The sequence below is a fragment of the Bradyrhizobium tunisiense genome, assembly GCF_042263385.1.
In the GTDB taxonomy this organism is placed as follows: Bacteria; Pseudomonadota; Alphaproteobacteria; order Rhizobiales; family Xanthobacteraceae; genus Bradyrhizobium; species Bradyrhizobium tunisiense.
Window position 1 is genome coordinate 678,876 of record NZ_JBHLEV010000001.1, and the last position, 110,407, is coordinate 789,282.

Here is a 110,407-nt window from a genome sequence, read left to right on the forward strand (position 1 = left end):
TCGAGACCCTGAGCCTGCATGCGGGCCAGCATCCGGATCCCGCGACCGGGGCCCGCGCGGTGCCGATCTACCAGACCACGTCCTACGTGTTCCAGGATTCGGATCACGCGGCTGCGCTGTTCAATCTCGAACGCGCGGGCCACATCTACACGCGCATCTCCAATCCGACCACCGGCGTGCTGGAGGAGCGGCTCGCGGCGCTGGAGGGCGGCGTCGGCGCGATCTGCACGGCGAGCGGCATGGCCGCACTGCATCTGGCCATCGCGACGCTCCTCAACGCCGGCGATCACATCGTGGCGTCGAGCTCGCTCTATGGCGGCACCATCAATCTGCTGGCGCACACGCTGCCGCGGTTCGGCATCACAACGACCTTCGTCAAACCGCGCGATCTCGACGCGTTCCGCGGCGCGATCAAGCCCAACACGAAGCTCGTGATCGGCGAGACCATCGGCAATCCCGGGCTGGAAGTGCTCGACATTCCCAAGGTCGCGGCCATCGCGCATGACGCGAAGATTCCGCTCTTGATCGACAACACCTTCGCCACGCCCTATCTCAGCCGGCCGATCGAGCTTGGCGCCGACATCGTGATGCATTCGGCGACCAAATGGATCGGCGGCCACGGCATCGCGATCGGCGGCGCGATCATTGACGGCGGCCGCTTCGACTGGCGCGGTTCCGGGAAGTTCGCCGTGCTGACCGAGCCCTATGGCGGCTATCACGGCATCGTCTTCGACGAGCAGTTCGGCACGGCCGCCTTCATCATGCGCGCCCGCACCGAAGGCTTGCGCGATTTCGGTGCGTGCCTGTCGCCGACCAACGCATTCCAGCTGCTGCAGGGCGTCGAGACGCTGGGCGTGCGCATGGACCGCCACATGCAGAACACGCATCTCGTGCTGGAAGCCCTGAAGTCCAACAAGGCGGTCGACTGGGTGCTGCATCCCTCGCTGGAGACGCACACGGACTATCAGCTGGCAAAGCAGCTCCTGCCGCGCGGCGCGGGCTCGATCATCTCCTTCGGCATCAAGGGCGGGCGGCCTGCGGGCCGCAAGTTCATCGAATCCCTGCGCATGATCAGCCATCTCGCCAATGTCGGCGACGCCAAGACGCTGGTGATCCACCCGGCCTCGACCACGCATCAGCAGATGGACGCCGAACAGCTCAAGGCGGCCGGCATCGGGGAAGAGCTGGTGCGGCTGTCGGTCGGCATCGAGACCGCGAGCGACATCATCGACGATCTCGCCCAAGCGCTGCGCATCTCGCAAAAGGTCTAAGTCATGAAGCTCTCCGTCAACGGCCTTGAAGTGTTTGTCGCAACCGGCGGCCGCGACTTCGACAAATCGCTGCCCGCGGTCGCCTTCATCCACGGCGCCGGCTTCGACCATTCGACCTGGGCGCTACATACGCGCTGGTTCGCTCATCACGGCTTTGCCGTGCTGGCGCCTGATCTCCCCGGCCACGGCCGCTCAGGCGGGTCTTCGCTCGGCAGCATCGCCGAGATGGCCGACTGGACGGCGGCGCTGCTCGATGCGGCAGGGAGCTCGAAGGCACATCTGATCGGCCATTCCATGGGATCGCTGATCTCGCTGGAGACGGCGGCGCGGCACCCGGACAGGGTTTCCGCGCTGAGCCTGATCGGCACCGCCGCGACCATGACGGTCGGCCCGGATCTGCTGAAGGCCGCCGAGGCCAATTCGCAAGAGGCCAACGATATGGTCTCGATCTGGGGCCTCGGCTTCAGCGCGGAGCTCGGCGGCAGTCTCGCGCCGGGCCTGTGGATGCATGGCGGCGCGCAGGCCGTGCTGAAGGCTTGCGAACCCGGCGTGCTGTTCAGGGATCTGTCGGCCTGCAACGCTTACGCGAATGCGCTGACCGCCGCCGCGACCGTCAAGGTGCCGACAACGCTGATCCTCGGCGAACGGGACATGATGACGCCGGCGAAAGCCGGCAAGGCGCTCGCGGCGGCAATTCCGCATGCAAAGACCGTCGTGGTGCCCGGCGCCGGTCACATGATTATGGCCGAGCGCCCTGACGAACTGCTGGCGGCCTTACGGAACTGAAAAGGATCAATCGTCCGCGTCATGCGTTGCGGTCCGACATCCCTATGTCTCTCAGAGGGAACTCGGCCCATGCCAAGACAGGAAATCATTCGCAAAGCGAAGCAGGACAAGCGCGCCGGCAAATCCCCGAGCACGCAGGCCGGCGAATTCGTCAAGGACGAGATCGACAGGATCCGCAAAGGCAAGCACGGCGCACGCTCGACGAAGCAGGCGATCGCCATCGGCCTTTCCGAGGCACGCCGCGCCGGCGTCGACCTCCCGCCACCGCGCAAGGGACGAACCAAGAAGGCGACCCGCCGCAGCGCCAAATACGCCTATGAGGTCGGCCAGGGCAAGCGCACGCCGAAGCGCCGGCCGAAAGTGTCACGCGCGGTCGAGAACGTCCTGAAGAAGGAGCCGCGCTCGACCGCGTCGCGAAGCGCGCTGTCGAAGCAAAGCAAGCGTGCTGCGGGCCAGCGAAGCGCCGCGTCGCGTTCGGCGGCCGCGCGGAAGGCAAGCCGGACCAAGGGCGCCAAGGTCCGCTCGACCGCCGCGAAGAAGGCGGCACGCACCAGGGCGCGCCGCCGCAGCTGATCAACTCGGACGCCGGCCCCGCTCGGAGAGCACCGTTCGTGCGGCGCGTTCGGCCTCACGCGCCGAGCGGAACTGGCGGCCCTCGAGACTGTCGAACAGGCGCTCGGAAGAGAAGAAACGGTATCCGCGCTGGTCTCTCGCGACGATGCCGGCGGCGCGGTCGTGGATCTCGATGATGTAGGCGTTCGATTGGGCTTGGGACATGACTGCTCGCTCGCCGGGGTCCCGGCGTTCCTGTTTTGAGATTTGTCGTGTGGGCTGTTGCTAGAAGGCGATCAGCAACAACAACAGGCGCCGGTAGCCGCCGAGAAGCAACGCGGCGTCATGCACGCATGCATGTCGTTCTGATTGCGCTGGTGATCGGTTCTCATATCGCGGCTGGGGCTCGAGGAGCAGTTTCGATGCTGCGACTATCGAGCGATCGGCGCGATTGGTCAATGAAATGGCTCTCCATATTTGCGATGACGGCGCTGGAGCGCTTCTCCTGCGGCAAGCACCGGCAACTGGATTCATCTCGCGATGAGTTCAACGCGGGGACGCAGTCGTTATGATAGGATTCCAGCAGCCTACAGAACAGAAGACCGGGAGGTCCAGCGATGACGCATGATTTGAAGGGACGCACCGCGCTCGTGACCGGCGGCTCGCGCGGGATTGGCGCTGCCGTCTGTCGCGCGCTGGCCGCATCAGGCGCGGCGGTGGCGATCAACTGCCGCGAACAGATCGGCCAAGCCGAGCAGCTTGCAGGCGAGATCGTCAAGCAGGGCGGCCGGGCCATCGTCGTTGCCGCCGACGTCTCGCAAGCCGGGGCCGTGGCCGGCTTGGTCGAACGCGTGACAGGCGGGCTCGGACCGATCGACATCCTCGTCAACAACGCCGGCATCGCCATCACGCGCGGCATCGAGGATCTCACCGAGGAGGATTTCGACCGAACGATCCTGGTCAATCTGAAATCCGTCTTCCTGTGCACGCAGGCGGTGCTGCCCTCGATGCGAGCGCGGAAATGGGGCCGCATCGTCAACATCTCCTCGGGAGCAGCGCGCGGCGCTGGCTCTATCGGACCGCACTACAATGCATCCAAGGCCGGCATGGAGGGCTTGACGCGAGGCTATGCGGCGCGGCTGGTGAAGGACGGCATCACCGTCAATGCGGTGGCGCCGTCGCTGATCGAGACCGACATGATGAGCGGCCAGCCCCAGCTCGTCAGCCGCATCCCGCTCGGCCGCTTCGGAACGGCGGATGAGGTGGCCAAGGCGGTGATGCTGCTGGTGGACAATGCCTATATGACCGGACAGACGATCGCGCTGAGCGGCGGTATGGCGTTCAATTGAGGGGGCGAAGCGGCAATCTCCACTTTCCTTCTCCCCTTGTGGGAGAAGGTGGCGCGCAGCGCCGGATGAGGGGTATCTCTCCACGAACCTCGATCGCGAGAGATGCGCGAATGGAGAGATACCCCTCACCCGTCTCGCCGCTATTGCGTCGAGCCACCCTCTCCCGCAAGGGGAGAGGGTAAGACAATCACCACATCGTAGCGGCTGCGCGTTCCGGCCAGATCCGATCATATTCGTCGCCGCCGACCTTGTTGTCGCTCATCTCGGCGAGAATCTGACCGGGCGTCGGCAGGGTCTTGGGATCAACGCGCTTGTCGGGATTCCAGAGGTCGGAGCGCACGATGGCGCGGGCGCACTGGAAGTAGATCTCGTCGACCTTCATCACCATGACGCTGCGCGGCGCCTTGCCTTCCACCTTGAACGAGGCCAGCAGCTCGGGATCAATGGAGAGATGGGCGCGGCCGTTGACGCGAACCGCATTGCCCGAGCCGGGGATCAGGAACATCAGCGACACCCTGGGATCGCGCACGATGTTGCGCAGGGAATCGACGCGGTTGTTGCCGCGGCGGTCCGGCAGCATCAGCGTTCTGGGGTCATGGATGCGGACGAAGCCGGGCAAATCGCCGCGCGGCGAGCAGTCGATGCCTTCGGGCCCGATGGTGGCGAGCGCCGCGAACGGCGCCTTCTCGAGGAAGACCCGATAGAGCGGCGTGACATGGTCGGCGACTTTCACGGTCGAGGCGTCGTTGGTGACGCCGTAGATGGCCTCGAGCTGCGCGACCGTTTCGATCACCGACATTCCGTTCTCCTGGTTGTACCGGCTATTCCTGCCAACCGTCGTTCCTGATCACGCGCAGGAGCTGGCGGCCGTGATAGTCCGCGCTGCCGGCGTTGAGGATGGTGACATCGGCAGGCGCCGAGGCCTCATCGACGCTGCGGGTGAGGCGTTCGGCAATGTTGCCGTCGCTGTGCCGCGCACGCGCGGCAAGCCGCTGCGCCAGCACATCCGGCGGTGCCGTGATCGCGACCACCACGACATTCGCATAGGTCTGGCGCAGTGCGCCGATCAACGTGCGCGAGACGTTGGCGACGACCGTGCGTCCGGCACGGATATCGTCGTTGATCCCGGTCGACAAGGCGTAGGAATGCCCATGCGCCTCCCAATGCACCGCGAAATCGCCGTGCTCGCGCGCTTGGCGGAATTCGTCCGATGTCGCCGCGATGTTGTCCTCGTCGGCGGAAGATTCGCGCGTCACGACACGGCGCGGAAAGACGACGCGGTGGTCATCGACGCACGCTGCCCGCGCCAGCCGCAGCAGCGTGTCCTTGCCGGCGCCGCTGGGACCGACCACGAGCACGAGCCGCCCGGGTCCGATCCCGCCTGCTGCGCCCTGCGCCATGGCCGCGGTCTCGCTCATGCGACGCGACTGCCTTCGCGCCAGACGCTGCGGACGACCGGAACGTGGCCTGCGACATGCACGCGAATGAGATCGGCGCGCTTGCCGATCGCGATCTCGCCGCGGTCGGTGAGGCCAACCGCCTCGGCCGGCGCCTTCGTCACCGTCCGGATCGCCGCCGGAAGGCTGATCGCGGGCACATGCTCGGGCAGCTGCAGCGCGCCCATCAAGAGGCTGGACGGGATGTAATCCGAGGACAGGATGTCGAGCAGGCCCTCGCGGGCCAGATCGACCGCGGCGATGTTGCCGGAATGCGAACCGCCGCGCACGACGTTGGGCGCGCCCATGAGGATGTCGATGCCGGCCTCGTGCAGGCCGCGCGCGGCCTCCAGCGTGGTCGGGAACTCCGCCACGGCGACGCCGTCGCGCACGGCGTCCGCGACGTTCTCGTCGGTGGTGTCGTCATGGCTTGCGAGCGGGATCCTGTAGGCCTGCGCCAGCGCCACGATCTCGCGCATGTTGGTGGCGGCATAGGCCTTCTGGTACTCGAAACGCTTGGCGAACAGCTCGTCGAGCTCGGCATCGGTCTTGCCGCCGCCCTTGCCGCGATAATAGTCGCGCAACTTGACCTCGTCGCGGAACTGGCGCTGGCCGGGGGTATGATCCATCAGCGACATCAGCTTGACGTCGGGGCGGTCGATCAGCTCCCTGGCCTCCTCGACCACGCTCGGCATCGGGATTTCGCAGCGCAGATGCAGGAAGTGATCGGCGCGCAGCAAGTCGCCGTCACGCGCGGTCGTGATCGCGGCGGCGAGCACGCCGGCGCGGCCGTCGACCTCCTCGGCGCCGTCCTCGCGCCAGACACGCAGCGAATCGAACACCGTGGTGATGCCCGAGGTCGCGAGCTGGCCGTCATAGGAGATGACGGCCGCGACCGGATTCCAGAACACTTTCGGGCGCGGCACGTAATGGGCTTCGAGATGATCGGTGTGGAGCTCGATCAGGCCCGGCATGATCAGGTCGCCGCCGGCATCCTCCGCACCCGCAGGCGCCCGGCCCTCGCCGATCTCGGCAATGCGTCCGTCGCTGAGTGCCAGCCAGCCATGCTCGATCACCCGGTCGGCCAGCACGATCCTGGCATTGGCGATCACGATGTCCTTCGGGGCGTTCATGTCCATGTCCTTCAGGCGGCGGCGGCAAAGCTGGTGACGTCGACGATACGGTCGGCAATCAAATGGCGGATTTCGTCGTCATGGACAATGGCAACCATGGCAACACGCTGGCGCTTCTTTTCAGTGACCAGCTCGACCACCACAGCGCGGTTGGCGGCATCGAGCGAGGCGGTGGGCTCGTCGAGCAGCAGGATCGGCAGGTCCGAGATGAAGCCGCGCGCGATGTTGACGCGCTGCTGCTCGCCGCCGGAGAAGGTCGCGGGCGGAAGCCGCCACAGGCGTTCCGGAATGTTGAGACGCTGCAACAACTCGCCGGCGCGGGCTTGCGCATCGGCGCGGGCCATGCCGTTCACGATCAACGGCTCGGCGACCACGTCGATGGTCGCAACGCGCGGCACTGCCCGCAGGAACTGGCTGACATAGCCGATGGTGGAACGGCGGACGTTGAGCACCTGGCGCGGCTCGGCGCTCGCGAGATCGATCAAGGCGCCGCGGTGGCGGATGCCGATGCGGCCGCTATCGCAGCGGTAATTACCGAAGATCATCTTCAGGATCGACGACTTGCCGGCGCCCGATGGTCCCGAGAGAACGACGCACTCGCCGGGATTGACCTGGAAGGTCACGCCGCGCACGACGGGCAGCTCGATGCCGCCCTGCAGGTGCATCGTGAAGGTCTTATTGGCGTCGGCGATTTCGATCATTGCGGTCATCTGTGAGCTCATGGCGGCAAAATCGAGGAGACGAGGAGTTGGGTATAGGGCTCGCGGGGATCGTCGAGCACCTGGTCGGTCAGACCGGTCTCGATGACCCTGCCGCCCTTCATCACCATCACGCGGTGTGACAACAGGCGCGCGACCGCGAGATCGTGGGTGACGATGATGACGGCGAGGTGCAGCTCGGCGACGAGGCTGCGCAGGAGATCGAGCAGGCGGGCCTGTACCGAAACGTCAAGCCCGCCGGTCGGCTCGTCCATGAACACCAGCCGTGGCTCGGTGACGAGGTTGCGGGCGATCTGGAGGCGCTGGCGCATGCCGCCGGAATAAGTCCGCGGCGCATCGTCGATGCGGGCGATGTCGATCTCGACACGCGTGAGCCAGTCGGATGCGGTGTCGCGGATGCGACCATAGTGATTCCAGCCCACCGCCATCAGCCGCTCGCCGACATTGGCTCCGGCCGACACCGCCATGCGCAGGCCCTGCGCGGGATCCTGATGCACGAATCCCCAATCGGTGCGGAACAGAAAGCGCCGCTCGGCCTCGCCGAGCGTGGCGAGATCGCGAGCGACCCCGTCCCGCATCCGATAGGACACATGCCCGCCGCTGGCCGCGAGCTGGCCCGACAGCAGCTGCAGCAGCGTCGACTTGCCCGAACCGGACTCGCCGACGATTGCCAGCACCTCGCCGGGATAGAGCGCGAACGACACGTCGCGGCACGCGGCGATGCGGCCGAAGGACTTGCTGAGAGATGTCGCGACCAGCAGCGGCTGGTCGCTTTCAAGGGCATCGAGATCAGCCATGTGCGCCCGCCTTCTCCTTGTAGGGCGCGGCGCTGAGGCTGCCGTGATGGCCGGCGGCCTGACGGCCCTCGCAATAATCGGTGTCCGAGCAGACGAACATGCGGCTGCCCTTGTCGTCGGTGACGATCTCGTCGAGATAGGAATTCTCCGCGCCGCACAGCGCGCAGGGCTTGTTGAAGCGGTATGGCTCGAACGGGTGATCCTCGAAATCGAGTGACACCACCTTCGTGTAGGGCGGGATCGCGTAGATGCGCTTCTCGCGGCCGGCGCCAAAGAGTTGCAGCGCCGGGCAATTATCCATCTTGGGATTGTCGAATTTCGGCGTCGGCGACGGGTCCATGACGTAGCGCGCGTTCACCTTTACCGGATAGGCATAGGCGGTGGCGATGTGGCCGAAGCGGGCGATGTCCTCATAGAGCTTCACATGCATCAGGCCGTATTCGGCGAGGGCGTGCATGCGCCGCGTCTCGGTCTCGCGCGGCTCGAGGAAGCGCAGCGGCTCCGGGATCGGCACCTGATAGACCAGCACCTGATTCTCATGCAGCGCCGTCTCGGGGATGCGGTGGCGCGTCTGGATCACGGTCGCCTCCTCCGTCGCCGTCGTGGTGGCGACGCCCGCGGTCTTGGCGAAGAACTTGCGGATCGAGATCGCGTTGGTGGTGTCGTCGGACCCCTGGTCGATCACCTTCAGCACGTCCTGTGGACCGAGGATCGCGGCGGTGACCTGGACGCCGCCCGTGCCCCAGCCATAGGGCATCGGCATTTCGCGGCTGGCGAACGGCACCTGATAGCCGGGAATCGCGATCGCCTTCAGGATAGCGCGGCGGATCATCCGCTTGGTCTGCTCGTCGAGATAGGCAAAGTTGTAGGCGGGCGCGTTCATTCCGCGGCCTCCTTCATGGCATCGGGCGCCTGGGCATCCGCGAACTCCTGACGCAGCTTGCGCAAGAGGCCGAGTTCGGACTGGAAGTCGACGTAATGCGGCAGCTTCAGATGCTCGACGAAGCCGGTCGCCTGGACGTTGTCCGAATGCGACATCACGAACTCCTCGTCCTGCGCCGGCGCACGCACCTCCTCGCCTAGCTCGCGGGCGCGAAGTGCGCGATCGACCAGCGCCATCGACATGGTCTTGCGCTCGCTCTGGCCAAAGGCGAGGCCATAACCGCGGGTGAAGCACGGCGCTTCCGTCGCAGAGCCCTTGAACTGATTGACCATCTGGCACTCGGTGAGTTCGATCGAGCCCAGCGGCACGGCGAATCCGGCGTCCTCCGCGACAAAGTCCACCTCGACCTCGCCGAAGCGGATCTCGCCTGCGAAGGGATGGTTGCGGCCATAGCCGCGCTGGGTGGAATAGCCCATCGCCAGCAAGAAGCCTTCGTCGCCGCGCGCGAGATTTTGCAGGCGCAGGTCACGGTCCGCCGGAAAATTCAACGGCTCGCGGGTGAGATCGCCGACGCTGGCGCCGTCTTCGGCCTGCGGCGAGGATTCGATCAGCCCGTCGCGGCCGAGAATGTCGGTCACGCGCGGCGTTGGCGCCGTCGACGCCTCAGCAGTCGCCGGCGCCTCCGGCACAAAGCCTTGCGCGAGCGAGGGGTCGAGCAGGCGGTGGGTATAGTCGAAGGTCGGCCCGAGGATCTGGCCGCCCGGAATATCCTTGAAGGTCGAGGACACCCGCCGCTGCACCCGCATCGCGCCGGTGTCGACCGGCTCGCTCGCGCCGAACCGCGGCATCGTGGCGCGGAAGGCGCGGACCAGGAAGATCGCCTCGATCAGATCGCCGCGCGCCTGCTTGATCGCAAGCGAGGCGAGCTCACGGTCGTAGAGCGAGCCTTCGCTCATGACACGGTCGACTGCCAGCCCAAGCTGCTCCGAGATCTGATCGAGCGTGACCTCCGGAACGCCTTGGTCGCCGCGCCGCACATTGGCGAGCAGGCGGTGGGCGTTCTCGATGGCGCGTTCGCCGCCTTTGACTGCGACATACATGCTTTAGCTTCCCTTGCTCACGACGCGCGTGGTGCGGGGGATCGCCACCAATGCGTCATCGGCGACCAGCACGACATCGATGCCGCGCGGAAACAGCGCCTCGTTGACATGCAGGCGCTCGAACAGATCGAACGGCCTGATCGAGGCCTGGAGCGTCGCGGCGCCGTCGATCCCCGGACCTCGCAGCTCGAAACTGCGTCCCGAGCCCAGATGATCGACCTGGATGATCAATGTGGTCGACCGATCCGGATATTCGCTGGTGCCGAGCGCGAAGCATTCGAGCGGCGGAAGCTCCGCACCATCGCCGATCAGCGCGAAGCTCGCGATCGAGGAATCCTGCACCACCGGCGCGCCGGTGTGGAATTTCAGCCATTTCACCAAATCCGGGCTCTCCGCCATGCGCGCATCGAGCCAGAGCGGCGTATCATGGTCGAACAGCGTCAGCGCGATCGCGGCGGTGCCGCGCATCATCCTGTCGGGCGCCCCCGCTCCCGGCACGATGCGCCGGACCGAGCCGGGCCGCGCCATCGCGTCCATCACCGAGCGAAAAGTCGATTGCGCCGATAGCACCTTGTCGACGAAACCCGGCGGCAGTTCCGCAATCGTGGTCATGATCTCACCCCTCACCGCGCACCATGGTGTAGAAATCAACCTTCGTCGCGGCGGTCTCGGCCGCCGCCTGCTTGCGGCGAATCATAAGCTGCTCGCGCAACGGCGCGATAACGTCCCGTTCGACCGCTCTGCCGAAATCCCTGGACTGCACCAGCGCATCGCACAGAGCGATCAGCCGCGCCTTCTCACCGTCCCGCCCGAGCGTGTAGCCGAAGCCGACCTCGCCGCTTGCAAGCCGGACCGCCGCGCGCGAGACCGTGGCTTCGCCGAGATTGAAGGGCGCGCCGTCGCCGCCGGCCCGGCCGCGCAGCATGACGAGGCCGTTTTCGGGGGCGCGCAGATCCTGATGGGCCGGCAGAGCCGAGTTCAAGCCCAAGTCGCGGAGGCGGGCGGCGATCTCGCCCGCCTCCGCGTGCGCCAGCACGGCCATGGCGGCCTTGCGCTGGGCTTTCTGGTCGTTGTGCTGCGTCACCGATTCACCGAACTTGCCGATTCTAAGTTGTCTATGATAATAGACAACTTCATAAGTGAGCGCCATGACTGTTTCGTGACAAAACCGTGATTTCTGGGCTAGGCTGACCGGCGATATGAGCATGCAAGACACTGCGTCGTCGGGCGTTGCGCTGTGGCGCCTCGTTGCCGACGGCATCGAGCGCGGCATCGCCGACGGCCGCTTTGCGGCCGGCGACAAATTGCCGGGCGAGATGGAGATCGCCGAAACCTATCGCGTCAATCGCCACACCGTGCGGCGTGCGCTGGCGGCCCTTGCGGAGCGCGGCCTGGTGCGGGCCGAGCGGGGCAGCGGAACCTATGTCGAGGCGCAGAAGCTCGCCTATCCCTTGCGTTCGCGTACCCGCTTTTCCGAGATCGTCGGCGCCGAGGGACGCGAACCGCATGGCCGGCTGATCGAGGCAACGGAGGACGTCGCGACGCGCGAACTGGCGCGGGAGCTCGGATTGAAGACCGGCGCGCCCTTGGTGCGGATCGAGGCCATCCGCCTCGCCGATCGCACGCCGATCTGCGTCTCGACCACCTGGCTGTCGGCCGTGCTGTTTCCCGACGCGGGCGCCGTGTTCGCCGCGACGCGCTCGATGACGAAACTGCTCGAACATTTCGGCGTGCGCGACTATCGCCGCGGCGCGACCCGGATCACCGCCGGCATCGTGGACGCGACCGATGCGGCCCGGCTCGATCTCGCGCTGGGACGCCCGATCCTGGTGGTCGACGCGACCGACCACGATCTGGCCGGCAAGCCGCTGATGACCAAGCATTCGCGCTTCGCCGCGGAGCGGGTGGAGTTTCTGGTGGAGAACGGGTGACGTGACCGCTTCTTCCCCCTCTCCCCTTGTGGGAATGGGTGGCTCGCCGCAATTGCGGCGAGACGGGCGAGGGGTTCTCTCCGCGAGCGAATCTCTCGCGCCGAACTTGCGGAGACAGACCCCTCATCCGGCGGTTCGCGCCACTTTCTCCCACAGGGGGAGAAGGAAAGAACTCAGGCTACCGCGCGCCTTCCGATGATCGCAAAGCGCAGCTTGCCCGAGATGAAGTCGATCGCGGCGACGGCGACCAGGATCATCAGGATCAAGAACGACACTTTCTGCCATTCCAGCACGCGGATCTGCTCGGCGAGTTGGAGACCGATGCCGCCGGCACCGACGATCCCGATGATGGTGGCCGAACGCGTGTTGGATTCGATGAAGTACAACACCTGGCCCGCGATCACGGGCAGCACCTGTGGTAACAGGCCGAAGCGGATCTCGTGCAGCGCGCTCCCGCCGGAGGCGCGAATGCCTTCGACCTGTTTCTGGTCGGCACCTTCGATCGCCTCCGAGAACAATTTGCCAAAGGCGCCGAAATCCGCCACCGCAATGGCGAGCACGCCGGCGAACGGGCCCAGCCCGACGACGTTGATCCACACCAGCGCCCAGATCAGCGTGTCGACGCCGCGGATCGAATCCAGCACGCGGCGAACCGGAAAGCGCAGGAGCTTCGACGGCACCACGTTGCGCGCGGCAAGCAGGCTGACCGGAAGCGCGAACACCGCGGCCAGCGTCGTGCCGAGCAGCGCGATCGAGAGGGTCTCGCCGAGGGCCTTCAGATAGATCGGCAGCGAAGAGCCGGGATCAGGGGGGATCATCATCAATGTGATCCAGCCGAGCTGGCTGAGACCAGCGATGAATCGCGCCGGCGAAAAATCGAGATCGACGAGGCCGTAGACGAGGATCGCGAACGCCGCGACGATCATCGCGGGCATGGCGAGGCGCGCCGAGGCGGGCCGGTCGAAAACATCGGGGTGGCGCGCGCGAAGCTCTCGCATATCGAACTCGTGCGGCCTCGTCACGTGCGCACCTCCCCGCCGAACAGGCGGCCGCGCAGCCAGCCGGTGGTGATGTCGATGATGAAGACGGTGATGATGATGGTGAGCAGGATCGCGCTGACGTCCGAGTAATAGAACTTGCGGATGGCGACGACGAGCTCCTGGCCGATGCCGCCGGCGCCGACGAAGCCCATCACGGAGGCTTCGCGGACGTTGATCTCGAAGCGCAGCAGCGCGTAGCTGGCATAGCCCGCCGTCACTTGCGGCACCACCGCGAACCGCATGCAGGACAGCCAGCTCGCGCCGGTCGAGCGGATGCCCTCGACCGGCTTCATGTCAGCGTTCTCGACGATCTCCGAAAACAGCTTGCCCAGCGCACCGGTTGAGTGGATCGCGATCGCCAGCACGCCCGCCATCGGCCCAAGCCCGAAGGCGATCACGAACACCAGCGCGAAGACGATGCCCGGAACGGTGCGGGCGAATTCGAGCAGGCGCCGCACCGTGAAGCGCAGCCATGGGGCCGGCGAGGTGTTTTCGGCCGCGAGAAAGTTGAGGCAGAATGCCAGGGTCGCACCGATCAGCGTGCCGACATAGGAGATCAGCAGCGTCTCGCCCAACATCTTCAGCCATTTGCGCCAGCCCCACAGCCACTCACCGACATCGGTCCAGACGCGTTGGCCGGTGTCGAGCGTGAGGATACGGTCGAAATAGCTGACGAGATTGCCGAAATAAGTGAAGAGCGTGCGCAGATTCACTTCGGCGCCGATCGCTGCCAGCAGCAGCGCCGCGGCAAAGACCACGATCCCCAGCAGCAGGCGGAGCCGCTTGCGCCCAACCGCCCGGCGATAGGCGGCATTGAGCATGGCGAGCTGCTGGTCGGGAAGGAGCGAAACCGCTGTTGTCATCGGCCTGAGATCAAGTCCGGTCAAAGAAAGAGCCGGGTCGATGGACCCGGCTCGAGGTGCCTCGTCCCGAAACTCAGGACGCCTTCTTCTTACGTAGCGCGTCGACGAACTTGATCAGCTCGATCGTGCCATCCCAGTCCTTGGTGGTGGCGGGATGAAAGCCCTTCTTCTGGCCGTCGGAGAGGCGATCGAAGGCGGCCTTGTCCTTGGTCGGCGCGTCGAAGAACGCCTTCGCGATGGCCGCCTTGGCCTCTGCCGGCAGGTCGGAATTATAGGCATAGGGCCCGTTGATGATCGGCGCCGATTTGTGGATGATGCGGAAATCGTCCTTCTTCATCGCCGAGCCGTCGGCGTTCTTCAGCATGCCCTTGGTCAGCATCTGCGCCAGCGTGGAATCGTTGTCGCTGGTCCACTGGTTGGCGGCAACCTCGACCGTGCCTTGCGCCAGCGCCAGCATCGCGTTCTCATGGCTGCCGGTGAAGACGACCTTGCTGAAATAGGTATCGGCGTCGTGGATGCCCAACTTGTCGAGTTCGAAACGCGGCACATTGTTGCCCGAAGTCGAGTTCGGATCGACGAGACCGAGGTTCTTGCCCTTGAGGTCATCGATCTTCTTGTAGGGGCTGCTTGCCTTGACGAAGAACACTGAATAATAGCCGGTCGAGTCATCGGCGTTGATATCGTTGGCGAAGGCTTCGCTCTTGACGCCGGTCAGGCGCGCGCGCGCGAACGCGGCCGAACCGTAGCTGGCGACGTGGATATTGCCGGCTCGCTGGCCCTCAATCACCGCGGCGTAGTCGTTGGCGATGCGCAGCTTGACCGCCACACCGAGTTCCTTCGACAGGTAGGTCATGAACGGGGCCCAGCGCTCGGTGACACCGGACGCGTTCTCGGCCGGGACGACCGCGAAAGTCAGTTCGGGATATTTGGCTTTCCAATCGTTCGCCGAGGCGGAGGCCGTTAAAGCGAGCGCGGCGGCGCCGGCAAGGACTAATCTGCGAGTGATCATGCTACCCTCTTCATCAGTTTGGGTCGGTTGACGCAAAGACTTGCAAAAGAAACAGGCGTCGCTCAGGCGGCCGCGGCCGTTCCGAGCGCCGGGACCCCCTCGGGCGCCGGGACGGGCATGGCGCCCATGACGTCGGCGGCTTCGAGATCGTAGAGCTCGCGTGCCACGTGGTCGGTCAGCGCGGACGGCGCCCCGTCGAACACGACGCGCCCCTGCGCCATGCCGATCAGGCGGTCGCAATAGCTGCGCGCCAGATCGAGCGAATGCAGATTGCAGAGCACGGTGATGCCGAAATGCTTGTTGATGCGCAGCAGTGCGTCCATCACGATCTTGGTGTTGCGCGGATCGAGCGATGCGATCGGCTCGTCGGCGAGGATGATGTCGGGCTGCTGCACGAGGGCGCGCGCGATCGCCACGCGCTGCTGCTGGCCGCCGGAGAGCTGGTCGGCGCGCTGGGCGGCGAGCGACGCAATGTCGAACTGTTCGAGTGCGGACATCGCCAACGCCTTGTCCTGCTCCGGCCAGATTTGCGAGAGCGAGCGCCAGGCCGGCATCGTGGCAAGGCGTCCCATCAGGACATTGGTGAGGACATCGAGCCGGCCGACCAGGTTGAACTGCTGGAAGATCATCGCCGAACGCGCCCGCCACTGCCGCAGCTCTTTGCCGCGCAGCGCGGTGACGTCGATCCCGTCGAACAGGATGCGTCCGTCGGTCGGCGTCACCAGGCGGTTGATGCTCCGCAGCAGCGTCGACTTGCCGGCGCCGGACCGCCCGATCACACCGACGAACCCGCCCGGGGAAACTTGAAACGAGGCGTCGTCGACCGCGGCTTTTGCGCCGAAGCGACACGTCAGACCATCCACCACCAGCATGCAGCGCTCCAGATTAGCTGAGGCCAACCGCTAACGCCGGTGCTTAACACTTGTGTGACACGGGCGTTGCAATGCGGCGATCCTGCACAACTCATCCCCTGTCATCGCGGTGTCATGACATCGTCATCAAGCCGCTCGAAGAGGAACGCTCGCTCTCCTCACCCCGGATGCAACATGGTCGCCAAAGCTCTTTCGGTCCAGCCGACCATCGATCCCTCGGCCAAGCTGCATGAGACCAGGCTCGGCGCCTATACCGAGGTCGGCGCGCGCACGATCCTGCATGACGTGGCGATGGGCGATTACTCCTATGTCGTCAACGATGCCCAGATCACCTACGCCACTATCGGAAAGTTCTGCTCGATCGCGGCGATGACGCGGATCAATCCCGGCAATCACCCGATGCTCCGCGCAACGCAGGCACATTTCACCTACCGCTCCAGCGCCTATTTCGAAGGCGAGAGCGACGATGCCGAATTCTTCGACTGGCGGCGCCAGCACCACGTCCATATCGGCCACGACGTCTGGATCGGCCACGGCGCGATCGTGCTGCCGGGCCGCAACATCGGCACGGGCGCGGTGATCGCGGCCGGCGCCATCGTCACCAAGGACGTGCCGGCCTATACCATCGTCGCCGGCAATCCGGCCCGCATCATGCGGCGGCGGTTCTCCGAGGAGATCGCCGGACGGCTCGCCGGGCTGGCCTGGTGGGATTGGAATCACGACAAATTGCGCGAGGCCCTGCCCGATTTCCGCAAGCTCGGGATTGAAGATTTCCTTGCGACATACGAAGCACGGGCGAGCTCTCCCACCAATTCTCCTGCCAGTTCCCTTGCCAGCAAACGAAGCGCGGTCGCGTGACAGACATCATCCTTGAGGGCGGCCGGGCCCTGATCGGCGCCGAGCTCGTCGAAACGTCATTGGCGGTGTCCGGACAGGACATCGCCGCGATCGACGCCTCTCGCGGCCGGGCGCGGCTTGCGATCGATGCCCGCAATCTGCTGGTGCTGCCCGGCATCGTCGATCTGCATGGCGATGCCTTCGAGCGGCAGATGATGCCGCGCGCTGGCGTCGATTTCCCCATCGACGTCGCGCTCGCCGACAGCGATCGCCAGGCGATCAGCAACGGCATCACGACGGTCTTTCATGCCACGACCTGTTCGTGGGAACCCGGCCTGCGCAGCGCCGACAACGCGCGCGCCCTGATGGAGGCAATCGAGCGGCAGCGCCCGCAATTCGCCGCCGACACCCGCTTCCACCTGCGACACGAGACCTACAATCTCGACACCGAGATTGAGATCAGCCAGTGGCTCTCCGAGCGCCGGGTCGACCTGTTCGCCTTCAACGACCATATGGACGGCACCGTCGCCGACATGGCCAAGCCGCGCAAGCGCAACCGCATGGTGGAGCGCACCGGGTTGTCAGCTGAGGATTTCGACCGCCTGGTCGAGCGCGTCGTCTCGCGCGCGGACGAGGTGCCGGCTTCCGTGTCGCGCCTCGCCGCCGTGGCCCGCGCTGCCGAAGTGCGGATGCTCTCGCACGACGATGCGACACCGGCAATGCGCCAGGAGTTTCGCGCGCTCGGCGCTGAGATCGCGGAGTTTCCGGTCAACGAGGAGACGGCGCGGGCGGCGGCAAGCCACGGCGATGCCATCGTCTACGGCGCGCCGAACGTCGTGCGCGGCGGCAGCCACACCGGGTGGACCAGGGCCTCCGACATGATCGCCAAGGGCCTCTGCTCGGTGCTGGCGTCGGACTATTACTATCCCGCGCAGCTGCTCGCCGCGTTCCGGCTCGCCGCCGACGGCGTGCTGCCGCTGACCGAAGCCTGGAACCTGGTCTCCGCCGGCCCTGCGCGCGCGACCGGTCTTACCGATCGCGGCGTGCTCGCGGAAGGCCGCCGCGCCGACATTCTGCTGGTCGACGACAGCGTGAAGCTGAGACCGCGGCTGATCGCGGTGATATCAGGCGGAAAGCTGGTTCATCTCACCGATGCGACGCGGCTACTCACCGCTGTGGCGGCGGCGCCACGCGAAGCTGTCGTCGCGGCCTAAACCGGCTATGCTCGGGCAATGACAGGTTTTCCCCGCTACGCGATCTATTTTGCCGCAGGCGCCGATCACGCGCTCTCGCGCTTCGGCGCGGAGCTGCTCGGTTACGATGCCTACACCGGCAACGAGCTGCCATTTCCGCGCGAGGCGTTGGAGGTCGCGCCTGACTGGCGCGACGTCAGCGCCGATCCCCGCAAATACGGCTTTCACGCCACGCTGAAGGCGCCGATGGCGCTCGCGCCTGGCAAGACTGATGCCGAGCTGATGGCCGCCTGCGCGACATTCGCCGGCAAGCCGCGACCGCTTCCTGTGATCCGGCCGGTCGTCGATGCCATCAGTGGCTTCATCGCCGTCATTCCAGCCGAGCCTGTCGAGGCACTTCAAGCGCTCGCCGCCGATTGCGTCCGCGAATTCGACTCGTTCCGCGCCGCTTTGTCTGCGGAAGACCGCGCGCGGCGCAGACCCGAGAAGCTCAGCGAACCGCAGCGCGACCATCTCGACCGCTGGGGCTATCCGTACGTGATGGAAGAATTCCGCTTCCACATGACGCTCACCGGGCGACTCGATGCGGAGCGGCGCGGGCCGATTTTGAAGATGTTGCGAGCGCGGTTTGCGGCGCTCCGTCTCGGCATGTTGGCGATCGATCGTCTCGCCCTGTTCGAGCAGGACGATGCGAGGGCACGCTTCCGCATCATCGGTGAATGGGCGTTGGCGCGGTAGGCATGACCCTCAGCTCGCAAGACTGAATGCGAGCGCCACCGCGCCGACCAGAACGAGGCTGATCGCCCAAACCGCATCCAGATTGAACCAGCTTCGCGAAACGAACTTCAATCCCAGATAGCGGTAGACCAGCCAGGCCAGACTTCCGCCGGCGCTGACCATGGCGATCACGTGCACGAAGGACACCAGCACCGCCATCCCGAGATTTGCCTTCATTAACACTTCTGCCGCCTCATGGCCGGGATCGAGTGCCAAGGCCTGGCAAAGCCCGAGATAAATCGGCACGAGCATCAGTGCGGCGCCGTGAGCGATGGCAACGGCAAATGACCAGAGTGCCAATTGCGTCGGCGGAATTCGTGCCAGCGCGCGGGGATGGCGCCGCGCGATCAACCGATAGACACCGAAAGCGATGACGAGAAGGCTCGCGCTGAGCTGGATCGAACGCTGCCACTCGGCCAGCACGAACAGGAATGCGAACGGCAGCACCACGAGAAGCGTCGCCAGAAGATGCCCGGCCGCCAGTGCCCACAACGCGCGGAAGAGCGCGCGTGGGCTCTTGTCCATCAGCCCGGCCGAAACCGCGAGCGGCCATCCCATCCCGGGATTGATCCCGTGGTAGAGGCCGCTCGCAACAAGAGCGAACCAGAGCCAGCCAAGCGCCGGGCTCGCGTGCCCCCCGTCTAGACCGACGGGTAGCAAAACGAGTCTGTCGAACAATCGCCGCCCTCGAGCCTGATCTGGTGCGCGCGATATCCGTCGGGGAAGCTCACGAAGTAGTCCTTGTCGAGCTCGAGGCCGCCGGTGCGACCGACATTGGCCATCACCTCCACGCCCGGAACTCCGTCGGGATAGAACTGGTCGTCCCAGGTGGAATAGAGCGAATTGGTCCAGTATACGCGCCTGCCGTCGCGGCTGATCTCGACCATTTGCGGGCCGGCCGCAAAGGCCTTGCCATTCGGATGCGCCGTTCGGCGTGCAATGCCGCCGATGTGAACCGAGCCCGCAAGCTTCGGCTTGCGCGGATCAGTGACATCGTACTGCCGCATTTCACCCGTGCCCCAGCACGAGACATAGAGGAACCGGTCATCCATCGACAGGTCGATGTCGGTCACCAGCGGCGGCACGGCACCAAAGCCCTGCAGCAGCGGCGGGAGCTTCTCCTTTGGCGCGGGCTCGGGCGGGATCGTGGCCGTCTTCTCTGCGTGGAATTTCCCGCCTTCGCGCCACCACGTCCAGATCGATGCTTCGAGATTGGTGGTGTCGACCACAACGCCAACGAAGCCGTATTCGCGAACCGGATCGTGCGCCGGCCGCACCTCCAGCGCCATCTGATGGTTGGCGCCGAGATCGATGGTCTGAACGTTGCGACGTGCGCGTAGATCCCAGAAGTGGAGACGATGGCCATATTTGTTCGACAGCAGATCTTCCGGGACGATCCCGTTCTCGAACTGCGGCGGCAACGCCCATTCGCTCGTCACCATGTAGTCGCGCGGCAGGTTCCACCAGAAATCATAGTGCAGCGTCTGCGGACCGCGGTCGATCTCCCATCGTCCAAGGACTTCGAACGTCTCGCAATCCATGATGAAGACGCCTGGAGGCCCATTGGTGCCGTCCTTGCCGCCGCCACCCAGCGTGCTGACATAAATGCCGTCCGGCCCGCAATGGATCGTGTGCGGCCGCGAGTAGCCGGTCTTCTTGAACACTTCCTCGGGCTCGATGATCTTGTGGATCTTGGCTTGGGTCGGATCCGGCTTGGTATCGATGATGTAGATCCGCGACGAGCGCAGCCCGGGGATGATGAGATAGCGTCGCTCGATGAAGGCATGTCCGGCAAGCGGCGACAAGGCGGAGGAGCAGGCATTCCAGCCGAAGTGATGAAACTCGTCGCCCTTGTTGGGCATCGTCACGGTGTGGACGATCCGACTGTAGGTCGGCGATCCCGGCTTGACGTCGATGACCGCAAGAGCATCCGGCTTTGAGAAATCCGGACTGAGCAGCAACGTGTAGGCAAAGTTCTCCGCGGGCGCCTCCATCGCAAGCCTGGGCGATGCGTGGAAGGTGGGATCGGGCCTCATCGTCATGGCACTGCCTCCCTGTTCTGTCGGTTCGCGCCAACCTGGCTCGGGATAACGGCATAATGAAGAGGTATTAAGCGATGTCTTGGGATTCTCCGCAGGGCCGGTTGGCAGGCGTACAATATGTCATTGCCGGGCTGCGGGAAACCGGCGGAATCGCGCTAATTCGAAGCCTTCGGCCGAAATGCGGGCGCGACGTCCTACCCGCAGCCCTCGTAGGGCGAGCAAAGGCGCAGAGCGCCGTGCCCCCACTCTCCTCGACGGCAGACAGGTTGGTGGGCACGCTTCCGCCTTCGCTCTGCGAGCTACGGCGGACAAGTCGCTTTGCTCACCCTAGGCCTGCGGAGGCTGGGACTCTACTTCCCCCACCGCAAGGCCAGCGCATCGCGCTCCTTGGCGAGTTCCAGCAGGCCCGCGCGCGTTGCCGGATGCAGCGGTTGGAGCGGATGGCGCACGGCGTCCGACTTGATCACGCCGCCGGCTTGCATCATCGCCTTGCAGGCGATCAGGCCGCACTGGCGGTTCTCGTAATTGATCAGCGGCAGCCAGCGCTCATAGGCGGCCTTCGCCTTCTCCCGATCGCCGGCGAAATAGGGATCGATGATCTGGCGGATGCCGTCGGGATAGCCGCCGCCGGTCATCGCGCCGGTCGCACCGGCGTCGAGATCGGCCAGCAGCGTGATCGCCTCCTCACCATCCCAGGGACCCTCGATGTCCTTGCCACCAGCCTCGATCAGGCTGCGCAGCTTCGAACCTGCGCCTGCGACCTCGATCTTGAAATAGCGGATGTTGGCGAAGTCGCGCGCCAGCCGTGCGAGCAGCTCCACCGAGAGCGGCGTACCGGCAACCGGCGCGTCCTGGATCATGACGGGAATGTTGATCGCGCCCGAGAGCACGCGGAAGAATTCGACGATACCCTTCTCCGGCACGCGAAAGGTCGCGCCGTGATAGGGCGGCATCACCATCACCATGGCGGCCCCGGCCGCCTCCGCCTGCTGGCTGCGTGCCGCGCAGACGGCCGAGCTGAAATGGGTGGTGGTGACGATCACGGGAACCCGGCCCGCGACGTGCTCCAGCACGGCATGCATCACGGTTTCGCGCTCGGCATCGGTGAGAACGAACTGCTCGGAGAAATTGGCGAGGATGCAGATGCCATGCGAGCCGGCATCGATCATGAAATCGATGCAGCGACGCTGACCCTCGAGGTCGAGCTCGCCGCGCTCGTCGAAGATGGTGGGCGCGACCGGGAACACGCCGCGATAGGGGCGCTGGGCCTTGTGAGGGGTGACCGGCATCGAACTCTCCATCCCTGATGTGTCTTACGTCTGTTGCCGCCTACGCGACGCGGCGCCACAGATGTAGCCGCCGCACGGATCGGCGGCAATGCCCGCGCGACATCAGGTGGAGAATTGCGAGAAAGCTCGCTTGCGGCCATCCTTCGAGACACCCGCCTTCGGCGGGCCCTCAGGATGAGGTCCAGGTTCGTGGCGAGATATCGGCCAAGTGATCTAACGGAATTACGCGGTCTTCACCGCTCCCAAGAAGCCCTCGACCGCAACGCGGAGGCGATCGGCGTCGGCCGACATCTTCTTGACGGAGTCCGACAACACCGTGCCGGCGTTGCCGGTTTCCTGGTTGAGCCTGGCGACGCTGCCGATGGTGTCGGTGACCTCGCGGGTGCCCTGCGCGGCCTGCTGGAAGTTGCGCGAGATCTCGGTGGTCGCCGCGCGCTGCTCTTCGACGGCGGCGGCAATCGCCGTCATCTTCTCGTCGATGCCGCTGATGGCGCCGCCGATCGCGCGGATGGCGGTGACAGCCTGGCCGGTGGCGCCCTGGATTTCCTCGACCTGGCGCGAGATCTCTTCCGTCGCCGTCGCAGTCTGCGCCGCGAGGCTCTTGACCTCGCCGGCGACCACGGCGAAACCGCGGCCGGCCTCGCCTGCGCGCGCCGCTTCGATCGTGGCGTTCAAGGCCAGAAGGTTGGTCTGGGCGGCGATGGCATTGATCATTTTCACGACCTCGCCGATGCGGCTCGCGGTCTGGTCGAGAATCTCGACCGTCGCATTGGTCTGCTCGGCCTGTGCAACAGCCTCGCGGGCCTCGCGCGCGCTGGACTGCACCTGCGCGGAGATCTCGCCGACGGACGCGGAGAGTTCTTCGGTCGCCGCCGCGATGGTCTCGAGATTGTTGGTGGCCTGCTCGGCCGCGGAGGAGACCGCCGCGGTCTGGCTGCTCGATTCCGAAACCAGCGAGCGCACGCCGGTCGCGGTCGCATCGAGCTCCCGCGTCGAGGCCACAACGCTCTGGATGACGGCCTGCACGGTGTCGTCGAAGCTGCGGCATGCGGAATCGACGGTGCCGGAGCGGGCGAGTTGGAGTGCCTGCTGCGATTCGCGTTCCCGGCCCAGCCGTTCCGCAGTCGCCGCACTCTCGCGCAGGCTTTCGAGTGCGGCGGCCATGGTCCCGAACTCGTCGGGGTGCCGGGATTGCGGCACCGGCGTCGCGTAGTCGCGCGCACTGATGCGGGCGATGGCACCGAGAATGGCGCGCACCGGGCGCATCAGGCGATTGCGCACCACGTACACGCCGGTCAGGGTCACGGCCAGCGCGAGCAGGAAGGCGAACGATTGCACGATGAGGTTGGTGAGGGCTTTCGCCTGAACCATCTCAGCACGCGCGATCGACTGGTCGAGCGCCATGTTGGCGACAGCAACGATGGGCGCGAAGGGCGACTGGCACAGCGCATTCCATTCCGCAGCGGGCATCGCCGGCTTGCCGCTTCCGTCGAAATTCCTGGTGAGGTCGCCTATCTGCTTGAGGACGCCGTCGGTCTTGGCGCGCGCTTCCTTCGCCGCGTTGACCAGGCTCGCCGTCACGTCGGGTGCGGCCAGCAGCTCCTCCATGCCGGTCCACCCGGCGGTGACGATGCCGTTCCAGCCGGCCACGGTCTGCTTCTGGGTCTCGTCGAGCGGCTTGGAGGTGTTGACGTTCGGGCGCAGGGTCGAGCACTGGATGCCGTAGCGGTCGCGCACCTGCCAGGCGAGGCGGCGGGCCTGGATCATGCGGGCGATGAAGGGATCATTCATCCAGGCGCGGTTCGACACCGCGGTGGACGCGAGGTTGGCGGTCTCGATCACCTTGGTGATGCCATCGTACCAGGGGGCGGTGCGCTCCACCTTGCGCTCGGCGCGCGGCAGCTTGGCCTCGTCGTGGAACAGCTGGAACTTCGGCGCGGCCTCGCTCCAGCGCTGCTTCAGCGTGCCTGCGAGCTCGTCGCGACGGGCGAATTCGACGGTGGAGAGCGCCGCGACGATGGCATCAAAGCCGGCCTGCTCGGCCTTCTCGGCGGCCCCGAGCTTGGCGCGCGGATCGTCCTCGCCGAGCAACGCACTCTGGGCATCGCCCCGATTGTTGCGCAAGGACAGCACGCCATGGAAGATCGCCTTGTCGGCATTCGCAAGCCGTTCGGTCTCCAGACTATCGCTGTAGCGGCCGAAAGCCCCGACCATCTGGATCGCGGTCGAGGCCAGCGCGCCGGCGGCCAGCAGCGCCATCAGCGTCAGGAGAAGCGAGCTTACCGATTTCTTAAACATCGTCATGGGTCGAGGGCCTACTCTTCACGAGAGGCCACCTTGCATGGCGACATGCCAAGGTTTGGTTAAGACTTTAATCAAGAGCCTGCGGTGGTGTCCGCCGCAGCTCCTGGCAGGCCGGGTTCCCTCACCCGACCTTGGTGAAATCCGGCGGGCGGCGCTCGGCAAAGGCCGTGAACGCTTCGCGCGCCTCGGCGGTGCGCAGGCGCTGGGCGAACTGCTCGCCTTCGGCCTGCATCTGCGCGACCAGCGCTTCGCCATTGCGCATCAGCTTCTTGGTGGCGGTGAGGGCGCCGGCCGGCTGGCGGGCGAGACGCTTCGCGAGCGCGAGCGCCTCGGCATCGAGCTTGTCGAGCGGCACCACGCGATTGGCGAGGCCCCATTCCAGCGCCGACCTGGCGGGAACGGTCTCGCCCAGCGCGAACATCTCATAGGCGCGGGCATAGCCGATGCGCGCCGGCATCAACAGGCTGGAGGCGGCTTCCGGCACCAGCGCGAGGCTGACGAAAGGAGTCGACAATTGCACGTTTTCGGCGAGCACGACGAGGTCGCAATGCAGCAGCATCGTGGTGCCGACGCCGACGGCACGGCCCTGTACCGCCGCAACCAGCGGCCTGGTGCAACGCGCCAGCGACTGGATGAAGCGGATGACATTGCGGCTGCCTTCCGACTTTCCGGACGCCACAGCGGCAAACTCGCTGACGTCGTTGCCGGCGGTGAACATGTCGCCCTCGCCGCGGATCAGGATCACGCGGGCCGAGGGATCGAACTCGGCGGATTCGATACTGTCGGCGAGCTTGCCGTACATCGCATCGGTCAGCGCATTCTTCTTGTCGGGACGCGCCAGCGTGAGGGTGAGAATTCCGCCATCGTTCTCGATCCGGACGTGCTCGGTCATCGGTCTCTCCTTCTAGTCGTCTGAACTTCTTGTCTCTGAAGGTCTTGGAAACTTGTCCTGAATGCTGGTCAGCCAGCGTGCGACGATGTCGATCTCCGCGGCTGTAAATCCGTCCGTCAGTGCCGCATTGACCTCGGCAGCGCCGGCCTTCGCCTGCGCCAATGCCGTCCGTCCCTTCGGCGTCAGCCAGATCCGCCAGGCGCGTCCGTCCTCGCGATCGGCCCGCCGCTCGATCAGCTTGGCGGCCTCCGTGCGGTCGACGAGGCCGGAAATGCCGGCCGGACCCAGATCGAGCGCCGCGCCTGCCTCGCCCATCAGGACGCCGTCCTGCTTGCCGAGAATGAACAACAGCCCGGCCTGCGCCGGCGTCACCTCGCTCTCGGGCCGAGCCGCCATCCAGCGCTGCAGGCGGCGCTGCGCGACGCTCAGCAGGTAGATCAGCCGATGATGCCGGGCCTCGATGCCGTTATTTCGCATGCGAAATAGATAACCGGGCCCGGGGCGGTTGTCAAACCAGCCGTTTCGCTAGGGCGCGCAGGTAAAGCTCGCCGCCTCCGTCACCGCACCCGCCTTGTAATGCGGCCAGGCCGGCCAGCGGCACAGCGGCAGCGCGCGCAGTGTCGCGAACGACGGTGGCTCGACCTTCTGCTCGATCACCTCGAGATCGCCGGGCGCCTTGCCCTTCTCGACCCAGTCGACCAGCACACTGAGCATGTCGACATTGGCCGGCGCGCCGGAGCCGACATGATCGACGCCGGGCGCAGTGTAGAGCCGCGCGAATTCGGCGGTCTCGGCCTTGCCCATCTTGCGCTCGACGTTCTCGAAATAGCGGATGCCGGCATAGGGACTCTGGGCGTAGTCGGCCATGTGCTCGAGCATGATCAGACGGCCGCCTCGGGCACGGAAGCGGCTGAGATCGGGATCGGTCGAATCCATCAGCTTGGAGACCTCGAGCAGCCGCGCCTTGTGCTCCTCCACCTTGTAGGTGGTGACGTCGAGGTTGGGATCGCGCGCGAAGACGTATTTGATGCCGCCGGCGCCGTAGATCCAGGCGATGCCGTTGTTGGGCGCAGGCGGTTGCGCCGGCGGCGCGGTGCCGAGCCACCACGAAACCCAACCGCCGGTCGGACCGATCGCCGGCGTGTCCTCGCCCGACACGCCCCAGCCGGGATAATCGTCGAGACCATTGGCGAGAACGAACGGAAACTTGTAGGTGCCGTGCAAGGTCTCGATCGCCTTGATCTGCGGATCGGTCAGACACTGATCGCCGCTCTGGCCAGAGGCGCAGCGCAGCGTCTCGACCTTGAATGCCGCCTTGCAGGCGACGGGGTTCTGCACCAGCGCATCGTCGGAGCCGTCGGCCTTGTCGCAGGCTGCGCGCACGGCGTTGCCGACGAGCTTCACCTGCGCCGGATTGATCCAGCCCGGACCCATGGTCGCGAGACCCGAACGCGTGCCGGCGTGTTGCAGGCCGACCCAGTTGATCACGGGCACGCGGGCAAAGATGCCGTCGAAATCGTCGGGGTAACGCTGCGCCATGGTGAGGCCTTCGCGGCCGCCTTCCGACGAACCCATGAAGTACATCTTTTCCGGCTTCCTGCCGTAGGCTCGCTCCATCAGGCCAACGGCCGCATCGCGCACTCTCTTGTAGGAGCGGTGAGCGAAATTCTCGAAGGCTTCGTCGTTGAGTGCGAACACCTGCGGCGGCTCGCCTTGTTTCGTTTCATGGCCGGAATCGGTGCCGTAGGTGACGAAGCCGCGCGCAAGCGGCGACGGCTTGTCGAAGGGATAGGCGGGCGGCAGCGCAAGGCCGGTGATCAGCACACCGTTGAAACCGCCGCCGCCATACTGCAGCGAGCGGCCGTTCCATTCGACGGGAAGGTTGACCTGGAATTTGATCGGGGGCGCCTTGGGGTCGACCGGGTCGATATGGCCGAGCACCTTGCAGAAGCCGGGATTGGCCGGCGTGATGCGTCCGGACGGAGTCGGCCCGCGTTCGGCGATGGCGATTGGCGAGGGTGCCTGCAACGTGGTGGAATCAATCTTCACGGCGTCGGTGCCGCCGGCGAGACCCTTGCAGACGGTTTCTGCGTCCTCCGCCAAAGTCAGCGCCAAGGCGGAATTCGCGCTCAGCGCCGCCGCCGTGGCCAGGAGCCATACGCACAGCTTCGCTCTTGTCAGCGTCATCGTTCCCACCCGGTCTTATGTTTCTCGTTCAACCCACCAGAGGCCGCATTCAATGCGACCTCCGGCCTGCCGTCAATGACGCGCTAATGCTCGAACACCAGCCGCGCGCCGACCGTGCCGTCGAGACCGCGGATCTGCTCGAGCAGCGCGCCGGAATCCTGGCCGCCGAGATCGGCGTCGAGCACGACGTAACCGAGATCGCCGGACGTCTCCAGATATTGCGCTGCGATGTTGATGTCGCGCTGGAGGAAGACCTCGTTGAGCCGCCGCAGCATGCCGGGCACGTTGCGATGGACATGGCTGAAGCGCGCGCCGGAGGGGCGAAGATGCAGCTGCACCTCCGGGAAATTCACCGCGCCCATGGTCGATCCCGTGATGAAATAATCCACCAGCTTGCGCGCGACCTCGCCACCGATGCGCTCCTGCGCCTCTTCGGTGGAGCCGCCGATATGCGGCGTGAGGATGACGTTCTCAAGGCCCTGCACCGGGCTGTTGAAGCGATCCGCGTTCGAGGACGGCTCGATCGGAAACACGTCGATGGCGGCGCCGGCGAGATGGCCGTCGCGCAAGGCGCGCGCGAGCGCATCGAGATCGACCACGGTGCCGCGGCTGTTGTTGATCAGGAACGAGCCCGGCTTCATCGCCCGCAGCTCCTTCTCGCCGATCATGCCCGCGGTCTCCGGTGTCTCCGGAACGTGCAGGCTGACGACGTCGCTCTGCGCCAGCAGCTCGTCCAGCCGCTCGACGGGCTCGGTGTTGCCGTGGCGGAGCTTGTCGGTGCGGTCGAAATAGATCACGCGCATGCCGATCGCCTCGGCCAGCGTCGAGAGCTGCGAGCCGATATTGCCGTAACCGACGATGCCGAGGGTGCGGCCGCGCACCTCGCGGCTGCCGGTCGCCGACTTGTCCCAGCCGCCCTCATGCGCCGACACCGAGCGCGGAAAGATCCGCCGCAGCAGCATCACGATCTCGCCGATCACGAGCTCGGCGACGCTGCGCGTGTTGGAGAAGGGCGCATTGAAGACGGGAATGCCGCGCTTGCGCGCCGCCGCAAGATCGACCTGGTTGGTGCCGACGCTGAAGCAGCCGACGGCGAGCAACTGGTCGGCGGCGGCGAGCACCTCATCGGTGATCTGGGTACGCGAGCGGATGCCGAGCAGTGACACGCCCTTGAGGGCGCGCCGCAGGTCCTCGCCGTCCAGCGCCTTGGTCAGCCGCTCGACATTGGTGAAGCCGGCACTCCTGAACAGGTCCACGGCACTGTCATTGACGCCTTCGAGCAGCAACGCCTTGGCGTTCCGCTCAGGGCTTTGGCCTGGGGCTGGCATGGTGTCTCCTGAAATGGCGGCTTTGCCGCAGCTCTTAGACCGCAGAAGAGGCCCAGCACAATAGGGGTCGGATACGGGGAGAAGATGGCGGGGCGGTGGGTGGGCCCAAGAGCTGGGTCAAATCACATAGAACCCGTGCGTGCCGTCGCGGCGGAGCTGTTCGACGAGGCCATATTCCCAATCGAGATAGGCCTGCATCGCGGCTTGCGCGACGTCGGTACCTTCATAGGGCCGGCGGTAGCGATGGGCCGGATCCGGCTTGGGCAGCACGCGCGGCGGGCCGATCTCGAGCGCGCCGTCATAGCCGCCTTCGAGCACATAGACCTCCCAGCCCATCTGCGCCAGCCACGACGCCGTCATGTCGGCGCGGACGCATTTGTCGTCGGTCAGGACGATGCGCGCACCGCGCACGGGCGCAGCCATGTCGGTTTCCTGCACCAACTGGCCACCCGGATAATGCCGGAAGCCCGCGAGATGGCCGGCCGCATACTCTTCCGCGTCGCGCACGTCGAACCGGTACAGCGTGCGATTCGTCTGCGCGACAAGCGCAGCTATCTCGTTCGCGCCGATGTGGCGCACGCCGGCGCGATAGGCGACGTCGCGCGCATTGGCCGGACCGCCCTCGAACGGCCCGATCGCGCCGCGCCTATCGGCGCCGTGGTCGAGCGTATGTCGTGCCAGCGTCCACCCGATGGTGCCGTTGCGCAGCGCGCGAACCTTGTTGGGCACGCCGGCATTGATCAGCGACTGGGTGCCGATGATGGAGCGGGTGCGGCCGGCACAATTGACGATGATGGTGGTCTGGGGATCGGGCGCGGCCTGCCCTGCACGCAACACCAGCTCCGCGCCGGGCACGCTGACCGAGCCCGGAATGTTCATGGTGGCGTATTCGTCAAAACGGCGGACGTCGAGAATGGCGATGTCAGCCTTGTCGGCGATCAGCTTGGCCACCTCGTCGGCACTGAGCGACGGCGTGTGCCTGCGCGACTCGACCAGTTCGCCGAACGCTTTCGAATAGGAATTGACGTCCTCGAAGACCTCGTAGCCTGCGGTACGCCAGGCCTTCAGTCCGCCATCCAGCGCGCTGATGTTGGTGTAACCCAGCGCGGCGAGCCGCTCGGCACCTCGCGCGACCAGCCCCTCACCGTCATCATAGAGCACGATCGCCACGTCCTTGCGCGGCAGCCTCGTCTCGGCCTCGATCTCGATCCGGTCGGCGGACATGTTGGCGGCGAACAGCGGATGCCCGGTCGCGAAACCTGCCTCATATCGGAGATCGAGCAGCGCGATTTCTTCGCGCAGCAGCAGGGCGCGGCGGATCTCGGCGGGGGTGACGGTCGGGAGCTTCATGGCATGGACCTTAGCGAGGACAGGCCCTGGGCTTTTGACCGATTGGAAGCGTATTGGCTAGCCTTGAACGCTCACTCGCCGGGGACGAGCCGCCCGAGCGGCGGCTGTGCCGGGCGCCGCAGCCTGCGACGCGACAGATAGAGCAGGATGCCGGTGACTGCGAATAACGGCATCAGGATCGCGGCGATCATGAAGGCGAGCTTGCCGGGCCAGCCCAGGATTGCGCCGCGATGGATGTCGTAGATGGCCGCGATGATTGTCTCGCCAAAAGTTTTGTCGGCGTAGCGCTCCGCGGAGACCAGTTGCCCGGTGATGGCGTCGATGCGGAATTCATCGCGCGTGGTCTCCAGCAGCGACGCCTTGCCCCACGAGCGGATGCGGATCGCCGTGCCCGATCCCGCCGGCAGCGTCAGCAGAGCTTTGGAGAACCGAGCGCCTTCCTCGCGCTGGAACGTCATCCAGGCCTGGTCGAATCCGAACGGCGACGCCGGCTCTGCCCGGCCACCCGGCGACTTTGCGGGCATCTTCGCTGCGGCGACCTGCGGACGCGCCAGCAGCCGGGTTACGCCGTCCTTGTACCATTCGAACGAGAAATACAGTCCGGTCAGCGTCATCGTCAGATAGACCGGCAGGACCCAGGTGCCGATCACGGTGTGGAGCGTCCGGTGCAGTCCGCGGCCGCTGAGCCCGAGATTCGGCTTCAGCCACATCTTCACGCTACCCGCGCGACGCGGCCAGCGCAGCACGAGGCCCGACACCAGCATGATGATGAGGCCGATCGCGATGCTGCCGGTGATCGGGCGTCCCCAACCCTTGCCGTCGCCGGGAATCAGCAGCCAACGATGCAGCTGGCGCACGGTCGCGAAGAAGGGCTCGCCGCGGGGCGAGCCCAGGACGCGCGCGTCATAGGGATCGACATAGAGCGAAGCGGGCCGGCCGCCCCGGTCGTCACGGCCAAAGCGGACATGGACCGCCGCCGACGGATCGCTCGACAGCGTGACGGCCGAGACCTTGCCGAGGTCCTGCCCCGCTTTCAACCGCGCCACCAGCTCATCAGGCATCAACGCCGGCGCCTGACGCGGCGCGACCTGCATGATGCCGGCGTTGAGATGATCGACGATCTCGTCCTCAAAACTCATGATCGCGCCGGTCAGCGCGATCAGGGACACCAGTAGCGCGAGGACCAGGCCCGCGATGGAATGAACCTGGAACAGGACCGCCTTGATCGTGTGTCCTAGCCGCGCTGCCATCGCTAGAACTTCACCGTTGCTGACAGCGAGACGCGACGCGCATCGCCGATGGCGACGTTCAGATTGTTGACGGCCGAGGAGTAGTAGACGGTGTCGAACAGGTTCTTGACGTTGAACTGGTAGATCACCGGCGTGTTCTGGTGCTTCATCTCGTAGGTCGCGAAGATATCGGCGACAACATAGGACGGCAGGAAGAAGGTGTTGATGGAATCACCGGGGCGGTCGCCGACATAACGCGCGCCGCCGCCGAGGCGGAGCTGACCGGGCAATGCGGTGCCGAAGTCATAGACCAGATAGAGCGAGGCGGTGTTCAGGGCGACGTTTTGCAGCTTCTTGCCGAGCAACGTCAGATCCTCGGACGCCGTCACGCGGGCGTCCGTATAGCCATAGCTGCCGATCAAGGCCCAGCTGTCGGTGAGCCTGCCGGTCACGTCCAGCTCGACGCCGCGCGAGCGGGCACGGCCGACGGTATGGAGCTCCACGATGCCCGCACTGTTGGTCTTCGTCGTCTGCACGTTTTTCTTGTCGAGATCGTAGAGCGCCAGCGTACCCGAGATGCGCTTGTTCAAATCGAACTTCACGCCGGTCTCGTACGACACGCCCTCCTCGGGCGCGACGTTGGAATCGATCATCACGCCGATCGGCGCGATGGTCGAGTTCGGCTTCAGCGACTGCGTGTAGCTCGCATAGAGCGATATCTGGTCGGTGAGCTTGAAGATGGCGCCGCCGAGCGGAAGTACCTTGTCCTGCGACACATTGGTGTTGGTGATGAACGGCTTTCCGCGGCCGGCGATCTGGTCGTAGTCCATGTAGCGCACGCCACCGACCAGCGCGAACCGCTCGGTGAGATGCAGGGTGTCCTGGACAAACAGCGACCACTGGCCGAGCTTGTCAGTCTGGGCACTATCGGTCGGGGAAGCGGTCGTGCCCGGCCCGATCAGGCCGTAGACGGGATTGTAGACATTGAAGGCGGGAGTCGTCTGCCGGATCAAGGTGTCGCGGTAGATGGTACGATACTGACCGTCGCCGCCGAAGACCACGTCATTGCGCATGTTGCCCAGCCAGAAGCTGCCGGACATGTAGGACGTTCCATAGCTGACATTGCTGAGCGAGCCTCGCGTGCCGTCATTGCTCCGCGTCTCGTTACCGGTCGTGAAGTTGATGCCGGTGATGCGGAGCTGGTTGGCGCTGAAGGTTTCGGTGTTGTAGCTGTAGCCGGCGTAGAGCTTCCAATCCTGGTTCAAGCGGTGCTCGACCGAGGCCTGGATCAGGTCCGATGTCCCCCAAGTGTTGTTGAAGGGTTCATCCAGCCGTCGCGTCGCTGGCACCGCCAACGGTGCCTTGGTCACCGGATTGAACGCCGTGCCGCGATCGAACGGATAGATGAACTCGCGATGCTCGTAGTTGAGCTGAACCGTGGTGTCCTGGCCGTACCAGGCCAGCGACGGCGCGACCAGCATCTCGCGGTGACGGCCGAAATTACGCCAATAGTCCTCGCTGACGCCGTAGCCGATGAAACGATAGGCAAGGCCCTGATCGCCGATCGGACCGGTAACGTCGAGCAGGCCGTCCGCGCCGGTCTTCGAGGCACTGAAGGCCGATCCGAGCAGCGTGACGGAGCCGTGCTGATAGAGCTCCGGACGCTTGCTGATGGTGTTGACGATGCCGCCGGGATCCATGATGCCGTAGAGCAGCGAGGCCGGCCCTTTCAGCACCTCGACGCTTTCAACCGCGGGATTGAAGCTGCGGCCCTGCACCAGCGGCATGCCGTTGCGCATGATCGAGCCGTCGCGGTTGTCGCCGAAGCCGCGGCGGATCACGGCGTCCTGGCTGCCCGCCAGCGTATTGGTCTGGGTGATGCCGGAGACGTTGATGAGCGCATCATCGATGTTGCGCGGGAGCTGGTCCTTCAGCACCTGCTCAGGCACGACGTTGACGGCCTGCGATGTGTCGAGCGGCGAGGCGCCGCTGCGCAGCGTCGTCGCGCTCGGCATCGCGCGGTAGCCGAGCCTGGCGGCCTGCTGCGCGGCGGCTTCCGCGGCCGCGCGCTCCGAGAGCGTTGGCGGCGTGGGGGCAGGATTGCGGGCGGATTGGCGGCGAGCGGCCTGCATGCGGCGTGGCGATTGCTCCGACGCACGTGCTGGCCTGGACCGCGGCGCCGGGGCTTCCACCGTCACCGGCGGCAGCGCCGACTGCGCCCGCGCGCTCGTGGTATGGGACGAAAATCCGGTGAGCAGCACGACTACACCGACGAAAAGACCTGCACGGCTCTCGCCGGCACGATGACGATGGCTGCGGCTACGCAGGCCATCCACGGAGGCACGCACTTTCAATCCACTTCACGTCAGGACATTGAAGTGTGCGCGTGTAACAGCCGGCGAGATCGAGGAGAACCGTGGCCGAGCTTGAATCGCTCCAGTATGGAATCGTTCTAAGAACGGACCGGCATTGAGCGGCAATCTCTAATTGGCCTCGCGTCGGCTGCGACACGCAGTACGCGAATCGCGGCGGCGTGTCGCGATGTCGTGCGGTCTCACGCGATGGCAGGAGCCATCAACTCGTCGAGCTTCCGCTTGAATGCGGAGCCGTCCGACAATGCGCGGAGCGGCGGGCGCACGCGCAACCACGCGGGGTCGCCGGTCTGCGCCGCGATGATGGCCTTCAGGGTCGCGAGGAACGACGGCGTCTTCAGCACGATATCGGCCGCAGCCTGCATGCGCGGTTCGGCATCCTTGCCGTCGATCATCGCCCTGACCAGCTCCGGCACGATGTTGGCCATGCCGCAGATGGTGCCCGCGCCACCGGCGGCGATCGCGCGGGCGATGTCGGTTTCGTTCCCGACGGTGATGGCCAGATCGGGAGCCGCGGCACGGAACGCCTGGAACTGCTTGAAGTCGCCGCTGGAATCCTTCAGGCCCGCGACCACCCTGCCGTAACGCTTGCGCAGGTTCGCGGCGACGCCGGTCGGGATCGCAACGCCCGAGATCTGCGGGATATGATAGAGATAGGCGCGCAACCGGTCGTCGGAGACGCCGTCGATGATCGCGGCGAAGGCATCCTCGATGCCTTCAGCCGTGGCGCTGCGATCGAAGTAAGGCGGCAGCACCAGCACGTGACGCAAGCCGAGACCGAGCGCGGCGCGCGCGAGCGCGATGCTGTCGGTGATGGCGGGGAAGCCGCCGCCGACGCCGATGCGTTCCGGCGCGACACCAGCCTTGAGCACGGCTTCGATGGTTGCAACGCGCTCGGTGACATTGAACGAGGTGCCCTCGCCGGTGGTGCCGAACAGCACGACGCCGTCGACACCCTTGCCGAAGAGTTGCTTGGCATGAGCCGCGAGCTTTGCGGAATCCACGCTGCCGTCGGCCGCCAGCGGTGTCGCCGATGCCACCCAGAACCCGCGAATTGCCTCAATCATCACACTGCCCTTTGCTTCGATCCCGAGCTAAGCCTCTGATCTTCAAAGATCTTCCGCAGCCGGATCGGCCCTTGTTTTTGCTTTACTTTTTGTCTTGTACCTTACATACAAGAAGCGCGCAAATCCTTTTCCGGTGTCACGGCGTATGGCGCAGCCAGATTTTGAGGAGGTTCGCATGGACATGGTGACCCCGGCCGGGCGCCCCGACCAATTGCTCGGCGCCCTGCGCGACAAGCTCGGCGCAGCGGCGGTGCTTGTCGGCACCGACGTGCCGGCGCGCAATTGCAACGACTGGAGCGCGAGCCTGCCGCAGACGCCGCTCGCGGTGATCCGCCCCGTGGATGCGCAAGGTGTCGCCGATGCGATTCTGACCTGCCGGCAGGCGCGCCTGCCGTTCGTGCCGCAGGGCGGACTGACCGGACTGTGCCGCGGCGCCTCGCCCGAAGCAGGCTGGGTCGCGATCTCGCTGGAGCGCATGACCGGCATCGAGGAGATCGATCCTGCCTCGATGACGATGACCGTGAAGGCAGGCACGCCGCTCGAGACAATTCAGAAAGCGGCTGATGAAGCCGGCTTCTTCTTTCCGCTCGACCTCGGCTCGCGCGGCTCCTGCGCGATCGGCGGCAATCTCTCGACCAACGCCGGCGGCAACCGAGTGATCCGCTACGGCATGACGCGCGAGCTCGTGCTCGGTCTCGAAGTGGTGCTGCCCGACGGCACCATCATCACCAGCCTCAACAAGCTGATGAAGAACAATGCCGGCTACGATCTGAAGCATCTGTTCATCGGCTCGGAAGGCACGCTCGGCATCATCACCCGCGTGGTGCTGAAACTGTTTCCGAAACCGCGCTCGACCATGGCGGCGCTCTGTGCGCTGAAGGACTATGCCGCGGTGGTCGCGCTGCTCGGCGCGGCGCGCAGCGGGCTCGGCCCGCTGCTGTCGGCGTTCGAGGTGATGTGGCCGGACTATTGGGACGTGATCACGACCCGCGCCGGCGTGAAGCCGCCGGTCACCGCAGGTCACGGCCTCTACGTGCTGGTCGAGGCGCAGGGCACCGACGAGAGCGTCGACGCGCCGCGCTTCCAGGCCTGGCTCGAAGAGCTGATGGAGCGCGGGCTGCTGGCGGATGCCGCCGTGGCGCAATCGCTGGCGCAGACGCAGGCCTTCTGGCGCGTGCGCGACATCTGCGCCGAGTTCGGCCAGGTGCTGGGCCCGCACATCTCCTATGATATCGGCCTTGCCGTGGCACGGATGGACGAGTTCGCCACGCGCTGCAAGGCCGCGCTGGCTTCCGGCATCGAGGGCTGCGAGAGCGTCTATTACGGCCATATCGGCGACGGCAATCTGCATCTCGTCTCCTGGGTCACCGGCCTTGCCGTCGAGCAGCAGCCGAAGGAGGAGATGGATACGATCATCTACGGTCTGGTCCGCGAGCTGGGGGGCAGCGTCTCCGCCGAGCACGGCATCGGCACGCTGAAGAAGAGGTGGTTGGGACATGCAAGGAGCGAGGCCGAGATCGCACTGATGCGGACACTGAAGGCGGCGCTCGATCCTGATCATCTGCTCAATCCCGGCAAAGTCGTCTGAGAGAGCAGATGCGCTCGCTCAAGCTCGACACGCCGAAATCACTGTCGCAGCGGGTGATGCAGCGGTTGCGGCAGGCGATCATCGAGGGCGAGTTCACCCTGGGCGCCGCCATCTCCGAGGAGATGGTGGCCAATTCCTTCGGCGTCAGCCGCACGCCGGTGCGCGAGGCGATGGGCCTGTTGCAAGCGCAAGGCCTCGTGGTGATCCGCCCGCAGGTCGGCAGCTTTGTGTTCACGCCGAGCGCGGAGGACATCAATGCGCTCTGCACCTTCCGCATCGCGCTCGAACCCAGGGCGGCCGAGCTCGCCTATCGCTGCGATCGCGACGGTGCGGCCGCCGCGATGAGCGATGCGATCGCCGCAATGGAGCCGGCGGTCGCGGCGAAGGACAACATCGCCTATGGCCGCGCCGATGCGGCCTTTCACGAGGCGCTGTTCACCCATTGCGGCAACCGCTACCTCGCCGAATCCTATCAACTTGTCTCCGGCCGCGTCGCCGCGCTCCGCACCAATCTGACCTCGCCGATCGACGTGCGCACCCGCACCTCGTTCGACGAGCACCGCAAGCTTCTCGATTTGTTCGCGCGCGGCGACCTCGCCGCCTTCGAGGAGTTGATGACCACGCATATCACCAATTCGGGGCTGGTCTATGCCAGGGCTTTGAAGGTCGAGACATCTAAGGTGGATTGAGCGCGGCTATTTCGCGTCCTTCGATCCCGGCCTGTCCAGAAAATCCAGCGCGGTGTTGATCTGCTCGAGCTGGTGCTCGATCTTGTCGCGATCCTCGACCGATGGCGCCTTTTCGAGCTGCTCCACGAGTTTCTGCTTCCGCAACAGCAGGTTCTCTATGACTGTACTCACGGCTCCCCCACGCCAGAGGCGAACGTTGCGAGCGCGCGCGAGCCGGGCCCGCCGCAACCCCTCCATCAGAATGTTCACGACACCGGATGGTTCCTGCGGATGAACCGGGACGCGTGCGGATGGAACTAGCGGCGGAGGCTGGCCCAGACGCCGCCCAGGATCAGCAAACCGCCGAAAAGATGGATCAGCTTCGGCGGTTCGCCGAGGATGGCGAAAGACAGCAGCGCGCTCGCGATCGGCCCGAGATAGAGCACGAGCGAGGTCCGCACCGAGCCGAACTTGCCGCCGAGCCAGGCAAAGCCGGCATAGGCGAGCAGGCCGGGAACGATCCCGGCGAAGACATAGGCCGAGAGCGCCTTGGTGCTGAAGACCTGCCCCGGCGACGCCCACATCTCTATGGCCGCGAGCGGCAGCGAGAACAGCGCGCCCGCGCCGGAGAACAGGCTGATGCGTGCCAACAGCGAGGCCTTCGGCGCGGCGCGCGATTGCAGCAGCGTGTAGCCGGACCAGCCGAGCATGGCGATCACGACGAGGCCGTCGCCTGCTGCGGTCTGAAGCTCGATCAGCGTCTGCGGATGGCCGCCGGAGATGATCAGCAGCGCACCGGCGAGCGCGAGTGCCGTGCCGAGCCATTGCAGCGGGCCGACATGCTCGATGCCGCGCACGGCCGAAATCAGCAGCACCGTGATCGGCGACAGCGCCATGATCAGCGCGATGTGGATCGCCGTCGTCGATACGCCCGCGGCATAGACCGGACCGCCGCACAGGAACATGCCCATGAATCCGGCAGCGAGGATGGGCCAGATGCTCCCGGCCAGCGTCACGCGGCCATCGCGGATCTCCTTGAGCGCGATCGGCGCGAGCCCGATGGCGACGATGCTCCAGCGGAAGAAGGCGAGCGCGAAGGGCGGGACCGAGCCGGCAAGTCCGCGCGCCAGAATTTGATTGGAGGCCTGCGCGGTCGCCACCAGGATGAAGCCGATCAGCGCGATCGCGCCAAGCCAGGCGTGCGTGGACGGTGATGCACCGGTGCTCGCGCCACGACCGCCGTCAGAGGTTCCCTTGCCCATGGATCAATCGGATATCCGATGTCTGCGGCGGTGAGAACCCCGACGACGGCTCGTCCATATGCATATGAGGCACGCGCACCATTCCGGAAGGCGCGGAGATGCCCGCGAGGAGAACCGGCACGATGGGGTGCGGGTGATCGAGAGCGAGAACACCGCGAGCAGCGCGCACAGCATGCAGAGCCTCATCCGCACCGTCCGACGATCGGTGATCGGCAGGAACAGGAAGAACAACATCGCCAGGATCAGCAGCGCATCGACCAGCAACATGGGGCTCTCCTAGAGGACTGGAGTGAGCATGACGCGACGGCACCGGCTGTTATGTGGACGGCGTCACACACCTGCCGCCGCTGGTCGGGGAGGAGACGGTAGGCGCTGGCGAACCCGTTAACGCAGCGCATGGGCGGCTGGGGAACCGCGATCTTTCACGCGTCCGTCGGTTGTATTCGCAGGCCCGGAGTCCTATGCCTACGCCCCATGGACACCCAGATCATCACCGCCGCAAAGCCCCTGATGGCTCAGGCCCGGCCGCGCAAGCCGGCACCGTTCCTCCCGATGAGCCGCGCCGAGATGGACGCGCTCGGCTGGGACGCTTGCGACATCGTGCTGGTGACCGGGGACGCCTATGTCGATCACCCCAGCTTCGGCATGGCCATCATCGGCCGCCTTTTGGAGGCACAAGGCTTTCGGGTCGGCATCATCTCCCAGCCCGACTGGCACTCGGCCGAGCCGTTCAAGGCATTGGGCAAGCCAAAAGTGTTCTTCGGGGTCACCGGCGGCAACATGGATTCCATGGTGAACCGCTACACCGCGGACCGCCGCATCCGCAGCGACGATGCCTATACGGCCGGCGGCGAAGGCGGCAAGCGGCCGGACCGCTGCACCGTGGTGTATGCGCAGCGCTGCCGCGAGGCGTTCAAGGACGTGCCGATCGTGCTCGGCGGCATCGAGGCTTCGCTGCGCCGGATCGCGCACTACGATTACTGGTCCGACAAGGTGCGCCGCTCGGTGCTTGCCGACGCCAAGGCGGACCTGCTGCTCTATGGCAACGCCGAGCGCGCCGTGGTCGAAGTCGCGCAGCGGCTCGCCGCCGGTGAAGCGCCGCGTGAGCTGAACGACATCCGCGGCGTCGCGCTGTTCCGCCGCGTGCCTGAAGATTACTCCGAGCTGCACGCCGACGATCTCGATTCCGCCGACGAAGGCGCAACCCGCCAGAAGGGCGCGACCGTGATCCGGCTGCCGGCGCTGGAGCAGGTCGAGCAGGACAAGGAAGCCTATGCCCGCGCGTCACGCGTGCTGCACCGGGAGAGCAATCCCGGCAATGCGCGGCCGCTGGTGCAGCGTCACGGCGACCGCGATCTCTGGCTCAATCCGCCGCCGATCCCACTGACCAGCGACGAGATGGACGCGGTCTACGATTTGCCCTACGCCCGCGCGCCGCATCCGTCCTATGGCGACGCCAAGATTCCCGCCTGGGACATGATCAAGTTCTCGGTGACGATCATGCGCGGCTGTTTCGGCGGCTGCACCTTCTGCTCGATCACCGAGCACGAAGGCCGCATCATCCAGAATCGCTCGGAAGGCTCGATCCTGCGCGAGATCGAAAAAATCCGAGACAAGACGCCGGGCTTCACCGGCGTCATCTCCGACATCGGCGGCCCCACCGCCAACATGTACCGAATGGCGTGCAAGGACCCGAAGGTCGAGGCCGCGTGCCGGCGGCCGTCCTGCGTCTTCCCCGAGATCTGCCCGAACCTGAACACCTCGCATGACGATCTCATCAGGCTCTATCGCAAGGTGCGCGAGACCAAGGGCATCAAGAAGGTGATGGTGGCCTCGGGCGTGCGCTATGACCTTGCAGTGGAGAGCCCCGAATACATCAAGGAGCTCGTCACCCATCACGTCGGCGGCTATTTGAAGATCGCGCCTGAACACACCGAGCGCGGCCCGCTCGACAAGATGATGAAGCCGGGCATCGGCGCCTACAACAAGTTCAAGCGGATGTTCGACGAAGCGGCCGAGCGGGCCGGCAAGAAATATTACCTGATCCCCTATTTCATCGCGGCGCATCCGGGCACGACCGACGAGGACATGATGAACCTCGCGCTCTGGCTCAAGGAGAACCGATATCGCGCCGACCAGGTGCAGACATTCCTGCCCTCACCGATGGCGACCGCGACTGCGATGTATCACACCGGCGTCAATCCCCTCCGCGGCGTGCGGCACGGCGGCAGCGACAAGGTCGAGGCGATCAAGGGCCTGCGCCAGCGCCGCCTGCACAAGGCGTTCTTGCGCTACCACGACCCCGACAATTGGCCCGTGCTGCGCGAGGCCTTGATCGAGATGGGCCGCCGCGACCTGATCGGCTCGCAGCCGCACCAGCTCGTGCCCGCCCACCAGCCGCCCGGCACCGGCAAGGCCGCCGGCACAAGGCGTCCGGTCCGTCCGGGCGACAAGACCCAGCGGTTCACGACCAAGGGCCTGCGGGTGATGAAGTAGCGGGCCGATCGCCTGCTAGAGACCGAGCACCACCTCGCCCGAAGCGGCATCCGTCACACCGCGGCCGTTGCCCTGGTCCTCGAGCACCGACCTGAAACTATCGAGGGTCTTGATCATTGCTGGTCGTGCCGCGAGCAGCGCATCCTGGCTGGACCATGTGCCGATGAGGCAGAAGGTCTGCTCGCCGGTCTTGATGATGACGCCATGCTCGAGGCCAGGCCATTTGGCCTTGCCGTTCCGGTGCGCGTCGAGGAAGGCGGCTTCCTCGCCCTGCTTCACCTTGAACTTCACCACATTGTAAACCTGCATGATGCGCCTCCAAAAAATGGATGGATGAAAACCGGCGCCGCGCGAGGTGAGGGACAAAAAGTCCACGCGGTGTCCGGCTGATTGTTGTCCTCGCGCGCGGCGGCGTCACCGTGACAAATCAGCATGGCGGCCTCGGTCTTTGGGCTCGCCGAAACAAAAAAGTCGAAAACAACCCCATGCACAGTAGCCGGCATGAGCGGGATCAATGGGTTAGCACGTAGCAAAATCGGGAGAATGTCATCGGGCCTTGGCCGCATTTGACATTTGAGCTATCACGTAACATATAGAGTTACATGAAACGAGATTCCCGGCTATCCGGCGTGCTCCATGTGCTCTTGCACATGACGCAACAACCCGGCCCGTTCACGTCCGAGACCCTTGCGAAAGCCATGGACACCAACCCGGTGGTGATCCGCCGCATCATGGCCGGCCTGCGCGACCTCGGTTACGTCCGCTCCGAGAAGGGGCATGGCGGCGGCTGGACGCTTGCCTGCGACCTGTCGAAGGTGACGCTGCGCGATGTCTACACCGCGCTCGGCAGTCCCTCGCTGCTGGCCATGGGCAATCGCACGGAGGCGCCGGGCTGCCTCGTCGAGCAGGCCGTCAACGCCGCGCTCGACCAAGCCTTCCGCGATGCGGAAGCGCTGCTGCTGTCGCGGCTCGGCGAGGTGACGCTGGCGATGCTGAGCGAGGATTTTCGCAAGCGCCTCGGCTCCCCGCAAGCTTCAAGGCATCAGCGCGCATCACGCCTGATGCCGGCTTCAGGAAGGACAACGCAATGACCAGCATTCAAGATATGTTCTCCGATCCGCAAGCGGTGGCGACCTACACCGAGGGACCGCCGCGCTTCGTTCCCGGCTACAATTCCATGCTGTCGATGGCGGCGATCCTGCTGGCCGAGCGCGCGCGTGAAGATGCGCGGATCCTCGTGCTCGGTGCCGGCGGCGGCCTCGAGTTGAAGACGTTTGCGCAGGCGCAGCCCGCCTGGCGTTTCGACGGCGTAGATCCGTCTGCGGCGATGCTGGCGCTCGCCCGGCAAACCCTGGGCCCGCTCGCATCGCGCGCACATCTTCACCAGGGCTACATCGACGATGCGCCGGAGGGATCGTTCGACGGTGCGAGCTGCTTGCTGACTCTGCACTTCGTCGACGTCGCGGAGAGACGCCGCATTGCCTCGGAAATCCGCCGCCGGTTGAAGCCGGGCGCTCCCTTCGTGGTCGCGCATTTGAGCGCGCCCGACGGCGAGGAGGAACGTCCGCTGTGGCTATCGCGGTACTCCGCGTTCCTGGCCGCCTCCGGCGTCGAGCCCGACAAGGCCGCGGCCGCGCAAAACGCCGTCACCAACCACCTGGAAATTTTGGAGCCCGCGCAGGACGAGGCGGTTTTGCGCGATGCCGGCTTCTCCGAGCCGACCCTGTTCTACACGGGCTTCACGTTCCGCGGTTGGGTAGCCTACGCGTGAGCTGGCAAGGCTTTGTCATCTTGAAAGCCGCCGATCCAAGCGAACACACACATTCTCTTCGCGCAGGAGTTTCTTCTTGGGCTCACGGAACCATTGTTCCTCGAGTCCATTGGCTTACTGACACAAGCTTCATTCAGGAGATACTTCATGAGAATATTCACAGTCTTGGCAGCCGCAGCCAGTACACTCATCGTGACAGCAGCTTCGGCAGCACCGCTTACCCTCAGCACGTCGTCCGCGCCGGAGAGCAGCCTCCAAAACGTTCGCATGGTCTGCAACGAAGACGGACGGTGCTGGCGCGAGCGCAGCGAACGACGCGTCATCATCCGCGAAGGCCGCGATGCCTACGGATATGCACCTCGTGAGCGCTACATCGAGCGGCGTGGCTATGAGGAACGCAGCGGTGTTGGCTTCCGCGCTCCGGGCGTAAGTGTCGGTATCGGCACCTACTGAGCGGCGAAGCGCGTGAATTCAAGAGGTCGCGGTGCAAACCGCGGCCTTTTTTGCTGGTCTCAGGTGATCGGCCGGCAAGTGACGCCGGCTCAGCTGGAGCACCGCAGGCACGACTTCCCGTCGATCCCGCGACCGAAACCTAGATCTCTCGCAGGCTCACGCTGCCGCGACGACCGAGCCGAGTGGCACGTCCAGTGCGTAAACGAATCCGCTCCGTTCATATGCGAGGCTCACCTGCCCGGTCAGTTGCTGGCCGAGAGACCCCATCATCCGGGTGCCGAAACTCCGGCGTGTTGGCGGTTCGACCGGGGGGCCGCCCCTTTCGGTCCAGACAAGGCGAAGCCTCTGCTTCACCTCATCAATCGCCCACGAAATCTCGACGCGGCCTGTCGGGACGGACAGCGCGCCGAACTTGGTGGTGTTGGTGCACAGTTCGTTGAACGTCATCGCAAGCGCAATGACGGCGACGGAGGTAATCCTTATATCCGGTCCATTGAAGTGGAAGCGTCGGTCTCCCTGACTGTCGTAGGGCTCCGTTGCGCTGCTCAGCGTGTGGGTCAGGCTCGCATCGGCCCAACTCACCTGCATCAAGAGATCATGGGCTCGCCCCAAGGCGAGCAGCCTGCCCTCCATGGCTTTCTGTCCATGCTCGATGCTCGGCGCTCCGCGGAAGCTCTGGGACGCGATCGCACTCACCATGGCAAGCGTGTTCTTGACGCGATGATGCAGCTCTCCGAGGATCAGCTTCTGCAACTTGTCGGCGGCACTTCGCTGCTCGGCATCGATGCCGGCCTGAACGATCATAGCCCTCGCGTCGATCTCGGCCTGTTCGAGCAGCAAGCGAAGGCTGTCGTTCTCGGCAGACAGAGAAGCCTCCTGCTCCGACCGGGAGGTGGGCGCAGCGGTCCGCGCGGCGTCAAATATCGTATTTGGCGTCCAGTCGCCTGCCGTCGGAACGATCTGCAAAGCACCTGCGCCGACCATGGCCTTAAGCTCGGTGATCATTTGCTCGACACCGAGCGGTTTACCGAAAAATCTGCTGTCCGCTGGCCGTTCCGCCTCGGACGGCTTCACCTGGCCGGACACCAGAATGATCTTGATCGAGGGCCAGCGCTCGTGCACCGCATGGGCGAGCTTGAGGCCATCGATACTGCCGGGCATCTGAATGTCGGTCAGTAGCAGCGAGATGTCCGATCGGGACTCCAGAACGGAGATCGCCTCGTCGGCATTGATCGCCTCTATGGGACAGAACCCGGCATCCTCCACGATGTCGACCGCACGCATCCGCAGGATCATCTCGTCCTCCACGACGAGAACGTTCGGCACCTGGATTGGATCTGTCGACATGGTGATCTCGCTCTCTCTCGGCGGGCCCGAGCGGTCTCGGCACCCGCGCAATGCTCTAGGCCGATTGCCCTTGACCGACGTCCGCACCCATTGCTGCGCTTCTCGGGCGGAGAAGGCCAGCCAATTCGCCTGCGTCAGCAGGTATCTCGTCTCGGCGCGACGGTCTGATCACGACCACGCGGGTCGGACGGGAAGCACTGGAGGGTTGGGCTGATCCCTCAAGAGCGGATTGACGGACGACCGATCTAACGCCGGGCAGTCACGAGGCGAGCTTCCTGGATCTTCGTTCCAGCACCGGCGTGTCGCAAGCAGGACGTGGTAAGGTCCGGCCAGACCTGTGCCGAGCAGTCCGTTGAAGCGGCCTGGATTGCGAGCCGGTCCCCTTTGGCCAGTGCCTGAAGCTCATCCGCTTGCACTTTTGGAGCAAAAGCCGGCAAAGCGATCACCGACGCTCCAAGGAGTACGAAAGCCGCGAGAGATGACAGAGATCCTACCATTTTTGTTCTGCTGACTTTTTCTCGTCGACCCTGCACGTCTGAGGATCCGGCATGACAACAACCATAACGAGATATTGTTCCAGTTTCTCAACTCTGCCGTTTGGCTTTACCCATTCCTGTGGCTGGTGCGCCGCGAGTATCCAGCGGAGCGACGCGCGCTGACACAACAGATTTGAACCATTGGCCTTGCCGATCGTCTTCCTCCGTGGAGGACAACAGATGATGGAAGACCAATTGGCGCGCCAGGAGCAGATCGCTTCTCGTTTAGAGCAATCCAAGCGCCTGCTGCGGGCTGCGAAAAGCCCCACGACCACGCAGCGCATTGGGAAGCTGATCAGTGCCCTTGAGCGGGAGCAAGCGGAAGAAGGCGAAAGATAATCACCGCTCGCGGCCGCGAACCCGCCCCGGGTCAGGCTTGCGCCGGCACGGGGCGTCACGCGTCGAACGGTAGCGACGGGTCGCAGCTCCCACGCGACGAACCGAAAGAGACCCGCCAGCGATCATCGGCACCGCCGCCGTTAACCCTGTCGGCAAATGATTCGCCGTGGGTCGGCGGCCGCCGGCAAAGTTGCCTTATTGGCGCGGAGAATTTCCCGCGGGGGCTAACTTGGGTTAGAGGCGCGTAATGCTGAGAATGGCGCTGTTGGGCCTCCTCATCCTGTTGAGCGTGGGAATGCTGTCAGCCATGGAGCTCAGCACTCCACCGCGTCGCTCCGTCGCGATCGTCCAGCCGCCTGCCGAAAGCACAGGCATCTCTGTTACGCATGACGCGCTAGAGAAGGCGGATCGCCTCGAAGTTGCCGCCATAAGCAGCGCGATGCCGACGGCGCCAACGTCGGTCGACACCCCCGTTGCTCCGCAGGACGTCCATGTCGGTTCGCCCGCGCCGGCGCCGATCGTCCGTCAGCGAAACAAGCCGAAGTCGGTCGCCACCGCCGAACCTCCCAGGCCTAAGCCCAAACCAAAGCCAACAGCAGCTGTCGTCAAGCGGACAGCCAATGTTCAGCGTGCAAAGGCCGCCAGCGAGAGCGAGTCCTGTCGGCTCAAGGCGTTCGGCGGCTTGCTCAAAGCGCTGAATTTGGCCCGCTGCGAAATCTGAAGACTCCACGAGCAACCGAGCCCGTGCCTGCTTCCTCCAGGAGGCGCTTAATGGCACGCGGCTCTTTCCCTCGGCCGGCGTCTCGCAAATTCTCCCCATCGTCCATATGTTGCCCGCATGAAAAAGATCGGATTCCTCTCCTTCGGGCACTGGACGCCCTCGCCGCAATCGCAGACCCGCTCTGCCAGCGATACGCTGCTGCAATCGATCGAGCTTGCCGTGGCGGCCGAGCAGCTCGGTGCCGACGGCGCCTATTTCCGCGTGCATCACTTTGCGCGCCAGCTCGCCTCGCCCTTTCCGCTGCTTGCGGCCGTCGGCGCCAGGACCAGCAGGATCGAGATCGGCACGGCCGTGATCGACATGCGCTACGAGAACCCGCTCTACATGGTGGAGGACGCCGGAAGCGCCGACCTTATCGCCGGCGGCCGGTTGCAGCTCGGCATCAGCCGCGGCTCGCCCGAGCAGGTGATCGACGGCTGGCGCTATTTCGGCTATCGGCCGGCCGAGGGCCAGAGCGACGCCGACATGGGCCGGCGTCACGCCGAAGTCTTTCTCGACCTCCTGCGCGGCGAAGGCTTTGCCGAGCCCAATCCGCAGCCGATGTTTCCGAACCCACCCGGCCTGTTGCGCATCGAGCCGCATGCGGCAGGCTTGCGCGAGCGGATCTGGTGGGGTGCCGGCTCGAATGCGACCGCGGTGTGGGCGGCCAAGCTCGGCATGAATTTGCAGAGCTCGACGCTGAAGAACGACGAGACGGGCGAGGCCTTTCACGTACAGCAGGCCGCACAAATCCGCACCTACCGCGCGGCGTGGAAGGAAGCCGGCCACGTCCGCGAGCCCCGCGTCTCCGTCAGCCGCAGCATCTTTGCGCTGATGAACGATCGCGACCGCGCCTATTTCGGCGGCGAGCGGGGCGGCGAGGACCAGATCGGCTTCATCGACCCGCAGACCCGGGCCATCTTCGGCCGGAGTTATGCCGCCGAGCCTGACGTACTGATCGAGCAGCTCAAGCAGGACGAGGCCATCGCCGAGGCGGATACGTTGCTCCTGACGATCCCGAACCAGCTCGGCGTCGACTACTGCGCGCATGCGATCGAGGCCATCCTGAAGCACGTGGCCCCGGCGCTGGGGTGGCGTTGACATCAGCTCGCGCCGCACGACCAGAAGTCGCGATTGACTTCGTGCACCACCCCCGCCAATGATTCCCCGGGGACTGTTGGACTGAATCGGGGGGGTGGAATGGGCTTGCGTCCGGGGATCTTCGTTGCAGCTTTCTTGCTTGCGGGCTGTGCGTCAGGCCCGATAGGCAGCACGGCTCTGACAGATAACGTCAAGGCAAATACTGCGCGGCTGGTGGTCTATCGCTCATCCGCCCTCGGTTTCGCAATTTAGCCAAGCTATTCGGTCGATGGCCGCTCCGTTGGAGGCAGTCAGGCTGCCGGCTTCGTGGCCTGCGACCTGCCTCCGGGCCGCCACGAGGTTGCGGTCAACAATCTTCCGCTGAGCAGCAATCTGTTCGGGCAGGGAAGCGAGAAGGTCAGCCTCGATCTGCGCGCCGGCAGCACCACCTACCTCTCCGCCCAGCCGCAGATGGGAATCATCACGCCCGGTGCAATCACGTTGGTTCAGGTCACGGAAAGCCAGGGCCGAGCCGACGTCGCCAGCTTGCATCAGAGCAACAGCTCATGCGGCAAGGCGTGATCCGAGGCGCGGCGCCAGGCATAGGGCACCAATGCAGTGTCTGCCGCGTGCTGTTGAGGCGTTTCTCGCCACGTCGCGCCAACGCCTAGGCCGCATTTATGCAAACGGCGATATTTACCCCGGCTTTCACCCCGTCTTCGTCCCGGTGACGACGGCCAGCGCGTCGACGAGGCGATCGAGATCGGCCTCGTCGGTGAAGAGCGCGGGCGTCACGCGGATGCACTGGCCTTTGGCGACGCCGGCCCGGCGCACCGTCATGACCTTGTGGTTGTCGCGGAGCTTCACCACGACGGCTTCGTTGTCGGCCTTGCTGGTCTTGCCGGCGAGGCGGAACGAGGTGATCGCGCCGTAGGAGCCGGCTTCGTCCGGCGTCAGGATCTCGATGTCCTTGAATCCGCGGACGCGGCTCACCCAATAGTCTCGCAAATGGCGCAGGCGCGCCTGCTTTGCGGCGGCGCCGATCTGCTGATGCAGCGCCAGGGCCGTCGGCACCGTCAGCACCGTTGCAAAATTGACCGTGCCGGTATGAACCCGCGAGCGGATGTCGCTCTCGGCGAAATCCTCGTCGCCCATGTCACGATCGATGGCCGCAAGGCGGTCCTTCCTGATGTAGAGGAAACCGACGCCAAGCGGCGCGCCAATCCATTTGTGCAGATTGAAGCCGACGAAATCGGCCTCGAGCTCACTCACCTTGAAGTCAATCTGTCCCCAGGAATGCGCGGCGTCGACGATGGTGTCGATGCCCTTGGCCTTCGCCATGCGGGCGATCTCGGCGATCGGCATCACCAAGCCGGTGCGGTGGCTGACATGGGTCAGGAGCAGAAGTCTCGTCCTCGGGTTCGCCTCGATGGCGCGGGCATAGGCGTCGAGCACGGCCTGGCGCGTGGCGGGCTCCGGCACGTCGAACCTGACCACGTCGACGCCGCGCCGCGCCCTGAGCGAGTTCATCGCATACTGCATCGAATCATAGTCGAGGTCGGCATAGAGCACGGCGTCGCCCGACTTCAGCCTGTTGTAGCCGCCGATGAGGAGCTGCAGCGCTTCGGTCGCACCGCGGGTGAGCGCGATCTCCTCCACAGCCACGCCGACCGCTTCCGCCACCCTGGCGCGCACCGCCTCGAAATCCCTCCCCGCGCGCAGCCGCGCGTAGTAGGTGTTCTGATAGTTGATCATGTCGGACTGGCGAATGAACTCGTGCCTCACGGGTTCAGTCATGATGCCCCAATAGCCGTTCTCCAGATTGACGACGTCCGACGTGACGGCGTAGAGCCGCTTGACGTCCGCCCAATAGGCCTTGTCGGTGGCGATTGAGGCAGCCGCTCCAGTCGGCTGTGCCGGAAGACCTTCGACGGCCAGACCCTCGGCTGCCATGGCCGGTGCCGCCAGCGACGTGACGGCGGCGGCCGCCAGACCCTTCAGGATCGACCGCCGGTCGGACGAAATTGTCTCAGTCAGATGCATGTCAGCCTCCACGATGCGCGGCGAAGGAAGCAGCGATCAGTAGAGCGCGGATGACAGAGCTGTGACGGTTCGATGATGGCGGATCAGAGCGATCTCACACCAAGGAGGCTTTGGCCGCCTGCTGGTAGATCATCGCGGCCACGAGGGAAAGCAGCAGGCCCGCGCCGGCGAAAATCAGTAGCACCCTCAGAGTTTCGACGTCGAAATTGGTTCGCGTCGCGCGGGAGATTGCCCTTGCCAGTGCAGCCAACATCGCCATCTCCGAACTGGGCCACGCGGTGGCGAGGCCTGGGTTCATCTAGCCTCGCTGGCCACGTTTGCATGTGAAGCAGATTACAATGAGCTTGTGAGCTGCATCGAAGGCGAGCCGAGGGACAACCGGGAAATCGCCGGCCACCGATTCATCGCCCGCACTTATGGGCAAGGCAGATCGCGCGGGCCCCAATTTCTTCGTCACGGAAGCCGGGGCCCCGTTACGTTCAATGCATATAGCCAATGAGATAGATGCCACCGCCGACAATCAGGATCGCCGGCACGGCCCAGAGAATCAATACGGGCATTGTCCTCTCCTCCAATGACTGCTCCCGGCAAAGCAACGGGAAAAACCAGCAAATGTTCCGTTCGCGCTCGGAACAGCCATGCCAGTGGCGAGTTCATCGCTGCGCCGCATGTAGCGGCGAGGAGAACGCGATGAAGAAGTTCATGCTGATTTCAGCCGCCGCCCTGCTCGTATCAACGAGCGCGATGGCGCAATCCACCGTCGTCACCACCACCGGTGCGGGCCATGGCGCTGCCGTGCAGATCGAGCCGGAGTATCGCACCAGGATTCGGTCTTACGTCACCGAGCACAAGGTCCGTCCGGTCGAAACGCGCGAAAGGATCGTGATCGGCTCGCCAGTGCCGCGCGACGTCGAACTGGCGACGGTGCCGAGCGATTGGGGCCCCTCGCTTACCAAATATCGCTACGTCTATTCGGGTAGCCGCGTCATGCTGGTCGATCCCGAGACCCGCATGGTCGTCCAAGAGGTGGACTGATCGCATTGCGTGGCGGGCCGTCGCCGGCGGCCCGCCCGTGCAATTGCCCTTGGCTCGTCTATCGGTAGCGCCTGATGCCCATCATTCGATATTTTGCCTTTGCGGGCGCATTCGTCATAGCGCTGCTCTTCGTGCTCGATCGCAATCTGCCGCAGCCTGCGACGGCGTCCACGGCCCCGGATGTCGATCGGACAATCATTCGAATCCGTTCCGCCCACGCCCTCCCTGAAAAGATCATCCTGGACACGTCGGCCGGCATCGCCGCTGCGGCATCCCCACCCCCGATCGCCGCCGGGGCGCCAAGCCATGCCGCGAGCGACGCGCTGGAAATGGCCGAGACATCGAAGGCGGAGACGAAAACTGCGCCTGCAGCCCGACAGGGCGCGACGCATGCAGCCGGTGTCCGCTCGAATCGCATGGCCCGCCCGGCGCCCTCGCATCGACACTTCGAACGCCAAGTGATGGTCGGGGCATTCTGAGAGATGCCGGCGTTGCGTGATTGCGACGCAAGAGACGAGAAGCTTCCGGCAGATGAATGCTGGATGAATAGACGCGATGCTCGGTGCTCGTCGCGCGTTGCGCGTGGAACTACGAGACCAAGGCGTGAAGAGAACGCGTCTGCGTGCACGACCTAAAGGAACGTTTGAGCGGTTGCCAATTTATCCCGAGCCTGATTTGGCAATTCGTTTTGGAAACCCTGGAGGAGATCAACATGAGGATCCTGAAGCTTTCTGCGGCTGCGGCCGCGCTGCTGGCCGGCACTGCACTCGCGGTTGCGCAATCGAGCTCGACGATCGGCACCGGCGGTTCTTCGGCCGGCGGCGGCACGAGCAACTCGACGGTCGGTACCGGCGGCTCTTCCGCAGGCGGCAGCGGCTCGGGCTCTGCCTCGACGCTCGGCACCGGCGGCTCGTCGGCGGGCGGCGGCACCAGCAGCTCGACCGTGGGGACCGGCGGCTCTGCGGCCGGCAGCGGTTCGGGCAGCGGCTCGGCCTCGACGCTCGGCACCGGCGGCTCATCGGCCGGCGACGGCAAGAGCTCGTCCAGCGTCGGCACCGGCGGGTCCGCTGCGGGCAGCGGCTCGACCGTTGGTCAGTCGGGCGCATCGAAGTCGCCCGGCATGGGCGACGGCAAGTCCGGTAGCCATGCCAGCGATACGGGCCTCGAGAAGGGCAAGGGCCACAACAAGGACGAGTGGAAGAAGGACAAGAACTAGTCCGATCCCGGGAGCGGCCATGTGCCGCTCCCTTCGTCCATGTTGAGGAGGACACGCAATGAAGAAGTCACTCGTTGCGATCACGGCGCTGGCTCTGATGAGCGGTGCTGCATCGGCAGAAACCATGGAAAAGACCGGGAAGACGACATCCGGCGAGACCTGCAAAGTCACGGTCGAGAAGCACGCAGACGGCAGCATCACCGCGGCCGGCGCATCGCGCTCGGGCACGACCGGATCGACGTCGTCGAGCGGTTCGCTGTCGAGCTCGAGCTCGGCGGGCGGATCGTCGGTGCATGTGCAGGCCGGCGGCGGCAGCGTATCGAGCTCGTCGTCGACGGCGGGCGGGCCTGGCTCCACCAGCGCCAGCACCATCACCGTCAACGGCTGCACGATCTCGACGTCGTCCCCCTGAATTCATAGAAAAGGATTGAGACATGAGAACTCTACTCACGACCTCGGCGGTCGCGCTTCTGCTTGCTGCCGCCTCGCCAGTTGTCGCACAGACCAGCATCACTGGCGGAAGCGGCGGCTCGGCCGCAGTGGGCGGCACTTCCGCTTCCACGGTCGGGACGGGCGGCACCTCCACTTCGACCGACGGCCGCACCGGCTCCTCGATCGCGGCCGGCGGGAGCGCTGCGGCCACCGACGGCAAGGCCCGGACCGGCGTCAGCATGAACAAGGGCAACGGCCCGGTGATGAACTCCAACGCCCGGGCCCAGGCCCATGACGGCGGCACGTTCAGCCGCTCGCACACCCGCACCAAGGTCAAGGCCGGCCAGGAGGTGGGTTCGACCACAAAGACGATGTCGCATGTGCCGGGCTCGAAGCCGACCATGTCGACCACATCGACAACGGCGCGATAATCCTCACGACCTGCTGCCCGGCTCGCCCCCGGGCAGCTTCTTCTCGCTCCGCTTCAGCCTGGGCTCAGACTGTGGCTAATCTGCGTGACGACACGATCCCATTGCCGCTTCTCGGCCGCGGGATAATTGATCAGCACGCAGTGCACGTAGCCCCGCGAAAAATTGCAGCGGTTGTACCAGATCGTGTCGCGCTTGATGCTCGAGACCACGAAGAAGTTCCGCGCAATGCGCTTGTAGATGATCCCGGGCGGCGGATTCTTCCCGGCGAGGAATTGAGCCGGCGAAAGGCCCTGCTGGTTGGCAACGGCCTGCACGGTGAAATCGGCCCTGCCGTCTGAGGTACGAAATCGCTGGCCGTAGCCGTCGGGCTTGCCGGCTGTCTCCGTAAAGAGCGAGGCGGGAATGTCGACCGACGTTCCGGACTCGACGATGCGGTAGGTCGTCCAGCTCTCCGCTCGAGCGGCCGAAAGCGAGGTAAGCAGTGCAACGGTGATAGTGAACGTCGCCCTCATGACCGCCTGCCTATTCACGCGGCACCAGTTGCAGCTCCAACAAGGCGATCCTTTGCAGATCGACGGCGTTGCGCTCGCCCGCGCCGGCGGTACGCAGGATGGATTCGGCCAGCGCGTTGACATGCGAGGCATGCACGGGCTCGGGCAGGCTCGCAATCGCGGCTTTCAAGGCGCCCGTCATGACCTCGATCACATCGGGAGAAAATGCAGCGTTTGAAAAATCCTTCATCGCTCGCAATCGGCTGGGTGAGAGGCCACCCAGCATCAACGCCGAGAAAAACGGTCAGTTCCTGCGACAGTGAGTCAGGCCCGCACCGATGCGGAGCTACGCTCGGGCTGGTAGTGCGTGAGCTGCTCGAGCTCGGCCTCCTCGCGGGCGAGGGCCTGCATTCTCACATGACTGCCGATGACGAGGCCAGTGAGCGACAGCATGAGGCCGAGCGCCAGCGGCGCGAACAAGGCTTCTTCCTGAAACAATCCGTTGAGCAGCACGACCATGACGCCGAAGCCGGCTAGACCCTGCGTCAGATATCCCGAGGACGCGTAGAGGCGCCAGGCCTTGAGCGCCATCGCGAAATAGAAGGCAAGCGGCACGAAGGCGGCGATGCCCATCTGGTAGAGCAGCACGCCGATCGCGCTTTCGACCGCGCCGTCGATCGTGCCGGCCGCCTGCGCGGCGTTCCAGTCGATGGAAAAATAACTATCCGACAAATTGCCGCCGATGCCGAGCCCTCGGCCGAAGGGTCTCTGCACGAATCCATCCAGGCCACCCATCAGCCCAATGACATGATAGTCGCCGATCTGCAGGCCGAGGCGGATCGCCAGGACCGCAAAGGCGATCATACCCAGGAAGCCGAGCAGCAACGTCACCACGGCGCCGAGCAGACGGGTCGCGATCCACGCCGCGACCACGAAGACCACGACGATGAGCGCTCCCTTCACGCTGCAAAACACCAGGAGCGGCAACGCCGCGAAGGCCAGGAGCGGACGTCCCACCGAGAACAGGAACAGGCCGAGAAAGCCGATCCCATAGGCGAAGCTGATCGGGTGCATGTTCGGACCGTGGATGCGCAGCATCTTCGACAGGCCGAACCCTTCGAGCAGAGGCGTGTTCAGGAAGTCGAAGCTGAAGCGATCCTTGAGATCGACCGGCACGTTTCCGGTCTGGCGCATCTGGGCTTCCCAGACACCCGAATGGGTCGCCTTGAGTTCGTCGAAACCCCAGAACGTGTGGCCGTTGGTCATCGCCAGCCAGACGTCACGGAAGACGAGTTCGACATAGCCGCAGAGGATGAGCACGACCGCAAGGGCCACCAGGAACGGCGTGATGCGCACCTCATAAGTCGCGGCGGTCAGAAGCGAGAGCTGGAACAGGAACAGCGGCAGCACGATGTTGCGCAAGTACACCGCTGCCGGCTGTCCGTCCTGGACGAAGCCGATCGCGAAATACAGCGACACCACGGCGAGGGTGACGACACCCCAGCGCATGATCCGGTTCACCTCGGCCGATTGTTTCCTCCGGCCCAGTACGTACAGGCCGAACGTCGCCAGCCACATGACGGAGCAGACGAGGAAGTTGTAGCCCTTGATGAAGTCGAGATCGGACGGCAGCGGGACCAGCGGCGACAGAAGCGAGACGAACAGATTTTGGAAGAACAGAACGAAGATCGCAATGGCGGGCGCATAGGTCGGAACGCTAAGGACAATGGCGATACCGACCAGAGCCTCGACGGCAATCGCCAGGGCCGGATTGGCAAGGTGCAGGACCGGCGCGAAGCCGATCGTCGCCACGGCGATGCAGAATGTCGTGACCAGCTCGCGCCAGGCCGGCGGCGACGGCTCGGCCTGCACGGTCTGAACCTGGGTTACGTCCCCGGCACTCATCAATCGTCCTTTGGCAGCGCGCGGGGAGCACGATAGCGGGGGGTGTGTAAGGATTCGTTAACGATAGCGGAAGCGAAGAGGTCAGCGCCGGCCGGGCCGCGGCGCGCCGAGCAGCGCCCGCATCACATCGGGATCGGGCTTGCCGGTGCTGCGGTCGACGAGGCCAAAACCCTGCGCCAGCTCCCAATGCGTCCAACCCCAGCAATGGTCACGGGCAAAAGCGGTGACTTCCGCCAGCCAGCGCACGCGGCTCTGCCTGGGCGCGCCGGCTTTCAACACGCCGAATTCGTTGATGATGATCGGCCGCGCAAACTGCTGCTGCCATTGAAGCGCGGGCGCGAGCCAGCGATCGGCACTTGGCCTGTCCCTGGCGGCGGCAATCGCGACGTCGAGCATACCGAGCGCCTTGGTCGCGCCCCGATCCCGCAGATCCTGGCGCAGCGCGCGAACTTTGGGATCGTCGGCGTTGATCGGATAAGGCAGATCGATGATGTCGTGCAGCGGATCCTGCGCATCCCAGTGGGCCTGATGGGTGAACACCATGGGATCGTAGAAGTGGATGGCATAGACGATGTCGGGATCCGGCAGCGGCCGGAACTGTGGCAGCGAGTCCGCGCGCTGCCAATTGACCGGACCGACAACGAGAGTCGTCTTGGGAAGCAATCCGCGCACGAAGACGGCGAGCGCCTCGACCTCGGTTTGCCATTTGCCGGCATCGACATCGGGCTCGTTGAGCAGCTCGGCGAAGATGCGATCGGGCGGATAGGATCGAATGACCTGAGCAAGACCGCTCCAGGCCTCCTGCATCTGACGCAGCGCCTCGTCCGGATCCTCCTTGTGCAGGCGGTTGAAGCGCTCGCCGGGATGAAGATCGACGGAGATGGCGTAGCCGAGCGCCGTGAGCTGCTTCAGCGCCTGGTCGAGCACGCGCAGCGCCTCGTCGCGCTCGGCCTTCGCAGCGAAACGAGGCATGACGCGCTCTGCCGGCACCGGAAGGCGGACATGGCTCATTCCCGCCTTGCGCAATTGCTGCAGCAACTCGCGGCTCGGGGCCGCACCGTTGATCCAGCCGTCCGCATTGAAGCCGCGGGACAGCGCGGCAAGCCGCTCCGGTGCGACCGTCTGCGGCAAGGGCACACAGTCCCCGGCAAAGACCGGCGGGCCTGACGAGATCGACAGGAGCATCGCAGCAGTCAGCAGGCGACGGCGCGAGCCCGTCATCGTCAAACCGCAAGGCCCAATGCGCCACCCTCGGGGTGCGGCGAGAGCGAGCCTGCGGGCGCATGATTGACGACGAGACCTGTCGGCACCGCGTCATACCGCGACAGCGCCGCGGTCACCCTGCGCATCGCCGCCGAGCCGAGCTCGCCGGAGCGCGCCACCAGCACGATGAGGTCCGCGTGCGCCGCCAGCGCGATGGCGTCGGGCTGCAAGGCGAGATTGCCGGCGTGGACGATGATCAGATCGAATTCCGAGCGAATATCGTCCTCGGGCCGCGCATCGGCCTTGCGGCCGGCGCTCAGGAGCTCGTCGATCGACTGAAGTCCCGCCGTGGTCGAGCCGTCATTCCATTCGGTCACCGGAGGCTGGTGACCTGCAAATTCCGGCTGCAGCCGGATCAACACGCTCATCATGCCGCGGTTCACGGCGGCGCGATTCAGGGAGCGGGCAACGGTGTTGCCGCCGGCGCTCTTGCCGACCGACAGCACGAGGGCGACCTTGCAGCCGCGCACCGGCACGCGATCGATCCGCTCGAGCAGCGGCCGCAGATAGGCACCGAGATCGAGCTCGGCCGGGGTCGCACCCGGCCTTTGCCACACGGTGTTGATGGTGTTGGTCCCGGCTCCGGACGAAAGATCGGGGATGCGGGCCCAGACGGGAAGGCGCGGCATCGCTTCGGGCCGGCCCATGGCGGCGGTCGGTGGTTGAATTTGAGGCTGAACGTGAGCCTGGACCTGCCGGCCTTGCGTGCCCTCCACGACGGAAGGCACGGGAGCTTCAGTGGGCGCAGACTGGTCGGACATGCTCGTCATCGCCGCAATTGCGGCGGTCGACGTCAGCAGCGAGCCGATCGCCAGCGCCGCCAGCAGCAGAGCGAGGGGCGGACGCGTCGAGCGCAGCGGCGGAATGGCGGGCGAGGCGATCTTGGTCTGGGACGCCTGCAGTTGACGCTGCTCGTTGGTCGTCTTGAACCGTGACAGGAACTGCTCGTAGATGTTCCTGTTGGCGTCGGCATCGCGCTGCAGCTCCTGCAGCTTCACCAGTGCCTGACCGTCGACCAGCATCTGCGTCTCGACCGCCTTGAGCTGCTTTTCCAGCGCCTTCTGCTGCTCCAGCTGAGCTTCAAATTCGGACTTGGCGGTGTCGATGTTTTTCTTCCGCTCGACCTCGATCTGCCGGTTGATGTCGGCGAGCTGGCTGTAGGAGATCGCGAGGTCGGGATGGCGCTCGCCGTACACCGCCTTCTTCTGCGCGATCTGGTCATTGAGGGTCGAGCGCTGCGCCCGCAACATGCTCAGAAGGTCCTGCTTCACCGGTCCTTCGACATTGGCCTTGAGATCACGCTGCACCTGCTCGTAGCGCGCCTTGGCTTCCTCGGCGCGAAGACGTGCGGCAGAGACCTGCTGATTGAGATCGGTCACCCGCAATTGCTGGGTGGTCGAATCCTTGCCGGCATTAAGAATCTTGTGCTCAAGCCTGAAGGCGGCGACGGCGTCTTCCGAGGCGCGCAGGCGCTCGTTCAACGTCTTGAGCCGGTCCTTGAGCCAGTCGGCCGCCTCGTCGGTGGCCTCGGTGCGGACGCGGCCCTGGCTGGCGACGAACGCCTCGGCGATGGCGTTGGCATAGTAAGCGGCCCGCTCGGGGCGGTTCGAGGTGAAGGAAACCGCAATGACATAGGTGAGGCCGCGGCGCGTGATCTCGAGGCGGCTGCGGAATTTTTCGAGCAGGCGCGTCATGTCGGTATGACCGCCCGCGATATCCTCGTCGTCGGCGATCTTGAGCTGCTCGATCAGGGGGCGGAGAAAGCCGTCCGATTTGGCGATCTCGATCTGGCTCTGAAGCGCGGCGGCGTCCTGGCCGATGCCCGGCAAGACGTCCTGCTCCGTGGTGATCCGCAACTCGCGGGGATCGAGCACGACCAGGGCCGTCGCCGCGTACCGGACCGGCAGAACCATGAGAACGACGACGCCGAGGGCGAACAGCGCCAATGCCAGCGTCAGAATGCGCCGGCCGTTTTCGCGGAGGAACGAGAGCGCTCCGGAGACGGTCAGCGATCCCTTGATCAGCGCCGGCGCGGCGCCGTCAGGTTTCGTCCGCGCAGCCCGCGGCGCTTCCCACGAAGCCGCTGGCTCCGTCGGGGCGATGCTTCGCGGAGATGGGCGGCTACCGAACGCCATGGGCTCGACTCGAAATCAACTGACACAGTTCAGAGGCTTTCGACACCGTAAATATGCATGGTTAACCGGCGGTTACGGCCGGCGCGAAGCCGCAGGACGTCTGGCTTGGCCAGGCTGTCAGCCACGGCGCCATTGCAGATGCCGAAAGGCCTGCGAACGGCCCCGTTCAGGCTGAAAAGAACGGCTTTGATGATCTGCGCGCCGGACTTGCGGTGCCGGCTGCCTCGACCAGACTTGGCGCGCTCAGCAGATGTTCAGCAGAATTCGCCCCGATGTGCCGCTGCGCATCAGGTCCAGCGCGTCATTGACGTCGTCAAGCGCGAACTCGTGGGTCACGATCCCGCGATAGCTCACCTTGCCGGCATCGCTCAGCCGAACGAGACGCGGGATATCGCGCGCCGGCTGGCATTGCCCGCCTTCCGAGCCCTTCAGCACCTTCTCGAAGTGGAGCGGCAGCGTGTAGATTTCGGCCTTCTCGCGGGGAACGCCGACGAGGATGCAGCGGCCCTTCTTCGCCGTGATCTCGTAGGCGAGCTCGATCAGATGCTTGACGCCGGTGGTCTCGACGACCTTGTCGGGTCCCTCAGTACCCGTGATCGACCGAACCTCGGCAGCGATATCCCCGGCCGCTTCGGAGTTGATGGCGTGGGTCGCGCCGAACTGCCGGGCCATCTCGAGCTTGTTGTCGAGGCGGTCGATCGCGATGACGGGATAGGCGCCGACCATCGCGGCAAATTGCACGATGTTCAATCCGACGCCGCCGACACCGAACACGACGACGGCTTCGCCGATGGCGATCTGGGCGTCGTTGTTGACGACGCCGAGCGCGGTCGTCACCGCGCAGCCGAGCAGCGGCGCGCTGGTGCGGTCGATCGAGGCCGGAACGGGCGTGACGCGATTCTCGGACACCACGGCATAGTCGTTGAAGGTGGTGACCCAGCCTGCATTGAGGCGCTTGCCGCGCCAGGAATAGACCGGCGTGTTGGACTGGACGCCCTTGCCCGGGCGCCAATGCATGATGACGGTGTCACCCTGCTTGCAGGAGACGACGCCGGGTCCGGTCTCGACGATCGTCGCCAGCGCCTCGTGCCCGAGAAGGTGCGGCAGGAACTTGTCGACGCCTTTGACGGCGTCGATTTCGTTGATCTGCGCGCCACAGATGCTCGACGTGTGCACATGCGCGAGCACCTGACCGTGTTCGAGCCTGTCGGGCAAGGTGAACTCGTCGACGATCAGCGGCTTACCCGATTCGACGAGAATGGCCGCCTTGGCTGTCTTGATGTCCATGAGGAGCGCCCGATCACTCGAAATAAATGAATTCGTAATCGCCGGTGTAGCCGAGCTTGCCGTACAGCCAGATCCATTCCGAGGTGTGCAGGATGGACTCCGCCGTCAGCGCCCAGCACTCGAGATTGTGCAATTCGGCAACGGTCCGGTAGCCCTCGACCATGACGTATTTGTTCTTGCCGACGCGCTCGATCTCGTTCAGCGCGGCATTGAGCTCGTAGAGGCGGAGATTGTGCAGCGTGCCGAGCGAGATCACGAGGTCGAAGCTCTGGTCGCCATAGGGATAGATGTCCTGGGCGCGATAGTTGAACAGATACGGCTTCACCTGCTCGTGGGCATTGGCAAGACCGTGCCTGGAGATGTCGAAGCCGACGACCTTCAGGCCGGGCAGGATCTTCTGCATCTCGTAGAGCAGAAAGCCCTTGCCGCAGCCGACGTCGAGCACGCTGGAGCCGTCCTTGAGGCCATAGGTCTCGATCAGCGCCTTGGCGACCGGCGCCCAGCGCCCTTCGATGAAGCGGTAACCGCCATAGCCGAAGCGGCGGTCGCCATCCCAATAATCGGCCTCGTATTCCCGCGCCTTCAGCGAGCAACCGATCTTGTCGTCGTTCATGCGGCCCATGTAGTCGCGCTTGGTCGCCGTATGCAGCGGCGTCACGATATTCAGGAGTCGTCCCATTGAGTCCTCGGGTTCCAGCACGCGATGCTGTTCTCGCGACCGGCTGGTCCGGAGTCGCGACTTGCGAATCGCTCTAGCATTTGTGGTCGAGATCATCATTGCTTCAGATCAATGACCCTAATCGTGCGACGGTGCCGTCGGCGATCGGCATGGGTCCTGTCACCGGCAGTGACGCGCAGACACATGGAACGGAAATGCGAGGCACAGCGTTTCGCCTCGCAGGAGTCCCGCCATGCCGACCAAGCCAACCATCGCCCGCATCTGGCGCGGCCGTACCCGCCGCGATCTCGCCGATGCCTACCAGGCCTATCTGCAGGCCGAGGGCATTCCACCGTTGCTGAAGACCGCACTCGGGGTGCAGCAACTGCGCGAGGACCGCGATGAGGAAACGTGGTTCACGACCATTTCCTATTGGGCCGACATTGCGGCCATGACGGCCTTCACCAAGGGCGAGCCGACCAAGGTCCATCATCTCGCGCGCGACGCGGAATTCCTGATCGAGCTGCCGCAGCGCATCGAGATCCACCGCATCTTGATCGACGAACAGGGCCTGCGGTGAAAGCCTGAGCCATGGAACTGAAGCTCGCATGGCCATGAAGCCGTCCAGCGCGACTTGATTCTCCGGTCTGCCGCTGTATACGTTCCCGCATGATGTTCATGTCCACATTTTTTCCGCTGATCTGAACGGCTGACGTCGCCGCGGCGCATCCGCGCCAATCAGATCAAACCGGCTGCGCTTGATGCGATAGCCGCACGGAGAATGTGCTATGCCCCAAACTGAACAGGCTGGCCTGACGTCTCGTCAGGTCCAGAACTTCATCGACGACGGTTTCGTCAAGATCGAGAACGCCTTCAGCAACCACCTTGCAAAGCAATGCAGGGACGAGTTGTGGGCGGATATCGGCCTGTCACCGGACCGACCTGAATTTTGGATTCGACCCGTCGTCCGGGTGGGATTCAAGGCTTCGCCCCCTTTCATTGAAGCTGCGAACGCGGCGCCCCTGCGCAAGGCCTATGATCAACTCGTGGGCGAAGGACGCTGGCTTGCACCCACCGGCCTCGGAACCTTTCCGATCCGCTTCCCGTCAGCGGAATCGCCCGGTGATGACGGCTGGCATGTGGACGTGAGCTTTGGCACCGCCAATCCGGATTTCATGGAATGGCGCGCCAATGTGAAGAGCAGCGGACGCGCATTGCTGATGATCTTCCTGCTCTCCGATGTCGGCGCCGATGATGCGCCGACGCGAATCCGGAAAGGCTCGCATGCCACCATCGCGCGGGAGCTGCTGCCCTATGGCGAGGCCGGCGCGACGCTCCGGCAGCTCGCTGCCGAGGACTGGGCCTCGACGAATGATTGCGAGATCGAGCTGGCGACCGGTACGGCAGGCAGCGTCTATCTGTGCCACCCGTTCCTCGTTCATGCCGCACAACCCCACCGAGGGACACGGCCGCGCTTCATGGCCCAGCCTCCGCTGTTGCCGAAGGGCGAGTTTGACCCGGCGTTGCCGCCTTCGCCTGTTCAGATCGCGATCCGGCGGGCTTGCGGGCTGACGGTGTAGTCGCAGCACGCCGTCAATGCCGGCGAGCAAATCCGTGACGCCCGCAGTCGCGATTCGCCGACGACCGGCAGCTTGCAGCACGATGGCGAGGCCGGACGCATCAGCGTCCGGCTGTCGTCACTACCCCTGATATTCGGCCCAGCAGTCCGCCGTTTCGTCGACCTGGACCGCCGCCAGCTCGTCTGCCGATCAGACGCCAAGAAATTCGTCGCATCAATTCAATCAGGCCCGCCATTGCGCGGCGTGTTCTCACCCGGAAGGGTGATGTGGCGTGCATTCGATTTGTCTAATTCAGCTTGGTCTTCCCGACTTACAGCAGCTGATAGCTCCATGCGATGAGGATGCGATGCCGCAGATCACCTTCAACCTATCGCAAACCTCTTTGTCTCCCGGCTGGGACCCTCACTCAGCGTTTCACGATCATCTCTGGAGAAACTTCGCGGCGGGTTACAAGTACAGAATTCTGGACAGCGACGGAACGCAATACGACAGTCTGCGCGGCTCCGATCCCGCTACACGCGGAACCTCTGACACATTTCAATCGTCAGCCGGGTCGCTCGACCTGTCCGCGAATAACTTCGCGGGAAATGTAAGTCTGGATTGGTTGGACGCGACCACGGCGCGGCTCTCGCTCGATTCGGCCTGGAATACAATCAAGAACGTCTATGTCAGCGATTTCTCAGGCTCCAAGCTGATTCTCGAGAACTGGGTCGATGCTTGGGTGTCGCTCGACAACACCGCCGGGCAAGAAATTCTGGTTGACGGCGCCAAGCGCGGTGAAATCTCGACGGGATCCGGGAGTGACGTCGTTTGGATAGGCGCGGACAGCAACGGCGCTGATTGGACGAATTATTTCAAGATCGATACCGGCGATGGCGACGATGTGATCACCATCGCAGCCGCCTCTCGCGACTATAGCGGCTCGGCTTTCTCTGCCGCCTACAATCCCGATTGGACAGATACGGATATTCACTCCGGCGCAGGTAATGACACGATTACAGGAAGCGGTGGAACGGATACAGCCGACGGTGGAGGCGGGTTGGACACCTTCGTATTTCACGGCCCGCGTTCTGCTTACGATCTAAGCTGGGACGGCGACACCTTGACCGTGACGGATACGCGAATCGGCCATTCAAATCTCGACGGGACGGATTTCTTGACGGGGATCGAGCGGCTGCAGTTCGAGGACCTGATCGAGTATGTCGGCTCGCCCGAGGACGGTGATGGTGTAGGCGTTCTCGCTCCGAATTTTTCTGCGCAGGACATCGACATCTCCCCGAGTCCCGCTCTTTTGACGGCGACACTCGATTTTGGCGATGATCCATATGACGCGACCGACTTTGGCGAGCTCAGCGAGGCCGCTCAGGCCATCATCAGCTCGCACGCTCCGGGAGCCAGCGCCGCTCTATCGGAGGCTTTTTCCTTCGAGGTGCTGTTTCGTGCCGCCAATGCTGAACTGATCAAGACTGAGGATCAAATTCAGTACCTCGATCAAGGTGGCGAGAAAATCGACTACACTGTCGAAATCGACGGCGATGTCTTCGGCGTTTCGGCCGGCAAGGCAGCCGAATTTCCTCCGGGCACGCCGATAGGCGCCCCTGACGCCCTTGCCTTTGTGGAGAGCAGTCTGCAAGAAATTCAAATGGCCAGCGCAAACGTCACGATGGATGATCAATGGAGCAAGGGAATCCTTCATTATCTTGCCATCGATCAGCAAGCCGCGGATGCGGTCAGCGCTGCCTGGAACGCGGTAGACGACGGAACACGCGGTGATACGATCCTCATCGTCACTCGCACGGACGGTCTCGATCAATCCCTCTATTTCGTTCTGTAGGAGCAGCTTCGCGTCCAGAGCTGCCACGGCCCACGGGGAGCTCGAAAGCCGGCGTAGGCGTTCAGCTCATCCGCGGGCTATTACAACAATCGTCCTGCCGCGCCGTTACAGCTTTCCATAGACGCGCCCGGCGACCGCCTTCAGGCGCTCGACCGAGCCGGACTCGGGATGCGGCTTGACCGGTGCGAACACGACCGAAGCCTGCCTGCCGTTCTTCCAGACATAGATGGTGACGGCGTTACCGTTGCCCTTGGTGCAGGAATGCTCGCCGAACGCTTCACTGCCGAGTTCTTGTATCGCCACATGCTTGCAGGGTCCTGCGCGCGTCATCATGCTGATGGCGGTGTCGCGCGAAGTCGCGATCACCGAGGCGATCATGGTGTTGGCCTCGCCATCGAACATCATGCAGCTGCCCGCGCCGGTCCGCTGTACCGTCAGCGTGCTCTTGTCGAGAAAGCCGTCGGCATCCGCGGCCGTGAGCCACTCGCAATTGCCGAACCGCTCGCTGCTCCTGCTCACGCTTCCGACGGCAATGCGCGCGGCTTCGGTCAGCGGCCCGAGCAGCGCATCGTCGGCACGCCGGCCTATCGGATGGACGGTGATCTGGAGAATGTAATCGCCGGCCAAAACGACGACCGAGGCCTCCTGGCGCTCCGCGCCGGCGGCGCTCGTTCCGCGCTTGGTTTCGTCACCGAACCCGGACACCGCGCTCAGTGGCATGCGCTCGCCGAGGGTCTTGACGAAGGTCGCGTACAATTCCTTTGCGCGGTCCTTGTCGGGATTGCGGAAGACGGTGAGCATCATCGTGTCGCCGCGCCCGGCCTGGTAGATGCAGCCGCGGCCATCCTGATTTGAAATCAACGACCATTTGATCGCCGGCATCGCGCCGGCGAGCTCCTTGGCACTGATGAACGGGCAGGGTTCGGCCGCGGCTGCGGGAAGCGCCGGGGCGGCTGCGATGGCGAGGAATAGGACGAGGCGGAAGAATAGATGATCGATCGTGCGCATCGGACGAACTTACTATCGAAACGGTGCGCCCGACGAGATGAAACTGAAACAAAAATCCTATTACGCAGCCCCCGGTGCCTTCGCCCGCGTCAGGTCCTTCAGGAACTGCTCCATGAGTGGCTTGTTGCCAAACCGGCGATAAGAGCGCTCTGCCTCCAACGAAAATGTCGGTTGGGCTCCTACCAAGCTTGCCATCGTCAGCTGCGCCGCTTCCTCATCACCGCGCCGCCCTTGCAGCGCAGCCTGGATGAGCAGGCAGTTGGCATCGCGCGGCGCCCTTACAAGGCATTCGGAGATCACGGTAGCCGACTCATCGCGACGATCAGCGGCGTAAAGAGCCTGGCCATGCACATAGGCGTAATATTCCGGTGCCATGGGATGAAGGCGACGCGCCCGCTCGGCATTGGCAACGGCGTCCGCGTAGTCCCCGAAACGGACTTGCGCTTTTGCCAATGCCATCATGCTATCCGGGTCATTGGGATTCAGTTCGACGGCGCGCTTGGCGGCCTGCAAGCCGCCCGCATAATCGCCCTGCACCGCCAGCCCGAAGCTGATCACCTGATAGCCGAGCGAGAGATTGGGATCGAGGCGCACAGCCTGGCGCGCTTCGCTAAGACCTAGTTCCAGCTCATGCGCTGTCGCCCGACCACTCGACCTCTTGGCCACATCCGCGATGTAAGTGAGGGCCAAGCCCGCACGGGCGGCGGCATAGGCCGGGTCCATTTCCAGCGCGCGGTGATATAGGCCGCGTGCCTCCATAAGTGCTTCCGCATCCTGGACGCCATGCCGGTATCGATGACGGGCCCGCAGGAGAAGATCGTAAGCCTGAAGGTTGTCGGTCGGACGTTGCGCGGCAGCGATGGCTTCATTTCGGCCGATATACGGCGCGAGCTGGGCGACGATTTCCGTGGTCAGCTCGCTTTGTACGGTGAAGACGTCGGCAACCTGCCTGTCGAAGCTGCGCGACCAAAGGTGCGCGCCCGATTTCACGTCGATCAGCTGCGCCGAGACGCGAAGCCGGTCCCCCTCGCGGCGCGCGCTGCCTTCCACCACGTAGGAAACGCCCAGCTTTGCCCCGAGCTTGCGCATATCGCTTTCTTGCCCGCGCACGGCATAAGTGGAGTCGCGCGCGATGATCTGAAGCTCGGAATTCCTTGCAAGCGCCGTGGTCACATCCTCGGTCAGCCCGTCTGCAAAGTACGACTGGTCGCCGCTCATGGTCGCAAAGGGCATGACCGCAACTGACGGCCGCGGGTCGGCGCGGGTCTGGTCGAAAAGCAGCGCGGCCGGGAGCCGGCTGACCATCGCCGCCAGGGAAAGCGGTTGGATTTGGGTACCGATGAGGACAAGGACTACGGCGGCGACGCCATACGACCAGCGCGCAGCGGTACCGTGTAGAACGCGCTGGACTTTTCGCCAGCGGGACCACGAGGATTGCGCGCGCCGGACCCGGTAGACATTAAGACGCTCGGGAATGTTCTTGGCGCGCCTGCGGCCCACACGCGCGAACACATCGCCGCGATTGCGGTCTGCGGCCATGACGACAGCGCCGCTAACGAAGATGCTACCGGGATCGGCCATCGTCTCAAGCCGTGTGGCGACATTAACGCCGTCGCCGTACATGTCGCCATTGTCCTCGATGACATCACCGAGGTTGATGCCTATGCGCAGCTCAAACGGGGCGTTGTCGAACCCTTGCTGGATGGCAGAGCCCGCATCAACGGCTTCGTTGACGCTTGGAAACATCGCCAGAAACCCGTCCCCGGTCATCTTGAAGATGCGTCCACCATGCTGCGCGACTATGGGCTCGATCAGGTTGTCGAAGACCGCGCGCAGCTCTTTATAGGTGGAGGCCTCGTTTTCGGCCATCATCAGGCTGTAGCTGACGATGTCGGCGGCCATGATCGCGGCGAGCTTGCGTTCCATCAGCGGTTTCCCTGAACGGGGGCCAAGCATAGACTGGCATTGCAGACATTCGACGCCAGCTTGAAATTAAACCCTCCAACCCGCGTGCGGTTATCAACACAGCTCATATATTCGTGAGTAATGAGACCCGTCCGGCGGCGCGCAAGCAACACCACTCCGCTCATACGGCTGATCCTGAGTTTCCCTGCGGGTTCCCATATGGCGACGGTGAGGCCGGCGCTGGGTCAGCGGGCCGTCGTCACCGCCCCTGATATTCGGCCCAGCAGTCCGCCGTTTCATAGACGCGGACGGCCGACAGTTGCGCAAGGCCCGGCTTCAGCCGATCCCAGATCCAGATCGCGATGTTCTCGGCGGTCGGGTTTTCGAGGCCTGCGACCTCGTTCAGGCAGTGGTGATCCAACGCGCCGATGATGTCGGCGAAGCACTTTTCAATATCGAAGAAATCAGCGACGAAGCCGGTGTGCGGATCGACCGGCCCGTCCAGCTGGACCTCGACCCGGTAGGAATGACCATGCAGCCGGCGGCATCGATGGGTCTCGGGCACGTTCGGCAGCCGATGCGCTGCCTCGAACTTGAACGCCTGCGATATCTTCATCCAGCTTTCTCACACGGCATGGCCACTTGGTCCTAGGCCATCTGGCGACGGCGACCGGATGCTGCTTTGTCCTGATCTTTCGTCGAAGAATGGCGCGCCCGGAACGATTCGAACGTCCGACCCTCAGATTCGTAGTCTGATGCTCTATCCAGCTGAGCTACGGGCGCGTTTTTCGCAGACAGCGCGGGCTGGGCCCGCAGGCAGCCTCCGGACAGCGCCGGAGGGGTGCGAAAGAGCGCTCTGACTAACCGCTCTTGTCCCGATTGGCAAGGTCCGGGATGGGGGATTTTCGCGTACCTCCACCTACCGTCGTCATTCCGGGGTGGCCCGTAGCGCCAGGCCCGGAATTCATAACCCCGGCTGGTGGTTATGGATTCCGGGCTCGCGACTTCGTCGCGCCCCGGAATGACGGGTTAGATGGCTGTGCAGGGCCGCGCGCAAAAATCGCCAACTCGCCCCCATGGCCGACTTACGCCCTCTGCCGCTCGTTGCGGATGGAGAGCAGTTCCACGGGGCGGTCGGGGATGACGATGCGGAAGGTGGCGCCGATGGTGCCTTCGACCAGATGAATGTCGCCGCCATGGGCGCGGACCAGCTCGGCCGCGATGGCGAGGCCAAGGCCGCTGCCGCCAGGGCGGCCGGAGGTCTGGAACGCCTCGAACAGGTGCTCCCGGGTCTTCGGGGGCACGCCGGGGCCGGTGTCGGACACTTCGATGATCGCCACGGCGCCCTCGCGCTTTCCGGTGATCCGGATCTGCTGCGGGCCACCCTCGCCGGAGGAATGGCTCTCCAAAGCCTGGGCGGCATTGCGCACGAGATTGAGCAGCACCCGGAACAGCTGGTCGGGATCGGCATCGATCGCAAGCCCGCGCTCGATCGCAGCGACCCAGGCGATCGAGGCATCGGAGGCGAGGCCTGCGGTCTCGCGCACCTCCAGCACCACAGGCTCGATCAGGATCATGCGGCGATCCGGCGCCGCCTCCTGGGCGCGGCCGTAGGACAATGTCGACTGGCAGAAGGCGATGGCGCGCTCGAGCGAGCGCACGAGCTTGGGCGCAAAGCGCTGCACCCGCGGATCCGGCACGCTGGCGAGCTGATCCGACAGGAGCTGGGCCGAGGCCAGCAGATTGCGCAGATCGTGGTTGATCTTGGAGACGGCAAGGCCAAGGGCGGCGAGCCGGCTCTTTTGATTCAGCATCGACATCAAATCGCGCTGCATGTCCGACAATTCGCGCTCGGCGACCCCGATCTCGTCGCTGCGCTGGCTCGGCACGATGATGCGCGCGGAGCTTTCAGGGTTCTCGTGGAAGCCGACCAGGCTCGCGGTCAGCCGCCGCATCGGGCGCACGAAGAGATAATGAAGCGCGAGATAGACGAGGCCGGCAGTCAGCGCCGCGATGATCAGCGCGACCACCACGAGGTTGCGGGAGAAGCGGTACATCTGCTGCCGCAGCGGCAGCTCGTCGGTCACGATCTCGATGAACTGGGCATTGCCGACGCCCGGCCCGACGATGCGGATGGCCTGGTTGCCGGTCTCCAGCATCATCCGGAACGAGCCGGTGATCGCCTCCCACGCGGTCATGTCGCGCAGGTCGAGGTCGTGCTCGATCGTGGCCGGAATGTTGTCGCTGGCGAGCAGCCGGCGCTGCTGGCCCATCTTGATGGCGACGGCGCGGGCATTGATGCTTTTCAGGATCTGGCGCGACAGCGAATCGGGAACCATGCCGAGCGGCGCCGCATCCAGCACCAGCGCCGCGGTGTTGGCCGCCGCGACGCGGTCGTTCAGCCGGTTGACCCAGAAATTGGCAATGGCAGGCACGTAGAGCAGGATGGCCGCGATCATCACCAGAGGAATGGTGAGCAGCAGCAGTTTGCCCGACAGCCCAAGCCCGCGCGTCCCGCGGGGGCGTATCGCCGGCGGGTCCGGCTGATCCTGATCCTGGATCGGCTGGAGGTCTGTCGCTGCCACGGATTTCGCCCTTGCTGCCTTTGGCGGGTGAAGGATTGGCGGTATGAAGATGCGGCCCGACCCCCGGTCGGGTCAAATTACGGATCGCTAATCTGCCAAGGTGGGATGTAAGCGCTGATATCGCGAGTCGCTACCTCAAGGGTTAAAAACCCCGCGCAACCAGCGATATTCACCGGAAACGTGCGCTTGTGCGGCGTTGACGAAAACAAGGCGCTCGCTTATAAGCCGCGCAAATTGTCCGCGATGACCCGGTGCGACGCCGGGAGCGGCTCTCTTGGGGCCGGAAACGGCCCGTTTTGGGCCGCATCTTCCGGACTTTACCTTCAATTCTACAGGCAAATTGCCCGGTCAGCGGAGAAAAACCCGTGAAGCGGACTTATCAACCCAGCAAACTGGTGCGCAAGCGCCGTCACGGCTTCCGTGCTCGTCTCGCCACTGCCGGCGGCCGCAAGGTTCTCGCCGCCCGCCGCGCCCGCGGCCGCAAGCGTCTGAGCGCCTGAGCCGGACCCCCTTTTCGGGATTTCATCATGGATCGGCTGAGGCAGCGGGCGGATTTCCTCGCCGTTGCCAATGGCGCGCGGGTGAACAGTCCCGCGTTCGTCCTGCAAAGCCGCCTCCGCGATGACGGCGGCCCGATCCGGATCGGCTTCACCGTTACCAAAAAGAACGGCAACGCCCCCGAGCGCAATCGCATCCGGCGCCGGCTTCGCGAACTGGTGAAGCGGCTCGATCCGGTGTCGATGCAGCCCCATCATGATTATGTGCTGGTCGGCAGAAGGGACGCGCTTTCGCGCCCCTTTGCCACCATGCTCGACGATCTGCGCATAGCGTTCACGAAGCCCGCGCGGCATACGGCCAAAGCGCGCGGCCACAGGCCAGGTCACGCCGCAGCGACCAGCCGCAAACCGGATTGATGGCGAGACAATAGTGATGACCGACAATCGCAATACCATCCTCGCCGTCATACTCTCCGGCCTGGTGCTGATCGCCTGGCAATATTTCTACAATGTGCCGCAGATGGAGAAGCAGCGCGCCCAGCAGGCTCAGACCGAGCTCCAGAAGGGCACGCCGCAGCCGAGCGCGTCTGCGACGCCGGGCGCCGCGCCGCAGCCTGGCGCGGCCCAGCCGTCGACGCCGGCGGTGACCCAGGTCCAGCCGGTCGTGTCCCGCGACGCCGCGATTGCAGCCAGCCCGCGCGTGAAGATCGAGACGCCGCGCATCGTCGGCAGCATCTCGCTGAAGGGCGGCCGCATCGACGACATCGCGCTGGTGCAATATCGCGAGACGGTCGATCCGAAATCGCCGCCGATCGTCCTTTATTCGCCCTCGGGCACGGCGGAGCCCTATTACGCCGAGTTCGGCTGGGTGGCGGCGACCGGCGTGACGGCGAAGATGCCGGACGCCCAGACCGTCTGGCAGCAGGAGGGCGGCGGCAGCCTGACGCCGTCGACGCCCGTGGTGCTGAAATGGGACAATGGCGACGGCCTGACCTTCCGCCGCACCATCGCCGTCGACGACCATTATCTCTTCACCCTCAAGGACGAGGTGAGCAATGTCGGCAACGCGCCCGTCACGCTCTATCCGTTCGCGCTGATCTCGCGCCATGGCGCGCCGCATGTCTCGGGCTATTACATCCTGCATGAGGGCCTGATCGGCTATCTCGGCGAACACAGGCTGCAAGAATACGCCTACAGCAAGATCGACGAAGCCAAGCAGGTGAACTTCAAGGCCACCAATGGCTGGCTCGGCATCACCGACAAATACTGGGCTTCCGCGCTGCTGCCGGACACCAATGCCCAGCTCCAGGCGCGTTTCTCGTCGAACCCGGTCGGCAAGGTCCATACCTACCAGACCGACTACCTGCTCGATCCTGTCACCGTCGCGATCGGCGGCACCGCGACGGCGCACGCTCGGCTGTTTGCAGGCGCCAAGGAAGCCGGCGTGGTCGGCATCAATTTCCCGCTCGCAGGCCTCGGCGGCTACAACAAGGCGCTCGGCCTCAACCAGTTCGACCTGCTGATCGACTGGGGCTGGTTCTACTTCCTCACCAAGCCGATGTTCCTCGGCCTCGACTTCTTCTTCCGCTTCTTCGGCAATTTCGGCATCTCGATCCTGCTCGTGACGGTGATCGTGAAGCTGTTGTTCTTCCCGCTGGCGAACAAGTCCTACGCCTCGATGGCGAAGATGAAGTCGATTCAGCCGCAGCTGATGGCGCTGAAGGAGCGTTATCCCGACGACAAGGTGAAGCAGCAGCAGGAGATGATGGAGATCTACCGCAAGGAGAAGATCAACCCGGTCGCCGGCTGTCTTCCCGTGCTGATCCAGATCCCGGTATTCTTCGCGCTCTACAAGGTACTGTTCGTCACAATCGAGATGCGGCACGCACCGTTCTACGGCTGGATCAAGGATCTCTCGGCGCCTGATCCGACCAATCTGTTCAACCTGTTCGGGCTGCTCCCGTTCGATCCGACCACGATTCCGGTTTTCGGCTATTACCTCGCGCTCGGCATCTGGCCGATCATCATGGGCATCACGATGTGGTTCCAGATGAAGCTGAACCCGACGCCGCCGGATCCGACGCAGCAGATGATCTTCAACTGGATGCCGCTGATCTTCACCTTCATGCTGGCGGGCTTCCCGGCAGGTCTCGTGATCTACTGGGCCTGGAACAATCTGCTGTCGGTGATCCAGCAGAGCTACATCATGCGTCGCAATGGCGTGAAGGTGGAGCTGTTCGACAATCTCAAGGCGACCTTCGCGAAGAAGGCGACGTAGTTTCACACGAGCGTGCCCGGTTATGCGGGCGCAAATGCCTCCACATCGTCATGCCCGGGCTTGTCCCGGGCATCCACGTTTTGGAAGCTCGCCCAGTAACAAGACGTGGATGGCCGGGACATTTGGTTGAAAGCCGCGCTTCGCGCTTTTGCCCGGCCATGACGAGAGGATAGGTCCTTCTCATGAACGAGAAGAACGACGACAAAGATGCGAAGCTGATCGAGGCCGGGCGAAAGCTGTTCGCCCGCGACTGGCAGTTCATCTGGGCCTCGCCCTCGATCCAGACGCTGCCGCCGATGGCGGGGCTGGAGGTCGCCTTTGCCGGACGCTCTAATGTCGGCAAGTCGAGCCTGATCAACGCGCTCACTGGCCGCAACGCGCTCGCGCGCACCTCGCATACGCCCGGCCGCACCCAGGAGCTGATCTTCTTCGAGGTCCCGGGGAAGACCGACCTGCGCCTCGTCGACATGCCCGGCTACGGCTATGCCAAGGCCCCCAAGAGCCAGGTCGCGTCCTGGACCGAGCTGATCCACAAATTCCTGCTCGGACGTGCCTCGCTGGCGCGCGTCTACGTGCTGATCGACGCGCGGCACGGCATCAAGGACGTCGATCTCGAGGTCCTCAAGACGCTCGACCGCTCCGCGGTCAGCTATCAGATCGTGCTGACCAAGACCGACCAGGTGAAGGCCGCCGAACTGCAATCGCGCATCGCCGAAACGGAGGCCGCACTGGCCAAGCATCCCGCCGCGTTCCCGAACGTGCTCGCGACGTCGTCACGCAGCTCGACCGGCATGGAGAGCTTGCGCGCGGCCATGGCGAAGCTGCTGGAGGAGCGGGCCTCGTGACGGCGGCGCACCGCCTGTTGATCGGGCTTGCCGGCTTGATGGGCGCCGCCGGCGTCGCACTGGCCGCCGCCTCGGCGCATGGCGGCGATGCGAGCCGGCTGGCATCGGCGAGCACGATGCTGCTGTTTCATGCAACTGCCATACTTGCGACCGTCGCCCTGCTCGCGCGCGGCCTTCTGCACGGCGGAATTGGCCTCGTTGGTGCATCCGGCTTCGTGATCGGCGCCGTGCTGTTCGCCGGCGACCTCAGCTTGCGGCAATATGCCGGGCACTCGCTGTTTCCGATGGCGGCGCCGACCGGCGGAATGGTGATGATTGCGGGCTGGCTTGCGGTGACGTTGGCGGCGGTGGCGGTGAAGTAGCGATTTTCTTCGTCCTTCTCCCCTTGTGAGTCCACGCTCTCCCATGAAGGAGAGGAAAGAACGCAGACTTTGCGCTGCCCCCGCCAATCGGATAGAACGCGCACCGACCGTCCCGCCAGCGAGACCGCGACATGACCGACATCTCCCCGCTCGACCAGGCCCGCATCCTGTCGGAAGCGCTGCCGCACATGCAGCAGTACGACGAGGAAACCATCGTCATCAAATATGGCGGCCATGCCATGGGCGACGAGGAGACCGCGAAGAATTTTGCCCGCGACATCGTGCTGCTCGAGCAGACCGCGATCAATCCCGTCGTGGTGCATGGCGGCGGGCCGCAGATCGCGACCATGCTCAAGCGCCTCGGCATTCAATCGGAATTCGCTGCCGGCCTCCGCATCACCGATGCCGCGACCATCGAGATCGTCGAGATGGTGCTCGCCGGCTCCGTCAACAAGCAGATCGTCGGCTACATCAACGAGGCCGGCGGCAAGGCCGTGGGGCTGTCGGGCAAGGACGGCAACATGGTGAAGGCGTCGAAGACGACGCGCACCATCATCGATCCCGGCTCGAATATCGAGAAGGCAATCGATCTCGGCTTCGTCGGCGATCCCGAGAAGGTCGACCTCACGCTGCTCAACCAGCTGATCGGCTACGAGCTGATTCCGGTGCTGGCGCCGCTCGCGACCTCCAAGGAAGGCCAGACCCTGAACGTCAACGCCGACACCTTTGCAGGGGCCGTCGCCGGTGCGCTGAAGGCCAAGCGCCTGTTGCTGCTCACCGACGTGCCCGGCGTGCTCGACAAGTCGAAGAAGCTGATCCCGCAGCTCTCGGTGAAGGACGCACGAAAGCTGATCGCCGACGGCACCATCTCCGGCGGCATGATCCCGAAGGTCGAGACCTGCATCTACGCACTGGAGCAGGGCGTCGAAGGCGTCGTCATCATCGACGGCAAGATGCAGCACGCGGTGCTGCTCGAACTCTTCACCAACCAGGGCACGGGCACGCTGATCCACAAGTGATGCGGAAGCAAAAAACGAAAGCCGTCATGGCCGGGCTTGTCCCGGCCATCCACGATCTTTCGGCCCGCACCAAGAACGTGGATGCCCGGGACTCGTCCGTCCAGATGCGCTCCGCGCTTTTGCCCGGGCTTGACGGATCGAGAGCGAAGCAACGCCGCCGCTCCCCCCTCACCCGCTTCCTGATGACGCTGCCGGCCGCGGCCGTCTCGTTCTTCTTCTCCTCCGCTCCGGCTTTCGCCGACCTCAAGATCTGCAACCGCATGTCCTATGTGGTCGAAGCCGCGATCGGCATCGACGACAAGGCGGCGACCGCAACGCGGGGCTGGTTCAGGATCGATCCCGCCACCTGCCGTGTGATGGTGCAGGGCACGCTGACGGCCGACCGCATCCTGCTCCACGCCCGCGCGCTCGGCGTCTATGGCGCCTCGCCGATCCCGCAGAACGGCCGCGACATGCTGTGCGTGGCGCAGGACAATTTCGTCATCGCGGCGGCACGGCAGTGCCGCAGCGGCCAGACGCAGGTCGCGTTCACGCAAGTGACGCCGACGCAAGCAGCGGACGGCAACCTCACCGCCTATCTCGCCGAGGATTCCGAATATGACGACGAGCAGGCCCGCCTCGCCGGCATCCAGCGCCTGCTGGTGATCGCGGGCTACGACGCCGCGCCGATCGACGGCGTCGACGGGCCGAAGACGCAAGGCGCGCTGGCCGCGTTCCTGAAAAGCCGCGGCTTATCGGCGGACATCGTGGGCTCGCAAAACTTCTTCAAGACCATGGTCGATGCGGTGCAGACGCCGTCTGCGACCGGCCTCACCTGGTGCAACGACACGCCGCACAAGGTGATGGCGGCGATCGCGACCGACGACGGCAAGTCCGTGACCAGCCGCGGCTGGTATCGCATCGATCCCAGGACGTGCCTGCACCCCGATGTGACCGGCCAGCCGAAACAGATCTTCAGCTTCGCGGAAGCCGTCGACGCCGACAACCGCGCCGTCAAGCTGAAGGACAGGCTGCTGAACTGGGGCGGCGACAGGCCGCTGTGCACGCGCGAGACCAAGTTCGAGACCAATGAGCAGACCGATTGCGGCGCGCGCGGATTTTCGGCAACGGGCTTCGGCGCGGTCGACATGTCGAGCGGCGGCAAGACGCTGCGGTTCGCGGTGCCGTGAGATTGGCGTCATGATTAGCATGCAAGCGACTACAAGCTCCGCTGTCGTCCCCGCGAAGGCGGGGACCCATAGCCACAGGCCGCTGTTGTGGAGCGAGATGTCACCACGATCCGCAAACGATTGCTTCCCGTGGTTATGGGTCCCGGATCGGCGCTCCGCTTCGCTGCGCTTGTCCGGGACGACGAACTGAGAGTTTGTTGAAATGGCCTCCCCCCGCACCTTCGATCACGTCGACACCTGGGTGTTCGATCTCGACAACACGCTCTATCCGCATCACGTCAATCTGTGGCAGCAGGTCGATGCACGGATCGGGGAGTTCGTCTGCAACTGGCTGAACGTCGGCCCGGAGGAAGCGCGGGCCATTCAGAAGGACTATTACCGCCGCTTCGGCACCACGATGCGCGGCATGATGACCCTGCATGGCGTTTCCGCCGACGACTATCTCGCCTACGTCCACAAGATCGACCATTCGCCGCTGGAGCCGAACCCGGCGCTCGGCGCGGCCATCGCAAGACTGCCGGGACGAAAACTGATCCTGACCAACGGCTCGGTCGACCATGTCGATGCGGTGCTGGCGCGGCTCGGCTTCGCCAACCATTTCGACGGCGTGTTCGACATCATCGCCGCCGGGTTCGAGCCGAAGCCGGCGGAACAGACCTATCGAAAATTCCTCTCCGACCATGCGGTCGATCCGACGCGCGCCGCCATGTTCGAGGACCTCGCCCGCAACCTCACCGTCCCGCACCAGCTCGGCATGACCACCGTGCTGGTGGTGCCGGACGGGACGAAAGAGGTGGTGCGAGAGGATTGGGAACTGGAGGGCCGGGACGCCGCCCATGTCGACCATGTCACGGATGATCTGAGCGGGTTTTTGGCACGGGTGTCGCCACGATAGCCGCCGTCGTCCCGGGGCGCGGAGCGAGCCTGGGACGACGGTGGAGTTTGCCTTGACTCCTCCCCGCCAAATCCCGAAAAAGCGCTCCAATTCACGCGAAACCACGTTGCCCCAGAGGAAATCCCGATGTCCCTGTCCGCCCTCGAATCTACCATCAACAGCGCCTTCGACGCGCGTGACGGCATCTCGATCTCGACCAAGGGCGAGGTGCGCGAGGCCGTGGACCAGTCGCTGGAGATCCTGGACAAGGGCGAAGCGCGCGTTGCCGAGCGCGGCGCTGACGGCAAGTGGAAGGTCAACCAATGGCTGAAGAAGGCGGTGCTGCTGTCGTTCCGCCTCAACGACATGGCTGTCATTCCCGGCGGATCCGGCAAGGCGACCTGGTGGGACAAGGTGCCCTCGAAGTTCGAGGGCTGGGGCGAGAACCGTTTTCGCGATGCTGGTTTCCGGGCCGTGCCCGGCTCGATCGTGCGCCGCTCGGCCTTCATCGCCAAGAACGTCGTGCTGATGCCGTCCTTCGTCAATCTCGGCGCCTATGTCGATGAGAGCACCATGGTCGACACCTGGGCGACCGTGGGCTCCTGCGCGCAGATCGGCAAGCGCGTGCACATCTCCGGCGGCGCCGGCATCGGCGGGGTGCTCGAGCCGCTGCAGGCCGAGCCCGTCATCATCGAGGACGATTGCTTCATCGGCGCGCGCAGCGAGGTCGCCGAAGGCGTGATCGTGCGCAAGGGCGCGGTGCTGGCGATGGGCGTGTTCCTGGGCGCCTCGACCAAGATCGTCGACCGCGAGACCGGCGAGGTCTTCATGGGCGAAGTGCCTGAATATTCAGTGGTGGTGCCCGGCGCGCTGCCCGGCAAGCCGATGAAGAACGGCCAGATCGGCCCCAGCACCGCGTGCGCGGTGATCGTCAAGCGCGTCGACGAGCGCACACGGTCCAAGACCAGCATCAACGAGCTGCTGCGGGATTGATGTCAGGCGAATAGCGAATGGCGGGTTGCGAATGGGTCCGCACCCTATTCGCCAGTCGCTATTCAGCATTCGTCCCTGAATCGAACCCACCCTCCTCCCATCGCGACCAACTCTTCGGGTGGCCTCTCCCGCCCGGAGCGGTTCGCATGGACTGGACCTGGTATTTCTTCCGCTTCGACGGACGCATCAACCGGGCGCTGCTGTGGCAGGCGCTGCTGATCGTCGCGGTGCTGGCGGGCCTGCTGGAGATCGCCAGTCAAGTCATCGGAATCATTGGAGGGACCAGATCCACCTTGAAGCCCGGCATTGAGCTCGATTTCGACTTCGGCCTCGGCGACCTCTTCAACCTGGTCGATCCCCGGGCCTATCGCTCGCTGGCGTCCGTTGACCGCACGGATCTGATCCTGAAATCGTCCGGCCTGGCGCTGTTCTCATGGATTTTCCTCGCGACGGCCATCAAGCGGCTGCACGACCGGGACCGGAGCGGCTGGTGGATCGTTCCGTTCTTTGTCGCACCCTGCCTGTTCGGCCAGTTCTCGGACCTGCTTCCTGACTCCAGCTGGATGCTTCCGTTCGGCCTGACCGCCTCCGGCCTGTGGCTGTGGGGCTTGGTCGAGATGTTCTGCATCGCCGGCACTATCGGCCACAACCGGTTCGGCCCCAATCCGCTCGCTGAGATCGAGGACAGCTCCGCCGCGCCCCCTGCCAAAGGCTGGGACCAGAGCCGCGAGATCGAATTTGTTCCGCCCCGTGCTAGCCCACCCGGCGGCATGCATGTTAAGCGGGACGCATGACCGATGCTCTCTCCATTGCCCGCGATCTCATCCGCTGCCCCTCGGTAACCCCTGAAGATGCCGGTGCGCTCGGGGTGCTCGAAAAAAACCTCTCCGCCGCCGGCTTCACTTGTCACCGCATGACGTTCAGCGAGGAAGGCACCGCCGACGTCGACAATCTCTATGCACGGATCGGCAGCGAGGGGCCGCACATCGCCTTTGCCGGGCACACCGACGTGGTGCCGCCAGGCGACGAGAGCGCCTGGAGCGTCGGCGCGTTCTCCGGCGAGGTGAGGGACGGGGTCCTGCACGGCCGCGGCGCGGTCGACATGAAGGGCGGCATCGCCTGCTCGGTCGCAGCTGTCCTGGAGCATCTCGCCGCCCATGGCGGCAAGCCGCGCGCCGATGGAAAAGGCTCGATCTCCTTCCTAATCACCGGCGACGAGGAAGACGTCTCCATCAACGGCACCATCAAGCTCCTGAAATGGGCCGCGGAGCGCGGCGAGAAGTTCGACCATTGCGTGCTTGGCGAGCCCTCCAATGTCGAGACGCTCGGCGACACCATCAAGGTCGGCCGCCGCGGCTCACAGTCCGGCACGCTCGTTGTCGAGGGTGTGCAGGGCCATGTCGCCTATCCCCATCGCGCCTCCAATCCGGTGCCGGATATTTCGCGCCTGATCGTGGCGATCTCCGACGAGCCGCTCGACCATGGCAGCGCGCAGTTCCAGGCCTCCAATCTCGAATTCACGTCAGTGGACGTCGGCAACAAGGCGAGCAACGTGATCCCCGGCGAGGCCCGCGCGAAATTCAACATCCGCTACAATGACAACCACACGCAGGCGAGCCTGCGCGAGCTGGTCGAGACGCGGCTGACAGAAGCCTGCGGCAACCGCATCCGCGCGCGCATCGTCTGGGACCCGTCGAACTCCAACGTGTTCGTGACCAAGCCCGGCCCGTTCACCGACCTCGCGGTCGCCGCGATCGAGGAGGTGACGGGACGCAAGCCGGAGCTGTCGACCTCGGGCGGCACCTCGGACGCGCGCTTCATCTCCAGCTATTGCCCGGTGATCGAGTTCGGCCTGGTCGGCCAGACCATGCACCAGGTCGACGAGCGCGTGCCGGTGACGGATCTGGAGAAGCTGACGAAGGTGTATCGCGGGATTCTGACAAGGTATTTTGGTTAGGGCGACTGCGGCCTCACATTCCGCTGTCGTCGCCCGGCTTGACCGGGCGATCCAGTATTCCAGAGACAGCAGAGATTGAACCGAGAAGCCGCGGCGTACTGGATGCCCCGGTCAAGCCGGGGCATGCCAGCGGTGGGTGGAGCGTGAGGGCGCGCCTCGCGTTTAATAATCCACCCTCATCAGATACAGCCCGTCCGGCGGCGCCACGATGCCACACGCGGCGCGGTTGCGCGCGGCGAGTGCGGCGGACAGATCGTCCGCGGTCCAGCGGCCCTCGCCGACCCAGACCAGCGATCCCACCATCGAGCGGACCTGGCTGTGCAGGAACGAGCGTGCCGAGGTGACAATGGTGATCTCGCGGCCCTCGCGCGTCACGTCGAGCTGATCGAGTGTCTTCTCGGGCGACCTGGCCTGGCATTCGGTGTCGCGGAAGGTGGTGAAATCGTGCTTGCCGAGCAGACGTTGTGCCGCCGCATGCATCGCATCGGCATCGAGCCGGCGCGGCACGCGCCAGGCATGGCCGATGTCGAGGGCGAGATTGGCGCGCGTGTTGATCACGCGGTAGCGATAGTGGCGCTTCACGGCGGAGAAGCGCGCTTCGAAAGTATCGGGCACGATCTCGGCCTCCAGCACCCCAATCGGATGCGGGCGCAGATGCGCATTCAGCCCGTCGCGAAAACGGCCCGGTGGAAACTGTTTGTCGACATCGACATGCGCGACCTGGCCGCGCGCATGCACGCCGGCATCGGTGCGGCCCGCGCCATGCACACGCAGATCCGCGCCGGTCATCGCCTTCACGGCTGCCTCCAGCGCGCCCTGCACCGAGGGCAGCGTCTCCTGCACCTGCCAGCCGAAGAACGGCGCGCCGTCATATTCGATGGTGAGCTTGTAACGGGGCATCAGACGAGCCGCATCGGCGGCTTCAACGGCACCCCACGCAAAAAGTCGGTAGCCTGCATCCGGGCCTTGCCTTCGCGCTGCAGCTCGATGACGCGGATCGCGCCCTCGCCGCAGGCGATGGTGAGCTGATCGTCGAGTACCTCGCCCGGTGCGCCCGAACCCTTGGCCAGTTCGCAGCGCAGGATTTTGACGCGCGCGCCTTCACTGACCTCCGCGAGCTCGGTCCAGGCACCTGGAAATGGCGACAGGCCGTGGATGTGGCGCAGCACGGCGCGTGCCGGCTTGGCCCAGTCGATCCGCGCCTCCGCCTTGTCGATCTTGGCGGCGTAGGTGACGCCGTCCTCGCTCTGCTTCTTGAGCTGGAGCCCGCCGCGGGCGAGCGCGGCCATCGCCCGCACCATCAGGTCCGCGCCAAGCCGGGACAGGCGATCATGCAGATCGGCCGCGGTCATGCCGTCGGTGATGGCAAGCCGCTCGGCCATTGCGACGTCGCCAGTGTCGAGACCGACATCCATCTTCATCACCATCACGCCGCTCTCGGCATCATCAGCCATGATCGCGCGGTTGATCGGCGCCGCGCCGCGCCAGCGCGGCAACAGCGAAGCATGCAGATTGTAACAGCCGAGCTTTGGCGCATCGAGGAGCGCCTGCGGCAGGATCATGCCGTAGGCGACGACGACCGCGGCATCGGCATCGAACGCGCGGAACTCCTCCAGCGCTTCTTCGGTCTTCAACGTATTCGGCGTCAGCACCGGCACGCCGAGTTTTCGCGCGGCCTCCTCGACCGGGGTCGGCTGCAATTGCAGGCCGCGCCGCCCGCCCGGCTTCGGCGCGCGGGTGTAGACGGCGACGATCTCGTGGCCATGCGCGACCAGCTCGAGCAGCGTCGGCACGGAGAAATCGGGCGTGCCCATGAAGATCAGGCGAAGGGGCATGTGGCGCGACAATCCTCGAAAACGAGCAAGGTACCCGTCATGGCCGGGCTTGTCCCGGCCCTCCACGTTCCTCCTGCTCGCGGCGACGAAGCACGTGGATGCCCGGCACAAGGCCGGGCATGACGGCGGAGGACGTGGCTACTCCGCCCGCTTGGCGGCCTTCTCGAACTTCTTGATCACGCGGTCGCGCTTGAGCTTCGACAGATAATCGACGAACAGCACGCCGTTGAGATGGTCGATCTCATGCTGGATGCAGGTGGCGTAGAGGCCTTCGGCGTCCTCCTCGTGCACCTTGCCGTCGAGATCGGTGAAGCGCACGCGTACCTTCGCGGGACGCTCGACCTCCTCGTAATATTCGGGGATCGAGAGGCAGCCTTCCTCGTAAGTGGACAGCTCCTCGGACGAGGCGATGATCTCGGGGTTGATGAAGACGCGCGGAAGCGGCTTGGTCTCGCCATTCTCGTCGCGCTTGGCGAGGTCCATGGTGATCAGCCGCAGCGGCTGCGCGACCTGGATCGCGGCCAGGCCGATGCCGGGCGCGTCGTACATGGTCTCGAACATGTCGTCGGCAAGCTTGCGGATCTCCGAGGTGACCTTCTCGATCGGCTTGGAGACCAGACGCAGCTGCTTGTCGGGCAGGATGATGATTTCTCTAAGGGCCATGGCCGCGATTTAAGCCGCTGCCTGCAGCCGGTCAATGCGGCCCGGAACCCGTTAACACTCCGCTAACCATAAAACTTCAGGCTTCATTAACCATAAAAATCAACGGGCCAACAACCATAACCGTTCGCTATTCGTTCGCGCCCCCTGGCGAATCGGATAGAACGTTCGGCATGAACGAGATCATTTTCCTGGCCGGTGACTGGCCGGTGCGCGCCATCCACGCGCTGATCGGCTTTGGTGCGCTCGTGCTCCTCCTGCTGGTGGCGATCGCCATCGTCATCGCGCGGTCCGGGCGGCGCGGCGCTGAACTCGCCATGGCGCACGCGATCCGGGCCGACGAGCTCGAGGAGCGCCTCAGCGAGGTGCTCCGCGCCCAGAGCGAATCCTCAGGCCGGGTCGACGCCATGACCCAGGCGCTGGCCGGCCGTCAGGCCGAAATGGCGCGGGCGGTCAACGAGCGGCTGGATTCGGTGACCCACCGGGTCGGCCAGTCCATGGAACACTCGACTCGCAACACCATGGAGAGCCTGCGGGCGCTGCATGAGCGGCTCGGCATCATCGACAGCGCCCACAAGAACCTCACCGATCTGACGACGCAGGTGACGACCTTGCGCGACGTGCTCGCCAACAAGCAGTCGCGCGGCGCCTTCGGCCAGGCGCGGATGGAGGCGATCGTTCAGGATGGCCTTCCGAAAGGCTCCTACGAGTTCCAGTTCACGCTCTCGACCGGCAAGCGGCCCGACTGCGTCGTGTTCCTGCCCGACCAGCGCCCACTCTGCATCGACGCGAAATTCCCGCTGGAGGCGATGACCGCGCTGCACGACGCCCGCACCGACGAGGAGAAGCGCCTCGCCACGCAGCGGCTGCGCGGCGACGTGATGAAGCATGTCAGCGACATCGCCGAAAAATATCTCGTCACCGGCGAGACCCAGGAGATGGCGCTGATGTTCGTGCCGTCGGAATCGGTCTACGCCGAGATCCACGACGGCTTCGACGACGTGATCCAGAAGGCCTACCGCGCCCGCGTCGTGCTGGTGTCGCCCTCACTGCTGATGCTGGCGATCCAGGTGATGCAGCAGATCATGAAGGACGCACGCATGCGCGATGCGGCCGACCAGATCCAAACCGAAGTGATCAAGCTCGGAGACGACCTCGGCCGCCTGCGCGACCGCGTGGTCAAACTACAGAAACATTTTTCCGATGCGAACGAGGACGTCCGCCAGATCCTGATCTCCGCCGACAAGATCGAAAAGCGCGCAGGACGAATCGAGGAGCTCGATTTCAGCAAGAGCGACGCGCCGGAGGGACCGCGGCTGGTGGCGACAGACCCGGGCGAGCTGTTTCCGCGGAAGCTCCAGGCGGGAGAGTGACATCCAGTGTCGCCGCCCGGCTTGACCGGGCGGCGACAGCTCCTTTGTGGCGGCGAGAACGACACCAGCCCCCAGAATCTGCTAACACCTCCGCATGACCGCACCAGACGCGACTTCTCCCGCCGCGACTTCCGCTCCCGCGCCCTCCTGGCGCGAAAGTCTTGCCGTGTACCTGCAGCCGCGGGTGCTGATCGTGCTGTTCCTCGGCTTCTCCTCCGGCCTGCCGCTGGCGCTGTCGGGCTCCACGCTGCTGGTGTGGATGGCGGAGGCGGGGGTCGATCTCGGAACGATCGGGCTGTTTGCACTGGTCGGAACGCCCTACACGCTAAAATTCCTGTGGGCACCGCTGGTCGATGCGCTGCATGTCCCGTTCTTCACGCGCGCCTTCGGACGTCGCCGTGGGTGGCTGGTGTTTTCGCAGCTGCTGCTGATCGGCGCGATTCTGCTGTTGGCGCTGACCGATCCTGCGCGTTCGCCGCTGTTCGTCGCGCTCGGCGCGCTCCTGGTGGCGACCATGTCCTCGACGCAGGACATCGTCGTCGACGCCTTCCGCGTCGAGAGCCTGCCCGAGAGCGAGCAGGCGGCCGGTATGGCCGCCTATGTCGCGGCCTATCGCATCGGCATGCTGATATCGACAGCGGGCGCCTTGTTCATCGTCACGGGCTTCGAGGCGATCGTCCCTCGCGGCGCCGCCTGGATGTGGGGCTATGTGGTGATGGCGGCTCTGGTGCTGATCGGCACGATGACCGCGCTCGCCGCCACGGAGCCGCCCCAGTCCCTGCGCGCCGAGGCCGCCACGCAGGCAGACGATGCCCTGACGCGGGTGCTCCATGCCGCGCTCGGCGCATTCTCGGAATTCCTGCAGCGAAAAGAAGCGTGGGCCGCGCTTGCCTTCGTCGTGCTGTTCAAATTCACCGACGCGTTTTCCGGAAACATGACCGTGCCGTTCGTGATCGACATCGGTTTTACCCGGAACGACTATGCGGTCATCGTCAAGGGCGTCGGGATTATCGCCACTCTCGCCGGCGGATTCGCCGGCGGCTATGTGGCCCGGCGCTATCCGCTGGCGCTGAGCCTGTGGATCGGCGGCATCGTGCAGGCGATGTCCAACCTGTCGTTTTCGTGGCTGGCGCTGGTCGGCGTCAATGAATGGGCGCTGACCCTCGCAATCACGTCCGATAATTTCTGCAACGCCATCGGCACCGTGATCTTCGTCGCCTATCTCTCGGCGCTGTGCCAGAATCCGCTGCACACCGCGACTCAATATGCGCTGCTGACGGCGCTCGCCGCCGTGGGACGCACCTACCTGTCGTCGGGCGCAGGCTATCTGGCGAAAGCGACGGGCTGGCCAATGTTCTTCGCGATCTCCGTCCTCGTCGCGATCCCGAGTCTGGTGCTGCTGGCCTGGTTGCAGAAGCGCGGGCATTTCGAGGCGCTGGGGCCGGTGAGGGTGTGACGATTTCGTAGGGTGGGCAAAGCGAAGCGTGCCCACCACGTCCGAATCGTGGGCATGGCGCGTTGCGCCTTTGCCCACCCTACGGCAGCTCATCCGCCTCCTACTGCTTCTTGATCAGGCTCCATTTCGTGATCACGGCTTCGCTCATCTGGCCGGGATCGCTGGCGCAGGCGATCTCGTCGACCTTGACCGAGATTTCCTTGCCGACGAAGGATTTCAACTGCGTGGCCTGCGCGTCGCTGGAGGTGACCAGTTGGAAGGTCTCCGGCCCGGTCTCGAGATTGCACAGCCCGTTCGGCGCAGGCAGGCGGCGCGGCTCGGAGGTGATCTGGTACATCGCGATCCGCTTGCCGGCCTTCTTGACGTCGCGAACTTTCATCGCGTTCAACTCGCCCGACAGGACGTCGCCGGCATTGATCGGCTTGCCGGGCTTGGACGGCGGCGCCGCCTCGTCGCCCTGCTGCGCGGAGATGGCCGGGCTCACCAGCATCGCCATCGTCGCGACCAAAGCCAATCGTGTGGCGAAAAGTTTCGTCATGTCGTCCGTTCCGTGAGATCTCTGGGATGGCTAGAACAGGGTCCGCTGCCGCATCGCTGCGGATAGCGTACCTTCATCGAGATAATCAAGCTCGCCGCCGACCGGAACCCCATGGGCGAGCCGCGTCACCTTCACATTGGCATCCTGAAGCAGGTCGGTGATGTAGTGCGCCGTGGTCTGGCCGTCGACCGTCGCATTCAGCGCCAGGATGATTTCGTGCACCTGCGAATCATGGGCGCGCGCGACCAGCGCGTCGATGGTCAGATCCTGCGGGCCGACGCCATCGAGCGGCGACAATGTCGCGCCCAGCACGTGATAGCGCCCCTGGGTCGCATTGGCCCGTTCCAGCGCCCAGAGGTCGGCGACGTCGGCGACGACGACGATGATGGATGGGTCGCGCTTCGGATCGGTGCAGACGGTGCAGGGATTTTGCGTGTCGATGTTGCCGCAGGTCTTGCAGACCTGGACCTTGTCGAGCGCGACCTGCATGGCCGAGGACAACGGCATCATCAATGCTTCGCGCTTCTTGATCAGATGCAGCGCCGCGCGCCGCGCCGAGCGCGGACCGAGGCCCGGCAGCCGTGCGAGCAGCTGGACCAGCCGTTCGATTTCGGGACCTGCAACAGCGCCCATATTACTGGCCGAACAACCCCGGCGGCAGGCCGAGCCCACCGGTGAGAGCCTGCATCTTCTCCTGCATCGCGGTCTCCGCCTTGCGGCGCGCATCGCCCATGGCGGTAACGAGCAGGTCTTCCAGCACCTCGCGCTCTTCCGGCTTCATCAGCGAGGGATCGATCTTGACGGCCTTGACGTCCATCTTCGCGGTCATGCGCACGGCGACGAGGCCGCCGCCAGAGATGCCCTCGACTTCCACGTTGGCGAGTTGCTCCTGCATCTCCTGCATCTTGGATTGCAGCTGTGCCGCCTGCTTCATCATGCCGAGAAAATCAGCCATGGGTGCTTGTCCTTGAAAGAGGCTTAGAGATCGTCGCCGTCGGAATCGTCGGGCGGATCGTCGCTGCCATAGTCTGCATTGATATTGGTTTCCGGCGCCTCGGGGGCAAGCCTGCGGACCTCGACGACCTTCGCACCGGGAAAGCGCGACAGCACCTCCCGCACGCGCGGATCGGCCTCCGCGGTACGCGCATGCTCCTGCTTGGCGGCCTGGTTCACCGAGCGCAGCGTCGGCTGGCCCGCCTCGTTCGAGACGATCACGGTCCAGCGCCGTCCGGTCCACAGCTCGAATTTCTTCGCGAGCTCGGAGATCATGGTCTTGGAGGCGTTCGGCTCCAGCGCGACCTCCAGCCGGCCCTCCTCGAAACGGACGAGGCGCATGTCGCCTTCGAGCGCGCTCTTGGTCATGATGTCGCGCTTCTGCCCGGCGAGCGCGACGAGCTGAGTGAAGCTGGTGACGCGCAGCACGGGCGCGGCAGCTTGCGGATCCGGCGCCGGCGCCGCCATCTGCGGCCGGGCTCCGCCACCACCAAACGAGGACGGCGAGGATGCCGGCATACGAACTGGCGCCGCGGAGGCCACCGGCGCGGCCGGCGCACTGCTGCGGGCGGCACCGCCCCCGCTCACGACCGGCGAGCCACCGCCGTTCTGCTCCAGCATCTTGATCGCTTCGTCCGGCGTCGGCAGGTCGGCGACATAGGCGATGCGCACCAGCACCATCTCGGCGGCGGCAGCGGGACGTGTGGCGGCCTGCACCTCGGTGATGCCCTTGAGCAGCATCTGCCACATCCGCGACAGCACGCGCATCGAGATTTTCGAGGCGAATTCCTTTGCGCGCACACGCTCGGTTTCGCCATAGGCGACGTTGTCGGCGGTCGCGGGAACGATCTTCACGCGGGTGACGAAATTGACGAATTCGGCGAGGTCCGAAAGCACGACGATCGGGTCGGCGCCGACGTCGTATTGATCGCGGAACTCCTTGAAGGCCGCGGCGATGTCGCCGCGCGCCAGCGACTCGAAGAGGTCGATGACGCGGGTGCGGTCGGCGAGCCCCAGCATCTGCCTGACGGCGTCGGCCCTCACCTGCCCGGCGGCATGCGCGATCGCCTGGTCGAGCAGCGACAGCGAATCGCGCACAGACCCTTCGGCGGCGCGCGCGATGATGCCGAGCGCCTCCGGCTCGATCTCAACATTTTCTTTCGTGGCAATGTTGGCGAGGTGCTTCATCAGCACGTCCGCCTCGACGCGGCGAAGATCGAAACGCTGGCAGCGCGACAGCACCGTGACCGGAACCTTGCGGATCTCGGTCGTCGCAAACACGAATTTGGCGTGTTCCGGCGGCTCCTCCAACGTCTTCAGGAAGGCGTTGAATGCCGCCGTCGACAGCATGTGGACTTCGTCGATGATGTAGACCTTGTAGCGCGCGCTGGCCGGCGCATATCGCACGCTGTCATTGATCTGGCGAACGTCGTCGACGCCGGTATGCGAGGCAGCGTCCATCTCCAGCACGTCCATGTGCCGGCTTTCCATGATCGCCTGGCAATGCACGCCGAGCGTCGGCATGTGGATGGTCGGGCCCTTCACCGAGCCATCCGGCACCTCGTAGTTGAGTGCACGGGCCAGGATGCGCGCGGTGGTGGTCTTGCCGACGCCGCGGACGCCGGTGAGGATCCAGGCCTGCGGAATGCGCCCGGTTTCGAACGCATTGGAGACGGTGCGGACCACGGCCTCCTGGCCGATCAGATCATCAAAGCTGGAGGGGCGGTATTTGCGCGCCAGCACCCGGTAGGGCGTGTTGCCGGCCTGGCCGGCGCTGTCGGGGTTTGGAGGGGCGCCAGCGTCGGTCATCGGTCGATCCGCAATGAAATGTCTCTTGGCCGGCTTTTGCGGAAAGGAGCGCGCTGGCGGCTGGTGCCGCCGGCGCTGGTTCGCTCGAAAAACAGGTAGGAGACTGACGAGCGACCCGATCCGGACCTCGTTAGGGCTGCTTCCTTCCGGACCTGACCCGGTTGGCGAGTGGCTCGTCCACCGCCAATCTCCCGGTCCCTATTTGGGGCCAAAAGGCCCGGAAAGCAAGCCGGGTGTACGGCTGTTCCGCAGCCGCTGGCCCTTCCAGGCCCGAAGCGCTCCGTTTCCCTCTCGGAGCCCGTTTTCCGAGCACGGAAGCGCGGGGCTGGCCGGGTCCAGGCGCATACGGACCACGGCGCATACGGATGTTGTCTGGGAGCGAGGTCTCTGCGACGGTAGGAATCAATCAAGAGAAGTCTCTATGCCCGAACCCGCCTGGTCGCTGCATTCCCGCCTGAAAGACGACACCATCGACATCGGCGATTTGCCCCTGTCGAAGGTACTGGTCATCAAGGATGCGCATTATCCCTGGCTGCTGCTGGTGCCGCGGCGCCCCGACGCGGTCGAGATCATCGATCTCGACGAGGTACAGCAGGCGCAACTGATGACGGAGATCTCCCGCGTCTCGCGCGCGCTGAAGGAGATCACCAAATGCGACAAGCTCAATGTCGCCGCGCTCGGCAATCTCGTGCCGCAGCTTCACGTTCACATCATCGCGCGCCGCACCAGTGACGCCGCCTGGCCGCGACCGGTCTGGGGCGTGATGCCGCCGTTGGCGCATGACGCCGCGGAGGTTCAGAATTTCATCAACGCACTTCGCCGCAAGATCTGGTTGGGTTGAAAGAACGATAATGTCAGCATTCGACGCATTTCCGCTGGGGCGGCCGGCCTTCGTCACCAACATTCTCGACCGCGCCGCGCATCTGCGCCGCGACGACGAGAAGCTGTTCGCGATGGAGCAGAAGCCGACCTCGCGCGCCTATGTCGTCTACCGCGACTCGCTCCTGGTGAAGCGCGAGGGCGACAAGATCCGCGCGCTGCTCTCGATCGACGAGGCGCTGAAGTGCGGCGCCAATCCCGGCACGATATTCCTCGGTCTGCGCGACGGCGCTGCGATGTTCGGCATGGGCCTGTCGCAGGCGACCGCCGAGAAACTGGTGGGACGCGAGGACTACACCCTGACCGAGCTGCGCGGCATGGCGATGCAGGGTGCGATTCCTCCCGAGGAGCTCTCGGCGATCGCGATGGCGAAGTCGATGGTGAGCTGGCACCAGCGCCACGGCTATTGCGCCAATTGCGGCACGCGCAGCGCGATGAAGGAAGGCGGCTGGAAGCGCGAGTGCCCGGCTTGCAAGGCCGAGCATTTCCCGCGGACTGACCCTGTCGTGATCATGCACGTCGCCTCCGGCGACAAGTGCCTGCTCGGCCGCCAGAAGCAGTTTCCGCCGGGCATGTATTCGTGCCTCGCCGGCTTCGTCGAGGCCGCCGAGACCATCGAGGACGCCGTGCGCCGCGAGATCCTCGAAGAGTCCGGCATCATCTGCACCGACGTGCAGTATTACATGACCCAGCCCTGGCCCTATCCGTCGTCGCTGATGATCGGCTGCAGCGCGCAGGCCGTGAGTGAGGACATCGTGGTCGACCGCACCGAGCTGGAGGACGCGCGCTGGTTCACCCGCGAGGAGGCCGCCTTGATGCTGACACGAACGCATCCGGACGGGCTCGCCGGCCCGCATCCCTTCGCCATCGCCCATCACCTGCTCGGCCGCTGGGTGCACGACAAGAGCTGACCGCCGATGGCGCTACCTGAGGCCGCGCCGCGCATTCTCTGCATCGGCATTCCCGTGCGCGACCTGACCTTTCGGGTCGAGGCGGTGCCCGTACGCGGCAGCAAGGCCAACGCCACGCATCTCGCCGAGATCTGCGGTGGCAACGCGCTCAACGCGGCCATCGCGATCGCCCGACTTGGCGGCCGCGTCGCTTTCGCTGGGCCGATGGGTGATGCTCGCGAGACGTCGAGCGGCTTCATCCTCGAACGCATGACCGCCGAAGGCATCGAGACCCGCCATATCGTGCGCATGCCCGGTGCGAGCACTCCGGTCTCGGCGATCATCATCGACGCGACGGGCGAGCGGACGCTGACCATCTATCGCGATCCTGTTCTCTGGACGGTCGAGCTGCCCGAGACCGACGAACTGCTCGACGATTGTCAGGCTGTCCTCGTCGAGAGCCGCTGCGCGGGGTTCGCGATCTCCCTCTGCGCCGAGGCACGCCGGCGGGGCATTCCCGTCATCGTTGGCGTCGACCGCGCGATGTCGTTGCAGGACGGCCTGCTCAAAGCGGCCTCGCACCTGCTGTTCGCCAGCGAGCAGATGCAGGAGACGGCCGGCATCACTGATGACGGCGAGGCCTTGAGGCGTCTCGCCAAGCTGACGCCCGCCTTCCTCGCCGCGACCCGCGGTCCGCGCGGCACGATCTGGCTGAACGAGGCGGGCGAGCTGGAGGAGACACCGGCCTTCCCGGTCCGGGCGGTCGATACGCTCGGAGCCGGCGACGTCTTCCATGGCGCCTTCACGCTTGGCCTCGCCGAGGGCGACGCAGTGCGGGAGGCGCTGCGATTCGCCGCGGCGGCCGCGGCGCTGAAATGCACCCGCCATGGCGGTGGCCTAGCGGCCCCACAACGCATTGAAGTTGAAGAGCTTTTGCGCGACGCGCCGTAGAGCGATTCTACTCTCGCGCCAAGATTCTGGGCTTGCCGTGGAAAGATTTTCTCTATATCAGGGAAATTGGCCCCTGAAATGGAACAAAGTTCTTCAAATGACCGATGTCGCTGTCCAGATCCCCGAGACCAGCCGCCGCCTCGATGCCATCGACCGCAAGATTCTGATGGTGCTCCAGGAGGATGCCTCGCTGTCCGTCGCCGAGATCGGCGACCGCGTCGGCCTGTCCTCGACCCCCTGCTGGAAGCGCATCCAGCGGCTGGAGGCCGATGGCGTGATCATCAAGCGCGTCGCCCTCGTCGACCAGAACAAGATCGGGCTCGGCATCTCCGTGTTCGTGTCGGTCGAGAGCTCCGACCATTCCGACGCCTGGCTGAAGAAGTTCGCCGAAGCCGTCAGCGCCATGCCGGAGGTGATGGAGTTCTATCGCATGGCCGGCGACGTCGATTACATGCTGCGCGTCGTGGTCGCGGACATGCAGGCCTATGACGTGTTCTACAAGAAGCTGATCAGCGCCGTACCGCTGAAGAACGTCACCTCGCGCTTCGCGATGGAGAAGATCAAGTCGGTCACCGCACTGCCGATCCCGGCGGTGGTGGCGGCCTGACGCTTGGAGCATTCGGTTCTGATCGAATCAGAGCCGAGTCCCGGGATTTTTGTCCTCTCGCGTTTTCGTCACGCAAACCGGTATCCACGTCATTCGAAACGCTCTAAGCCGGCCGAAACACCGGCAACGTGACGTTGACGCGCGTGCCTCCGCCCGGGGCCGCACCGATCTCGATCGTTCCGCCATGGGCCTCCACCAGATTGCGGACCACGGCGAGGCCGAGACCGGCACCGCCGGTCGCGCGATTACGCGACTTCTCCAGGCGGTGGAACGGCTCCAGCACGGTCTGCCGCTGATCGGCGGGAACGCCGGGTCCCTCGTCGTCGATGGACACGACGAGAGCTCCGTCCTTCACCGCAATCGCCACGTGCGCGGCATGGCCATAGACCAGCGCGTTGTCGAAGATGTTCGCGAAGATCCGTCGCAGCGCCAGCCTGTCACCGAGCACCACCACATTCCGCCCAGGCTCATCGTGAACCAAGTCGATTGCCGCGCCTTGAACGCGCCGATCGTGCACCTCGGCAGCGATCAGCGCGGGGAGCTCGATCATCTCCTGCGACAGGCCGCCGGCGCCGGCACGCGTCGACAACAGGGCGTCGTCGAGCAGCCGGATCATGTCATCGATATCGGCTATCGCTCGCTGCCGCTCGGCATCGTCGGGGATGTGCTCGACGCGCAGCCGCAGCCGTGTCGCAAAGGTCCTGACGTCATGCGCGATGCCGCCAACCAGCGTCATGCGCGCGCGTAGCATCTCCGCGAGCCGGCCCTGCAAGCGATTGAACGCGGCGATGACGGCGCGGATCTCCGGGGCGCTGCGCCGTGCGTCCGGCAGCGGCGGCGGATCGGCCGACAGGTCAACGCGATCGACCGCGGCGGCCAACCGTGCCAGCGGCCGCGTCTCACGCTGCATGACGAGCAGCGCCAGCAGAGCCACGATCGAGCCGAACACGCCCGCACCGAAGCCGACGGGCAGGCCGAACGGGGTGACCGGCAGGCGGGTATAGGCATCGATGATCAGCAATTCGCCGCCGCGGAGGCCAATACGGAACTCGACCGCGTTGGCCATCAGCCGCGCGAGGCGGGGAAATGCCCGGCCGCTCCGATGATCGGACGGCGGCACGATCTCGACGGGGCGGCCCGCAAGGCCGGCCGCATAGGTCTCGCGCAGCTCCTGCTGCTGTGGCGGCGTCTCGCCGCCGACCGGCGCGCCCGTCGGCACGATGCGCACCGTGAACTGCGGCGAAGACACCGCATCGAGCACGGCCTGCCGTGAATCGGCGGCCGTTCGCTCCAAGAGCGTGGCCAGCGCATCGAGACGCGCGGGCGAAGGCCGTGCCAGCTCGTTCTCGCGGAGCGTCGTCCGGTAGAAGATCGCAACGACCACGGTACTCACCAGGATGAACCCCACCAGCCCGATCAGGGCGAGCCGCGCGGCCAGCGTCACGCGCAGCATCACGACACCTGCTTCACGGAGGCGGTGAACAGATAGCCGCCGTTGCGCACCGTGGTGATCAGGTTGGAGCCGGGACTGGCGCCGTCGAGCTTGCGGCGCAGCCGCGAGATCAGCATGTCGACGGTGCGATCGAACGGCTCGGCCGAACGACCGCGGGTCCAGTCGAGGATCTGGTCGCGCGTGAGCACCCTTCGCGGCCGCTGCACGAAGCAGCCGAGCAGGTCGAACTCGGCGCTGGTCAATTGCAGCTCCGACGCCTCGGCCTCAGTCGTCTCGACACTGCGCGCATCGAGATCAATCACGAAGCGGTCGAACGCGAAGCGCCGGACCAGCGGCTTCGACGGTGCACCGTTGGCCCGGCGCAGGATGGCGCGAACCCGCGCCAGCAGTTCGCGCGGACCGAACGGTTTCGTCAGGTAATCGTCGGCGCCCATTTCGAGTCCGACCACGCGATCAATCTCGTCGCTCTTGGCGGTCAGCATCAGGATCGGGATGGAATCGTCGGCCCGCAAGCGGCGGCAGATCGAAAGCCCGTCCTCGCCCGGCAGCATCAGATCAAGGATGACGAGGTCGGGCCGCAGGCGCTGCAGCATGGAATCCATCGCCTTGCCGTCGGCGACGCAGGCGACCTCGAACCCCTCGCGCCGCATGAAATCGGCGACGAGGCGGCTGATCTCGGAATCGTCTTCCACCATGAGGATCGTGGCCGGATGCGTGTTCATGGTCGGCATTTTGGCCGACGGCACGCCGCACGCAAGAGCGGCAGCGCGGTTGTTACATACTGTTACGTGCGTCCGACAAAGCCATAACTATCGTTTCGTCCCGGTCATGGGGCCCCGACGCCGTCCGTCCAGTCTCCTCCGCACGGCTCCCGCTCCCGGCAGCCTCACACGGAGACGACGACCATGAGCAAGTTCTTCCTCACTTCCCTCGTCATCGGCACCTTTGCGGTTGCCGCTGCGGCCGACGCCAATGCCTGGACGCGATCGGGGACCGCGAGCGGCCCGCGCGGCACGTCCACCGTCACCGCGAGCGGCGCCTGCGCCAACGGGAGCTGCACGCGCAACGTCACCCGCACGGGCCCGGCCGGCAGAACCTACACCCGCACCGGCACAATCTCGCGCTGACGCCGCGCCGCCGTCGCCGCGCCAGCCGGCCCGCGCGGCGACGGCCAGCCTTGCCTGATCAGAAAGGACCATCACATGTCATCGATCCTCCATCCCATCTCACTGCCGCGAATTGCAACCGTCGTCGCCCTCGGCGTCACGATCTCGACCTCCGCGCTCGCCCAGACCCAGCTACAGACGCAGATCACACCGCAGATGCGCAGCGAAGCGAGGAGCCTGATGCAGGCCTGCCGCACCGACCTCGACAAGCTCTGCGGCACCGTCACGCCGGGCGGCGGCCGCGTCCTCGCCTGCCTGCAATCCCATGCTGGTCAGCTCACCTCGTCCTGCGCCCAAGCGCTGCCCCGCGCCCAGGCGCTGCGCAACAGTGCCGCCGGCGCCGGCGTAGCGCCGAAATAGGAGGAGAACGTGGGCTACGCTTCGCTCCTGCTCGATCCGGCGCTCAAGAGCGTGATCCTCGCAACCGCGCTCGGCCTGATGCTGCTCGAATACGGCATCGGCCGCCTGGCGCATCGAGACACCTACGACTGGCGCGAGAGCGTCGCGTCTTTTGGCGTGGCATTGGGACAGAACCTGCTGCGCGCGCTGGAGGCCGGCATCCTCGCCATTCCGTTCGCATTCCTGTACGAGCACCGGCTGCTCGACTTTGCGCAAACAGCACCGCTCGCACTCGCCGGATTATTCGTCGGCAGCGAGTTTCTCTATTACTGGCAACATCGCGCCTCGCATCGCATCCGCTGGATGTGGGCGACGCATGCGGTCCATCACTCGACGACGCGGCTGAATTTGACCGCGGCGATCCGGCTCGGCTGGACAGGAAACATCTCGGGCAATTTCCTGTTCTTCCTGCCGCTGGCGCTGATCGGATTTCATCCGCTCGCGATCGTGGCGATGCTCGGCATCAACCTGCTCTATCAGTTCTTCATTCACAGCGAATTCGCGCCGAAGCTCGGCGTACTGGAACGGGTGCTGAACACGCCCAGCCATCATCGCGTGCACCATGCCTGCAACGAGCCATGCCTCGACAAGAACTACGGAGGCGTCCTGATCGTGTTCGACCGCCTGTTCGGCACCTTTGCCGAGCGGCCGTGGGATCAGCCGCTTCGCTTCGGCCTCGTCGGCCGCACGCCGTCCTACAATCCGATCCGAATCGCGCTCGGCGAATGGGTCGCGATGCTGGGCGATGCCTGGAAGGCGCGCGGCGCAGGTGCGAAGCTCCGCGCGCTGTTCGGTCCGCCGGAAGGCTGAGCGCGCAAGCGCTCAGATCTTCTGATTGTACTCGCCCACCTCGGGATGCGTGCGCAGCACGCTGTTCACCATCTCGAACATGTCGTGCATGCGCTGCTCGGAGACCGGGCTCTCGACCACGACGACGAGCTCGGGCTTGTTGGAGGAGGCGCGCACCAGGCCCCAGCTGCCGTCCTCGACCGTGACGCGCACGCCGTTGACGGTGACGAGATCGCGGATCGACTGGCCGCCGATCTTGGCGCCCTTGCCCTGCAGGTCCTCGAAGTGCTTCACCACGGCGTCGATGACGCCGTATTTGGTCTCGTCGGCACAGTGCGGCGACATGGTCGGGGACGACCAGGTCTTCGGCAGCGCGTTCTTCAGATCCGCCATCGACTTGCCCGACGCGCGGTCGAGCATGTCGCAGATCGCGATCGCCGACACCAGGCCGTCATCATAGCCGCGGCCATAGGGCTTGTTGAAGAAGAAGTGGCCCGACTTCTCGAAGCCCGCGAGCGCACCGGTCTCGTTGGTGCGGCGCTTCATGTAGGAATGGCCGGTCTTCCAATAGGCAACCTTCGCGCCCTGCTTATGCAGCACGGGATCGGTGACGAACAGGCCGGTGGACTTCACGTCGACGATGAACTGCGCGTCCTTGTGGATCGCCGACATGTCGCGCGCCAGCATCACGCCGACCTTGTCGGCAAAAATCTCCTCGCCGGTATTGTCGACGACGCCGCAGCGGTCGCCGTCACCGTCGAAGCCGAGCCCGACATCGGCCTTGTGATGCAGCACCGCGTCGCGGATCGCGTGCAGCATCTCCATGTCTTCCGGATTCGGATTGTATTTCGGGAAGGTGTGATCGAGTTCGGTGTCGAGCGGGATCACCTCGCAGCCGATCGCCTCCAGCACCTGCGGCGCGAACGCGCCGGCGGTGCCGTTGCCGCAGGCCGCGACCACCTTGAGTTTGCGCTTGAGCTTAGGGCGATTGGTGAGATCGGCGATATAGCGCGCCGGATAGTTCTCGTGGAATTGGTAGGCGCCGCCGGCCTTGTTCTTGAAATCGGCGTTCAGCACGATCTCCTTGAGCCGCGTCATCTCGTCGGGGCCGAAGGTCAGCGGACGATTGGCGCCCATCTTCACGCCGGTCCAGCCATTGTCGTTGTGCGAGGCTGTGACCATGGCGACGCAGGGCACGTCGAGATCGAACTGCGCGAAATAGGCCATTGGGGTCACCGCAAGCCCGATGTCGTGCACCTTGCAACCCGCCGCCATCAGGCCGGAGATCAGCGCATATTTGATCGAGGCCGAATATCCCCGGAAATCATGTCCGGTGACGATCTCCTGCCTGACGCCGAGCTCGGCAATCAGCGCGCCCAGCCCCATGCCGAGCGCCTGCACACCCATCAGGTTGATTTCCTTCTGAAACAACCAGCGCGCGTCGTACTCGCGAAAGCCGGTCGGCTTCACCATCGGCTCGGATTCGAAGGCGTAGGTGTTGGGCAACAATACGGATTTCGGCTTCGGGAACATTGCGACGGTCTCGTGAAATGGGGGCAAGATCTGATGCAGCCTTAGCGAATGCCAGGCCGCAACGAAAGGCAGGATTGAAGGCTTATGGCCGCTAATTGCGGCAGTTTGGTAACGAAGAAGCGTTACCGCGAGGGCGGTCGACGCAAAGAAATCTCATTTGAAATGGACGGTGCCTGTGCGCGGAAAGCTCCGCCTACTGCTCCAGCACCATCTGGCCGTTGGCGTATTCGAAGCGCTTGAGGCGGGAGAGGAAGGAGAGGCCGAGCAGGTTCTCCGACAGCGCCGCGTCCGGCAGCACCATGGCATCGACGTCTCGCACGATGAGGCCGCCGACATCGAGCATGGCGATGCGGGTGCGGGCGGCCTTGATGGTGCCGTTGGCAGTGGAGACGGTGGCGTTGTACTCGCTGCGCGAGGGACGCAAGCCGAACCGTGCGGCCGAGGTCTCATTCAACGCAACCACGGAGGCGCCGGTGTCGACCATGAAACCGATGCGCTGGCCCTCGATCCTGCCCTCGGTCTGGAAATGACCACGGCCGTCGCGGGAAATGGCAAGGCTGCGGCCGCCGGTCGGTGCCGCGGCAGCCACCGCAACCGTCGTGCGCGGCGCTGACGTGGCGGACGCCGAGCTCATCTTGTCCGCAATCTGGGCCATGAAGGTGCCGAGGCCGATCATGACGGCCGCGAAGATCATAATGTTACGCATTACACCACTTCCGAGCCGAAAGCTCGATTTCACCACGCGACACGCCGGGCCGCGAGTGACGCCGCGGCCTGGTCGGTGACATTTTGGCGAAAAGGATGAGCGGAGGGTTAATGCGACCGCGCAGAACCCCTCATGGCGCGTCATTGGCCGGCCATGACGCCGTGGGCAGTCACGTCCCGCGCGGCTTTGCCCGGCGGGTCGGCACTGCACTGGAAGGATCGTCCGGCCAGGGATGGCGCGGGTAGCGGCCGCGCAGGTCGGAGCGCACGGCGGCGTAGCTGCCGCGCCAGAAGCCCGGGAGATCACGCGTCACCTGCACCGGGCGCTGTGCCGGCGATAACAGCTCCAGCACCAGCGGCACCTTGCCGGCCGCGATCGAGGGATGGGTGTTGAGTCCGAACAGTTCCTGCAGCCGCACCGCGATGGTCGGTCCCTGCTCGGCCTCATAGTCGATCGCGAGCACGCTTCCGGTCGGCGCCTCGAAATGCGTCGGCGCCTCGCGGTCGAGCCGCGCGCGCATCTCCCACGGCAGCAGCGCCATCAGCGCGTCGGAGAGATCCCCCGGCGAGATCTCCTTCAGCGCGATCTTGTCGTAGAGCGCAGGCACCAGCCAATCGTCGCGCCGCGCGATCAATCCGTCATCCGACAGGTCGGGCCAGCTGCCGACCTCGGCCCTGCGCAGGAACATCACGCGGTCGCGCCATTGCTTGGCCGCCTTCGACCAGGGCAGCCGGTCGAGGCCGGCGGCGATTAATCCGTCGGCGAAGATGCGCGCGGTATCTTCCGAGGGCGACACGGCCAGTGTCGCCTCGGAGAGCGTGATGGCGTGCAGCACACGCTTGCGCCGCGCGCGCAGCGCCATCGCGCCGCGATCGAACGAGATCTCGTCGGCGGTCTCGACATGCTCGGCGAAATGCCGCTCGATCTCGCCCTCGGTAATTTGCGCGGCGAGCAGGATGCGCCCGCTCGCCGCCGTTCCCGTCATCTCGCCGATCGCGATGTAGGGTGCACGGGCCAGTGATGAGGTCTGCTCGACGGCGGCGCCGCGGCCGTTGGCAAGTACGAAACTGCCATTGCCGCGGTTACGCGCGACACGGTCCGGGAACGCGTAGGCGAGCATCAGGCCCGTCGAGAGATCCTCCTGCGGTCCCGCTTTCTCTGAAGCTGCCACTTGCGAGGCCCAGCGCCGCGCCAGATCACGCGCGCTAGAGGCGCGCGGCGAGCGGTCGCGGCGAAACTGGTCGCGGCGGTGCTCGAGATCGACGCTGTCGCCGCCAAGCCCGCGCTCGGTGATGATCGCGGCGATCTCGGCGGCAGCTTCGCCCTCGCCGGCGCGATGCGAATCCACGATCATGCGCGCCAGCCGCGGCGGCAGCGCCAGCGCGCGCAGGCTCTTGCCTTCCGCGGTGATGCGGCCGTCACCATCGAGCGCGTTGAGCTCGGTGAGCAGGCTTTTGGCCTCCTTCCAGGCCGGCGCGGGCGGCGGATCGAGGAACGACAGCGCGGCGGGATCAGTGACGCCCCATTGCGCGAGATCGAGCACCAGCGATGACAGATCGGCGCTGAGGATTTCCGGCTGGGTGTAGGGCGCGAGCGAGGCCGTCTGCGGCTCGTCCCAGAGCCGGTAGCAGACGCCCGGCTCGGTGCGGCCGGCGCGGCCGCGGCGCTGATCCACCGCCGCACGCGACGCACGCACGGTCTCGAGCCGGGTCAGCCCGATGTCCGGCTCGTAGCGCGGAACGCGGGCAAGACCGGAATCGACCACGATGCGCACGCCTTCGATCGTCAGCGAGGTCTCCGCGATCGATGTCGCCAGCACCACCTTGCGCGTGCCCTTGGGTGCCGGCGCGATGGCTCGGTCCTGCACGGCGGCATCGAGCGCACCGAACAGCGGCACGATCTCGATCGAGGCGTCCTGCACGCGCTCGGACAGGAAATTCTGGGTGCGGCGGATTTCGGCGGCACCCGGCAGGAATGCCAGAACCGAGCCGCCATCGGCGCGCAGCGCGGAGGCGATCGCTTCCGCCATCTGTCGCTCCACCGGCGCGTCCGCCTTGCGGCCGAGATAGCGCGTCTCGACCGGAAAGGCGCGGCCTTCGCTCTCGACGACGGGCGCTTTGCCGAGCAGTCTTGCCACGCGCGCACCGTCGAGCGTCGCCGACATCACGAGGATGCGCAGATCCTCGCGCAGGCCGGTCTGCGCGTCACGGGCCAGCGCGAGGCCCATGTCGGCATCGAGCGAACGCTCGTGGAATTCGTCGAACAGGATGGCTGCGACGCCGGAGAGTTCGGGATCATCGAGGATCTGGCGGGTGAAGATGCCCTCGGTCACCACCTCGATGCGGGTGGCGCGCGAGATCTTCGAGCCGAACCGCACACGATAGCCGACGGTCTCGCCGGCGCGCTCGCCGAGCGATTTGGCCATACGATCGGCGCTGGCGCGCGCAGCGATGCGGCGCGGCTCCAGGACGATGATCTTCTTGCCCTTCGCCCAGGGCGCATCGAGCAAAGCCAGCGGCACGCGCGTGGTCTTGCCGGCCCCCGGCGGCGCCACCAGCACCGCGGCGTTACTGGCTTCCAGCGTGCGCGACAGATCGTCGAGCACGGCATCGATCGGCAGGGGCGTGTCGAAGCTGCGGGGCAAGAAATCATCCCGTCGTCATGCCAGGGCTAGTCCCGGGCATCCACGTTCTTTCATCTGGCAGTGAACAAGACGTGGATGGCCGGGACAAGCCCGGCCATGACGAATCGTTCGCAATGGAGGATCGTCAGCCCTGCACCGGCGGGCGGCCGACGCTGTCATAGGTGAAGCCGGCGGCTTTCATGTCCTCGGGACGGTAGATGTTGCGCAAGTCGACGACGACGGGCTGCGCCATCACGGTCTTCAGCCGGTCGAGATCGAGCGCGCGGAACTGGATCCATTCGGTGACGATGACGAGCGCATCGGCGCCTTGCGCGCAGGAATAGGCGTCCTCGCAATAGGTGATGTCAGGCAGCTCGCTTTTTGCCTGCTCCATGCCGACGGGGTCGAACGCCTTCACCTTTGCGCCCATGTCGATCAGGCCCGTGACCAGCGGGATCGACGGCGCATCGCGCATGTCGTCGGTGTCGGGCTTGAAGGTGAGGCCGAGCACGGCGACGGTCTTGCCGCGCAGATTGCCGCCGAGCGCCTGGCTCACCTTGCGCGCCATCGCGCGCTTGCGGTTCTCGTTCACGGCCAACACGGATTCGACGATGCGCAGCGACACATCGTAATCCTGCGCGATCTTGATCAGAGCCTTGGTGTCCTTCGGGAAGCACGAGCCGCCGAAGCCGGGACCCGCATGCAGGAACTTGGTGCCGATGCGATTGTCCAGGCCAATGCCGCGCGCGACCTCCTGAACGTTGGCGCCGGCCTTTTCGGAGAGATCGGCGATCTCGTTGATGAAGGTGATCTTGGTCGCGAGGAACGCGTTGGCGGCGTATTTGATCATCTCGGCGGTGCGACGTTCGGTGAACATCAGCGGCGCCTGGTTCAGCGACAGCGGCCGGTAGACGTCGCCCATCACCTTGCGGCCGCGCTCGTCGGAGGTGCCGACCACGACGCGATCGGGAAACTTGAAGTCGCGGATCGCCGCACCCTCGCGCAGGAACTCGGGGTTCGAGGCGACCACGACGTCGGCGTTGGGATTGGTCTCGCGGATGATGCGCTCGACCTCGTCGCCGGTGCCCACAGGCACGGTCGACTTCGTCACCACGACGGTAAAGCCGGTCAGCGACTGCGCGATCTCGCGCGCTGCGGCATACACGTAGGTCAGATCGGCGTGGCCGTCGCCGCGGCGCGAGGGCGTGCCGACCGCGATGAAGACGGCATCGGCATCCGCAACCGGCTTGGACAAGTCGGTGGTGAAGTCGAGTCGCTTGGCCTTGACGTTGGTCGCAACAAGCGCGTCGAGCCCGGGCTCGTAGATCGGGATCTCGCCGCGATGAAGGCTGGCGATCTTCTTCTCGTCCTTGTCGACGCAGGTGACGTCGTGACCGAAATCCGCAAAGCAGGCCCCGGACACCAATCCCACATAGCCCGTGCCGATCATCGCGATGCGCATGAAGATCCCTGTTTCAGATTGGTTAACGAAATCCCGACGCGGGGCGGTTTAGCATTTTCCCGAGGGGAGGGAACAGTCCGCAGACAAAAAAGCGGCATAGGAATTGAACCGGTAAAGAAGTCGGAAACCCCTGGGGCCCCACACTGCCCCACACCCGAACAGGACAGGCGAAAGGCGCCTCGAAAAAGGACACCATGGCACCATCAGGCACAATCGCGGGGAGCGGAAGCGCCAGAGCCGCTTCTGCCGCGCGTGTCGACTGGGTCGACTACGCCAAGGGCATTTGCATCATCATGGTCGTGATGATGCATTCGGTGCTGGGGGTCGAGCTCGCCGCAGGGCAGACCGGCTTCATGCATGTCGCCGTCGCCTTCGCAAAGCCGTTCCGGATGCCGGATTTCTTCCTGATCTCGGGTCTGTTCCTGGCGCTGGTGATCGACCGGGACTGGCGAACCTATCTCGATCGCAAGGTGGTACATTTCGCTTATTTTTATGTCGTCTGGGTGACAATCCAGTTCGGCTTCAAGGCGCCGGCGTTCGCGGCGGAGACGGGGTGGCGTGACGTCGGCCTCTTGTATCTGGAATCCTTCATCGAGCCGTTCGGCACGCTGTGGTTCATCTATCTGCTGCCGATCTTCTTCGTCGTCACAAAACTGACACGCAAGATCCCGCCGCCCGCGATCTGGCTCGTCGCCGCCGCGCTGGAGACGGCACGCATCACGACAGGGTGGACCGTCATCGACGAGTTCTGCTCGCGCTTCGTCTATTTCTATTCGGGCTATCTGTTCGCGCCGTGGGTGTTCGCACTGTCGGACCGCGCGCGGAAGCATCCCGCGTTTGCGCTCGCAGCGCTCGCGACCTGGGCGCTGGTCAATGCCGGCCTCGTCGTGCTCGGGGCCAGCGAATGGAAGATCGTCTCGCTCGTGCTCGGCTTTGTCGGCGCCTGCGCGATCATCACGATGGGCACGCTGCTCGCGCGCGCCCGATGGATGAATTTCCTGCGCTTCTGCGGCGAACATTCGATCGTGATCTATCTCGCCTTCTTCCTGCCGATGGCGGCGACACGGACGCTGCTGCTGCGCACCGGCATTATTCCCGACATCGGCACGGTTTCGCTGATCGTCACCGTCGCCGGCGTGATCGGTGCGATTGCGATCTGGCGGGCCGCCTTGCAGTTCAATGCCCGCTTCCTGTTCGAGCGGCCGGACGCGCTCTGGATCGCGCCGAAGAAGACGGGTCCGGCGTTGCAGGCGGCGGAGTAGCCGCAACGCCGGCGGCGTCGCCCGGCTTGCGGGGGACCCAGTATCCCAGAGACAGTCGTCGTCGACCGATGGGCCGCGGCATACTGGATTCCCAGGTCAAGCCGGGGAATGACAGTGGGGATAGCGGCGGCAACGTCCTAAAAACTCGCGGCCTGAGGCTGTCAAAGCCCGCAAAAATTCATACATTGCGGCCATGCCCAAGACCTCCCCGAAGACCTCCGCCAAAGCTGACACCAAGGCTGCTGCGCCCAAGCCTGCCACTGAAAGCAAGGCCGCCGCCGAGAGCAAGCCCGCCGCGACAGCTGCCGCCAAACCCGTTGCGGCCAAGGCCGCCGGCAAGGGCGACCACGTGTTCCTGGTCGACGGTTCCTCCTATATCTTCCGCGCCTACCACGCGCTGCCGCCGCTGAACCGCAAGTCCGACGGGCTGCAGGTCAACGCCGTGCTCGGCTTCTGCAACATGCTGTGGAAGCTGCTGCGCGACATGCCGGAGGACAACCGGCCGACGCACCTCGCCATCGTGTTCGACAAGTCGGAGGTCACCTTTCGCAACGCGATCTACCCCGAATACAAGGCGCACCGGCCGCCGGCACCTGACGACCTGATCCCGCAATTCGCGCTGATCCGCGAGGCGGTGCGCGCCTTCGACCTGCCCTGCCTGGAACAAGGCGGCTTCGAGGCTGACGACCTCATCGCGACCTATGTGCGCGAGGCCTGCGAGCGCGGCGCGAGCGCGACGATCGTATCCTCCGACAAGGATCTGATGCAGCTCGTGACCGATTGCGTCACCATGTACGACACCATGAAGGACCGCCGCATCGGCATCCCCGAGGTGATCGAGAAATTCGGCGTGCCGCCGAACAAGGTCGTAGAAGTGCAGGCCCTGGCCGGCGATTCCACCGACAACGTGCCCGGCGTGCCCGGCATCGGCATCAAGACCGCGGCGCAGCTGATCACCGAATATGGTGACCTCGACCAATTGTTGTTCCGTGCCGGGGAGATCAAGCAGCCCAAGCGGCGCGAGGCGTTGCTCGAGAACGCGGAGAAGGCGCGGATCTCGCGAAAACTCGTGCTGCTCGACGACAAGGTCAAGCTGGACGTGCCGCTCGACGACCTCGCCGTCCACGAGCCCGACGCGCGCAAGCTGATCGCCTTCCTGAAGGCGATGGAATTCACCACCTTGACGCGCCGCGTCGCCGACTATTCGCAGATCGATCCCGCCAATGTCGACGCCGATGCCAGCAACAGCAGCGCCGCCAGATCCGGCGAGGGCGCATCGAAAGCAAGAACGTCCGAGGCGTCCGGCGACCTCTTCGCCGCCCCCGCAGCTGGCCCGACGGGCGGCGACAAGGGCGACAAGGGCGCCAGCCTGAAGGGCGCGCCGATCTCGCTGGCTGCCGCGCGCGAAGATGCCATGCGCAAGCTCCCCGTCGATCGGGGCAAGTATCAGACGATCAAGACGCTCAAGGAGCTCAACGCATTCGTCGCGCGCATTCATGACGCCGGCCATGTCGCGATCGAGATCAAGGCAAACTCCATCGATCCGATGCAGGCCGATCTCTGCGGCATCGCGCTGGCGCTGGCGCCGAACGATGCCTGCTACGTGCCGCTGGCGCACAAGCAGTCCGGCGGCGGTGCCGGCCTGTTCGACGCCGGCCTTGCGCCCGACCAGGTCAAGCATGAAGAGGCGATTCAAGCGCTGCGGCCGGTGCTGGAATCATCAGGCGTCCTCAAGATCGGCTTCGACGTCAAGTTCACCGCCGTGATGCTGGCGCAGCACGGCATTGTTTTGCGCAATATCGACGATGCGCTCCTGATCTCCTACGTGCTCGATGCCGGCCGCGGCTCGCATGCGCTGGACTTGCTGTCGGAGCGCTGGTTCGGTCATGCCATGCTGAAGGAAAATGAGCTGCTCGGCAGTGGCAAGGGCAAGATCACCTTCGACCAGGTGCCGATCGACAAGGCCGCGGCGCTGTCGGCCGAAGGCGCCGACGTCGCCTTGCGCGTCTGGCACGTGCTGAAGCCGCGCCTCGTCGCAGAGCACATGACCGCGGTCTACGAGACGCTGGAGCGGCCGCTGGTTGCGGTGCTTGCGCGCATGGAGCGGCGCGGTATCTCGATCGATCGTCAGGTGCTGTCGCGTCTTTCCGGCGACTTTGCCCAGACGGCGGCGCGCGTCGAGGCCGAGATCCAGGAGATCGCGGGCGAGCCGGTCAATGTCGGCAGCCCCAAGCAGATCGGCGACATCCTGTTCGGCAAGATGGGATTGTCAGGCGGCACCAAGACGAAAACCGGCGCATGGTCGACCACCGCCCAGGTGCTGGACGAGCTTGCCGAACAGGGCCACGACTTCCCGAGAAAGATCCTGGAGTGGCGCCAGGTCTCGAAGCTGAAATCGACCTACACGGACGCCCTGCCGACCTATGTCAATCCGCAGACCCATCGCGTGCACACCACCTACGCGCTCGCCGCGACCACGACGGGCCGACTGTCGTCGAACGAGCCGAACCTGCAGAACATCCCTGTTCGTACCGAGGATGGCCGCAAGATTCGCCGCGCCTTCATTGCCACGCCCGGACACAAGCTCGTCTCCGCCGACTATTCGCAGATCGAGCTGCGGCTGCTTGCCGAGATCGCCGACATTCCTGTGCTGAAGCAGGCGTTCCGCGACGGGCTCGACATTCACGCCATGACGGCGTCGGAAATGTTCGGCGTGCCGATCAAGGGCATGCCGAGCGAAATCCGCCGCCGCGCCAAGGCGATCAATTTCGGCATCATCTACGGCATCTCGGCGTTCGGCCTCGCCAACCAGCTCGGCATCGCCCGCGAGGAAGCCTCGGCCTACATCAAGAAATATTTCGAGCGCTTCCCCGGCATCCGCGCCTATATGGACGAGACGCGCGATTTCTGCCGCAGCCACGGCTACGTCACCACGCTGTTCGGCCGGAAGATGCACTATCCCGACATCAAGACGTCCAACGCCTCGGTGCGCGCCTTCAACGAGCGTGCCGCGATCAACGCCCGGCTCCAGGGCACCGCGGCCGACATCATCCGCCGCGCCATGACGCGCGTGGAGGACGCGCTCGCCGAGAAGAAGCTGTCGGCGCAGATGCTGCTCCAGGTGCACGATGAGCTGATCTTCGAGGTGCCGGACGCCGAGGTCCAGGCGACGCTCCCCGTCGTGCAGCACGTGATGCAGGACGCGCCGTTCCCCGCCGTGCTGCTCTCGGTGCCGCTGCACGTCGACGCACGAGCGGCCAATAATTGGGACGAGGCGCACTAGCGCCACTCACAGTGTCCTCCCGGCATCATGCGCAATCGCGCATAGGCCGGGACCACCATGGGGTATGATTCTGCCCGGCCCTCAATTGCTCTCCGAGCAATTGCGCGGTGGTCGTGCGATCCCCCGCATATTAGAACCGAGCCATCCTCGCACCGGTTCGCCCATGCCCCATACCCCCGCTCTGCTCGGCTTCGCCCTCGTCTGCCTCGGTCTCGTGCTCACGCCCGGACCGAACATGATCTACCTGATCTCACGCTCGATCACGCAGGGCCCCGCGGCCGGCATCGTCTCGCTCGGCGGCGTGGCGCTCGGCTTCGTGTTCTACATGCTGTGCGCGGCGTTCGGCATCACGGCGCTGCTGCTTGCGATTCCCTTTGCCTATGACGCGCTGCGCCTTGCGGGCGCCGGTTATCTGCTCTGGCTGGCCTGGCAGGCGGTGAAGCCGGGCGGCCGCTCGCCGTTCCAGGTCCGGAAGCTCGCCATCGACAGCCCGCGCAAATTGTTCGCGATGGGCTTCGTCACCAACCTGCTCAACCCGAAGATCGCGATGCTCTATCTGGCGCTGCTGCCGCAATTCATCGATCCCGCCGCCGGCAGCGTGCTGACGCAGTCGGTGGTGCTGGGCGCGATCCAGATCGCGATCAGCGTCAGTGTCAATGCGATGATCGCGCTCGCGGCCGGATCGATCGCGCTGTTCCTGGCAAACCGGCCGAGCTGGATGCTGGTGCAGCGCTGGTTGATGGGCACGGTGCTGGCCGGGCTCGCGGTGCGGATGGCGGTGGAAGCGAAGAAGGTGTGAGGATTTCTCTTACCCTCCCCTGAAGGGGGAGGGTCGATACGCATACAGCGAAGCGGAATGCGTAGCGGGGTGGGGTGACGGTCCCTCCCAGTCCAACAGTATTGGTGTGGAGAGATCACCCTACCCCGGCGCTACGCGCCGACCCTCCCCCTCCAGGGGAGGGTAAGAGCGCCCTCAATCCAACTTCGCGTCCATGCCCCGTTTCACCGCCGGACGAGCCATCAGGGCCTCATACCAACGCTTGACGTTGGGGAAATCCGCCAGCTCGACCTTGTGGCGCGGGTGGCGCCAGGCCCAGCCCAGGATGGCAAAATCGGCAATCGAGAGGTCGCCGGCAACGAAGTCGCGCCCCTCCAGGCGGCGGTCAAGCACGCCGTAGAGCCGGCGCGTCTCGGCCATGTAGCGCTTCAAGCCGTAGGCGCGGTCCTGCTCGTTCTCGAGTGCGATGAAATGATGCACCTGGCCCGGCATCGGACCGAAGCCGCCCATCTGCCACATCAGCCATTCGTAGACCGGAATCCGTGCGCCAAGTGATTTCGGCAGGAATTTGCCGGTCTTTTCACCGAGATAGAGCAGGATCGCGCCTGATTCGAAGATGCTGACCGGCTTGCCGTCGGGGCCTTCGGGGTCGACGATCGCGGGGATCTTGTTGTTCGGGGACAGCTTCAGGAACTCCGGCGCCATCTGCTCGCCCTTGGTGATGTTCACCGGAACCACCTTGTAGGGCAGCCCCATTTCCTCCAGCGCGACCGAGATCTTGCGGCCATTCGGCGTGTTCCAGGTGTGCAGCTCGATGGTCATGCCTTGTTTCCTTGCCCCTGACAGGTTCGGCCTCCACCTACTCCATAAGGTCGCAACCCCACAACCGGCAGCCGGGGATGGCCGATCCCTGTTGACGAGGGACGCCCCCTCTGGAATGTCGCGGCCGTCGCGGATAAATTCCGCCTCCTCCAAAAAGCTGTTCGAGGGACCGCCGTGTCGAAATCTGCCTCCCGCGCCCGCCTGTTCGAAATCATCCGCCGGCGCTCCTTCGGCCGCGGCGAGGTGACGCTCGCGTCGGGCCGCAAGAGCGATTTCTACTTCAACCTCAAGCCGACCATGCTCGACCCCGAGGGAGCGACCCTCCTCGCCGAGCTGACCTATGAGGCACTGAAGGACGACAATCTCGATTTCATCGGCGGCCTCGAGATGGGCGCCGTGCCGCTCGCCGGCGCGCTGGCGCAGATCTCCTGGATCAAGGGCCATCCGATCGCTGCCTTCTTCGTGCGCAAGAAGCCGAAGGAGCACGGCGCCAAGCTCGCGATCGAAGGTCTGCCAAAAGGCGAGACGCTGGAAGGCAAGCGCGTCGTGATCGTCGAGGACGTCACCACCACGGGCGGCTCGGCGATGAAGGCGGTGGAATCGGTGCGCGAGGCCGGCGCCAATGTGGTGCTGGTGCTGACCATGGTCGACCGCGAGGAAGGTGCCACCGATACGTTCGGTGCGGCCGGCCTGCCGTTCCGCTCGCTGTACAAGGCGTCGGAATTCTTGAAGGCGTGATGCCTCTCGTGTCCCGGGCGCTGCGTCCGGGGCACGAGATCAACTCCCCCTCAACCGCTCATTTACCATCCCGCCTTATGGTGAATCATGTGCTGAGGCCCTGGGGTCTCAGCCAGTTCAGTAGCGTCGGGTGGAGTGAGCGTTGCGTACAGTTCTGTCCCATGCGCGCCGGCGGCGTCGCGCGATGTTTGTAGCCGCCACCCTCGCAGCACCACTGCTTGCGGCTCCCGCCCCGGTTTCGGCCGAAGGCCTGTTCGATTTCTTGTTCGGCGGCATGCAACAGCAGCGGCCGCGGCGCGAGGTGCCGCAACAGGCGAACTCCTACGCCGATCCCTTCACCGGCCAGCAAGATGCCGCGACCCCGCATTATGTGCCTCCGACGCGGTCAGCCGCGGCTGGCGGCTCGGGCCCTGCCTTCTGCGTGCGCAGCTGCGACGGCAAATACTTTCCGCTGATGCGCGGCCTCGCCTCGCCGGCACAGATGTGTCAGGCGTTCTGTCCTGCCAGCGCGACCAAGGTCTATTTCGGCTCCTCAATCGACGGTGCCGCGTCGCAGACCGGCGAGCGCTACGCCGACAGCGAGAACGCGTTCGCCTACCGCAAGGCGCTACGCGCCGACTGCACCTGCAACGGCCGCGAGCCGGTCGGGCTTGCGCCGGTCGATCTGGCGCTGGACTCCTCGCTGAAGGCCGGCGATGTGATCGCCACCACTGACGGCCTCGTCGCCTATACCGGCATCCGCGTCGGCAACGACCAGGCGGCGGACTTCACCCCGGTTGCCTCCTATCCCGGCCTCACCGCCCAGGTCCGCGCACGTCTCGGCGAGATGAAGGTGGCGCCCGTGCGGGCGGAGACGGTGTCCGCGGATGCGCCGACCTCGCCTGAGATCGTGCGCGAGGCGCTGCCCGATGTGACAGTGCCGAAGACGCAGAAGCCGGCGAAACGCGCGGGATTGGAATAACTCGCTCTCGCGTGCCGGACGCGGCGCGTTGCGCAGCGTCCGGGACACAAGACGATTATCTCCCGATGATCACCCCGATCACATTCGGCGCCGCCAGATACTTCTCCTCGATCGCCGCGCGCGCGGCGGCCCGGTTGTCCGGCGTCAGGAGACCGCGCTTCTCGGCCAGGATCATCCAGCAGAAGCCCCACCAATCCGTCAGCATGCCAGCCTCGCCGACGAGGTCGTATCCCTGCTCGGCTGCGAAGATGCGCGCATGCGCTTCGTCCAGCGTGTCGAGAAACAGATGATCCTCAGTCGAGAACAGATCATCGCTGACATCGTCGATGGTGTAGCCCCAGATCGACTGGCACACCGCGTTGAACTCGCGGTCGAACTGGTCGTCGTCGATCCTCTGGCGCCGCGCGGCCTGATGCAGCCGCGACAGCGAGCGCGCGAAATCGGCGATCCGGGTGAGGGCGAATTGATCGAAGGCGATGGTGGACATCTAGTCCTCGCAAAGTCTGACAGACGCTAGATATTGTGTCGGCAATGCGCCGAATCACTATGATATATCAAAGACTTGCTAAAGTGTTCTTAATTTGTTCCAGAACAGGGTTGAAATCTCAGCAGCAGCGCGAGGCCGCAATGGCGTGGACGCGGCGGTCGCCAAGGAGATGGGCGACAAAACCATTGGCCGGAAAGATCTTCGCGAATGCAGCGTCGCGGATGCTGAGGCCGCCGGCGTAAGCGCCGAACGCCGGCATCACCGCGCGCATCCCGTCGGAGGCGAAGCAGCGGCGCTCCATCGAGCGGCCCCGCGCGGAGACGCGCGCCTTGGGATGGAGATGGCCGGCGATCTCGCCGCGCGCACCGGTGGGCTCGTGACGGAAAGTGATCGGGCCGACCGAGACCTCGCCCGCGACGGTGCCGCCGAGATCGCGCGGCAGCATCGGATCGTGATTGCCGGAGATCCAGATCCAGTCGCGGCCGGTCTGGAGTGCGGCGACGGCATCGCGGTCGTCCGGCGACAACCGCTCATGCGCCCTGCGGTCGTGAAAGCTGTCGCCGAGCGCGATGACGGTGCGCGGATCATGGCGGGAGATGGCAGCAGCGAGACGGCCGAGCGTCGCGACGGTATCGTAAGGCGGCAGCAGCACGCCGCGAGCGGCGAAGCTGGACCCTTTTTCCAGATGCAGATCGGAGACGACGAGCAGGCGCTGCTCTTCCCAGAACAAAGCGCCGGAGAGATCGGCGGCGAAAGTCACATCGCGGATGGTGACTGTGGACACGCGTATGTCGTCGACATCCCCCGAAACTTGCGCGCCTGCCGTCACGTCTTACCCGCTTCTATCCATCGCCTCTTTGACGAGCTCGTCGGCGGCTTCGGCCAAAAGCTCGTCTGCAGCTTCGCCATAAACTGACTCGCGGCCGATTTCCAGCATCACGGGCACGGCCAGCGGAGAGACGCGATCGAGTTCCCGGTGCGTGATGCGGCCGTGGATGCGGGTGAGCATGTCGCCGAGGCGGCGCAAATCCAAGAGGCCGGTGGCAGCGTCGGCGCGCGCGGCACGCAGGAGGACGTGATCGGCCTGATGCTTGCGCAAAACGTCATAGACGAGATCGGTCGAGAACAGCACCTGACGGCGGCTCTTCTCCTCGCCGGTATGGCGGCGCGCGATCAGGCCGGAGATGATCGCGCAGTTGCGGAACGTGCGCTTCATCAGCGCGGATTCCGCGAGCCACGCCTCG

Annotated in this window: 112 protein-coding genes, 1 tRNA gene, 1 other RNA gene and 1 pseudogene (2 of these 115 only partly in view); 52 read left to right on the plus strand and 63 right to left on the minus strand. The window is 65.0% G+C overall.

Going from position 1 to position 110,407, the window contains the following annotated elements; translation table 11 throughout:
- The 3 genes from ACFDR6_RS03195 to ACFDR6_RS03205 all read left to right on the plus strand — a co-directional run.
- Positions 1–1,271, plus strand: the 3' portion of a protein-coding gene (locus ACFDR6_RS03195; RefSeq protein ID WP_317241339.1) for an O-acetylhomoserine aminocarboxypropyltransferase. The gene continues 25 nt to the left of window position 1, outside the view; the window shows 1,271 of its 1,296 coding nt (coding positions 26–1,296); the start codon falls outside the window, past its left edge; the stop codon is at positions 1,269–1,271.
- A 3-nt stretch (positions 1,272–1,274) separates the two neighbouring features.
- Positions 1,275–2,057 carry an alpha/beta fold hydrolase gene (locus ACFDR6_RS03200; RefSeq protein WP_212084497.1) on the plus strand — a complete coding sequence of 261 codons (783 nt, stop codon included), beginning with the start codon at positions 1,275–1,277 and terminating at the stop codon, positions 2,055–2,057.
- Between the two features lie 69 nt (positions 2,058–2,126).
- Positions 2,127–2,630: a DUF6496 domain-containing protein gene (locus ACFDR6_RS03205; RefSeq protein ID WP_375857353.1), complete on the plus strand. Its 504-nt coding sequence runs from the start codon at positions 2,127–2,129 to the stop codon at positions 2,628–2,630.
- On the opposite strand, the gene ACFDR6_RS03210 is transcribed toward ACFDR6_RS03205, so the two are convergent.
- Complete coding sequence (locus ACFDR6_RS03210; RefSeq protein WP_375857354.1) at positions 2,631–2,834, minus strand: hypothetical protein; 204 nt, start codon at positions 2,832–2,834, stop codon at positions 2,631–2,633.
- Between the two features lie 128 nt (positions 2,835–2,962).
- Between ACFDR6_RS03210 and ACFDR6_RS03215 the strand changes: the two genes are divergently transcribed.
- Positions 2,963–3,181, plus strand: a complete 219-nt coding sequence (locus ACFDR6_RS03215; protein ID WP_375857355.1) for a hypothetical protein — start codon at positions 2,963–2,965, stop codon at positions 3,179–3,181.
- Positions 3,182–3,226: 45 nt separating this feature from the next.
- Positions 3,227–3,958: an SDR family NAD(P)-dependent oxidoreductase gene (locus ACFDR6_RS03220; RefSeq protein ID WP_212084491.1), complete on the plus strand. Its 732-nt coding sequence runs from the start codon at positions 3,227–3,229 to the stop codon at positions 3,956–3,958.
- A 187-nt stretch (positions 3,959–4,145) separates the two neighbouring features.
- Here ACFDR6_RS03220 and ACFDR6_RS03225 read toward each other — a convergent pair whose 3' ends face one another.
- From ACFDR6_RS03225 to phnG, 9 genes are read right to left on the minus strand one after another with little or no spacing between them, the layout of a single operon-like run.
- The gene (locus ACFDR6_RS03225; protein ID WP_375857356.1) at positions 4,146–4,757 is read right to left on the minus strand and encodes a pyridoxamine 5'-phosphate oxidase family protein; all 612 of its coding nucleotides are present in this window, start codon (positions 4,755–4,757) and stop codon (positions 4,146–4,148) included.
- Between the two features lie 22 nt (positions 4,758–4,779).
- Positions 4,780–5,376, minus strand: a complete 597-nt coding sequence (phnN, locus tag ACFDR6_RS03230; RefSeq protein ID WP_375857357.1) for a phosphonate metabolism protein/1,5-bisphosphokinase (PRPP-forming) PhnN — start codon at positions 5,374–5,376, stop codon at positions 4,780–4,782.
- Positions 5,373–6,527: an alpha-D-ribose 1-methylphosphonate 5-triphosphate diphosphatase gene (locus ACFDR6_RS03235; RefSeq protein WP_375857358.1), complete on the minus strand. Its 1,155-nt coding sequence runs from the start codon at positions 6,525–6,527 to the stop codon at positions 5,373–5,375. Before ACFDR6_RS03235 ends, phnN begins: the two co-directional genes overlap by 4 nt.
- Before the next feature lie 11 nt (positions 6,528–6,538).
- Positions 6,539–7,237, minus strand: coding sequence for a phosphonate C-P lyase system protein PhnL (phnL, locus tag ACFDR6_RS03240; protein ID WP_375857359.1), 699 nt, complete (start codon positions 7,235–7,237; stop codon positions 6,539–6,541).
- An 8-nt stretch (positions 7,238–7,245) separates the two neighbouring features.
- Positions 7,246–8,043, minus strand: a complete 798-nt coding sequence (phnK, locus tag ACFDR6_RS03245; protein WP_375857360.1) for a phosphonate C-P lyase system protein PhnK — start codon at positions 8,041–8,043, stop codon at positions 7,246–7,248.
- Positions 8,036–8,926 carry an alpha-D-ribose 1-methylphosphonate 5-phosphate C-P-lyase PhnJ gene (locus tag ACFDR6_RS03250; RefSeq protein WP_375857361.1) on the minus strand — a complete coding sequence of 297 codons (891 nt, stop codon included), beginning with the start codon at positions 8,924–8,926 and terminating at the stop codon, positions 8,036–8,038. Before ACFDR6_RS03250 ends, phnK begins: the two co-directional genes overlap by 8 nt.
- A complete protein-coding gene (locus tag ACFDR6_RS03255) occupies positions 8,923–10,026 on the minus strand; it encodes a carbon-phosphorus lyase complex subunit (protein WP_375857362.1) in 1,104 nt (367 codons plus the stop codon). Before ACFDR6_RS03255 ends, ACFDR6_RS03250 begins: the two co-directional genes overlap by 4 nt.
- 3 nt (positions 10,027–10,029) lie before the next feature.
- A complete protein-coding gene (gene phnH / locus ACFDR6_RS03260) occupies positions 10,030–10,638 on the minus strand; it encodes a phosphonate C-P lyase system protein PhnH (protein WP_375857363.1) in 609 nt (202 codons plus the stop codon).
- 4 nt (positions 10,639–10,642) lie between these two features.
- A complete protein-coding gene (phnG, locus tag ACFDR6_RS03265) occupies positions 10,643–11,068 on the minus strand; it encodes a phosphonate C-P lyase system protein PhnG (RefSeq protein ID WP_375857909.1) in 426 nt (141 codons plus the stop codon).
- Between the two features lie 157 nt (positions 11,069–11,225).
- Here phnG and phnF point away from each other — a divergent pair, with 157 nt between their 5' ends.
- Complete coding sequence (phnF, locus tag ACFDR6_RS03270; protein ID WP_212084465.1) at positions 11,226–11,957, plus strand: phosphonate metabolism transcriptional regulator PhnF; 732 nt, start codon at positions 11,226–11,228, stop codon at positions 11,955–11,957.
- A 173-nt stretch (positions 11,958–12,130) separates the two neighbouring features.
- Here the strand turns inward: phnF and phnE (ACFDR6_RS03275) are convergent, their stop codons facing one another.
- The 4 genes from phnE (ACFDR6_RS03275) to phnC all read right to left on the minus strand — a co-directional run bounded on the left by phnE (ACFDR6_RS03275) (position 12,131) and on the right by phnC (position 15,741).
- Positions 12,131–12,955: a phosphonate ABC transporter, permease protein PhnE gene (gene phnE, locus ACFDR6_RS03275; RefSeq protein WP_375857910.1), complete on the minus strand. Its 825-nt coding sequence runs from the start codon at positions 12,953–12,955 to the stop codon at positions 12,131–12,133.
- 20 nt (positions 12,956–12,975) lie between these two features.
- A complete protein-coding gene (phnE, locus tag ACFDR6_RS03280; protein WP_375857364.1) occupies positions 12,976–13,860 on the minus strand; it encodes a phosphonate ABC transporter, permease protein PhnE in 885 nt (294 codons plus the stop codon).
- 73 nt (positions 13,861–13,933) lie between these two features.
- Complete coding sequence (gene phnD / locus ACFDR6_RS03285) at positions 13,934–14,869, minus strand: phosphonate ABC transporter substrate-binding protein (RefSeq protein WP_375857365.1); 936 nt, start codon at positions 14,867–14,869, stop codon at positions 13,934–13,936.
- A gap of 62 nt (positions 14,870–14,931) precedes the next feature.
- Entirely contained in the window at positions 14,932–15,741 is an 810-nt protein-coding gene (gene phnC, locus ACFDR6_RS03290; RefSeq protein WP_212084448.1) for a phosphonate ABC transporter ATP-binding protein, read from the minus strand.
- 174 nt (positions 15,742–15,915) lie between these two features.
- On the opposite strand from phnC, the gene ACFDR6_RS03295 reads away from it, so the two are divergent.
- The 3 genes from ACFDR6_RS03295 to ACFDR6_RS03305 are packed head-to-tail and all read left to right on the plus strand — an operon-like array spanning position 15,916 to position 18,509.
- Positions 15,916–16,599, plus strand: a complete 684-nt coding sequence (locus ACFDR6_RS03295) for a transferase hexapeptide repeat family protein (protein ID WP_375857366.1) — start codon at positions 15,916–15,918, stop codon at positions 16,597–16,599.
- Positions 16,596–17,792, plus strand: a complete 1,197-nt coding sequence (locus ACFDR6_RS03300) for an alpha-D-ribose 1-methylphosphonate 5-triphosphate diphosphatase (RefSeq protein WP_375857367.1) — start codon at positions 16,596–16,598, stop codon at positions 17,790–17,792. The genes ACFDR6_RS03295 and ACFDR6_RS03300 overlap by 4 nt, the downstream gene beginning before the upstream one ends.
- An 18-nt stretch (positions 17,793–17,810) precedes the next feature.
- A complete protein-coding gene (locus ACFDR6_RS03305; RefSeq protein ID WP_212084441.1) occupies positions 17,811–18,509 on the plus strand; it encodes a DUF1045 domain-containing protein in 699 nt (232 codons plus the stop codon).
- A 9-nt stretch (positions 18,510–18,518) separates the two neighbouring features.
- On the opposite strand, the gene ACFDR6_RS03310 is transcribed toward ACFDR6_RS03305, so the two are convergent.
- The 12 genes from ACFDR6_RS03310 to ACFDR6_RS03365 form a co-directional block, all read right to left on the minus strand.
- Positions 18,519–19,106, minus strand: coding sequence for a hypothetical protein (locus ACFDR6_RS03310; RefSeq protein WP_375857911.1), 588 nt, complete (start codon positions 19,104–19,106; stop codon positions 18,519–18,521).
- 83 nt (positions 19,107–19,189) lie between these two features.
- A complete protein-coding gene (locus ACFDR6_RS03315) occupies positions 19,190–20,590 on the minus strand; it encodes a selenium-binding protein SBP56-related protein (RefSeq protein ID WP_375857368.1) in 1,401 nt (466 codons plus the stop codon).
- 350 nt (positions 20,591–20,940) lie between these two features.
- The gene (locus ACFDR6_RS03320) at positions 20,941–21,879 is read right to left on the minus strand and encodes a dihydrodipicolinate synthase family protein (protein ID WP_375857369.1); all 939 of its coding nucleotides are present in this window, start codon (positions 21,877–21,879) and stop codon (positions 20,941–20,943) included.
- 222 nt (positions 21,880–22,101) lie between these two features.
- Complete coding sequence (locus ACFDR6_RS03325) at positions 22,102–24,183, minus strand: methyl-accepting chemotaxis protein (protein WP_212084430.1); 2,082 nt, start codon at positions 24,181–24,183, stop codon at positions 22,102–22,104.
- Between the two features lie 121 nt (positions 24,184–24,304).
- Positions 24,305–25,075 (minus strand): enoyl-CoA hydratase, encoded by a 771-nt coding sequence (locus tag ACFDR6_RS03330; protein WP_375857370.1) that lies wholly within the window; start codon positions 25,073–25,075, stop codon positions 24,305–24,307.
- 12 nt (positions 25,076–25,087) lie between these two features.
- Positions 25,088–25,552: a MarR family winged helix-turn-helix transcriptional regulator gene (locus tag ACFDR6_RS03335; protein ID WP_375857371.1), complete on the minus strand. Its 465-nt coding sequence runs from the start codon at positions 25,550–25,552 to the stop codon at positions 25,088–25,090.
- 48 nt (positions 25,553–25,600) lie between these two features.
- On the minus strand, positions 25,601–27,262 hold the full coding sequence (locus ACFDR6_RS03340) for a tannase/feruloyl esterase family alpha/beta hydrolase (RefSeq protein WP_375857372.1): 1,662 nt from the start codon (positions 27,260–27,262) through the stop codon (positions 25,601–25,603).
- Positions 27,263–27,345: 83 nt separating this feature from the next.
- The gene (gene serA / locus ACFDR6_RS03345) at positions 27,346–28,590 is read right to left on the minus strand and encodes a phosphoglycerate dehydrogenase (RefSeq protein ID WP_375857373.1); all 1,245 of its coding nucleotides are present in this window, start codon (positions 28,588–28,590) and stop codon (positions 27,346–27,348) included.
- A 117-nt stretch (positions 28,591–28,707) separates the two neighbouring features.
- Positions 28,708–29,940, minus strand: coding sequence for a rhodanese-like domain-containing protein (locus ACFDR6_RS03350; protein WP_375857374.1), 1,233 nt, complete (start codon positions 29,938–29,940; stop codon positions 28,708–28,710).
- Between the two features lie 71 nt (positions 29,941–30,011).
- Complete coding sequence (locus ACFDR6_RS03355; protein ID WP_375857375.1) at positions 30,012–31,190, minus strand: PepSY-associated TM helix domain-containing protein; 1,179 nt, start codon at positions 31,188–31,190, stop codon at positions 30,012–30,014.
- 2 nt (positions 31,191–31,192) lie between these two features.
- Positions 31,193–33,523 carry a TonB-dependent siderophore receptor gene (locus tag ACFDR6_RS03360; protein WP_375857376.1) on the minus strand — a complete coding sequence of 777 codons (2,331 nt, stop codon included), beginning with the start codon at positions 33,521–33,523 and terminating at the stop codon, positions 31,193–31,195.
- A 200-nt stretch (positions 33,524–33,723) separates the two neighbouring features.
- The gene (locus ACFDR6_RS03365; RefSeq protein WP_375857377.1) at positions 33,724–34,608 is read right to left on the minus strand and encodes a dihydrodipicolinate synthase family protein; all 885 of its coding nucleotides are present in this window, start codon (positions 34,606–34,608) and stop codon (positions 33,724–33,726) included.
- A gap of 175 nt (positions 34,609–34,783) precedes the next feature.
- Here ACFDR6_RS03365 and ACFDR6_RS03370 point away from each other — a divergent pair, with 175 nt between their 5' ends.
- Both ACFDR6_RS03370 and ACFDR6_RS03375 read left to right on the plus strand, forming a co-directional pair.
- Positions 34,784–36,196, plus strand: a complete 1,413-nt coding sequence (locus ACFDR6_RS03370; protein ID WP_375857378.1) for an FAD-binding oxidoreductase — start codon at positions 34,784–34,786, stop codon at positions 36,194–36,196.
- An 8-nt stretch (positions 36,197–36,204) separates the two neighbouring features.
- A complete protein-coding gene (locus ACFDR6_RS03375; protein WP_317241368.1) occupies positions 36,205–36,885 on the plus strand; it encodes a GntR family transcriptional regulator in 681 nt (226 codons plus the stop codon).
- Positions 36,886–36,891: 6 nt separating this feature from the next.
- Here the strand turns inward: ACFDR6_RS03375 and ACFDR6_RS03380 are convergent, their stop codons facing one another.
- The 3 genes from ACFDR6_RS03380 to ACFDR6_RS03390 form a co-directional block, all read right to left on the minus strand.
- Entirely contained in the window at positions 36,892–37,056 is a 165-nt protein-coding gene (locus ACFDR6_RS03380) for a hypothetical protein (protein ID WP_198172788.1), read from the minus strand.
- A gap of 125 nt (positions 37,057–37,181) precedes the next feature.
- Positions 37,182–38,126: a DMT family transporter gene (locus tag ACFDR6_RS03385; protein WP_212084396.1), complete on the minus strand. Its 945-nt coding sequence runs from the start codon at positions 38,124–38,126 to the stop codon at positions 37,182–37,184.
- 3 nt (positions 38,127–38,129) lie between these two features.
- Entirely contained in the window at positions 38,130–38,393 is a 264-nt protein-coding gene (locus ACFDR6_RS03390; protein WP_375857379.1) for a hypothetical protein, read from the minus strand.
- A 207-nt stretch (positions 38,394–38,600) separates the two neighbouring features.
- On the opposite strand from ACFDR6_RS03390, the gene ACFDR6_RS03395 reads away from it, so the two are divergent.
- Positions 38,601–40,622 (plus strand): YgiQ family radical SAM protein, encoded by a 2,022-nt coding sequence (locus tag ACFDR6_RS03395; RefSeq protein WP_375857380.1) that lies wholly within the window; start codon positions 38,601–38,603, stop codon positions 40,620–40,622.
- 15 nt (positions 40,623–40,637) lie between these two features.
- On the opposite strand, the gene ACFDR6_RS03400 is transcribed toward ACFDR6_RS03395, so the two are convergent.
- Positions 40,638–40,931 (minus strand): DUF718 domain-containing protein, encoded by a 294-nt coding sequence (locus ACFDR6_RS03400; RefSeq protein ID WP_375857383.1) that lies wholly within the window; start codon positions 40,929–40,931, stop codon positions 40,638–40,640.
- A 293-nt stretch (positions 40,932–41,224) separates the two neighbouring features.
- Here ACFDR6_RS03400 and ACFDR6_RS03405 point away from each other — a divergent pair.
- The 3 genes and pseudogenes from ACFDR6_RS03405 to ACFDR6_RS03415 all read left to right on the plus strand — a co-directional run bounded on the left by ACFDR6_RS03405 (position 41,225) and on the right by ACFDR6_RS03415 (position 42,846).
- Positions 41,225–41,684, plus strand: a pseudogene (locus tag ACFDR6_RS03405) (Rrf2 family transcriptional regulator).
- 25 nt (positions 41,685–41,709) lie between these two features.
- The gene (locus ACFDR6_RS03410; RefSeq protein ID WP_375857385.1) at positions 41,710–42,393 is read left to right on the plus strand and encodes a class I SAM-dependent methyltransferase; all 684 of its coding nucleotides are present in this window, start codon (positions 41,710–41,712) and stop codon (positions 42,391–42,393) included.
- A gap of 147 nt (positions 42,394–42,540) precedes the next feature.
- Complete coding sequence (locus ACFDR6_RS03415) at positions 42,541–42,846, plus strand: hypothetical protein (RefSeq protein ID WP_212084617.1); 306 nt, start codon at positions 42,541–42,543, stop codon at positions 42,844–42,846.
- Between the two features lie 156 nt (positions 42,847–43,002).
- On the opposite strand, the gene ACFDR6_RS03420 is transcribed toward ACFDR6_RS03415, so the two are convergent.
- Positions 43,003–44,142 (minus strand): HWE histidine kinase domain-containing protein, encoded by a 1,140-nt coding sequence (locus tag ACFDR6_RS03420; protein WP_375857387.1) that lies wholly within the window; start codon positions 44,140–44,142, stop codon positions 43,003–43,005.
- A gap of 767 nt (positions 44,143–44,909) precedes the next feature.
- Between ACFDR6_RS03420 and ACFDR6_RS03425 the strand changes: the two genes are divergently transcribed.
- The 4 genes from ACFDR6_RS03425 (at position 44,910) to ACFDR6_RS03440 (ending at position 47,490) form a co-directional block, all read left to right on the plus strand.
- Positions 44,910–45,068 carry a hypothetical protein gene (locus tag ACFDR6_RS03425; protein WP_317241378.1) on the plus strand — a complete coding sequence of 53 codons (159 nt, stop codon included), beginning with the start codon at positions 44,910–44,912 and terminating at the stop codon, positions 45,066–45,068.
- A gap of 247 nt (positions 45,069–45,315) precedes the next feature.
- A complete protein-coding gene (locus tag ACFDR6_RS03430) occupies positions 45,316–45,789 on the plus strand; it encodes a hypothetical protein (protein ID WP_375857388.1) in 474 nt (157 codons plus the stop codon).
- A 117-nt stretch (positions 45,790–45,906) separates the two neighbouring features.
- Positions 45,907–46,929 carry an LLM class flavin-dependent oxidoreductase gene (locus ACFDR6_RS03435; RefSeq protein WP_375857390.1) on the plus strand — a complete coding sequence of 341 codons (1,023 nt, stop codon included), beginning with the start codon at positions 45,907–45,909 and terminating at the stop codon, positions 46,927–46,929.
- A gap of 306 nt (positions 46,930–47,235) precedes the next feature.
- A complete protein-coding gene (locus ACFDR6_RS03440) occupies positions 47,236–47,490 on the plus strand; it encodes a hypothetical protein (protein WP_375857391.1) in 255 nt (84 codons plus the stop codon).
- A 126-nt stretch (positions 47,491–47,616) separates the two neighbouring features.
- Here the strand turns inward: ACFDR6_RS03440 and ACFDR6_RS03445 are convergent, their stop codons facing one another.
- Positions 47,617–48,951: an aminotransferase class V-fold PLP-dependent enzyme gene (locus ACFDR6_RS03445; RefSeq protein WP_375857393.1), complete on the minus strand. Its 1,335-nt coding sequence runs from the start codon at positions 48,949–48,951 to the stop codon at positions 47,617–47,619.
- A 94-nt stretch (positions 48,952–49,045) separates the two neighbouring features.
- Complete coding sequence (locus ACFDR6_RS03450) at positions 49,046–49,204, minus strand: hypothetical protein (protein WP_317241382.1); 159 nt, start codon at positions 49,202–49,204, stop codon at positions 49,046–49,048.
- Positions 49,205–49,641: 437 nt separating this feature from the next.
- On the opposite strand from ACFDR6_RS03450, the gene ACFDR6_RS03455 reads away from it, so the two are divergent.
- The 5 genes from ACFDR6_RS03455 to ACFDR6_RS03475 all read left to right on the plus strand — a co-directional run bounded on the left by ACFDR6_RS03455 (position 49,642) and on the right by ACFDR6_RS03475 (position 52,065).
- A complete protein-coding gene (locus tag ACFDR6_RS03455; RefSeq protein ID WP_212084354.1) occupies positions 49,642–49,986 on the plus strand; it encodes a DUF1236 domain-containing protein in 345 nt (114 codons plus the stop codon).
- A gap of 74 nt (positions 49,987–50,060) precedes the next feature.
- On the plus strand, positions 50,061–50,465 hold the full coding sequence (locus ACFDR6_RS03460; protein WP_375857394.1) for a hypothetical protein: 405 nt from the start codon (positions 50,061–50,063) through the stop codon (positions 50,463–50,465).
- Between the two features lie 233 nt (positions 50,466–50,698).
- Positions 50,699–51,202, plus strand: a complete 504-nt coding sequence (locus tag ACFDR6_RS03465) for a hypothetical protein (protein WP_212084350.1) — start codon at positions 50,699–50,701, stop codon at positions 51,200–51,202.
- 58 nt (positions 51,203–51,260) lie between these two features.
- The gene (locus ACFDR6_RS03470; protein WP_317241385.1) at positions 51,261–51,614 is read left to right on the plus strand and encodes a hypothetical protein; all 354 of its coding nucleotides are present in this window, start codon (positions 51,261–51,263) and stop codon (positions 51,612–51,614) included.
- A 22-nt stretch (positions 51,615–51,636) separates the two neighbouring features.
- Positions 51,637–52,065 carry a hypothetical protein gene (locus tag ACFDR6_RS03475; protein WP_212084346.1) on the plus strand — a complete coding sequence of 143 codons (429 nt, stop codon included), beginning with the start codon at positions 51,637–51,639 and terminating at the stop codon, positions 52,063–52,065.
- A 53-nt stretch (positions 52,066–52,118) separates the two neighbouring features.
- On the opposite strand, the gene ACFDR6_RS03480 is transcribed toward ACFDR6_RS03475, so the two are convergent.
- The 7 genes from ACFDR6_RS03480 to ACFDR6_RS03510 form a co-directional block, all read right to left on the minus strand.
- The gene (locus ACFDR6_RS03480; protein ID WP_375857395.1) at positions 52,119–52,577 is read right to left on the minus strand and encodes a hypothetical protein; all 459 of its coding nucleotides are present in this window, start codon (positions 52,575–52,577) and stop codon (positions 52,119–52,121) included.
- Positions 52,578–52,587: 10 nt separating this feature from the next.
- The gene (locus tag ACFDR6_RS03485; protein ID WP_212084341.1) at positions 52,588–52,806 is read right to left on the minus strand and encodes a hypothetical protein; all 219 of its coding nucleotides are present in this window, start codon (positions 52,804–52,806) and stop codon (positions 52,588–52,590) included.
- Positions 52,807–52,880: 74 nt separating this feature from the next.
- Positions 52,881–54,461 (minus strand): hypothetical protein, encoded by a 1,581-nt coding sequence (locus ACFDR6_RS03490; RefSeq protein ID WP_375857396.1) that lies wholly within the window; start codon positions 54,459–54,461, stop codon positions 52,881–52,883.
- Positions 54,462–54,542: 81 nt separating this feature from the next.
- Positions 54,543–55,682: a glycoside hydrolase family 5 protein gene (locus ACFDR6_RS03495; protein ID WP_375857397.1), complete on the minus strand. Its 1,140-nt coding sequence runs from the start codon at positions 55,680–55,682 to the stop codon at positions 54,543–54,545.
- Between the two features lie 2 nt (positions 55,683–55,684).
- Positions 55,685–57,859, minus strand: a complete 2,175-nt coding sequence (locus tag ACFDR6_RS03500) for a GumC family protein (protein ID WP_375857399.1) — start codon at positions 57,857–57,859, stop codon at positions 55,685–55,687.
- A gap of 243 nt (positions 57,860–58,102) precedes the next feature.
- The gene (locus ACFDR6_RS03505) at positions 58,103–59,146 is read right to left on the minus strand and encodes a zinc-binding dehydrogenase (RefSeq protein WP_317241390.1); all 1,044 of its coding nucleotides are present in this window, start codon (positions 59,144–59,146) and stop codon (positions 58,103–58,105) included.
- A 13-nt stretch (positions 59,147–59,159) separates the two neighbouring features.
- Positions 59,160–59,846, minus strand: coding sequence for a class I SAM-dependent methyltransferase (locus tag ACFDR6_RS03510; RefSeq protein ID WP_212084325.1), 687 nt, complete (start codon positions 59,844–59,846; stop codon positions 59,160–59,162).
- A gap of 211 nt (positions 59,847–60,057) precedes the next feature.
- Between ACFDR6_RS03510 and ACFDR6_RS03515 the strand changes: the two genes are divergently transcribed.
- The 3 genes from ACFDR6_RS03515 (at position 60,058) to ACFDR6_RS03525 (ending at position 63,218) form a co-directional block, all read left to right on the plus strand.
- Positions 60,058–60,384, plus strand: coding sequence for a hypothetical protein (locus ACFDR6_RS03515; RefSeq protein ID WP_212084323.1), 327 nt, complete (start codon positions 60,058–60,060; stop codon positions 60,382–60,384).
- Between the two features lie 208 nt (positions 60,385–60,592).
- Positions 60,593–61,384 (plus strand): phytanoyl-CoA dioxygenase family protein, encoded by a 792-nt coding sequence (locus tag ACFDR6_RS03520; RefSeq protein WP_375857400.1) that lies wholly within the window; start codon positions 60,593–60,595, stop codon positions 61,382–61,384.
- A gap of 346 nt (positions 61,385–61,730) precedes the next feature.
- Entirely contained in the window at positions 61,731–63,218 is a 1,488-nt protein-coding gene (locus ACFDR6_RS03525; protein ID WP_375857401.1) for a hypothetical protein, read from the plus strand.
- Positions 63,219–63,323: 105 nt separating this feature from the next.
- Here the strand turns inward: ACFDR6_RS03525 and ACFDR6_RS03530 are convergent, their stop codons facing one another.
- The 5 genes from ACFDR6_RS03530 to ACFDR6_RS03550 form a co-directional block, all read right to left on the minus strand.
- Entirely contained in the window at positions 63,324–64,226 is a 903-nt protein-coding gene (locus ACFDR6_RS03530; protein ID WP_375857402.1) for a hypothetical protein, read from the minus strand.
- Between the two features lie 60 nt (positions 64,227–64,286).
- Positions 64,287–66,152, minus strand: coding sequence for an adenylate/guanylate cyclase domain-containing protein (locus ACFDR6_RS03535; RefSeq protein ID WP_375857403.1), 1,866 nt, complete (start codon positions 66,150–66,152; stop codon positions 64,287–64,289).
- Between the two features lie 238 nt (positions 66,153–66,390).
- Positions 66,391–66,747 carry a 6-carboxytetrahydropterin synthase QueD gene (gene queD / locus ACFDR6_RS03540; protein WP_317241395.1) on the minus strand — a complete coding sequence of 119 codons (357 nt, stop codon included), beginning with the start codon at positions 66,745–66,747 and terminating at the stop codon, positions 66,391–66,393.
- 90 nt (positions 66,748–66,837) lie between these two features.
- Positions 66,838–66,914 (minus strand) — tRNA-Arg (locus ACFDR6_RS03545).
- A gap of 302 nt (positions 66,915–67,216) precedes the next feature.
- Positions 67,217–68,716 (minus strand): sensor histidine kinase, encoded by a 1,500-nt coding sequence (locus ACFDR6_RS03550; protein ID WP_212084308.1) that lies wholly within the window; start codon positions 68,714–68,716, stop codon positions 67,217–67,219.
- A 365-nt stretch (positions 68,717–69,081) separates the two neighbouring features.
- Here ACFDR6_RS03550 and rpmH point away from each other — a divergent pair, with 365 nt between their 5' ends.
- From rpmH to dapE, 11 genes are all read left to right on the plus strand, one after another.
- The gene (gene rpmH / locus ACFDR6_RS03555; RefSeq protein WP_008542748.1) at positions 69,082–69,216 is read left to right on the plus strand and encodes a 50S ribosomal protein L34; all 135 of its coding nucleotides are present in this window, start codon (positions 69,082–69,084) and stop codon (positions 69,214–69,216) included.
- A gap of 27 nt (positions 69,217–69,243) precedes the next feature.
- Positions 69,244–69,630 (plus strand): ribonuclease P protein component, encoded by a 387-nt coding sequence (gene rnpA, locus ACFDR6_RS03560; protein ID WP_375857404.1) that lies wholly within the window; start codon positions 69,244–69,246, stop codon positions 69,628–69,630.
- Positions 69,631–69,646: 16 nt separating this feature from the next.
- Positions 69,647–71,491 carry a membrane protein insertase YidC gene (gene yidC, locus ACFDR6_RS03565; protein ID WP_375857406.1) on the plus strand — a complete coding sequence of 615 codons (1,845 nt, stop codon included), beginning with the start codon at positions 69,647–69,649 and terminating at the stop codon, positions 71,489–71,491.
- Between the two features lie 182 nt (positions 71,492–71,673).
- Positions 71,674–72,336: a ribosome biogenesis GTP-binding protein YihA/YsxC gene (gene yihA, locus ACFDR6_RS03570; RefSeq protein WP_212084301.1), complete on the plus strand. Its 663-nt coding sequence runs from the start codon at positions 71,674–71,676 to the stop codon at positions 72,334–72,336.
- A complete protein-coding gene (locus ACFDR6_RS03575) occupies positions 72,333–72,698 on the plus strand; it encodes a DUF423 domain-containing protein (protein ID WP_375857407.1) in 366 nt (121 codons plus the stop codon). The genes yihA and ACFDR6_RS03575 overlap by 4 nt, the downstream gene beginning before the upstream one ends.
- Before the next feature lie 131 nt (positions 72,699–72,829).
- On the plus strand, positions 72,830–73,717 hold the full coding sequence (gene argB, locus ACFDR6_RS03580) for an acetylglutamate kinase (protein WP_128919182.1): 888 nt from the start codon (positions 72,830–72,832) through the stop codon (positions 73,715–73,717).
- 182 nt (positions 73,718–73,899) lie between these two features.
- Positions 73,900–74,886 carry a DUF1036 domain-containing protein gene (locus ACFDR6_RS03585; protein ID WP_375857912.1) on the plus strand — a complete coding sequence of 329 codons (987 nt, stop codon included), beginning with the start codon at positions 73,900–73,902 and terminating at the stop codon, positions 74,884–74,886.
- A 202-nt stretch (positions 74,887–75,088) separates the two neighbouring features.
- Positions 75,089–75,781: a pyrimidine 5'-nucleotidase gene (locus tag ACFDR6_RS03590; RefSeq protein WP_375857408.1), complete on the plus strand. Its 693-nt coding sequence runs from the start codon at positions 75,089–75,091 to the stop codon at positions 75,779–75,781.
- 126 nt (positions 75,782–75,907) lie between these two features.
- Complete coding sequence (gene dapD / locus ACFDR6_RS03595; RefSeq protein WP_317241406.1) at positions 75,908–76,753, plus strand: 2,3,4,5-tetrahydropyridine-2,6-dicarboxylate N-succinyltransferase; 846 nt, start codon at positions 75,908–75,910, stop codon at positions 76,751–76,753.
- A 146-nt stretch (positions 76,754–76,899) separates the two neighbouring features.
- Positions 76,900–77,547, plus strand: a complete 648-nt coding sequence (locus tag ACFDR6_RS03600) for a DUF805 domain-containing protein (RefSeq protein WP_375857409.1) — start codon at positions 76,900–76,902, stop codon at positions 77,545–77,547.
- Positions 77,544–78,710, plus strand: coding sequence for a succinyl-diaminopimelate desuccinylase (gene dapE / locus ACFDR6_RS03605; RefSeq protein WP_375857411.1), 1,167 nt, complete (start codon positions 77,544–77,546; stop codon positions 78,708–78,710). Before ACFDR6_RS03600 ends, dapE begins: the two co-directional genes overlap by 4 nt.
- Before the next feature lie 162 nt (positions 78,711–78,872).
- Here the strand turns inward: dapE and truA are convergent, their stop codons facing one another.
- From truA to def, 3 genes are all read right to left on the minus strand, one after another.
- Complete coding sequence (gene truA / locus ACFDR6_RS03610; RefSeq protein ID WP_375857412.1) at positions 78,873–79,610, minus strand: tRNA pseudouridine(38-40) synthase TruA; 738 nt, start codon at positions 79,608–79,610, stop codon at positions 78,873–78,875.
- Positions 79,610–80,545 carry a methionyl-tRNA formyltransferase gene (gene fmt, locus ACFDR6_RS03615; RefSeq protein ID WP_375857413.1) on the minus strand — a complete coding sequence of 312 codons (936 nt, stop codon included), beginning with the start codon at positions 80,543–80,545 and terminating at the stop codon, positions 79,610–79,612. The genes truA and fmt overlap by 1 nt, the downstream gene beginning before the upstream one ends.
- 138 nt (positions 80,546–80,683) lie before the next feature.
- Positions 80,684–81,208, minus strand: coding sequence for a peptide deformylase (gene def / locus ACFDR6_RS03620; protein WP_212084262.1), 525 nt, complete (start codon positions 81,206–81,208; stop codon positions 80,684–80,686).
- 170 nt (positions 81,209–81,378) lie between these two features.
- Between def and ACFDR6_RS03625 the strand changes: the two genes are divergently transcribed.
- Together ACFDR6_RS03625 and ACFDR6_RS03630 are read left to right on the plus strand one after the other, a co-directional pair.
- Positions 81,379–82,578 carry a DNA recombination protein RmuC gene (locus ACFDR6_RS03625; protein WP_375857414.1) on the plus strand — a complete coding sequence of 400 codons (1,200 nt, stop codon included), beginning with the start codon at positions 81,379–81,381 and terminating at the stop codon, positions 82,576–82,578.
- 94 nt (positions 82,579–82,672) lie between these two features.
- Complete coding sequence (locus ACFDR6_RS03630) at positions 82,673–84,034, plus strand: AmpG family muropeptide MFS transporter (protein ID WP_375857415.1); 1,362 nt, start codon at positions 82,673–82,675, stop codon at positions 84,032–84,034.
- Positions 84,035–84,134: 100 nt separating this feature from the next.
- Here the strand turns inward: ACFDR6_RS03630 and ACFDR6_RS03635 are convergent, their stop codons facing one another.
- From ACFDR6_RS03635 to ffs, 5 genes are all read right to left on the minus strand, one after another.
- Positions 84,135–84,572, minus strand: a complete 438-nt coding sequence (locus ACFDR6_RS03635) for a hypothetical protein (protein WP_212084250.1) — start codon at positions 84,570–84,572, stop codon at positions 84,135–84,137.
- A 30-nt stretch (positions 84,573–84,602) separates the two neighbouring features.
- Positions 84,603–85,205, minus strand: coding sequence for a recombination mediator RecR (gene recR, locus ACFDR6_RS03640; RefSeq protein WP_212084249.1), 603 nt, complete (start codon positions 85,203–85,205; stop codon positions 84,603–84,605).
- Position 85,206: 1 nt separating this feature from the next.
- Positions 85,207–85,527, minus strand: coding sequence for a YbaB/EbfC family nucleoid-associated protein (locus ACFDR6_RS03645; protein WP_212084247.1), 321 nt, complete (start codon positions 85,525–85,527; stop codon positions 85,207–85,209).
- Positions 85,528–85,550: 23 nt separating this feature from the next.
- Positions 85,551–87,374, minus strand: coding sequence for a DNA polymerase III subunit gamma/tau (locus ACFDR6_RS03650; protein ID WP_375857417.1), 1,824 nt, complete (start codon positions 87,372–87,374; stop codon positions 85,551–85,553).
- A 95-nt stretch (positions 87,375–87,469) separates the two neighbouring features.
- Positions 87,470–87,566, minus strand: an RNA gene (gene ffs / locus ACFDR6_RS03655) — signal recognition particle sRNA small type.
- Positions 87,567–87,795: 229 nt separating this feature from the next.
- Here ffs and ACFDR6_RS03660 point away from each other — a divergent pair.
- The 4 genes from ACFDR6_RS03660 to ACFDR6_RS03675 all read left to right on the plus strand — a co-directional run bounded on the left by ACFDR6_RS03660 (position 87,796) and on the right by ACFDR6_RS03675 (position 90,701).
- A complete protein-coding gene (locus ACFDR6_RS03660) occupies positions 87,796–88,215 on the plus strand; it encodes an HIT domain-containing protein (protein ID WP_375857418.1) in 420 nt (139 codons plus the stop codon).
- A gap of 10 nt (positions 88,216–88,225) precedes the next feature.
- Positions 88,226–89,164: an NAD(+) diphosphatase gene (nudC, locus tag ACFDR6_RS03665; RefSeq protein WP_375857420.1), complete on the plus strand. Its 939-nt coding sequence runs from the start codon at positions 88,226–88,228 to the stop codon at positions 89,162–89,164.
- 6 nt (positions 89,165–89,170) lie between these two features.
- Entirely contained in the window at positions 89,171–90,094 is a 924-nt protein-coding gene (locus ACFDR6_RS03670; protein WP_375857421.1) for a sugar kinase, read from the plus strand.
- 97 nt (positions 90,095–90,191) lie between these two features.
- Entirely contained in the window at positions 90,192–90,701 is a 510-nt protein-coding gene (locus tag ACFDR6_RS03675) for an Lrp/AsnC family transcriptional regulator (RefSeq protein ID WP_126260215.1), read from the plus strand.
- Between the two features lie 103 nt (positions 90,702–90,804).
- On the opposite strand, the gene ACFDR6_RS03680 is transcribed toward ACFDR6_RS03675, so the two are convergent.
- Both ACFDR6_RS03680 and ACFDR6_RS03685 read right to left on the minus strand, forming a co-directional pair.
- Positions 90,805–92,154, minus strand: a complete 1,350-nt coding sequence (locus ACFDR6_RS03680; protein WP_375857422.1) for a sensor histidine kinase — start codon at positions 92,152–92,154, stop codon at positions 90,805–90,807.
- On the minus strand, positions 92,154–92,876 hold the full coding sequence (locus tag ACFDR6_RS03685; RefSeq protein ID WP_375857424.1) for a response regulator: 723 nt from the start codon (positions 92,874–92,876) through the stop codon (positions 92,154–92,156). The genes ACFDR6_RS03680 and ACFDR6_RS03685 overlap by 1 nt, the downstream gene beginning before the upstream one ends.
- 183 nt (positions 92,877–93,059) lie before the next feature.
- On the opposite strand from ACFDR6_RS03685, the gene ACFDR6_RS03690 reads away from it, so the two are divergent.
- The 3 genes from ACFDR6_RS03690 (at position 93,060) to ACFDR6_RS03700 (ending at position 94,529) form a co-directional block, all read left to right on the plus strand.
- Positions 93,060–93,281: a hypothetical protein gene (locus ACFDR6_RS03690; RefSeq protein WP_212084233.1), complete on the plus strand. Its 222-nt coding sequence runs from the start codon at positions 93,060–93,062 to the stop codon at positions 93,279–93,281.
- Positions 93,282–93,356: 75 nt separating this feature from the next.
- On the plus strand, positions 93,357–93,680 hold the full coding sequence (locus ACFDR6_RS03695) for a cysteine rich repeat-containing protein (protein WP_375857425.1): 324 nt from the start codon (positions 93,357–93,359) through the stop codon (positions 93,678–93,680).
- A 9-nt stretch (positions 93,681–93,689) separates the two neighbouring features.
- Complete coding sequence (locus tag ACFDR6_RS03700) at positions 93,690–94,529, plus strand: sterol desaturase family protein (protein WP_375857427.1); 840 nt, start codon at positions 93,690–93,692, stop codon at positions 94,527–94,529.
- 12 nt (positions 94,530–94,541) lie between these two features.
- On the opposite strand, the gene ACFDR6_RS03705 is transcribed toward ACFDR6_RS03700, so the two are convergent.
- The 4 genes from ACFDR6_RS03705 to ACFDR6_RS03720 all read right to left on the minus strand — a co-directional run bounded on the left by ACFDR6_RS03705 (position 94,542) and on the right by ACFDR6_RS03720 (position 100,832).
- On the minus strand, positions 94,542–96,041 hold the full coding sequence (locus ACFDR6_RS03705) for a phosphomannomutase/phosphoglucomutase (RefSeq protein ID WP_375857429.1): 1,500 nt from the start codon (positions 96,039–96,041) through the stop codon (positions 94,542–94,544).
- Positions 96,042–96,234: 193 nt separating this feature from the next.
- Positions 96,235–96,747 (minus strand): TIGR02281 family clan AA aspartic protease, encoded by a 513-nt coding sequence (locus tag ACFDR6_RS03710; protein WP_212084226.1) that lies wholly within the window; start codon positions 96,745–96,747, stop codon positions 96,235–96,237.
- Between the two features lie 169 nt (positions 96,748–96,916).
- The gene (gene hrpB / locus ACFDR6_RS03715; protein WP_375857431.1) at positions 96,917–99,391 is read right to left on the minus strand and encodes an ATP-dependent helicase HrpB; all 2,475 of its coding nucleotides are present in this window, start codon (positions 99,389–99,391) and stop codon (positions 96,917–96,919) included.
- Positions 99,392–99,515: 124 nt separating this feature from the next.
- Positions 99,516–100,832: a UDP-glucose dehydrogenase family protein gene (locus tag ACFDR6_RS03720; RefSeq protein ID WP_212084222.1), complete on the minus strand. Its 1,317-nt coding sequence runs from the start codon at positions 100,830–100,832 to the stop codon at positions 99,516–99,518.
- Between the two features lie 194 nt (positions 100,833–101,026).
- Here ACFDR6_RS03720 and ACFDR6_RS03725 point away from each other — a divergent pair, with 194 nt between their 5' ends.
- From ACFDR6_RS03725 to ACFDR6_RS03735, 3 genes are all read left to right on the plus strand, one after another.
- Positions 101,027–102,094 carry an acyltransferase family protein gene (locus ACFDR6_RS03725; RefSeq protein WP_375857432.1) on the plus strand — a complete coding sequence of 356 codons (1,068 nt, stop codon included), beginning with the start codon at positions 101,027–101,029 and terminating at the stop codon, positions 102,092–102,094.
- Positions 102,095–102,287: 193 nt separating this feature from the next.
- Positions 102,288–105,377 (plus strand): DNA polymerase I, encoded by a 3,090-nt coding sequence (gene polA, locus ACFDR6_RS03730; protein WP_375857434.1) that lies wholly within the window; start codon positions 102,288–102,290, stop codon positions 105,375–105,377.
- Positions 105,378–105,540: 163 nt separating this feature from the next.
- Positions 105,541–106,176 carry a LysE family translocator gene (locus ACFDR6_RS03735; protein ID WP_317241424.1) on the plus strand — a complete coding sequence of 212 codons (636 nt, stop codon included), beginning with the start codon at positions 105,541–105,543 and terminating at the stop codon, positions 106,174–106,176.
- A 174-nt stretch (positions 106,177–106,350) separates the two neighbouring features.
- Here ACFDR6_RS03735 and ACFDR6_RS03740 read toward each other — a convergent pair whose 3' ends face one another.
- Positions 106,351–106,977, minus strand: a complete 627-nt coding sequence (locus ACFDR6_RS03740; RefSeq protein ID WP_212084208.1) for a glutathione S-transferase family protein — start codon at positions 106,975–106,977, stop codon at positions 106,351–106,353.
- Positions 106,978–107,151: 174 nt separating this feature from the next.
- Here ACFDR6_RS03740 and pyrE point away from each other — a divergent pair, with 174 nt between their 5' ends.
- Positions 107,152–107,715: an orotate phosphoribosyltransferase gene (pyrE, locus tag ACFDR6_RS03745; protein ID WP_212084206.1), complete on the plus strand. Its 564-nt coding sequence runs from the start codon at positions 107,152–107,154 to the stop codon at positions 107,713–107,715.
- A gap of 184 nt (positions 107,716–107,899) precedes the next feature.
- Positions 107,900–108,676, plus strand: a complete 777-nt coding sequence (locus tag ACFDR6_RS03750) for a DUF2865 domain-containing protein (protein WP_375857436.1) — start codon at positions 107,900–107,902, stop codon at positions 108,674–108,676.
- Between the two features lie 55 nt (positions 108,677–108,731).
- On the opposite strand, the gene ACFDR6_RS03755 is transcribed toward ACFDR6_RS03750, so the two are convergent.
- From ACFDR6_RS03755 to ACFDR6_RS03765, 3 genes are all read right to left on the minus strand, one after another.
- Complete coding sequence (locus ACFDR6_RS03755; RefSeq protein ID WP_063199785.1) at positions 108,732–109,163, minus strand: hypothetical protein; 432 nt, start codon at positions 109,161–109,163, stop codon at positions 108,732–108,734.
- 118 nt (positions 109,164–109,281) lie between these two features.
- Positions 109,282–109,992, minus strand: coding sequence for a ligase-associated DNA damage response endonuclease PdeM (gene pdeM / locus ACFDR6_RS03760; RefSeq protein ID WP_375857437.1), 711 nt, complete (start codon positions 109,990–109,992; stop codon positions 109,282–109,284).
- Between the two features lie 3 nt (positions 109,993–109,995).
- Positions 109,996–110,407, minus strand: partial view of a ligase-associated DNA damage response DEXH box helicase gene (locus tag ACFDR6_RS03765; RefSeq protein WP_375857438.1) — the final stretch only. Its footprint extends 2,186 nt past the window's final position; 412 of the gene's 2,598 nt are visible here — the last part of the coding sequence; the start codon falls outside the window, past its right edge — the gene reads right to left on this strand; it ends in the stop codon at positions 109,996–109,998.

Excerpts from the sequence above, each read along its gene's own strand:
- truA (WP_375857412.1), bottom strand. The coding sequence starts at position 79,610 with ATGCCCCGTTACAAGCTCACCATCGAATATGACGGCGCGCCGTTCTTC.
- def (WP_212084262.1), bottom strand. The coding sequence starts at position 81,208 with ATGGCCCTTAGAGAAATCATCATCCTGCCCGACAAGCAGCTGCGTCTG.
- ACFDR6_RS03455 (WP_212084354.1), top strand. The coding sequence starts at position 49,642 with ATGAAGAAGTTCATGCTGATTTCAGCCGCCGCCCTGCTCGTATCAACG.
- ACFDR6_RS03480 (WP_375857395.1), bottom strand. The coding sequence starts at position 52,577 with ATGAGGGCGACGTTCACTATCACCGTTGCACTGCTTACCTCGCTTTCG.
- ACFDR6_RS03675 (WP_126260215.1), top strand. The coding sequence starts at position 90,192 with ATGACCGATGTCGCTGTCCAGATCCCCGAGACCAGCCGCCGCCTCGAT.
- phnE (WP_375857364.1), bottom strand. The coding sequence starts at position 13,860 with ATGACAACAGCGGTTTCGCTCCTTCCCGACCAGCAGCTCGCCATGCTC.
- ACFDR6_RS03220 (WP_212084491.1), top strand. The coding sequence starts at position 3,227 with ATGACGCATGATTTGAAGGGACGCACCGCGCTCGTGACCGGCGGCTCG.
- ACFDR6_RS03390 (WP_375857379.1), bottom strand. The coding sequence starts at position 38,393 with ATGTTGCTGGTCGATGCGCTGCTGATCCTGGCGATGTTGTTCTTCCTG.
- ACFDR6_RS03255 (WP_375857362.1), bottom strand. The coding sequence starts at position 10,026 with ATGTATGTCGCAGTCAAAGGCGGCGAACGCGCCATCGAGAACGCCCAC.
- ACFDR6_RS03315 (WP_375857368.1), bottom strand. The coding sequence starts at position 20,590 with ATGACGATGAGGCCCGATCCCACCTTCCACGCATCGCCCAGGCTTGCG.
- ACFDR6_RS03335 (WP_375857371.1), bottom strand. The coding sequence starts at position 25,552 with ATGCGAAATAACGGCATCGAGGCCCGGCATCATCGGCTGATCTACCTG.
- queD (WP_317241395.1), bottom strand. The coding sequence starts at position 66,747 with ATGAAGATATCGCAGGCGTTCAAGTTCGAGGCAGCGCATCGGCTGCCG.
- phnK (WP_375857360.1), bottom strand. The coding sequence starts at position 8,043 with ATGGCTGATCTCGATGCCCTTGAAAGCGACCAGCCGCTGCTGGTCGCG.
- ACFDR6_RS03465 (WP_212084350.1), top strand. The coding sequence starts at position 50,699 with ATGAGGATCCTGAAGCTTTCTGCGGCTGCGGCCGCGCTGCTGGCCGGC.
- ACFDR6_RS03500 (WP_375857399.1), bottom strand. The coding sequence starts at position 57,859 with ATGGCGTTCGGTAGCCGCCCATCTCCGCGAAGCATCGCCCCGACGGAG.
- ACFDR6_RS03590 (WP_375857408.1), top strand. The coding sequence starts at position 75,089 with ATGGCCTCCCCCCGCACCTTCGATCACGTCGACACCTGGGTGTTCGAT.
- ACFDR6_RS03520 (WP_375857400.1), top strand. The coding sequence starts at position 60,593 with ATGCCCCAAACTGAACAGGCTGGCCTGACGTCTCGTCAGGTCCAGAAC.
- phnF (WP_212084465.1), top strand. The coding sequence starts at position 11,226 with ATGAGCATGCAAGACACTGCGTCGTCGGGCGTTGCGCTGTGGCGCCTC.
- ACFDR6_RS03310 (WP_375857911.1), bottom strand. The coding sequence starts at position 19,106 with ATGGGATGGCCGCTCGCGGTTTCGGCCGGGCTGATGGACAAGAGCCCA.
- ACFDR6_RS03305 (WP_212084441.1), top strand. The coding sequence starts at position 17,811 with ATGACAGGTTTTCCCCGCTACGCGATCTATTTTGCCGCAGGCGCCGAT.
- yidC (WP_375857406.1), top strand. The coding sequence starts at position 69,647 with ATGACCGACAATCGCAATACCATCCTCGCCGTCATACTCTCCGGCCTG.
- ACFDR6_RS03395 (WP_375857380.1), top strand. The coding sequence starts at position 38,601 with ATGGACACCCAGATCATCACCGCCGCAAAGCCCCTGATGGCTCAGGCC.
- ACFDR6_RS03370 (WP_375857378.1), top strand. The coding sequence starts at position 34,784 with ATGGACATGGTGACCCCGGCCGGGCGCCCCGACCAATTGCTCGGCGCC.
- ACFDR6_RS03210 (WP_375857354.1), bottom strand. The coding sequence starts at position 2,834 with ATGTCCCAAGCCCAATCGAACGCCTACATCATCGAGATCCACGACCGC.
- ACFDR6_RS03600 (WP_375857409.1), top strand. The coding sequence starts at position 76,900 with ATGGACTGGACCTGGTATTTCTTCCGCTTCGACGGACGCATCAACCGG.
- nudC (WP_375857420.1), top strand. The coding sequence starts at position 88,226 with ATGTCAGCATTCGACGCATTTCCGCTGGGGCGGCCGGCCTTCGTCACC.
- ACFDR6_RS03735 (WP_317241424.1), top strand. The coding sequence starts at position 105,541 with ATGCCCCATACCCCCGCTCTGCTCGGCTTCGCCCTCGTCTGCCTCGGT.
- ACFDR6_RS03330 (WP_375857370.1), bottom strand. The coding sequence starts at position 25,075 with ATGACCGAGCACGTCCGGATCGAGAACGATGGCGGAATTCTCACCCTC.
- ACFDR6_RS03535 (WP_375857403.1), bottom strand. The coding sequence starts at position 66,152 with ATGGAACGCAAGCTCGCCGCGATCATGGCCGCCGACATCGTCAGCTAC.
- recR (WP_212084249.1), bottom strand. The coding sequence starts at position 85,205 with ATGGGCGCTGTTGCAGGTCCCGAAATCGAACGGCTGGTCCAGCTGCTC.
- phnD (WP_375857365.1), bottom strand. The coding sequence starts at position 14,869 with ATGATCACTCGCAGATTAGTCCTTGCCGGCGCCGCCGCGCTCGCTTTA.
- ACFDR6_RS03225 (WP_375857356.1), bottom strand. The coding sequence starts at position 4,757 with ATGTCGGTGATCGAAACGGTCGCGCAGCTCGAGGCCATCTACGGCGTC.
- phnN (WP_375857357.1), bottom strand. The coding sequence starts at position 5,376 with ATGAGCGAGACCGCGGCCATGGCGCAGGGCGCAGCAGGCGGGATCGGA.
- rnpA (WP_375857404.1), top strand. The coding sequence starts at position 69,244 with ATGGATCGGCTGAGGCAGCGGGCGGATTTCCTCGCCGTTGCCAATGGC.
- ACFDR6_RS03495 (WP_375857397.1), bottom strand. The coding sequence starts at position 55,682 with ATGACGGGCTCGCGCCGTCGCCTGCTGACTGCTGCGATGCTCCTGTCG.
- ACFDR6_RS03385 (WP_212084396.1), bottom strand. The coding sequence starts at position 38,126 with ATGGGCAAGGGAACCTCTGACGGCGGTCGTGGCGCGAGCACCGGTGCA.
- ACFDR6_RS03630 (WP_375857415.1), top strand. The coding sequence starts at position 82,673 with ATGACCGCACCAGACGCGACTTCTCCCGCCGCGACTTCCGCTCCCGCG.
- polA (WP_375857434.1), top strand. The coding sequence starts at position 102,288 with ATGCCCAAGACCTCCCCGAAGACCTCCGCCAAAGCTGACACCAAGGCT.
- ACFDR6_RS03445 (WP_375857393.1), bottom strand. The coding sequence starts at position 48,951 with ATGCATCTGACTGAGACAATTTCGTCCGACCGGCGGTCGATCCTGAAG.
- ACFDR6_RS03650 (WP_375857417.1), bottom strand. The coding sequence starts at position 87,374 with ATGACCGACGCTGGCGCCCCTCCAAACCCCGACAGCGCCGGCCAGGCC.
- ACFDR6_RS03670 (WP_375857421.1), top strand. The coding sequence starts at position 89,171 with ATGGCGCTACCTGAGGCCGCGCCGCGCATTCTCTGCATCGGCATTCCC.
- ACFDR6_RS03200 (WP_212084497.1), top strand. The coding sequence starts at position 1,275 with ATGAAGCTCTCCGTCAACGGCCTTGAAGTGTTTGTCGCAACCGGCGGC.
- fmt (WP_375857413.1), bottom strand. The coding sequence starts at position 80,545 with ATGCCCCTTCGCCTGATCTTCATGGGCACGCCCGATTTCTCCGTGCCG.
- ACFDR6_RS03430 (WP_375857388.1), top strand. The coding sequence starts at position 45,316 with ATGCTGAGAATGGCGCTGTTGGGCCTCCTCATCCTGTTGAGCGTGGGA.
- ACFDR6_RS03485 (WP_212084341.1), bottom strand. The coding sequence starts at position 52,806 with ATGAAGGATTTTTCAAACGCTGCATTTTCTCCCGATGTGATCGAGGTC.
- ACFDR6_RS03410 (WP_375857385.1), top strand. The coding sequence starts at position 41,710 with ATGACCAGCATTCAAGATATGTTCTCCGATCCGCAAGCGGTGGCGACC.
- yihA (WP_212084301.1), top strand. The coding sequence starts at position 71,674 with ATGAACGAGAAGAACGACGACAAAGATGCGAAGCTGATCGAGGCCGGG.
- ACFDR6_RS03695 (WP_375857425.1), top strand. The coding sequence starts at position 93,357 with ATGTCATCGATCCTCCATCCCATCTCACTGCCGCGAATTGCAACCGTC.
- ACFDR6_RS03355 (WP_375857375.1), bottom strand. The coding sequence starts at position 31,190 with ATGGCAGCGCGGCTAGGACACACGATCAAGGCGGTCCTGTTCCAGGTT.
- ACFDR6_RS03720 (WP_212084222.1), bottom strand. The coding sequence starts at position 100,832 with ATGCGCATCGCGATGATCGGCACGGGCTATGTGGGATTGGTGTCCGGG.
- ACFDR6_RS03400 (WP_375857383.1), bottom strand. The coding sequence starts at position 40,931 with ATGCAGGTTTACAATGTGGTGAAGTTCAAGGTGAAGCAGGGCGAGGAA.
- ACFDR6_RS03470 (WP_317241385.1), top strand. The coding sequence starts at position 51,261 with ATGAAGAAGTCACTCGTTGCGATCACGGCGCTGGCTCTGATGAGCGGT.
- ACFDR6_RS03365 (WP_375857377.1), bottom strand. The coding sequence starts at position 34,608 with ATGATTGAGGCAATTCGCGGGTTCTGGGTGGCATCGGCGACACCGCTG.
- ACFDR6_RS03420 (WP_375857387.1), bottom strand. The coding sequence starts at position 44,142 with ATGATCCTGCGGATGCGTGCGGTCGACATCGTGGAGGATGCCGGGTTC.
- phnG (WP_375857909.1), bottom strand. The coding sequence starts at position 11,068 with ATGGCCGTGCTGGCGCACGCGGAGGCGGGCGAGATCGCCGCCCGCCTC.
- ACFDR6_RS03525 (WP_375857401.1), top strand. The coding sequence starts at position 61,731 with ATGCCGCAGATCACCTTCAACCTATCGCAAACCTCTTTGTCTCCCGGC.
- phnC (WP_212084448.1), bottom strand. The coding sequence starts at position 15,741 with ATGCTGGTGGTGGATGGTCTGACGTGTCGCTTCGGCGCAAAAGCCGCG.
- ACFDR6_RS03750 (WP_375857436.1), top strand. The coding sequence starts at position 107,900 with ATGTTTGTAGCCGCCACCCTCGCAGCACCACTGCTTGCGGCTCCCGCC.
- ACFDR6_RS03660 (WP_375857418.1), top strand. The coding sequence starts at position 87,796 with ATGCCCGAACCCGCCTGGTCGCTGCATTCCCGCCTGAAAGACGACACC.
- ACFDR6_RS03755 (WP_063199785.1), bottom strand. The coding sequence starts at position 109,163 with ATGTCCACCATCGCCTTCGATCAATTCGCCCTCACCCGGATCGCCGAT.
- ACFDR6_RS03350 (WP_375857374.1), bottom strand. The coding sequence starts at position 29,940 with ATGAAGCTCCCGACCGTCACCCCCGCCGAGATCCGCCGCGCCCTGCTG.
- ACFDR6_RS03340 (WP_375857372.1), bottom strand. The coding sequence starts at position 27,262 with ATGACGCTGACAAGAGCGAAGCTGTGCGTATGGCTCCTGGCCACGGCG.
- ACFDR6_RS03680 (WP_375857422.1), bottom strand. The coding sequence starts at position 92,154 with ATGCTGCGCGTGACGCTGGCCGCGCGGCTCGCCCTGATCGGGCTGGTG.
- ACFDR6_RS03645 (WP_212084247.1), bottom strand. The coding sequence starts at position 85,527 with ATGGCTGATTTTCTCGGCATGATGAAGCAGGCGGCACAGCTGCAATCC.
- serA (WP_375857373.1), bottom strand. The coding sequence starts at position 28,590 with ATGCCAGCCCCAGGCCAAAGCCCTGAGCGGAACGCCAAGGCGTTGCTG.
- ACFDR6_RS03235 (WP_375857358.1), bottom strand. The coding sequence starts at position 6,527 with ATGAACGCCCCGAAGGACATCGTGATCGCCAATGCCAGGATCGTGCTG.
- ACFDR6_RS03295 (WP_375857366.1), top strand. The coding sequence starts at position 15,916 with ATGGTCGCCAAAGCTCTTTCGGTCCAGCCGACCATCGATCCCTCGGCC.
- ACFDR6_RS03450 (WP_317241382.1), bottom strand. The coding sequence starts at position 49,204 with ATGTTGGCTGCACTGGCAAGGGCAATCTCCCGCGCGACGCGAACCAAT.
- ACFDR6_RS03215 (WP_375857355.1), top strand. The coding sequence starts at position 2,963 with ATGCATGTCGTTCTGATTGCGCTGGTGATCGGTTCTCATATCGCGGCT.
- ACFDR6_RS03205 (WP_375857353.1), top strand. The coding sequence starts at position 2,127 with ATGCCAAGACAGGAAATCATTCGCAAAGCGAAGCAGGACAAGCGCGCC.
- ACFDR6_RS03475 (WP_212084346.1), top strand. The coding sequence starts at position 51,637 with ATGAGAACTCTACTCACGACCTCGGCGGTCGCGCTTCTGCTTGCTGCC.
- ACFDR6_RS03425 (WP_317241378.1), top strand. The coding sequence starts at position 44,910 with ATGATGGAAGACCAATTGGCGCGCCAGGAGCAGATCGCTTCTCGTTTA.
- ACFDR6_RS03725 (WP_375857432.1), top strand. The coding sequence starts at position 101,027 with ATGGCACCATCAGGCACAATCGCGGGGAGCGGAAGCGCCAGAGCCGCT.
- ACFDR6_RS03515 (WP_212084323.1), top strand. The coding sequence starts at position 60,058 with ATGCCGACCAAGCCAACCATCGCCCGCATCTGGCGCGGCCGTACCCGC.
- ACFDR6_RS03690 (WP_212084233.1), top strand. The coding sequence starts at position 93,060 with ATGAGCAAGTTCTTCCTCACTTCCCTCGTCATCGGCACCTTTGCGGTT.
- ACFDR6_RS03685 (WP_375857424.1), bottom strand. The coding sequence starts at position 92,876 with ATGAACACGCATCCGGCCACGATCCTCATGGTGGAAGACGATTCCGAG.
- ACFDR6_RS03325 (WP_212084430.1), bottom strand. The coding sequence starts at position 24,183 with ATGACGATGTTTAAGAAATCGGTAAGCTCGCTTCTCCTGACGCTGATG.
- ACFDR6_RS03505 (WP_317241390.1), bottom strand. The coding sequence starts at position 59,146 with ATGGACATCAAGACAGCCAAGGCGGCCATTCTCGTCGAATCGGGTAAG.
- ACFDR6_RS03460 (WP_375857394.1), top strand. The coding sequence starts at position 50,061 with ATGCCCATCATTCGATATTTTGCCTTTGCGGGCGCATTCGTCATAGCG.
- phnE (WP_375857910.1), bottom strand. The coding sequence starts at position 12,955 with ATGCGAGAGCTTCGCGCGCGCCACCCCGATGTTTTCGACCGGCCCGCC.
- phnL (WP_375857359.1), bottom strand. The coding sequence starts at position 7,237 with ATGACCGCAATGATCGAAATCGCCGACGCCAATAAGACCTTCACGATG.
- ACFDR6_RS03490 (WP_375857396.1), bottom strand. The coding sequence starts at position 54,461 with ATGAGTGCCGGGGACGTAACCCAGGTTCAGACCGTGCAGGCCGAGCCG.
- dapD (WP_317241406.1), top strand. The coding sequence starts at position 75,908 with ATGTCCCTGTCCGCCCTCGAATCTACCATCAACAGCGCCTTCGACGCG.
- ACFDR6_RS03320 (WP_375857369.1), bottom strand. The coding sequence starts at position 21,879 with ATGCCGGTCACCCCTCACAAGGCCCAGCGCCCCTATCGCGGCGTGTTC.
- ACFDR6_RS03740 (WP_212084208.1), bottom strand. The coding sequence starts at position 106,977 with ATGACCATCGAGCTGCACACCTGGAACACGCCGAATGGCCGCAAGATC.
- ACFDR6_RS03375 (WP_317241368.1), top strand. The coding sequence starts at position 36,205 with ATGCGCTCGCTCAAGCTCGACACGCCGAAATCACTGTCGCAGCGGGTG.
- phnH (WP_375857363.1), bottom strand. The coding sequence starts at position 10,638 with ATGACCACGATTGCGGAACTGCCGCCGGGTTTCGTCGACAAGGTGCTA.
- ACFDR6_RS03585 (WP_375857912.1), top strand. The coding sequence starts at position 73,900 with ATGACGCTGCCGGCCGCGGCCGTCTCGTTCTTCTTCTCCTCCGCTCCG.
- ACFDR6_RS03415 (WP_212084617.1), top strand. The coding sequence starts at position 42,541 with ATGAGAATATTCACAGTCTTGGCAGCCGCAGCCAGTACACTCATCGTG.
- ACFDR6_RS03635 (WP_212084250.1), bottom strand. The coding sequence starts at position 84,572 with ATGACGAAACTTTTCGCCACACGATTGGCTTTGGTCGCGACGATGGCG.
- dapE (WP_375857411.1), top strand. The coding sequence starts at position 77,544 with ATGACCGATGCTCTCTCCATTGCCCGCGATCTCATCCGCTGCCCCTCG.
- argB (WP_128919182.1), top strand. The coding sequence starts at position 72,830 with ATGACCGACATCTCCCCGCTCGACCAGGCCCGCATCCTGTCGGAAGCG.
- ACFDR6_RS03625 (WP_375857414.1), top strand. The coding sequence starts at position 81,379 with ATGAACGAGATCATTTTCCTGGCCGGTGACTGGCCGGTGCGCGCCATC.
- ACFDR6_RS03710 (WP_212084226.1), bottom strand. The coding sequence starts at position 96,747 with ATGCGTAACATTATGATCTTCGCGGCCGTCATGATCGGCCTCGGCACC.
- ACFDR6_RS03250 (WP_375857361.1), bottom strand. The coding sequence starts at position 8,926 with ATGAACGCGCCCGCCTACAACTTTGCCTATCTCGACGAGCAGACCAAG.
- ACFDR6_RS03530 (WP_375857402.1), bottom strand. The coding sequence starts at position 64,226 with ATGCGCACGATCGATCATCTATTCTTCCGCCTCGTCCTATTCCTCGCC.
- ACFDR6_RS03435 (WP_375857390.1), top strand. The coding sequence starts at position 45,907 with ATGAAAAAGATCGGATTCCTCTCCTTCGGGCACTGGACGCCCTCGCCG.
- ACFDR6_RS03705 (WP_375857429.1), bottom strand. The coding sequence starts at position 96,041 with ATGTTCCCGAAGCCGAAATCCGTATTGTTGCCCAACACCTACGCCTTC.